Here is a 112673-nt window from a genome sequence, read left to right as displayed (position 1 = left end):
ATCTAGGATCAACTTGGCCTCGGGCCTAGCCACTTTGGAGGCCAGCAAGAAGGAGGGCATCCGCGGCTTGCAAATCCAAACCGTGTCGAAGGCGATGCCCATGGCGCGCATCAAGCGGTGATATTGTTGTCGCTCTGCCCATGGGATTGCGACGATCATGTGTTCGCTTTCCCGCATGGGTGGCCAGATTTCCCCGCCGAACTCCTTGAAGAGATAGACGAACAACACCACCGGGTGCCGGGTGCGCGCGACGTCGCACAAGACCTTGGCGCGCCCGATCGGGTTGTGCCCGCCGTCCCAGCAGGTCACGGCCACCGCGCCGGGTTGCCGCGCAATCTGGGCCGCGGCGGTAAGCGACTTCATGATTGAAGTTTCCGGGACATTCTTTGCAGCGATCGTTTCCGCTACAAGCTCTAGCCGCGTGTCCTGCAGCGCATAGAGGCTGACCTTCATGCCCGCCCGCAGGCCATTCACGCTAAATTTAAAGCCCTGAGTTCCACGACTGCCAAGCGTTGCGTCGATATCGCTGCGTGGCGCACCCCACGCCAAAAGCGCCGCCGGCTTGCCATCCACGAACAGGACCGGGACGCATTCCACCACCCCCGGCGCGTAAAGCCAACCGCTTAGGATTGCGTCGCTGATGCTCTCAATGCAGCCGCGCATGGGCTCTGCGGGTTGTAATGTGGCGGTGGTCGGGTCTGGCTCTGCGGCTTGCTGTGGCTTGGCGAGCGATTGGTAGCTGCCAATAAGACCACGCACCATGGATTTCACTTGCCCGACCAAGGAGCCTTGGGCCGGTCTGGCGGACGAAGATTTAAGCCGCGTTCCGGTTTCAACCACGCGGACTTCCACGTCGTTTAGGGACGCCGGGGGATCCATGCTTGGTGGTAGGATGATTTCGAAAGCATGAAACCCGTGCCCGATACCTGCATCGGCGAGATCGGCCCGAAAAAGCTTGGCCTCCGCCTGTGCCTTGGTTGCGCCGTCCAGTATGTATTCTACCTTAACGGACTCTCCTGGTCTGCCTGGTAGCCAAGCCCAACCAATAATCGTATTATCGAGAATAGCATCGACGTAACCCGCAGTTTTTGGCATTTTATTGGCTTAATCCTCTATAGCTTTGAGCTACATAATATACTCTCCACCTACAGCGCCAGGGGTAGTATGGCTACTGTTGTCATGTCGAAAAAAGAGGGGCCTGCGCCTTTGAAGCGCCGCGCAATGAGGTGTGTTTTGAATCCGGGTAAAGTCAACTCATGCGGTCGACAATTTCAACATGGGTTCCGTCGATGAGGTGGCTGAAGCTTGCGCTGCATTATTGCGTGTTGGCCGTGAAACTCTTCTTGTCGTCAACGGTGCCTCCTTGGCGGCTGAGGCGTATCCAGGCGTCGGGGATGTTTGATCCGGCGTTCTATCGCAAGGCGCATCCCTTGCTCCATCCGGTCCATCTGCGGTTTCCGCTCCGCCACTACCTGACCCAAGGAGAACGCTCGGGGCTGCAGCCAAGTCCGCTGTTTTCTCCGAGGGCATATCTGCGGCACAACTCTGAAATCGGGTTGGAGTCCTTTGAGGGCGCGCTTTGGCACTACATCTCCAAAGGCCGGGCGCAGCGGTTGGTCTGCGTTGATCCCGTCCCGGATGCGGCGGCCTATGGGCCCCTCGCAGGCGCGCCCTGTGCGCCCGCCGATATCGCGGTCGTCGTGCATGTGTTCTACCCCAAGCTTTGGGCCGAAATAGAAGCGCGTCTGCACAAACTGCAAATCGGCTTTGATCTTTATGTCACCGTGACCGAAACGGCCGAGCACGCCGCTCAACTGATCACGGAGATCCGCAGCGCCTGGCCGCGCGCGTACGTTGTGGCGATGCCGAATCGCGGTCGCGACGTCCTGCCCTTCACCCAACTGGTTAATGGCGGCCTGCTGAGCCAATATCAGGCTGTTTGCAAATTGCACACCAAGGCCTCTACCCATCTTAGGGACGGGGCAGGTTGGCGCAACGCGCTCTTAGAGGGGGTCCTGCCGTCTGAGGATGCACCGGCAATGCTCAGGTCCTTCTTGAGTGACCCGCACGCGGCGTTGCTTGTGCCAGAGGGGCATGCCTATGACGGGCCGGGCCACTGGGGCGCCAACCGCGCGCGGGTCGAAGCCCTCATCAAGCGGCTGCGACCGGGGCAGATGCCGGCGCGCTTTAGCTTCCCGGCAGGTACGGTGTGTTGGATCAAGGCACCTGTGATCGCACAGCTTGTGGCGCTGGCGTTGCAGGTCGAGGAGTTCGAGCCGGAATGGGGCCAGACGGATGGCACGCTCGCGCATGGGGTGGAGCGCCTCCTGGGGGTTCTTGCCGCGGATCTGGGCCTTTCCGTTGCGACACCGTCGGCATTGGCTCGGGCTTCTAGCCCGGCATTCAGCGCCTCTGAAACTGTCGCCTAATGCGTCCTGCCGTCCGCCTACCAAGCCCTGACAGCCATGGCTTTGGGGCCTGCGCGATATCGGACGCAACGCGAACCCATTTGTCGAAATCGACCTCGTCGCGAAACATCAAATTTTTGCGCTCACTGGCGGGGTAGGGCACATAATCTTGCCCCACATGTGCCGCGCGCTCGACGAGCGCCGCGTTGACGCGATCGCCAAGGGCGCACATCGCCTGGTGTTCGGCCCGCGTTAAAAGCGTATTGGTCTCGGGGTTCCTCAGGCCCATCTTTCGGGCGAGGACTGCCGAGATCTCGGCGATCCAAATCGCGATCGGAGACGGCGATCTGTTGCGCTCTTCGGGCAGCGGCTGCACGAGGTCCCTGCCTTCGCCCAGACCGGGCTGAATAGCCGCGAGCGAGGCCAAGGCAAAGCCCTTAGGATCCTGCTTGAGCGTCTCGTATTGAACAATTTTGACAGTGGTTTCAAAGACCGCCTCGAAGGCGTCGATCACCGCGATGTAGTCGCAGACCCGTGCGTGATCCAGGGCCACGCCCGGATCGCAGCCAAAATACACGTCATTCTTTTTTGGCCCACCCGTTTTCAGCATCTGTACAGCGAGAGAGTTGCGCATCTCTTCGACACGTCGAGTGGTGAACATAATATGGAACTGCGTGTCCGCCCCGAAGAGCGCCCGAAAAGCCCGTGCCGCTTCGGGATCGAACAAAACCCGTGTGAAGACCTTGGAATACAAGAGCAGCGTGTCGTGCTCGCGAAACGCGTCTTCAATAAGTGCGCGCCCATAGCCTCCCGCGCCGCGCCGCCATAGAATTCATCTGGGACCACGCTCTTGACCCAAACCGCGGCCACGGGATGCGATCCTGTATAGGGCGGGGTTCGGGGGTAAGCGATGCCAGCCTGGTCCAGCAGATCATGGTTCTTAAAGAGCAAAGACTGTTGAAAAGACGTCCCTGTCTAATAATTTCCAACCCAAAGGATAACCGTTTTCATAGTATGGATGGCTAGCCTCCCTTTGGCGAAAGATCAAACAGGGGCTGCAACCAAGGAGTGTGGGATCTATTGCAAAACCACAAAAAAATGGGTTGATAGGGGGAACATTGTCCAACAGCACGATCCAAGATGTGCAGAAAGCTCAAGGTCGACTAATGAAAGAACGTAGCGTCTTCCCCAACATCAATGCCCCATCGGAAGGGCGTCATCGCACCGAAACGTTCAGATGGATCATGGAGTCGCTCAAACGAGACCCAACCATCGGTAAGAAACTGGCGGATCTCGGAGCAGGCCCCTGTCTGTTCGCCCAGATCGCTTGTGAATACGGTTTCGAACCGACCGCTGTGGACGGGCGCATTGCGCGAGTGCCGGAAAATCTGGGAAGCGTGACGTTCATTCAATCCAATGTCATGGATTTCAACCAATCGACCTTCGACGTCAGCGTTATCCTCGGGCTACTCTACCACCTCACGCTCGAAGATCAGATCAAGTTAATGGGCAAGGTCCCGAAGACAGCGGTCCTTGTTCTGGACACACAAGTTCACCATTCCAGCTTGGTTCAGCATGACGCATCGGCGGCTCGCGGCTTCGACACGGGGAATGTCGTCAAGAAGAAGAACTACGAAGGCGTCATCTTCCCCGAAGGCGACAACCCGATGGCGTCGATCGAGAACCCAACCTCGTGGTGGCATACGCCCAACAGCCTGCGCACCTTGCTGAGGGAAGCCGGGTTTGTCGAAGCCATCACCGTAGGCGAGCCCTATGTATCTAAGTATGGTGGGCGTGAATGGATTGTGGCCCGCAAGGCGGGAACTTTCTCGACAATATGAGCCTCCTGAGAGGCCGTCACCCAGGATGCGGATGGTGGCCTTTTGAGGAACGCTTGGACAGTTAGAAGGCGTTAAAACGTTGCCTATTTTCAGAGCGGCAGGGAAGGTGATTTTCTTTGCGCATGTCCCAAAATGCGCAGGCACATCCGTGAATCTTTACCTTTCCCGCCGCTTCGGCCAACTGGCATTCTTGGACCGGCGCTACCTATCACAGCCCGAAGGGGAGCGTTGGAGCAAGAGCTCGCCTCAGCATGTGCCGACCTGGGTCCTTGAACGCTATTTTCCCAAGACCTTCTTTGACATGAGCTTTTCTGTCGTCCGCCATCCAGTAGACAGGATTGCCTCTGTTTTTATGTTCCAGCGCGAGCGGGAACAGTCCGTGTCACCAGATTTGTCCTTCTCGGCCTGGTTGGAGGGACTTCCCGAGGCCTTGCAAAAAGACCCGTTTGCCTTCGATAATCACGTCAGACCAATGACGGATTTTGTGCCCGTAGGGGCCCGCGTCTTCCGTCTGGAGGAGGGGCTTCAAGCAGTGACCGGCTGGCTGAACGAAATCGCGGGGGACGAGCCGTCCAAGGATGGTATCGAGAACGCGAATTCCCGAGAGACACGCATTGCAGAGATGCAGAGCAGCGAGGCACCCGTTCTTGTGACCGCTACAGATCGGGAAATCATCGCTCAGATATTCGCTGAAGATTTCAGCCGCTTCGGGTATGACGTGGATGCCGAGACGCAGTATTAGGGCGGTTCGCGCAAAGTCTAAGGCTGGGTTGAGAGCAAAACCGGCAGATTCCATCGAACATGCGCGGGCGCTCTGACCGCCTTTCAAGCTTGCGGGACCAAGGGCCGAACGCTTTGTGATTAGGCTGGTGTTTGAACAGCGGCCCCATGCAATACGTTCCAAATCTCCGACGGCCGGATGATGTTTTGGTCCGCCACCCAATGGCCCTTTTTGATCTTATATTCGACCGGGTTATGTGACGCGACATGGCTGGCATAGGATGGCCAGTCCAGAACCGTGATCTGGCTGCGCGCGTGCTCGGCTCCTACGTCCAGGACGTATTGGGCTACGGCCCTGGTCAGCAGCCCCGGCCCCGTCTGTGTCCAGGCCGTTTCGACCGAGCGCTCCGATAAGGCCCTGCAGGCCATCTCGGCCGCCGAGACCAACACCGGATGCTTTGGCGGGGCGGCGATGAAGTTGTTGCCTAGGGCACCGCCAAGGGTTTCGCGATAAAGCAGTAACCCGCGCGTTCCCTTCAGCAGCGCATCTAGATCGCCATAAAGAACGTCATCGGCATCTGCATACACTCCACCCCGCTCGGCGAGCACGCAGAGCCGCAGCATGTCCGCCTCACCCGCAGTGGTGCGTGCCAAGCCAAATGCACGGCTCCACTTAGAGCCATATGTACTGCGCAAGAAATTGGCAGCCGAGCGGCGGTTAAAGATTTCATGCGTGAAGCCCGCGCAGTTTTTCCAACTCTCAACCATATGCGAGATCGGACCGGGGAGGCTGGGCTTATCCCAGTACTGAAAGATTTGCCGCGGGATGGTCTGCGGTGCCTCTGCGTGGGGCGGGGCGGGGCGTTGGTTTGAGCCGGCACTCCACCAGGAATCGACGAGCCGTGTTGCCGCAACGCAAGAGTTGGGCCGTGCGCGCGCCCAGTCTTCGACCGATACATGCTCCCCCTCTGGTGCTTCTTCTTTCTCAAGCGCCAGTTCGATCAGGAACGCGCCCGGCAGGCCCCGCCGGTGCAGAGGGCGGTTTTCCCACTCCCCAGGCTGCCCGATCCTGTGAGTGACTTGGTCATAGGTTTTCAGTTCCATGAGGTTGAACATCAACTTAATTTGGAGTTCCTGGATGCTCTGCTGGCATTGACCGGCTGCAAGGAGCTGTTCAAATGCGGTGGTAGCTCCCTCGAAATCGGCCCGATAGCCGCAATAGAGATGCTGCATCTGCGCGACCACCTCGGTTGGTAGGCGGTCCTTTGCGTCAGTCAGCGTCTGGGCGACCTGGTCAAGCGCGCCAAGCTTCATGAGGTTGCGAACGCACGCCGACCAGATGCTGGAATCCTCGGGCCAGCAGCGTAGGCATAGCCGGGCGTAGCGTGTTCCCAGGGCGAATTGATGCGATCCAAATAGGACCTGAATAAGCCGCAAAGCCTCTGTGTTTGTCCGCTTTGCGATCTTATGACGGCGCAGCACTTCCAGCGCCAGATCGTACTGCATTGTTTGGATATACGTCACTAGCGCGAGCTCATCAGCCAGCTCGTGGCGGTCCTGCGCGCGCAATGCGTTCAAGACTGTGTCGACAAGCTCCGCCGAGGCGGTTTTGACGTGACGCCAAAAGACATAGCGCAGAAAGACGGGTTCAAGCATCGCCTTCCGGGGGGCCTCTAGCAAACATGCGGTTTCGGCTTCGGAATCGTTTTTATCAGAATAGGCCCGGGCCAGGCGGATCCGTTCTGTCAGGTTAAGCGCGCCACGGTTGCGCAAGCCCTCCAGGATCTCGATCGCCTCGGGCCAGCGGCGTTCTTCGAAGAGCAGGTTGATCTCCAGATCCTGCCATAGGGGCTTCTTTTCTGGGGCGATCTTGATCACCCGATCAAGGCTTTCGCGTGCCTCGGCGATCGCGCCGCGCGCGTGGCGTGCACGGGCCAACCGCAGGGGCATCCAGAGGTTTGCAGGGTGTGCATCTGCGCCTTGATCCAGCAGCGCCTCCGCTTCGTCTGGTCGCTCCTCGGCGATGAGGATCTCGGAGCCAAGCAAGTAGAATTCTGGCGGCTAGGGGTCCACCGCAAGCTTGTGTGCCTTGTCGAAGAATTGCCGGGCCGCCCGCTTGGCGCCGCGCTCATGGGTTAGCCGGGCCAGGCGTATCGGGAACCAATAGACTTTGGGATGCGCCTTACCGCCGGCGCGTAGCGCTTTTTCAGCGGCCTCTAAGTCCCCTTCGCTTTCCAGGACGGTCGCCTCAAACAAACAGAGTTCCACCGAGTAGGGCGTGCCCGCCCGCGCGAGGGCCTTGTTCAGGGCCGCGCGCGTGGCGGGGCGGTCGGACCGGCGTTGCGCCGCCCTGGCCTCGGCTAAATGTAGCTCGGTCTCAAGCTCATCGGCCCGCGCGCTGCGCCGCGATAGGCGCAAGAGGCGAACCTCTAACAATGCGAGCTGTTGTTTGCTGTCGTTATCTTGCGGCTGTGCTTTCGCGCGCGCAAGATATGTCCGCGCGGCGTCAAGATCGCCGCTTTGATCGGCAAGCTCGGCCAGGCGGCAATAGAGGCTCACATCCGCGCGCCCTGCGGCGATCGCCCTAAGCAGGAAGTCCTTCTCACGCGCCTGCATCGCCACGCACTCTTCCCGCAACACGTCCGCCCGTACCACCAGCCGGTCTGCATCTGCTGGCGACAGCTCAGGAGAGCCTTGGGTCGCGGGGTTTGAGGTGTCGGATTGCAATTTGATTGTTCCCCTAGGAATTCGTGGCATACTAAGCGCAGCGCGTCGGCGCATTGAAACGGATTTCCGGTGCTTTTCCAAGTATATTCAAAGCCGTGGGCCGGTGCCATCAAATCGGGGCAACCCCGGGTGCCCCGATGTGTTTCGGGAGAAGCATTCAAATCTGCGTTTTAGCGGCTGGGATATGTGGGGTCTCCGCCCGGCCAGGAATCGCTCACGTCAGCGCCCAGGTCGGACATCTCTACTTGGTTGCAACGCGGTATGTGCGCCGCTGAGTTGGCGGAATTGGCAATTCTTATAGCGGCCTCCACTCGCTTCACGAGCCACACGATGAGTTCGTTTGGCCGCGTTCGCTGACCTGCCGCAGATGGTCCCTCATTCATAACGAGAGTCTGCGGGTTTGTTTTTCATATTCCCTGGTTTCGGTTTGGGCCAGCGCGCCGGGCGCGGAGCCTTCAAATTGCTCAAGCGTCCGGCGCGCTTCTGCGGCCGTTTGATTCCCGAGCGATGAGCGCGGTCTGACGTTGTTGTAGTCATAACGCCAAAACGCCAGCTTTCGAGGTGCATCGTCGAGGCAGTCGAGCATCTCCTCGTTCAATCATTCATCCCGCAGGCTTCGGTTGAAGCTCTCTAGGAACGCGTTATGCTGCGGCTTGCCTGGGTGGATGAAGTGCCAATCGACACCATTGTCGCTCGGACCAATTGCGCGACGATGGCTTGCTCAGCCGGGCGTGACCGTTCGATGACAGCTGGGGCACGCCAAGGCCTGGATGCAACCCTAGCGCGGGCCGGTTGGTGGGGCTAGAAGAAAGGATTTCGCGGCGGAACGGTGCCGCCTGCGCCGCGCCTCGCGCGGCCTTGCTGGATGGCGCTTTGATCCTGGCACTATGACTGCCAGCGGCGCTGGGGGACTGACGCGCCCATCCGTACACGACATCCATAAGCTGCGGGCAGCTATGGTTCGCAAGACAACGCCTGTGTGAATTGGTAGCGGAGGAGGGACTTGAACCCCCGACACGCGGATTATGATTCCGCTGCTCTAACCACCTGAGCTACTCCGCCACGAGCGAAGCGCGGTGTAGGGGAGGCGGCTCTAGGCGTCAAGGGGGAAGTGCTGGCAAATTGGCTCTGGGGGCGGTGAAAAATCGGCCGACGCGGCGCGGCGAATTCAGCGTGAGCCGGTTGCATGACCGCGCGGGCTTTGGTGGCGGCGATTTGCGCCGGTGGGCGGATGATTCTGGTGGCCTGCGCGCGGTCGCCCGGGATGGGGGCTCTCAGGTGCGATTTTTTGTCCCGACATGGTTTGCGGGCGATTGGGGTGATTTATGGGAATTGATTCAAGGGCTTGGTGACCTAGCGTCAACATTTGTTGCGAAATTCCCGCAAAAGTAATCCACAAGAATCGAAACTCCCCTGATTTGTATTGCTTGGCAGATGCATTCGCCTGTGCTCTTCTCAACTTAGGGATGCGCTCTGCATCTCTTGTGTTAGGGAAGACCAGAGGTACTTAGTTATGACGTTAGCCAATCGCTCCGCCGCGCGGGGTGTGCTCGCCAGCACGCTGTTCGCACTCTCAACCACCGGCGCATTTGCCCAGACCGCCGCCGAGAACGGCTTTGCCAACGCGGTGAACGACCCGCCGCCGGGCTATTCCGGGCCGGTGTTCGAGCTCAGCCACGACTACCCCGCCGAGCATCCCGGCGATTGTGGCCCCGACGATTGCCCCTGGCTGTCCATCGACGTGGATTTTACCACCGGGGTGCCGCTGGACTGGGACGACCCGGACAGCAACTGGAACGCCTACATCATGTCGATGCTGGATGTGGCGATCCGGGGCCAGGACCCGAACTTCTCTAACGAGGCGGGGTTCAACACCGCGCCGAACGGCTATCCTGAGTGGTTCCACGTCCCCTGGATGGCCTATGACCCCAGCGCGGGCCGCGAGTTCGCCCACGGCACCACCAACGAACGCACCGCGCATCTGTCGGACTTCGTCGGCAGCCCGATGCCCAACGCCACGCCGCTGACCGCGATGAGCAACGACTGCCAGGCGCAATTCCCGCACGGGTTCGAGAGCTGGGCCGTGGGCGTCTACAACGCCTGGGGCGGCTACGCCATCGGCCAGGCCTTCCCCGAGGACGGCATGCCCGCGCTGACCCAATGGGGCGGCCAGGTCGTGCCGCGCGGACTGCCCTTTCCCGATGGCACCATGGTGGCCAAGTTCCTGACCACCAACGCCACGCCGGACTGCGTGCAGTATCTCGAGGGCTCGTCCGTTTGGATGGTGAACCGCCACGCCTATAGCGACAGCACGGGCTACACCTGCGAGCGCGCGCTGCAAGAGACCCGCCTGACCCAGGTGGACGTGGCCGTGATCGACCCGCGCTCGCCGACGCGCTGGGTCTATGGCACCTTCGGCTACTCGGGCAACGCCGAGGGCGACACCGTGCTCGAGCGCCTGGTGCCCCTGGGGCTGCAATGGGGCTCGGACCCCAAGACCTTCCCCGCCGTGCCGCGCGCGCTGAGCGTGCCCGCGACCGAGAGCGTCTTGAACCTGGGCATCGTGCCGGATGTGATCGAGTACGAGCACTGGGGCTGCGAGGGCCGCCTGGCCGGTCCGGTGGACAACCCCGTGTCGTCCTGCCTGTCCTGCCACGCCTCGTCCTTTGCGGCGGCCAATGGCGCGATCCCGGTGATGGGCACGAACGTGCCGCCCTCCTTTGGGTTTAGCGGGATCTGCGCGGCGGGCGGCTCGGCCCAGAACGCGGCGTATTTCTCGAACTACAACTTCCCGCAGGCCTACCCGGACGCGGCCTATGCCGGGGCGGTCCCGCTGGACACCTCGCTGCAATTGGCGGTGGCGTTCACGCAATACGCGACCTTCGCCAATAACGGCGCGCCGAACGCCTGCACCAACCCGAACCAGTTCTGATCGGGCCCAGGGAGGAAGACCATGACCAAAGACGTCACCCGCCGGGACTTCCTGTCCCGCTCCGGCAGCCTATTGGCTGCCGGTACCGCCGCCGCGACCCTTGCCGCCGACAAGGCGCAAGCCGCCACCCAGGACGCGCCCGCCGCGCCGGCCGAGCCATATTCCGGCTCCACCAACGACTACACGCTGACCTCGGATTGGAAGGTCGTGGAGAGTTTCGGCGCCGATGCCAGCGTCAGCGAGACCGGCGTGACCGCCAAGCTGCGCGCCTGGAATGACAGCGTGCCGGGGCCGCTCTTGACCTCTGAGCCGGGCAATTTGCTGAACATCAAGGTGGTCAACAACCTGACCGCCTATAATGTCGAGCCCTATGTCTCGAAAACCAACCCGCTGTTCCAATGGGACGGCAACCACAACGTGCCGCATGGGCTGAGCGCCACCAACCTGCATGTGCATGGGCTGGAGGTGATCCCGCATCTCTTCGAGGGCGGCGAGGGCACCACCGACCCCACCGCCGACATGATCCAGATCCCGCCCGAGGGCGGCACCCGCGACTACACGTTCCAGCTTCCGAACGACCAGCCGCCGGGGCTGTTCTGGTACCACCCGCACAAGCACGGCTCGACCGTGGTGCAGGCGGTCAGCGGCATGGCGGGCGGCATCCTGATCAAGGGCGATATCGACGAGGTGCCCGAGATCAAGGCCGCCGCCGACAACATTCTGGTGGTGCAGGATATAGGCCTCTTTCAGACCGACAACCCCGACCGCGACGGCGCCGACACCTGGATCTACGAGCCGGTGCAGAACACCATCTGGCAGACCTTTAGCGCCGGTCAGGTCACCGTCTTCAACCCCGCCACGGGGCAGAAGGAGAACACCGACTTCAAGGGCGGCTTTACCACCGGCGATTATGCGATCCGCTATTTCTTGGTGAACGGCACGCCGATCTTCAAGGAGACGCATAACCCCGCAAACCCGACCGCGCCCACCGGCAAGGCGCTGAGCGGCAACATCCCCAACTACACGATGAAGCAGGGCGAGGTGGCGCGGTTCCGCATCCTGAACGCCAATAGCGACGACGTGATGCCGCTCTACCTGCAGGGGCATGACCTCTATCTGATCGGCATGGACGGGGTGAACCTGCCCAAGCTGAAGACGATCAACGCGGTCCCGGCCACGGCGTCGGAGACGGAGTACCAGATCCTCATCGCGCCCGCCAACCGCACCGAGTTCCTCGTGAAAGCCGCCAACCTGCCCGGCACCTATGACCTGGTGCAGGCGCCGCAGTCGCTGCAATTCCTGGAAAGCGACCGCCGGGTGATCGCCACGATCACCATCACCGACGAGACCAACGACATGGACCTGCCCAGCGCGCTGCCGGTGCAAAAGCGGCACTTCCCGCTGACGCCCGATAGCGACGTGATCCGCAAGCGTTACGTCAATTTCGGCATGCAGTTTCCCGGCATGGCCAACGAGGTGGTGGGCATCGATTTCTTGATCAACAACCAGCTTTATGACGAGCGGGGCGTGCCATTCGTGGTGGATCTTGGCACGACGGAGGACTGGGTGCTCGGCTCTCCGGGGCATGTGATGAGCCCGCCCGCGGGCTCTATGCCGGGGCATATGAACAACACCGAGGGCCACCCGTTCCACATCCATGTCAACAGCTTCGAGGTGATCGCCGAGGCGGACGTGGCCCCGGACGGCACGGTGACGAACTATGTGCGCTACCCCGACGACCAGGTGCTGATCCAGGACACCGTCTGGGTGCCCATGGGCAAGCAGATCACCATCCGCAACACCTTCAAGGAATGGGCGGGAAAGTCGGTCTATCACTGCCACATCCTGCCGCATGAGGACACCGGCATGATGCAGAACTTCCTGATCTTAGACGGCTCTGACAGCCATAGTGATCACGGGTGAGCGCGATGTCTGATCCCAAGAAGGTCGTGCTGGTCCACGACGCCGCCATCGACGAGTACATGTCCACCATCCTGCTGACCACCATGCCCGAGGTCAGCCTGGAGGGCATCGTGATCGTCAACGCCGACTGCATCTATGGCCCCGCCATGGATGCGGCCTGGCGCATCCAGCAGTTCATCGGGCGCACGGACATCCCTCTGTCGCTGTCCAATGCGCGCGGGCTGAACCCGTTCCCCTGGCCCTACCGGGCGGATTGCATCAAGCAGGGGCAGATCGCGGCACTTGACCCCTTCGGGCCGCATCCCGACTGGCCGCCCTACCCGGATGGGGACGCCTGGCTGGAGGAGTATCTCAGCGCGGCGACGAGCCGGTGACGCTGCTCTGTTTGTGTCCGGCCACGCCCATCGCGCAGCTTCTGCAGAAGCGCCCCGATCTGGAGGCCAAGATCGCCGAGATCGTCTGGATGGCGGGCGCCTGGAACGTCAAGGGCAACCTCGATCCAACCACGCTGCCGGTGGCCAATCTTTACGCCGAGTGGAACGTCTTCTGGGACCCGCCCGCCTCGGACTGGCTGATCCGCGAGACGTCGGTGAAGATCACCGTCTTCCCGCTGGATGTGACGGACCAGGCCAAGCTGGACCCGGATTTCCTGGATGCGTTGGACATGCAGGGCAAGGTCTACCCGTTCTCTAACCTCGCCGCGCAGAGCTACGCCTTGGTCAGCGACGAGCCCTTCTATGAGATGTGGGACGTGGTCACGACCTGCTACCTGGCGCATCCGGAGTTCTTTGACCCGGCCCAGCCCACGCAGATGCGGGTCGAGACGATGGGCGACAAGGAGGGCGCGATGGTGCCCGACGCCGACGCGCGGGCCGTGGATGTGGTGTTCACGCTGGCGCAGCAGCAGGCCTTTTACGACTACGTTTTGCAACAAATCGCCCGCTAGGCGGGCCCGATTTCTTTTTTGGAAGGGGGACGCACCCATGGCCACCAATCGCAGCACCGACGCTCATCGGTGCAAGAAGCCCTACGAATTGCCGCCCCTGCCAGTGATCGACTGGTCCCTGGTCGGCAGCACAAAGCCCGAGGTCGTGGACCTCGGCAGCCCCAGCGCCAGCGACCCGATGCCCCGCGCGGATATCGCGGTGATGACCTGGACCAGCGCGGAATGGGCCGCACTCGACCATGTCTTCGTGAACTCCGACAAAGAGGCGTATGCCAGCTCGGACGCGTTCCGCGACGGCTGGCACTGGCGTTCCAGCGGCGGCAGCGACAACAACAGCCACCTTTGGGGCTATTACGCGATGGTGAAGATCACCCCGGATGCGGGCGGCGACCCGCTGCGCGTGCTGCTGTTTAAGGCCGACGCGCATCTGGCGCACCCGCCCTACGGCGCGGGCATGATGAAGATGGTCGAGGTGCTGATCAGCGAGGCCGCGCCAAAGCGGCTCTACTCGATTGGCACCGCGGGCGGGGCGACGATCTCGGAAAAGCTCGGCGACACGGCCGTCACCAACGCGGGCAAGATCCAGCTGAAGCTGGAGGAGAACAAAAAGCTCGGGATCGATGGCGAGACCGTCACCGGCGACTGGTTCCCCTCGACCGCGCGGTTCGGCGATGTCGAGGACAAGCTGCTTTACAAGCTGGAGCCGCTCATCAAAGAGCCATTCCTGCAAAACATGATGTGCGAGGCGCTTTACGACAACGGCTATGGCGATAAGAGCTGGATCGGCAAGTATGACGTAACCGACATGATGAACGACGCCATGCGGGATCTCGACGCGCCGAAGGGGCTCGACAAAAAGGGCGTGCCGCTGCTGACCACGGATTACTACTTTATCTCCAGCATCGACGACACCACCGGCTATAGCGCGCTAGAGATGGACGATGCCGTCCTGGGGCTGCAGGCGCAGAAACAGGACACGGCTTTCTGCTTTGTGCGCAACGTCTCCGACCCGGTCGTGCCGATGAAAACCGGCGGCGGGGAGGACATCCCGCAGGAGCTGCGCGAGAGCTGGTCCAGCCAGATCTACAGCAATTTTGGCTTCTACACCTCGATGAACGGCGCGCTGATCACCTGGGCGGCCATCGTCGCGGATTAGGCTTGGCCGACTGAATCGCTTGCTCCGCGTGGAAAAGTCGATATTTTCCGCGCGGAGGTGCGATTTGGACCAGTTTGTGAGCAAAGACGAGGCGGCGCCGGGCTCGGCCACGCAGAGGGCCTATCTGGCTTTGCGGGCGCTGATCGTGGCCGGCGAGATCCGCCCGGGCGAGAAGCTTAAGATCGACGGCCTGCGCCAGCGCCTGGCCACAGGCGCCTCGCCGATCCGTGAGGCGCTGAGCCTTCTGACCTCCGACAACCTTGTGGAGCGCATCGACCAGCGCGGCTTTCGCGCCGCCGAGGTAAGTGCGGCGAATTTCCAAGAGATCCTGCGCCTGCGCTCCACCCTAGAGGATCAGGCCCTGCGCGAGAGCATCGCCCGCGGCGACCAGGCCTGGGAGGAGGCGCTGGTGCTGGCGCATCACCGGATGCAGCGCGCGCAGGAGCAGGGCGGCGACGGGTTCGAGCCCCTGCATAAGGCCTTCCACATGGCGCTCCTGGCGGCGGCGGCGGCGCCGATCCTGCTGAAATTCTGCTCGCAGCTTTACGATCTGAACATCCGCTACCGCTTCCTGGCGGGGCGGGGCCGGGACTATCAAAGCCGAGACGTGACCGAAGAGCACGGCGCCATCCTCGCGGCGGCGGTGGACCGGCAGGCGGATACGGCCAGCGCGTTGCTCTTGGCGCATTACACCCGAACCGGAAGCTACCTGGCGGGCCTGTTGGATGATGGCGCGCTGGGGTAAGGAGGTCAGATCCAGGCCAAGACGCTTCCCAACCGCCCCCCCTCTCCAGCTGCCCACTTCGCTGCGCCGCCCGGTTGACTTCCACCAAAATCACCGCCACCGCTGCGCATAGAATTGGAGACCGCCGATGACCTACGCAGACAAAGCCCAGACCGTGCTCAAAATTGCCAAGGAGGGCGGCGCTTTGGCGCTGGACTACTTCCATCGCCGCGGCGAACTGGAGGTCGAGAGCAAGCAGCAGCAGGACTTCGTCTCGGAGGCCGACCGCAATGTCGAGACCCTGATCCGCGCGGGGCTAGAGGCCAGCCTGCCCCAGGACGCCATCGTCGGCGAGGAGCACGCCCCCAAGCCCGGCACCAGCGGCATGACCTGGGTGATCGACCCCATCGACGGGACCACGAATTTTCTGACCGGGGTGCCGTTCTGGTGCGTGGCCATCGCGGGCGTGGCCGAGGGCAAGACCCAGGTCGCGGTGATCTATGACGCTCTGCATGATGAGGCATTCCTGGCCACGCGCGGCGGCGGCGCCACGCTGAACGGGGCACCCATGGCGGTGCGGGACGTGCCGTTGACCGAGGGCACGATCTGCGTGGGGTCCTCGCGGCGCTCACCGCCGGCGGATTTTGCGTGGCTCTTGCAGTCGATCGTTGAGGCCGGCGGGGTCTTCGCGCGCACCGGCTCTGGTGCGCTCGGGCTGGCCTATGTCGCGGCGGGCCGCTATCTGGGCTATACTGAGAGCTACATGAACGCCTGGGACTGCCTGGCGGGGCAGCTTCTGATCGCCGAGGCGGGCGGGCTGGTTGAGGAGCAGGACGACGCGGCGTTCATTGCAGCGGGAGGGCGGGTGATCGCCGGGGCGCCGCAGGTCTTTGCGCCGCTGCGGAATATGACGCTGGATGCGTTCTTTCGGGACTCTGGCAAGTAGCGCTGGTTTTGGGCTTGGCCCCCAGCGGTGCTTGGCGCGCCGCAATTTTCTTGCAAGAAAATTGCGAAACTCTTGAAAGAGTTTCCTCTGCGCGACCCGAAATGATCCGCTAATCGCACCCCCTTGCCGCTTGCGGGCCCAACTTTCCTTGGAAGGAAAGTACAAATCTCTTGCAAGAGATTTGGCGCGCCCGAAGAGAGCATCCGGCAATTATCCAGACCTAGCGCATGCGTCGCTCAACCAGCTCCACAGCCGCGGCCACCGCGGCGTCGATGGACATCTCGGAGGTGTCCAAAACAACCGCATCCGCCGCTGCCGCCATGGGGGCCGTATCACGCTCTGCGTCGCGAGTATCCCGCGCCACCACATCCGCAAGCACGCTCTCGCGGCTAACGGACGGGTCCTTTGCCACCAGCTCCAGGAAGCGCCGCTCGGCCCGCACCTCCACGCTAGCGGTCACAAAGAGCTTCGCCTCGGCCTCGGGGCAGATCACCGTGCCGATGTCGCGCCCGTCCAGCACCGCGCCGCCGTCGCGCCGCGCGAATTGGCGCTGGAACTCCACCAACGCCTGGCGCACCTGAGGGATCGCGGCCACGCGGCTGGCCGCCTGTGCGATCTCGGCGGTGCGCAGATCGCCCTGCAGGTCCTCCGGCGCCAGCGCCTGCGCCGCCGCCACGGGGTCGCCGCCGCGCAACGCCTTGCGCCCCACCGCCCGATACAGAAGCCCGGTGTCGAGATGCGCCAGGCCGAAATGCGCGCTGACCGCGCGCGAGATCGTGCCCTTGCCCGCTGCCGCCGGGCCATCGATCGCCACTGTGAATGCCATTCTGTCCGACCCAATCATTGACGCCGCCGCCTATCGCGTCCGGCCTTTCGCCTGACGGTTCAGACAATGGCGGGGCGCGTTGCCAAATGCGGTTACTCAGGTTTTGGCAGTGCGCTGTAGCGAAGAACATCGCAAAGGTCACGCCAAATTTCGGCGGCATATCTCATACGGCGCCGCGCAGGCGTGTCCGGGCTTGATCCCTCTCTCACTTGGTTGCATAATGCAACTGTTATGGTCAAATCTTCCCCCCACAAGATCCAAGAAATCCGGCGCGCGTCGCGCCGATTGGTGCGCGCTCTGGGCTTCATGAAGGCAAACCTCGCAGGCACATCGCTCTCCCCGTCCGCAGTGCACGCAATTGTCGAGATCGGCAGCGGACAGGCCGGCCGGGCAAGCGAATTGGCCGCGACGCTGCAGCTCGAGAAATCTACCGTCAGCCGCCTGCTGGATCGGCTGTCTGAAAAGGGATTGCTGACGGTAACGCCAAGCGCGCGGGATAAGCGCGCCCAGGACCTGGAACTGACCGCGTCCGGAGCACGCCTTTACGGCGAGATTGAGCGTTTCGCCGATGCCCAGGTCAGCGCCGCGCTCGAACACCTGCCCGGGTCCTGCCACGACACCGTGCGGCTTGGGCTGGAACTCTATGCGGCCGCGCTGCAGGGCGAAAAGCCCAAGCCCGAATTCCAGATCCAATCCGGCTACACCCCCGGGATCCTGGCGGCGGTCACCGAGTTCCACGCGCTTTACTACGCGCAGAACTTTGAGTTCGGCGCGGTCTTCGAACGGAAAGTCGCCACCGAGATGGCCGAGTTTCTCGCCCGGGTCGATCACCCGCAGAACGAGGTCTTCTATGCGGCAATCCATGGCCGCGTGGTGGGCTCTGTCTCGATAGATGGCGAGGATCTCGCCGACGGGGTCGCGCATCTGCGCTGGTTCATCGTCGGCGACCAGGCGCGCGGCACGGGCATGGGCCAGCGCCTTTTGGCCGAGGCGCTGCGCTTTGTCGACGATATGGGCTTTGCCGAGACCCAGCTTTGGACGTTCCGCGGTCTGCAGGCCGCGCGGCATCTTTACGAGCAGGCGGGCTTTGTGCTTGTCGAAGAGAAGCCCGGGCAGCAGTGGGGCAAGGAAGTGTCAGAGCAAAAGTTCCTGCGCCCCCATGGTGCGAGCGGCGCAGGCCCATAAACCGGTCAGCTCTTACAGGCCGCCAGAAAACCGTCCACATCCGCGTCGCTGGTGCACCAGCTCGTCACCAGGCGGCAGGTCAGAGGCTCGTCGTCGGGGCCTTCGTCCAGCCCGGCGCCCGGCTCGGTGAGGTAGTATTTCGCGCCCGCGGCAAAGGCCGCCTTGTGCTGCGCGCGTGTCAGCTTGGCGAAGATCATATTCGCGTCCACCGAGTTGACCAGCGAGGCCCCGGGCAGCGCCGCCAGCCCTTGCGCCAGCCGCCCGGCGGTGCCGTTCGACGCGCGCGCCATGGAAAGCCACAGATCATCCGCCAAATAGGCCTGCATCTGCGCGCTCAAATAGCGGTGCTTGGAGAAGAGATGCCCGCCGCGCTTGCGCCGCAGCTCGAACTCCCAGGCCTTGGCGGGGTCAAAGATCACCACCGCCTCCACCGCCATCAGCCCGTTCTTGGTGCCACCAAAGCTGAGCACGTCCACGCCCGCGCGCCAGGTCATCTCGGCGGGCGTCGCCCCGGAGGCGACAAGCGCGTTGGCGAAGCGCGCGCCGTCCATATGCACGGGTAGGTGGTGGTCCTCGGCCACGGCGTTGATCGCGGCGACCTCCGTGGCGGAATAGACCGCGCCCATCTCGGTCACATTGGTCACCGAGACCATGCCGGGCTGCACATGGTGCACATCTCCGATCGTGCGCCTGCCGATGGCCGCGCGCAACGCGCCGGGGTCCATCTTGGCGTCCGTGCCGTCGATCAGAACCAGCTTGGCGCCGCCGGTGTAGAACTCTGGCCCGCCGCATTCATCCACCTCGATATGCGCATCGCGGTGGCAATAGATCGCTCCCCAGGGCGGGCAGAACGTGCCCAGCGACAGCACATTCGCGGTGGTGCCGCTGCACACAAGATAGACCGCCGCCTCGGGCGCCTCAAAGATCTCGCGGATGCGGTCGCGCACCTCGTCCATGATCGGGTCGGCGCCGTAGCTGCCCATATAGCCCTGGTTGGCGCGGGCCAGCGCCTCCATCACCGACGGGTGGGCGGGCGAGGAATTGTCCGAGGCGAAATACATATAGGTGGTCTCCGTTCTTTCGGCGCAGAGTTTTCCAGATCGCTGGGAATGTCCACCGCTTCTGACACGGTTGCAATCGGTGCGGGTTTGGGCCAGCCCTGAGGTGTTCTAGCGCGAGGGCAAAGACATGAGTAAGATCGCATTGGTCGGCATCGGCAAGATCGCGGTGGACCAGCACGTGCCCGCCATTGCGGGCGCGCCCGAGTGGGAGCTGGCCGCCACGGTCTCGCGCCGCGGCACGGTGGAGGGGGTGGAGGCCTGGACTGGCATCGACGAGATGCTGGCCGCGCGGCCGGATATCGGCGCGGTGTCGCTCGCCCTGCCGCCGGTGCCGCGCTTTGCCTATGCCGAGGCGGCGCTGCGCGCCGGTCGCCATGTGATGCTGGAGAAACCGCCTGGGGCCACCCTGGCCGAGTGCCACGTGCTGGCGGCGCTGGCCGCAAAAATGGGCGTGACGCTCTTTGCCAGCTGGCACTCCCGCGAGGCGGCCATGGTCGCCCCCGCCAAGGCCTGGCTCGCCGACAGGCAGGTCACCGGCGCCCATATCACCTGGCGCGAGGACGTGCGCCACTGGCACCCCGGCCAGGACTGGGTGTTCGAACCCGGCGGGATGGGCGTCCTGGACCCCGGCATCAACGCGCTCTCGATATTGACCGAGATCCTGCCCGCGCCGGTGCATCTGCAATCGGCCCTGCTGGAGGTGCCCGCGAACCGGCAGGCCCCAATCGCGGCGGATCTGGCGTTCAGCGGCGGGGTCACCGCCGAATTCAACTGGCTGCAAACCGGCCCGCAAACCTGGGACATCCAGGTGCATTGCGGCGATGACCGGCTCACCCTGCGCGAAGGCGGGGCCAGGATGGAGATTAACGGGCACGATCATGACGAGGCGGTGGTGGGCCCGACGGGCGAATACCCGCGGCTCTATGAGCGCTTCGCGCGGCTCGTCGCGGCGGGCGAGAGCGACGTCGACCTTGCGCCGCTCGTGCATGTGGCCGACGCGATGATGCTTGGCGCGCGCAAGAACGTGGAGGCGTTCGAGTTTTAATCGGGTGATACTTCCGAAGGCCCCGATCGGTGGGGTGTTTGGCCTAGCGAGGCCATTGGCGCGCGCCAATTTTCTTGCAAGAAAATTGCGAAACTCTTGCAAGAGTTTCCGTAGCGCGACCCGAAATGATCCGCTATGCGCAACCGCTTGTCAGCTTGCCGGACCAACTTTCCTTAGAAGGAAAGTACAAATCTCTTGCAAGAGATTTGGCGCGCCCAACGCCCAGTCCAGGCCAAGAGCAAACATTCCGGGAAACATCTCAAAGTTGATCTTTGCGATGGATGCACACCCGTGCAATAGTCCGATCATTAGCCAATCCAGATAAGGACACAGCCATATGCCGATTACCCACACATTCGCGCCGGGCGCCATGCTCGCCACCGCCTGCACGCTCCTCGCCGCGCCCGCCTTTGGGGGTTTTCATGATGGCACGGACCCGGCCTGCACCGGCGATGGCTGGCTGGCCAAGGACGACGCCACCTTCGCGGCGGACTGCGCCAACATGGCCTTCGACGGATCGCTGGAGGATCGCCAGAAGGTCGCCTGGATGTTCTTCGCGCGCGTGAACCAGCTGATCGACGACCCGGCCTATGGCGGCGTGTCCGGCACCGGGAAGGCGCCGGTCTGGATGGCCTGGCCCACGGATGCGGACACGTTCGGCACGGCGCAGCCCTTCGCGTTCTCGAACACTCCGCGCGCCGATATCCAGCCCGTGACCGAGAAGAAGGACCTCAAGGCGGGCCGCGTCGCCACCGCCGACCCCGACAGCGCCAACGAGGAGGTCAACCGCAACCAGACCAGCTATGACTACCTGATCCAGGCCGGGCTCACGACCAAGATCGACGTGGCCAGCTTTTTCGAGGCGAACGACTTCGTGGACATGCCCGTGGGCTCCATCGAGCTCAAGGCCTCCTGGCTGCAGGTGACCGAGGGCAGCCCCGCCCCCGAGGGCGCGCTGACCTTCCAGTTCGAAAGCGGCGAATACTGGTGGCGCGGCCTGCACATCATGGCCAAGATGCGCCCGCTCGACGACCCATCTGACATGTTCTACTCCGAGGACCCCTCGTGGTTCTGGACCACCTTCGAGTTCAACGCCAACACCGGCACGACCCATGTGCGCGAGGCCTTCATCACCCAGCGCGCGCCGCTGCCGCCGGAGCAGATCGAGGCGATCCTGCAGGCGGGCGGCATCGCGGGGTTCGGCTTTGAGGAATACGCCCCCAACGGTACCCAGATCCGCTTTACCGTGGACGGCCAGGGGGAGCAGCCGATCATCCTGGGCCACACGGATATGGAGGACTTTGCCGGGGCGCCCAACACCGCGCAGCCGCGCTACTGGACCAGCTTCGAGGCGTCCTGCCACAGCTGCCACGCTACGGCGAGCTACAACCCTGAAACGGCTTCGTTCTTCCCGTTCTCAGTGCCAACGGGAGCGCTGCACCCAGGCTACAACGTGTCGAACGCCCAGGGCTCGACGCATGTGTTCCTGGGCCAGGGCTACAAGCCGCTGGACTTCATGTGGCCGATCGCGTTCCAGGCGCGTTGACGATGGCGTTTTTATCGCCATCGTCGGTGATTTAGCGACCAACTATTTGCCTAGTCAGTTTTTATTCGTTGGCGGGTCCCGCGACTTTTGTAGCTTGAACTTTCGCGACAAATTCGAGTTTCGGAGCCAACGATAGACCACGGTAGCAAGGTTGATCGCTTGCTTCGTCAGGATTAGTGAGAGCCTTATCGTTAAGGCGATGGTCGGATCGCCACCCAGCAACGCGAATATGGTGGCAAAGATACTGATTATGGAAAAAAGGTGGTTCAAGCGGAGGGTCATCAAATTTATCCTCGTTAGTAGCATGTTTGTAAACTTTATGTAGACGTTTTTGTAGATAAAAAAAGAGGCGGTGGAGATTTTTCTCTTCCCTGCGTGTTAAGTGTTTGATATGCGTCACCAAAAAAAGGGAGCGGTACTCTGGCGAATGAGCGAGCAACAACGGCGATAGGCGAACGCCTGAAGTCGTTGAGAGAGGCAAAAGGTCTTTCTCAACGGCGTTTGGCCGAACTTGCGTTCGCCAATGTCAACTCTGCCATGCAGGTATCAAAGATTGAGACGGGTGAAACTCAAAGACCCCATGCGTCATCAATAGAAAAGCTGGCGAGGGCGCTCGGAGTGTCGGCTGAGTTTCTTAAATCGGGCGATGAGCCGGACATTCGATTGAAGACAGTTCTTCTGAATTTTCAGTCTCTGCCTTCTAGAATTCGCGGTCGGGATCTCGAGATTGAGACAATCCACAGAGAGTTGAACTCGGTTGGGCGCTCAATAAGTTTAATCGGCGATGGAGGGGTCGGAAAATCAACTCTAGCCCGATACTACGCGATTCGGCATCAGGCGGACTACGATGGTATTCTCTGGTGTGATGCGGACAACCGGGCCGCGTTGATCAACGATCTTTGCCTGCTCTACACGCTCTTCTCAACGGACCTTCTGCGGGAAGATCAAAAGAACGAAAACACCGTAAAACAGCTCTTCGCCCATATGGAGCAGCGCGGCGAACGATGGCTCTATGTCTACGACAACATCCAAGACTACGACACGCTGCGCGGTCTACTACCGCCGGGGCATTTGATCGTCACCACGCGGCAGAGCCAGGGCTGGGGCGAATTCAAGGTGCTGCACACCGATGCGCTGCCGTTCAGGGAGTTGGACGACCCGGCGGTGGAGGTGTTGCTGGAAACGGCGGAGCGGGACTCGGATCGTGAAGGCGCGCGGGCGCTGGCAGCGGCCCTGGGCGGGTCGCCCCTTGCCCTGGTGATCGTCGGCAGCCTGTTGCGGCGGCACAGGGATCGCAGCTTTGACTACTACACAACGGCGCTGGATGAGGTGCTGGTCGAGGAGGACGCCTACCCCGAGTACCTTCAGTCCCTCAAGGCCTCAGTTCAGCTGAGCTATGACGATATATCGGACGACCCGCAGATTCAAACCGATGCACAGATGGTCGCAGATCTTTTCGCTTGGTTGGCGCCGGAGGGACTGGAGGCGGGGCTGATCACTGATCCGCCAAGCGATCCGTCATGGGGACAGTTTAAGGGCGACATACCAGAGCCATTGCAAGACCTAGCGCAGGCCCCAAGCCGTGTCCTGAAGTCGGTAGAAGCGTTAGAGGACCGCTCGCTGATCCGCCGGGTGGGCTCCAGTTTTGCAATGCATCGCATGACCGCTGCCGCCTTGCGGGCCATGCAATCTGAGCGCTTGTTGAACGAGGCTGCCGCCGCCCTGCTCGCTGCGGTCTATCCAGGTGGCGATGGATATCAAAACCCAGGATTTTCAGGGAATTGGCCGCTTTGCCGTCGCCTGACCCCGCATGTCCGGGCGCTTTGGGCCAGCGGCAATGCTCCCGTAAACGCTGCGATGGAATATTTGCTAAATCAGGCCGGGATATTCTTAGGCAAGATTGGTGACAACTCTGGCGAAATTGACCTAAAACGTGCTTCACTGGACCTCAAATCCGCGCGACTGCCAGAAAACGACCGGGACATTGCCGTGGGCCATGCCAATCTCGGTTTGGCGCTGCAACGCGCCGGTGATTTGGAGGCAGCAGAGCTTGAATGCCGCCGCGCCGTTGAGCTTGGAGTTCAATACCATGCTGGCACAATTGACCTTGCTGATTGGCGCGACCTCTTAGGTGGGCTGCTGCTCGTCAAAGGTCGCGCGGGCGAACCAGACGCACTCACCGAGTCCTTGCGAGAGTACCAGCGGTCTGCGGCGATTCTGCGCCGCCATGTGCCGCGCCTCAGCGACGCGCGGGCGCAGGTGCTCAACAACCTCGGTACGGTGCGCGATGAGCTTGGACAATTGCCGGCAGCATTGCGGCTCGGTGAATACTCACTGAACATTTGGCGGGAAGTTTTGCCGGAGGGCGACGCGCGGCGTGGATATGCGCTTTTGAACGTCGGCGCGATGGCACTCAAAGCTGGCGCGGCGGATCGCGCCGAACCGCTTCTGGAGGAGGCGCTGGCGCTTTGGCAGGCGGTCTATCTCGAGGCACCGAAACATCCTGAGATCGTCAACGTTGCTGGTTGGCTCATCTCCACCTATCTCACCCGCGCGCGGGCGGGGGAGGATGCGCAAGCGCGCAAGGTGAAGGCGATGCAACTTTGCGATGAGTTCGGTTTTGACTACGACCAGAGGGTCGAGCACGCCAAGCGCTACCCCTACGCCCCCTAACCCCGCATCACCTTGTGCCCGACAAAAGTCCGACGATTTGCCGACGTTTTGCCGACGCCGGTTACGCCTCATCCTCGCGGCTCAGCACATAGGTGCCTGGGGCGGCGCAGATCGGGTCCTTGATGTCCCGCGCGGGGACCTTTGCGCCCGCGGATTTCGCCAGCCATTCGCCCCAGCGCGGCCACCAGCTGCCCTCGTTATACGTCGCGCCCTCGCGCCAGTCCTCTTGGGTTAAGCCATTGTCGTCATTGGTGTAATGCCCGTATTTCTTCTTCGAGGGCGGGTTGACGATCCCGGCGATATGGCCCGATTCCGACAGGATAAGCTGCTTGGATTTCGACCCCATCATGTTCACGCCGCGAAAGCTGTCTTGCCAGTTCGCGATGTGGTCGGTCTCGCAGGCCACCGCCGTCAGCGGCACATTCACGTCCGAGATGTGCAGCCGCTCGCCCAGAAGCTCTATCCCCTTGTCCGCAAAGCGGTTTTCCTGGCAGAGCTCGCGCAGATACTCGATCACCATGCGCGCCGGCAGGTTCGTGCTATCCCCGTTCCAGTAAAGCAGATCAAACGCCGGCGGCGTCTCGCCCATCATGTAGCTGCGGATCGCGGGCTGGTAGATCAGGTCGTTGGGCCGCAGGTAGCTGAACGTGCGCGACATAAAGAAACTGTCGAGATAGCCCGCCTCGGAGGCCTCGCGCTCGATCCCATCGACGAAGTCGTCCGACAGGAACGGCGTGAACTCGCGCTGGTCCGAGAAGTCGGTGACCGTGGTAAAGAAGGTGGCCGATTTGACCGACTTGTCCTTCTTCTTGGCCAGGTAGGCCAGGGTCATCGACAGGGTCGTGCCCGCGATGCAGTAGCCCACCGCGTTGACCTGCTTCTCGCCGGTGATCTCTTTGACCTGGTCGATCGCGGCCAGAAAGCCCTCCTCGACATAGGTGTCCACGCCGACATCGGCGTAACTGGCATCCGGGTTGGCCCAGCTGACCACGAACAGGGTGAAGCCCTGGTCCACAACCCACTTGATCAGCGAGTTCTTCTCTTTGAGATCAAGGATGTAGAACTTGTTGATCCAGGGCGGGAAGATCACCAGCGGGGTCTTATGCACCTTCTCGGTGGTGGGGGCGTATTGGATCAGCTCAAACATGCGGTTGCGGAACACCACCTGGCCCGGCGTGGTGGCGATGTTCTTGCCCACCGAGAAGGCGTCCTTGTCGGCGAGCGTCACCAAAAGCTCGCCCTCGCTGGCCTCGATATCGCGCACCAGGTTGTTGAGCCCGTCCACCAGGGACTGCCCGTCGGTCTCCACCGCGCGCTCCAGCGCGTCGGGGTTGGTGGCCAGGAAGTTCGTCGGGGCGAAGGCGTCGATGATCTGGCGCGAGAAGAACTCCACCCGCTGCTGGTCGCGCGGCTCCAGGCCCTCGATCCCGGCCACGGCCTTTTCCACCGCGGCGGCGTTCAGGGAATACTGCTGCTTGACGAAGTTGAAATAGGGGTTGGTCTGCCAAAGCGGGTTGGCAAAGCGGCGGTCGCTGGGGGTGTTGTCCTCTGGTGAGGCCAGATTGCCCTCGGCCAAGGCGCGCTGCGCCTCGACGAAATGCTGCAGCGTTTGGCCCCAATAGGCCGCCTGCTGCTCGAACATTTTGGAGGGGTTGGCCAGCATGTCGGCCCAATAGGCCCCCGCCGCCTTCATATAGACATCCTGCCCCGGGCCGGCGAGCCCCTGGTCATAGGTCCGCTTGTTCGCAATTGCAGAAACGAGGCGGGCAGAGAGTTCCTCTATCTTAACGATATTGTCGTTTAATTTCTCTAGGTTCTCACCGGTTGTCAGATCATCGGTTGTCATTTTACGAATTCCGGCTATTTTGCAGGTGCAGCAATACAGGCGTTTACCTTACACGGAAACGCGACGTTTCGCCATCGTAAGTCTGGGGCGGGGCCAAAAAACGAGGTGAGCAGATGCGTTACATGGCCACATATGACCTGATGGAGACCGCGCGGGTCACCAACCAATGGCTGGGGGCATCGGCGCGCGCCTTCGGGTCCTATCCGGCCACGGGGCTCTATCCCAACCCGTTCTTTCAGATGCTCTCGGCCTGGGGCGAGGTGACCGAGCGGACCTTCTCGCGCATGGTGGCCAAACCGGATTGGGGGATCAACTCGATCACCGCCGAGGATGGCCGCGACCATGTGGTCGAGGTGGAGACGGTGGTGGAGCGCCCCTTTGGCGATCTGATCCGCTTTAAGGTGCTGGGCCGCAAGGCGCGCAAGCGCAAGGTCATGCTGGTGGCGCCGATGTCCGGCCATTACGCGACGCTGCTGCGCTCGACGGTGGCCTCGCTGCTGCCGGATGCCGAGGTCTATATCACCGATTGGCACAACGCCCGCGACATCCCCGTCAGCCGCGGCAAGTTCGACATCGAGGATTACACGATCTACCTGATCGAGTTCATGCGCGCGCTGGGCTCGGACGTGCATGTGGTCGCCGTCTGCCAGCCGGTGCCGCTGGCGCTGACCGCTACGGCCTATCTGGCCGAGCACGAGCCCCAAGCGCAGCCCAAGACGCTGACCCTGATCGGCGGCCCGGTGGACCCGGACGCCGCGCCGACCGAGGTGACGGATTTCGGCCGCCGCGTGACCATGGGCCAGCTTGAAGAGACCGCGATCCAGCGCGTCGGCTTCAAATACGCGGGCGCGGGCCGGATGGTCTATCCCGGCCTTCTGCAGCTTGCGGGCTTCATGTCGATGAACTCCGACAAGCACGCCAAGGCGTTCTCCGAGCAGGTGCTGCGCGTGGCCAAGGGCGAGGCCGGCGACCACGACAAGCACAACCGCTTCTACGACGAATACCTGGCCGTGATGGACATGCCGGCGGAGTTCTACCTCTCCACCGTCGAGCGGATCTTTAAGGATCGCGAGATCGCGCGCAACGCCTTCACCGTGAACGGCAAGCCGGTGGATCTCGGCAAGATCAAGGACGTGGCGGTGAAGATCGTCGAGGGCGAGAAGGACGACATCAGCGCGCCGGGGCAGTGCCTGGCGGCGCTGGACCTGCTGACCGGGCTGAGCGCGGACAAGAAGGCCGCGCATCTAGAGCCCGGCGCGGGCCATTACGGCATCTTCGCGGGCAAGTCCTGGCGCAACAACATCCGCCCGCTGGTGCTGGACTTCATCGACAGCAATGACGGCGCCGCGCGCCGCAAGGCGACGGCGAACAAGACCAGCAAGCCGCGCGCGGTCAAAAAGAAAGCCGCGGGCGGGCGCGCGGCGAAATAGCCCCCGCCCGCCCGGCCGGGCATTGCCCCTGCCGAGCGCCCGGTCTAAGCAACACGCATGACCACCGCCTCCAATACCGGGATCTTTCTTCGCGCCGCGCTTGACGGCGCGCCGTTCATGCTGGTCGTAGCCCCGTTCGGGCTGCTCTTTGGCGTGATCAGCACCGAGGCGGGCCTGTCGCTTGCCGAGGTCATCGCGTTCTCGGTGCTGGTGATCGCGGGTGCTGCGCAATTCACCGCGCTGCAACTGATGCTGGAGCACGCGCCGACGCTGCTGATCCTGGCGGCGGGGCTGGTGGTGAACCTGCGCATGGCGATGTATGCCGCAGCACTTGCACCGCATCTGGGCGCGGCCCCCCTGCGCTGGCGGCTCCTGATGGGCTATTTCAACTTCGACCAGAGCTTTGCCCTGGGCCTGCAGGCCTACGAGGCGCAGCCCGCCTGGTCCATGCCCCAGAAGATCGCCTATTTTCTGGGGGTCGCCCTCCCGCTGGGCGGCCTGTGGGTGCTGGTGACCTGGCTGGGCGCGGTCACCGGGGCGATCATACCCGACAACTACGCCCTGGACTTCGCCATGCCGATCACCTTCTTAGCGCTGGTGGCCCCGGGGCTGAAGAGCCCGGCGCATATGGCCGCCGCCGCGACCTCTATCGCGCTGGCCTTGGCCCTGGCCTGGCTGCCGGCGGGGCTGGGGCTGATCCTGGCGGCGATGGCCGCGATGGCGGTGGGCGCCGAGGTCGAGCGGCGGGGGGCCGGGCCATGAGCTACGACACCTGGGAGATTTGGCTTCTGATTGGTGGGCTGGGGCTTGGCACCTTCCTGATCCGGTTCTCGTTCCTGGGGCTCATCGGCGGCAGGCGCATGCCTGAATGGGTGCTGCGGCACCTGCGCTATGCCCCTGTGGCGGTGCTGCCGGGGCTGGTGGCGCCGCTGGTGATCTGGCCCGAGGCGACGGGCGGGGCCCCGGACCTGCCGCGCGCCGCCGCGGCGCTGGCCACCCTGGCGGTCGGGCTTTGGACCCGCAGCACGATCTGGTCCATCCTGGCCGGTGCGGGCACGCTTTTTGGGCTCATAGCGCTTGGCGTTTAGGCTTTGCTTGGATGCGCAGGGCGCGAGTTATCTTGGCAACAGATGATCGGGCCTGGGCTTGAGTGGTCCTTTGACTGCAAGCGCTTCGCTTCAGCAACGCTTGCCGACACCAGACGCAGCGGCACCCCAGCCGCGCAACCGCCCGAGCTTGCCTCGGGCAGCGGCCATTCGGCCATTCGCTCGAACCGGTGGCGCTGAATGACCTCATTCCCCCAGGAGGCCGCTTTTGCGACGCTGCATCTCGTTGAAACGTCTCGGTTTCCAGCGACGTCGACGTTGATTGACCTGATGCGCAAGCGACCTCCAGGTCGGCCGCTGCCCGGGTTGCATTTGGTTCGAGGAAGAGGCCCCGGATCAAGTCCGGGGCGGCGTTTCGACCCACGCCCGCTCCCGGCCAAATGCGACCACGCGAAACTCAGGCACCACGAGCCATATGCCCCCCAAAAAGCATCTGAATCCTTCGTTACCAACTGCGGCGCAATTGCGCGCTTTCGTCCTGGTGACAGCGCCGCGGGAATAGACTATCCACCCACAAGCGCAGACGAAAAGGGTTAGGCAGATGGCCGAACACAAGCATGGCGAGATGGACGTCTCGGTTCAAGAAAAGACCTTCGCGGGATTCATCAACTGGGTGACGCGGGCGTCGATTGGAATAATTATCTTCCTGGTCCTGTTGGCCATGATCAACGGCTGATACGCTCGCCGTGAATGTTGGGGTGTGTTCATGCGGCAGCTGATTCTGGTATTGTGTTTCCCGTTCCTGCTGGCGGCCTGCGGGGCAGAGCCCGTTTGGGCCCCCGAGGAAGAGGTGCAGCGGGCGATCTACCGCCACGACGCGCCGCCCTCGATCACCGTGATCACGGTGGTGTCCAACCGCGACGGGTCGGGCGGGCACTCGGCGCTGCTGATCAATGGCTCGCAGCGGCTGATCTTTGATCCGGCGGGCACCTGGCACCATCCCCACATCCCCGAGCGCAACGACGTGCATTTCGGCATGAAGAACGCCGCGGTGGATTTCTACCTCGATTACCACGCGCGCGAGACCTGGCACGTGGTCAGCCAAGAGATCCCCGTCTCCGCCGAGGTGGCAGAGCGCGCCTTGGCGCTGGTCAAGGGGTACGGCGCGGTCTCAAAGGCCTACTGCACCCGCGCCAACACCGACATCCTGGCGCAGCTGGAAGGGTTTGAGGGCGTGCCTCGCACCTTCTACCCGGTGAAGCTGATGAACTTTATCGACACGATCCCGGGGGTGAAGCGCAGCACGTTCTACGACGATTCGCCCGCCAATAACGGCACCATCAAGGCGCCGGCGCTGCTCTAGCGCCGCGGGTTAGGCCTGCTCGGAATCCAGCGCGCATTGCGGGCTGTTATAGAGCTGCGTGAGCGGATCAGGATCGCTGGTGCTGATGCGCATTTCATACCCACCGAAGAGGCCGATCATCTTGGCCTGGTCGCGGAACGCCTCGGCCAGCCGCGGTGCCTGGCCCATCGCGAAGCTGCACAGCAGATCATTGCCGTCATAGGCGCCGATGCGGATCCGGCAGGCGCCATCGGCGGCGCCGTAGATTTCGCGGTCGACGCTCATACCGGTTCGAAACAGGTCGTGCAGGTCCTGGTGGAGCGGCGCGCAGGTCTCTAGGTGCTTGGCGAAGCTGCGGTACTCTAGCTTGGTCTGCACGCCACCAAAGAAATAGGCAAAGCCCGATGGGGCAAAGCCCGCCACGATGACGAAAGCGGCGAGGATGTGGTGAAGGCGCATGGGTCTCCCTCCATGGGTTGCTGCGTCCCTGATAGGTCGTTGCAGCGCGCCGGAGGGTTCAATCGCCCCCTAAAGCAGCGCGCCGAATTCCGTGGGTAGGCGCAGCGGGCCGCTGGCGATCTTGCCGACCTTATTGGTGCGGGCAAAGTCGGTCAGGATCTGGCTTTTGAGCGCGGCGCGGGTCTCGGGCGTCAAATCGCCACGCGGGCGGGCTTCGACCTCGCGCAGGATGCCGACATATTCCTTCCAGGGGCGCCGCCAGCTGCCAGAGCTTGCCGCGCCGGCCTCCTCCTGCTCGCCGTAATAGGCCTTGCGCGTGGCCACGTAGCGGTCCAGCAGGTCGCGGTCGCAGTAGCGCAAGTGAAACAGCAGCAAGTCCGGGTCGATCACCCAGGGCGCGCCCCAGACGCGGTGATGCGTGGCCCCGCCGAAGTTGAAGTAGAAGGCGCAGGGCTTGCTATACTGCGCGTTGCAATAGACCCAAGGGCGCTGGCCCAGAACGGGCTGAGCAAGGTCCAGCGGCGCCTCGTCCTCCTCAAGACCGTGCAGCACCTCAAACCCCAGCGCCGAGCGCACCATCTCGCCGTCATGCCGGTCGGCGAGGAACTCTGCCAGCGCGCGCCCGTCCCCCGGGGCGGGCATGACGAACTCGTCGATATCCACCATCAGGACGCACTGAAAATAGGCTTGCAGGCCGCGGATCAGGAAATGCTCGCAATCCAGGCGGCGGCGCTCGAAATTCTCCAGCCCCGTGCCCCGCAAGGGCACGCTCATCACCGAGCAGCCCGCGAAGATCTGCTCCAGCTCTTCGTCCTCGCCATGGATGATGACGTAGATGTCCTTGAGCCGCTCCACATGCTGGCGGTAATGCGCGATCCACTTGCGCGCCCAGTGGTGGTCGCCGCGCACCATGGTCAGGATGGCCAGGGGGGATTTGCTTGAGGACATCAGTGCGGCACCGGCATTTTATGGCTCGTATCCCTGTTGTGGCAGAGCGGCGGGCGCGAATGAATACCCAATTGCAGCCTTTGCGATACCATAATCAATGCTTAGCTAAACTGCATGTGGTTCTTTCGTTCTTTTACGTACCTACATCCGCCGGGCTCGCAATGGGTTACAAGAATTCTACTGTTTCTGGCGCTTTACCTGCTGTTTGATGGCGCGCAGGGCAGGTGGCTGGGCATAGAGGTCTTCGGGCTTAAGATCGCGGTGTTCTTCCATGCGCTTTTGATCGTCGTGCATCGTTTACCGGTTACTTTGGACCGCATGCGCGCCGCCGAACTCCCGGCGGTGGCGCCCATAGCAGTGGCCGTTGCGCCCGTCTTTCTGGCCATCCTCTTTGCGCCAAGCCTTTGGCACCTGCAGGTTTACCACCTATTCGGGCTATGCTTTTTTGCCGGTTTTATTACGATTCTAATGTTCGCCTCCGACGATGAATTCCTCAACGGAATACCGGATGTGTGGGCGCCGAACGCACGGCTGGTGCGCCGATCGTTTTGGCTAAGGGCCATTCAATCAGCCCTGCTGGCGCTGATCGGCAGCTGGGTGATCGCGTCGGGCTCAGAGCTGGACTGGGTGGTGTTCTTTCTCTTGGCGCCGACGATGCTGTTCTACGTTCGGCAGTGGCTGATGGTTCTGACCGTGATGACGGACCCGGACGGCGAGCCGTAACTGGCCGAGGGCTACTCGCCGGGGCGTTTCAGCGAGAACAGCTCGGTGACCGTGGTGTAGTCGCGATAGCCCAGACGGGCGAGCGGGTTGAAGGCCAGGATGTCAAACTTGCCGTCGCGGACGCAATCGTCGCGCAGATGGATGCCGGTGACCTCGCCAAAGACGACCGTGTTGGCCGCGCCCGGAAGCTGCACGGTGCGGGTCAGCTTGCATTCCAGCACCGCGGGCGCGCCCGCCACATAGGGGCAGTCCACGGTCTGGGCCTGGGCCTTCTCCAAACCGGCCAGCTCGAACTCGTCGACCTCCATCGGGTGGATGCCCGCCGAGGTGTTCATCGCGTCCCGCATCGCCTCGGCCACGATGTTCACACAGAACACGCCGGTCTCGACGATATTGGCCACGCTGTCCTTCATCTCGGCCCGGTCCGGCTTGCCCGAGGTGCAGGCGAACATGACCTGCGGCGGCTCATAGGCGACGCCGTTGAAAAAGCTATAGGGCGCGAGGTTGGCGCGGCCGCCCGCGTCCTGGCTAGAGATCCAGCCGATGGGCCGCGGCGTGATGATCGCATTGAACGGGTTGTGCGGCAGACCGTGGCCGTCTTCGGGGCGGTAGAACATCTGCGAATTCCTTTGCGTTGCCCAAGACCTAGCTGCGTGCTACGGGCCTTTCCACCGAAAACGAGGGGGCAGGGTTGTATTCGCTCGCAACAGAGCAGCCAGAGGACTGGTGGGAGGTCGAGGCCCTCTATGACTTGTGCTTTGCGCCGGGGCGCGAGGCGCTGTCCTCCTACCGTTTGCGCGATGGGGCGCCGCCGGTGGCGGCGCTCTGCCTGGTGGCGCGGGACGCCGATGGCATCTTGGGCGGCGCGGTGCGCTTCTGGGAGGTCCGGGTGGGCGCAGCGCGGGCGCTTCTGCTGGGCCCCATCGCGGTGCACCCGACGCGCCAGGGCGAGGGGTTGGGCGGGCTCTTGATGAACCAGTCGCTCGGTGCGGCGCGCGCGCTGGGCTGGGAGCGCGTAATGCTGGTGGGGGACGCGCCCTATTACGGGCGCTACGGCTTCGCGCCGCTCACTGGGGTCGAGATGCCGCCGCCCACCAACCCCGACCGCGTGCTGGGCCTGCCCCTGGTGCCGCGCGCCTGGCAGGGTGTCGCGGGAAAGGTCGCGCCGGCGGGTTGAAAACCGCTGGCCCCGCCCCAATGTAAAGAGCATAAACATTGGGAAGGGAGGCAGTATTGGAGCTTCTAGAGAAACCGATCACCGGGGACCTTGTCGAGGACCGGTTGCAGGAGCTTGCGCAGCGCTACGCGCGCGCGGGCGGGCCGATCATCCAGGTCCTCAATCTTATCGGCGGGCAGACGGACGACCTTATAAAGCAGCTGCCAGAGGGGTTCTCGGACAACCTCGTGGCCGGGACCGAGCAGGCGCTGCGGCTTGCGATGAAGGCCGCCGAGCGCTCGCGCGGGGTGATCGGCGACCAGCCGGGCTGGCTGACCCAGGCGGTCAGCACCGCGGCGGGCGCCGCCGGCGGGTTCGGCGGGCTGGGCAGCGCGCTGGCCGAGCTGCCGGTGACCACCACGATCTTCCTGCACGGCATCCAAAGCGTCGCCGTCGAGCATGGGTTCGACGCCTCCGAAACGGGCGTGCAGTTCGACTGCGTGCAGGTCTTCGCCGCCTCCGGCCCGCTGGAGCATGACGACGGCGCGGATCTGGCCTTTCTGACCACGCGCATGGTGCTGACCGGCCCGGCGATGCAGGCGCTGATCGCGCGCGTGGCGCCGCGGCTGGCGGCGGTCCTGGGCCAAAAGCTTGCCGCGCAGGCTGTGCCGCTCCTGGGCGCCGCGGCAGGGGCGGCCACGAACTATGCCTATTCCAGCTACTACCGCGAGATGGCGCATGTGCATTTCGGGCTGCGCCGCCTTGGGATCGAGGCCGACCGGGACATGGACGTGCTTGTGAAGTCCCTGCGGCAGCGATTGCCCAGCGGCTAGGCGCTTGTTGGGTGCGTCGGTTGAATCCGGCGGGCTATACTCGACCACGGGGCGGCAAAATTGTCGCCGCGGCGCATCACGGTTGCAAACTCGTCGCCGATTGCCAACGCGCCCGCGCCCGCGTCGTTAACAAGCGAGACATTGTCGCTAATCGGCATTTCTTGGGCCGCGTGTAGTCTGCGGGCCCAAGGCCCGCTGTGGGGTTGAGTAATGCCGACATTCGAGATGCAGCCGGACTTTTTTGTCTACGCGGCGGGGGCGCTTTTCATAACGGGCTATCTGATCATCAACCAGGTGATCCTGCGCCTGATCGTGATCTTCGGGACGTTCTTTTACATCGCCTATTACGCGACCGTGGCCGAGGCGCCGCTCTGGGGCGCGATCTACATGTCCAGCGCGCAGGGCACGGCGCTGTTGATCGGGCTGCTGATCCTGGTGGGCCGGAACACGCGCCTGGCGATCCCGCGCAGGTTCCAGGACCTCTACCCGCGGTTCTCGCATCTGCCGCCGGGGGATTTCCGCGCGCTGATGCGGCGCGGCAGGCGCTATATGACCGAGACCGAGGAGGTGCTGGGCCGCGAGGGCGCGCCGGTGGACCGCCTCGTCTATGTGATCTCGGGCGTGGGTCAGGTCCGCAAGCGCGGCGAGCGCTTCACCGTCCCGCCCGGCGTCTTCATCGGAGAGGTCGCCTACCTAATGAACCGCGGATCCGCCGCGACCACTACGCTGCCCGAGGGCTCCGAGATCATCGCCTGGGACAAGGCCGTGCTGGACGCCGCCAGCGCCAAGAGCCCGCGCTTTCGCCTGGCGCTTGAGGCGGCGATCTCTCGCGACATGGCGGCCAAGGTCGCCCTGGCCGTGGCGCCCGGCGATATGCGGCAGAACGCCCCCCAGGGCTTTGACACCGGGCAGACCGCGCCGTAAAGAATAGGAAGGGCCGCGGTTCGGAGACCCCTCGTGAGTGACCTTCCAGAGTACTACTTCCGCGTGCGTGACAACGGCGCCTTCGTGTTCCGTGTGGACACGGAGAATCGCCAGCGCCGGATCGAGATGGACCAGATCGCGGTGGTCAACATCAAGAGCGGGCAGGTCAAGGTGCATGGCGACCGCGCGCTCAGCGCCGCCGACAAGGCCGCCATCGAAAACTGGATGGCCGAGCGCAAGGCGCTGCTGGCGCGGCGCAACCTGGATGATATCCACCGCGCCGTCGATTATCTCAACCAGACCGCGCATTGGGTGAACAGCTCGGCCGATGACGAAGAGCTCGCCGAGGTCACCGACGCGCTCCTGCTGGCGATGCATGACCTGCGCACCGTGCTGGTGCGCAAGAAGGCCGACCAAATGATGAAAGCGGCCAAGAAGCCCAAGGTGCCCGGCGAATAGCCTAACTTAGGCGATGGCCTGCCCGTGCAGCCGCCAGAACCGCCGCATCAGCAGCCCCGCGGCCAGCGCTAGCCCCAGAACCAGCCCCAGCCAGACGCCGTTCGCGCCCAGCCCCAGCGGGAAGCCGAAGAGGTAGCAGCAGGGCATGCCGACCAGCCAATAGCTCACCGAGGCAAAGATCATCGGCACGCGGGTGTCCTGCAGCCCGCGCAAGAGCCCCAGCGCTATGATCTGCAGCCCGTCGAAGACCTGGAACAGCGCCGCCATGGCCAGAAGTCCCGCGCCCACGGCGATAATGGCCCCGCGATCCGGGTCGCCGGGGTCGGTGAAAAGCCCCATCAGGAACTCCGGCACCGAAAGATACACCAGGATCGTCAGCAGCGCGAAGCCGACCGACGCCATGGCCGCGACCAGCGCGCCGTCGCGCAGCCGCTGCGCATCGCCGCGCGATAAGGCGTTGCCGACCCGAACGGTCGCCGCCTGGCTGAGCCCCAGATGCACGATGAAGGTCAGCGAGGCGAGCTGCAGTGCCACGCCATGCGCGGCCAGGGGGATCTTGCCCAGCCATCCCATCAGGATGGCCGCCGAGGCAAAGAGCCCGGTCTCAAAGAGATGCGTCAGCCCGATGGGCCAGCCAAGGGTAAAGACCCGCCGGAACCCCTCGCGATCCAGCCGCCAGATGCGCTGGAATAGGGCGTGCTCGGGCAGCACCCGCAGGCTGTAGACCATCAGAATCAGCAGGTTCACCGACTGCGTGATGACCGAGCCGATGGCGGCGCCCCTCAGCCCAAGCTCCGGCGCGCCGAAATTGCCGAAGATCAGCGCGTAGTTCACCACCGCGTTCAGAACCGCCGCGATGGCGGTGCTCCAAAACACGATCTGGGTGCGCTCCAGCGCGGCAAGGTAGTTCTTCAGCACCATCACAAAGAGCGCCGGCAGGACCCCGAAGCCGATAATGCCAAGAAAGCCCGCCGTGTCGGCGGCGATCACCGCCTCCTGCCCAAGGGCCAGCAGGATCGGCTCGGACCACAGGAAAACCGGCAGGAAAACAAGCCCATAGAGCGCAGAGATCCACAGCCCCATGCGGGTGACGCGCCGGATCTGGGTGACGTCGCCCTTGCCCGCGGCCTCGGTCACCAGGGGCAGCACCGCAAAGCCGAAGCCTGCGCCGACTAGGAAGATCAAAAAGAACATCATCCCGCCCAAGGCAGAGGCCGCGAGCGCGTCGACCGAGTACCAGCCCAGCATAAGCGTGTCGGTGAGACCGATGATGATCTGCGCCACATGGCTGCCGATCAAGGGTAATCCAAGAACCAATAACGCGCGGGCGTGTTGGGGATATGTCAATCTCGCCGCCATGGCCCGCCTTAGGACGTCCCGCCCCGGTCCACAAGCGGAACCTGCGAGGGCGCGCGGCGGTACAATCTTGGCGCCAATCGCCCGCCCCGGCGCCGCTGACGCAAAGCGCGCGCCGGGGTTACGGGGCGGCACCGAAAGCGGGGCCGGGGCGGGCTCATAAAGCGTGCGCCTTGTGCGCACTCATTTTAACAACAGCCCCAGAGGCAAACCCTACCGGACGGGCCTTTTCCTTCCGGCGCGCTTCTGCCACTCTCCGGCGCAAAAGGGAGCCGCCTCATGCCGATCAAAGCCTGCGTTTTCGATGCCTATGGCACGCTGTTTGATGTGGCCGCAGCGGCCCGAGAGGCCGCCGCCGAGCCGGGGCGTGAGGCTCTTGCCGCCTGCTGGCAGAAACTCGCGGGCGACTGGCGGCTTAAGCAGTTGCAATACACCTGGCTGCGCGCCGTCGCCGACGCCCATACCGATTTCTGGGAGGTCACGCAGAACGGGCTGGACTGGGCGCTGGAAGCCAACGGGCTGCAGGGCGACGCCGAGCTGCGCGCGCGCCTCCTGGCGCTTTATTTCGAGCTTTCCGCCTACCCGGAGGTGCCCAAGATGCTGGCGCAGCTGAAGGCGGCGGGCTTTGCCACCGCGATCCTGTCGAATGGCGAGCCCAAGATGCTCGCGGGCGCGGTGGAAAGTGCGGGCGTGTCGGATGTGCTCGACGATGTGCTGAGCGTGCAGGATGTGGGCGTCTTCAAGCCGCATGCGTCGGTTTACCAGATGGTGAACACCCGCTTCGGCACCGCGTCGGACGAGGTTCTTTTTGTGTCCTCCAATGGCTGGGACGCGGCCCATGCCTCCGGGTTTGGGTTCACCACCGTGTGGGTGAACCGCGCGGGCGAGCCGATGGACCGGCTGCCCTGGACCCCGGCGCATGTGCTGTCGGATCTCACCACGATTCCCGATCTCGCGGGCGCCGCATGATCCAGCATTTCACCAGCATCGACGGCACCAAAATCGCCTATCGTGACGAAGGCGCGGGCGCTCCGGTGCTGTGCCTTTCGGGGCTGACCCGGAACGGCTCGGATTTCGACTACTCCGCGCCGCATCTGGGCGATGTGCGGCTGATCCGGATGGATTATCGCGGGCGCGGGGCCTCCGACTGGGCGGATCCGGCGAGCTACACGATTATGACAGAGGCGCAGGACGCGCTGGCGCTGCTCGACCATCTGGGCGTGGGGCGCGCGGCCATCCTGGGCACCTCCCGCGGCGGCATGATCGCGATGTTTCTGGGGCTGACGGCCAAGGCGCGGCTCAGCGGCGCGTGCCTGGTGGATATCGGGCCGGACCTGTCCCGCGAGGGCCTGACGGTGATCAAAGGCTATATCGGCAAGAACCCGGTGGCCAAGTCGATGCGCGACGTGGCGCTGGCCCGCGCGCGGATGCTGAACGGCTTTGCCAATGTGCCCGAGGCGCGCTGGCTAGAGGAGGCCCAGAAGCACTTCGTCGACACAGGCGACGGGCTGAGGATCAATTACGACCCGGACCTGGCTCGGATCTTTGACGAGAACGCGGACGCGCCCGCGGCCCCGCCCGACATCTGGCCCTGGTTCGACGCGCTGGGCGGTCTGCCGCTGGCGCTGATCCGCGGCGCGAACTCCGATCTGCTATCGCGCGAAACCGCCGCCGAGATGCAGCGCCGCCGCCCCGACATGGTCTTTGGCGAGGTGCCGGATCGCGGGCATGTGCCCTTCCTGGACGAGCCCGAAGCCGTGGCCGTCCTTCGCAACTGGGTGGAGAGCCTATGAATATCGAGATGATTGAGGCCGCCGCCGCGCGGCTTGATGGCGTCGCGCGGCGCACGCCGCTGCTAAGCTCGCCCTTCCTGGACGAGATCGCCGGGCGGCGGGTCCTCATCAAACCGGAATGCCTGCAGCATACCGGCTCGTTCAAGTTCCGCGGCGGCTATAACTCGGTCGCGGCGATCGACCCGGAGACACGCGCGCGCGGCGTGATCGCCTATTCCAGCGGCAACCACGCCCAGGGCGCGGCCTTGGGCGCGCGGCTGCACGGCGTGCCCGCGGTGATCGTGATGCCGCAGGACGCGCCCGCGATTAAGCTCGCTAACACCGCCGCCCTGGGTGCCGAGGTGGTGACCTATGACCGGGTGGGCGGCGAGAGCCGCGAGGCCATCGGCGAGGCGCTAGCGACAGAGCGCGGGCTGACGTTGATCCGGCCCTATGACCACCCAGAGGTCATAGCCGGCCAGGGCACCACCGGGCTAGAGATCGCTGCGCAGGCGACAGAGCATGGCGTGACCGAGGCGGACGTGCTGGTCTGCTGCGGCGGCGGCGGGCTGACCTCGGGCATCGCGCTGGCGCTAGAGGCCAAGGCGCCGGGCCTAAAGGTGCGCCCGGTCGAGCCTGAGGGGTTCGACGACGTAAAGCGCTCGCTGGCCTCGGGCCAGGTGGTCACCAACAACACCCAGACTGGGTCACTATGCGATGCGGTGCTGACCCCGGCGCCTGGCGAGTTGACCTTTCCGATCATGCAGCGGCTTTGCGGGCCCGGGATGGCGGTCACGGATGAGGACGCCCTGCGCGCCATGGCCGAGGCCTTCAACCGGCTGAAGATCGTGGCCGAGCCCGGCGGAGCGGTGGCCCTGGCCGCGGCGCTTTACCATGCGGCGGAAGTCGAAGGCGACGCGGTGATCGTCGTGGTCTCGGGCGGCAATGTCGACCCGGCGGTGTTCCAACGCGCGTTGGCGGGTTTCTCCGACTGACGCCTTGGTGTGCCAGTAGACCATCCCGATTGGCGGTCAGTTATTGGCCTGGAGCAGGCATTTGGGCGCGCCAAATCTCTTGCAAGAGATTTGCACTTTCCTTCCAAGGAAAGTGGGCCCGCGCGCCGGTAAGAGGTTGGAATAGAGTGATCATTTCGGGGCGCGCTGAAGAAACTCTTGGAAGAGTTTCGCAATTTTCTTGCAAGAAAATTGCGGCGCACCGATGCCCGCTCCAGGCCAATTGCAGCCTTTGTCAAAAAGCATCTCCTTTCGATCCGTTCGCAATGGTTACCGGATCGTAACCTGGCCCGGGCATCCTCTGCCGCGAAGCTTCAGTGCGGGCGTAGCGGCCCGCGCATTAGACAATTCCAGCGCGTTTTGGGGCGAGTTTCCCAGGCGCGCCGGTCGGTAGATCGCTTGAGGCCGGGTGACGCCGTGCCTCGCCACCGATGGACATGTCGCCTGTGGCGGCCGCCCATTCAAAATAGACCTCGCTGGGAACTCAAACTCACGACTTCCAGAAGCGACGGGAACAGAACCGATGAAAGAGTTGCCAAATGCCCTTGGGCGCTGCTTGACGCAGCGGCCCAACGAGAGCGAATGAACCATTCCGCGGCCACGGGCTGTGCCGGAGTGATGCGGTTCTATGTCATGAGCCGATCGCAAAGAACCCAAATCAAATTCTCAGGCGGAACGCGGCAGACCCTGCTGATGTAGCGGGCGTTTGCCTTTGACCTGAGATATTGGGCAAAGGCGGCGCGCACGCAGCCTCTTGATCCTGCGGGCGCGCTGCAAAATGTTGTGATCAAAGTTCTCGGTAATGCGTTGATGTTAACGTTATCTCAACCCGACTCACCCCACCCTACACGGGTGGTGGTTGGGGAACTCTCTGAAAGAGAGTTACGCCCCTCCCTACCGCCCTCAATTGTTCGGCGATTCGGTGAATATTCCCCTTACGGCGGCAATTCAGGCGCGTTTCGGCGGGAATCGGCGCAACCAAAAAAGCCCGCAACCTACTCCGCACGCACAAGCGTCAGGTCAAAATCGGCCATTAAGTAGGGCCCGCTAACCTGGCCGCTCAGCGCGTAGCCGTCCGGAAAGCTGCCCGCCGCTTGGGGCTGGTACTTCATCACCAGGTCGCTGCGCACGCCGAACACCGTGTCCTCGTCCAGATAGGGGTCATCGTCGGGGAATATCTCGGTCACCAACGGGCGGAACCCGGGCGCGGTGGCGATGTAGTGCAGATGCGAGGGCCGCCAGGCGTGCCGCCCGGTCGCGCGCAGGATGTCGCCCACGGGCCCGTCCGTGGGCACCTCATAGCTCACCGGCTTGACCGTGGTGAAGCCATAGCGCCCATCCGCGCCGGTGGTCTGGATGCCGTGGAAGGAATAGGTGTCCTGCTCCTCGTCCTGGCTGGAGTAAAGCCCGTTCGGCGCGGTCTGCCATATGTCCAGCTCGGCGCCTTCAATCGGCGCGCCGTCCGGGTCGCGCACCACGCCATGGGCCAGCAGGACCTCGCCCTCGTAATGCCGCTTCATGTCGAAGCCGAAGGGGATGTCGGGCGCGTCGGCAATATGGAACGGCCCCATCACCGAGGAGGACGTGCCATCAGGCACCGAGTTGAGCATGTCCACCAGCGAGGACAGCCCCAGAACGTCGCTGAGCAGGATGAACTCGTGGCGCTCCTTGTCGGTGAACTCGGTCATCCGCTCCAGGAACTGGATGCCCTGCATCCATTCGGCATGCGTCAGGTTCACCTCCCGTGCGAAGCCATGCAGGTGCCGCGCCAGGCTGCCCATCACCTGCAGCATGCGCGGGTCCGTGTCCGGTCCGAAATAGCTTAGGAAGACGTCGGTGATGTTGTCCTTGGTCACGTTGCGCATGGGCAATCTCCTAAAGGATGGCGAGGCTCAGGGCCGGGAACCGGATCAGCACGATCAGCACCAGCAGCATCACAAAGGCGAAGGGCAGGGCGCCCATGAACACATCCTTCAACGTAATGCGGTCGTCGTCCAGCGTGGCCTTGATCACGAAGCAACTGATCCCCAAGGGCGGCGTCAAGAGCCCGATCTCGGCGGCCACCACGCAGACGATGCCGAACCACACCAGGCTCAGCCCCATGCCCTCGATCAGCCCCAGAAACAGCGGCACCACGATCAGGATGATCGAGGCCGTGTCCAGGATCGTGCCCAGAAACAGCATCAGCACGACTAGGATCGTCATCACCCAGAAGAAGCTGAACTGGTTGCTCGCCAGGATGTCCTGCAAGGCGTTGGGCAGCCCCGCGATCCCCAGCATGCGCGCATACATCGACGCGGCGGTGATCAAGAATAGAAGTGCGGCGGTGATGTGCCCGGTCTCCAGCACCGTCTCCCAGAAGCTGCGCAAGTTGATCCGCCCGCGCAGCCCGGCGATCACGATGCCCAAGAGAGAGCCCAGGGCGCCCGCCTCCACCGGCGTGGTCCAGCCCAGGTAGATCCCGCCTAGCACCACCACGATCAAGAGCAGGATCGGCAGGGTCTTGGCGGCGATCTCGCCCCAGCCCATCAGCGGGCCATGCTCGATCGCCTCGCCGCCCACAAAGCCCGGCGTGAACCGCCCCATAAACCAGATCGCGCCCACATAAGCGGCAGCCAGCATCAGCCCCGGCACCACGCCCGCTAGGAACATCTGCCCTACGGATTGCTCGGCCACGAAGGAGTAGATGATCAGCATCGCCGAGGGCGGGATGATCATCCCCAGCACGCTAGACCCCGCCACCACGCCTACGGCGAAGCGCGGGTTGTAGTTATGGCGCAGCATCTCGGGCACGCTCATCTTCGAGAACACCGAGGCCGAGGCGATGGAAGAGCCGGTCACCGCGGCGAAGACCGCATTCGCGCCCACCGTGGCCATGCCGATCCCGCCGGTGATGCGCCGGAAGCCCTGGTTCATCACCGCATAGATATCCGCGCCCAGCCCCGCCTTGCTGACGATCAGCCCCATGAACACAAAGAGCGGGATCGTGGCGAAGGTGTATTCCATCACGGAATCGCCGATGGCGATCTTGAGCAGCGCAAAGGACAGTTCCAGATTGTCGCGCATCACCCAGATGGCGACAAAGCTGACCAGCCCCAGCGCGATGGGGATGTAGACGCCAAGGTAGATTAGAACGACGATGCCCAGGATCGAGATCAGCCCGATCTCAACCGGGGTCATGGCTGGTCCCCAGCGCTGAGCATGCCAGGGCCTTGGCGCGCTGGGCCGCTGCCCACCACGACCTTCAACCCGAAATGCACAGCACAGAGGCAGGCCGACAGGAAGATCACCAGCTTGACCGGCCACCAGGGCGCGGTGAAGACGCCCGGCACGCCAAAGAAGTCCTGCGAGTGCCACATCTCTACGAATTCCGGCCACATCGCATAGGCCACAAGCGCCATGAAGATGCCCGAGGCCGCGTCGATCAAGCGGCTCTGCCAGAGCCCCACCAGAGGGCGGCGGCGCTGCATGAGCCCCAAGAACCCGTCCGAGCGGGTCAGGCGCCCCACCCGCACCACGTCCGGCAATTGCAGGAACACGATCAGTACCATCGAGAACTGCACCACCTCCACCGCGCCCAGGAAGGGCTTGTTGAAGAAGCCGCGCGCCACGATGTCATAGTTCACAACGGCGATCAGGGCGATCACCACAAAGGTGCCGGCGGCATTGGCCGCGATGGCTATGCCGCCGGCGATATGACGAAACAAGTCCACTGTTTAGGTCGACTTAGTTGGTCGCGGCCTCAGCCGCCCAATCGCGTACCGGGGTAAAGCCGGCATCCTTGAGCTTGCCCATATAGGCGTTCAGCATCTCGGTGCCGGGTTGCCCCTTGCCGTTGAGGTTGGTCGCCCATTCGCCCGCGATGTTGGGGATCGCGGCGACCCAGGCGGCGCGCTCGGCGGGGTCCATCTCGACAATGGTGCCGCCTTGCTCGACATAGGCGTCGCGGCTGGCGGCGGCGCGGTCCATGGCGATGCCCGCGACGTGGCCGCGATACGCCACGGCGACCTCTTGCAGCACGCCCTTGACCTCGTCGGGCAGCTTCGCCCAGTAGTCCTTGTTCACGGTGATGGTCTTGGAGTTCACCGCGCCGATATCGGCGCGCAGCATGTAGGGCGCGACCTCGGCGATCTTAAAGGTCTTGGCGGCCTCGGGCCAGAGCATGGCGTGATCGACCAGACCGGTTTGCAGCATGTTGTAGAAATCGGTCAGGCCGCCGCGCACGCCCGCCGCGCCCTCGATGCCCTCAAGATAGCGCAGGTTCATACCCGCGCCCGCGACCTTGCTGCCCTCGATATCGGACAGGCTGTTAACCGGCGTCTTCGAGAAGATCTGGTAGGTGTCCAGAACCACGCCGGTGGCCAGATAGACCTGGTTCTGGGCGTCGAACTCCGCCTGCATGGCGGGGAACTCCTTGGCGATCTCGTCCACCGCCTTGGCCACGGCGCGGCTGTCGGCGGCCACGAAGGGTGTTACCGCCGAGATCGCCTGGCTGGGCAGCTTGGAGCTGTGGAAGATCGTGGTGACGATGCCGATATCGCCGAGCCCCAGCTTCATGCCCTCCAGCACGCCCTTGGGCTTGACGATCGAGCCGCCATAGCTTTCCTGCCAATCCATGACGTAATTGCCGTTCTCGGCCAGGCGCTTATCGACCTCGGGGATGAAGAAGTTGGTGAACTCCTTCACCCAGAGCGCGCGGGCCGGGTAGCCGTCGATCACAACAGCCTTGATGGTCTCGGCGGCCATGACCGGGGCGGTGATCAGCGCCGCGGCGGCGGCCAGGGCCGCCCGTCTCGTCCATGTCTTCAGCATTGTTCGTTCCTCCCTAAAAATGCCCGGGTTACCCCTTGGACCAGGTCACGGTCAGATCCGTGCCGGCCTTCTCATAAAGTTTTGAAATTGGGCAGAATTTCTCGGTCTCAAGCGCCACGCGCTGCAGCTCGCCGTCGCTGCAGGGCCCATCGGCTGTGACCGCGAGGCGGATCGCCGTGAAGGGCACGTCGACCTCTTCCATCAGCAGCACCCCGCGGCGGTCGAAATCGACCTCCATCTCAAAGCTCAGATGACCGATCGCGACGCCCAGGCTGGCGGCGCATTTATTGCCGATCACATTGGTGCAGCCGATCAGCGCGCTATAGGCGGTGGCGGTGGGCGAGGGCCCCATGCCGGTGCCGCCGCGCACGGCGGGCTCGTCGATCACGACGTCCAGCCCGTCCACGGCGATATCGGCGCGCGAATGGCTGGCCCCCTGGCCGCTGAGCTTGATCGTCATATGGGTCTTTTGTCGGATCGCCATAGCGGATCACCTCATGCGAAAGAGCATACCTCGTCGAATGCGAAACGAGGCAGCTTTTGGAACAAAGCGCTCTCGTCGGCATATCCGAGGTTGCAAAGGAAGTTGGATTTCAGCGGGCTGCCCGCAAAGAATTCGGCGTCCACCACGGCGTTGTCAAAGCCCGACATGGCGCCCACATCCAGCCCCAGCGCGCGGGCGGCGATCATGAAATAAGCGCCCTGCAGGGTGCCGTTGCGAAACGCCGTGGCCTCGATATGCGCTTGCTTGCCCTCAAACATCGGGCGGCGGTCCTCATGTGGGAAGAGCTTAGGCAGATGCGTCCAGAACTCCAGATCATGGGCGATGATCGCGGTGACCGGCGCGCCCATCATCTTGGGCAGATTGGCGGGTTTAAGCGCCTTGGCCAGCCGTTCCTTGCCCGCCGCACTGGTCACGAACACGAACCGCGCGGGGCAGGTGTTCATGCTGGTGGGGCCCTGGGCGGCGATGTCGTAGATCGCCTCCAGCATGCTGCGCGGCACGGGCGCGTCCTTCCAGGCGTAATGCGAGCGCGCGTCGCCCAGGATCAGATCGACGGCGTCGGGCTCGAGCTCTGGCATGCGCGCCTTGAGCGCGCGGAAGCCGCGCTGAGCCTCGGCCCGCGCGGCCTCCAAAGCCTCTCCGGTAAGCGCGTTCATTGCGCGGCCTGCTGGGCGCCTTCTGCGACCACCGGGCTGGCGCAGATGCCGATCCCCTCGATCTCAATCTCGACGGTCTCGCCGGGTTTCAGCCAGCGCGGGTTGGGCTTCTTGGCGTGGCCCACGCCCGGCGGGGTGCCAAGCGCGATGTGGTCGCCGGGTTCCAGCGTGGTGTACTCGCTGAGGATGGCGATGGTGCGCGCCACGCCCCAGATCATATTGGACGTGTTGGAGCTTTGCAGGATCTCGTCGCCCACGCGGCTCTCGATCCTAAGCCCCGCTGCGCCGGGCGGCAGCTCATCCGGGGTGACCACGACGGGCCCCACCGCGCCGGTGGCGTCAAAGTTCTTGCCCGGCGTCCATTGATGCGTCTTGCGCTGATAGTCGCGCACCGATCCGTCATTAAACACAGTGTAGCCAAAGACGTGATCGAACGCGTCCTCTTCGGCGATATGGCGCCCGCGCTTGCCGATGATCAGCATCAGCTCGGCCTCGTAATCCAGCTTCTCCGAGCAGGAGGGCCGCACCATCGGCGCGCCCGCCGCCATCAGCGAGTTGCGCCCCCGCATGAACAGCGCCGGGTAGTCGGGGATGTCATAGCCGCCCTCTTTGATGTGCTCGACATAGTTGAGCCCCAGGCAGATGATGGTCGGCGGCGCAGCAACCGGAAGAGCGGGCGTGATCGCGGAGACCTCCACCACCCCCGGCTGCGCTGCCAGCGCTTGCGCCTTGGCCCGCAATTCGGCCGAGGCGATCATGGCAGAGAGATCGGCGCCAAAACCTGGCTCGGCGGCCGTCAGGTTCACGGCGCTGTCGCCGGTGACGGCGAAGACGCCCGTTTGCCCGTCATGAGCGCCGCACAGCAACCGCATCCCTACCGTCTCCTATCTGAGCTTGCCGTTCAATTTTGGCGACAAAATTAGGCAGAGTCAAATAAAGTCGATTTTTTTTGAACGGGAAGTATCGCGAGATGAGCTCTGTCGCGGAGCCCGCCGCGCGCCTGAGGCGCCGCAATCAATTGTGATTGCGTTTACAATTTCTCAACCCGACTCGCAGCATGCTGCCAAGGGAGGGCGGGAGGGTACCTGTGGGGAGATGGTATTTCCCCCATCCACCCACCCTTATTATTCTCTGAGTCGCGCTAACATCTTCCTAACGCCGCCATGCCCGAGATCCGGTCCGGGGTTTTCTGTAACATTCCGTGTCTGCGCATGGTTCCGCCACGCCCGTGATGCATCCGTGCGTTTGCGCACAAGAATTAAGCGGTTGGCGTCCAATTGCACCGCAGGGCCGCGCCGACTTTGACCTGCGGCACGTTTCCCGCCAAGGTGGTTTCAATGACGACGGGTGACACATATGACGAGATGTGGGGGCGGGGCGATGACCTGCGCCCGCCATATGAGGGCTATAAGCACTGGCTGGACGGCGAGGACGCCAAGCGCCTGCGCGCCAAGCGCCGCGAGGCCGACGAGCTGTTCCGCCTTACCGGCATCACCTTCAACGTCTATGGCCGCGCCGATGCCGAAGAGCGCCTGATCCCCTTCGACATCATCCCGCGGATCATCTCGAGCCGCGAGTGGCGCAAGCTGTCCCGCGGGATCGAGCAGCGCGTGCGCGCCATCAACGCCTTCCTGCACGACATCTACCACCGCCAAGAGATCATCCGCGCTGGGCGCCTGCCCAAGGAGATGATCACCCAGAATGAGGCCTTCGAGCCCAAGATGATCGGGGTCACCCCGCCGGGCGGCATCTATACCCATATCAGCGGCATCGACCTGGTGCGCACCGGCGACGACCAGTTCTACGTGCTCGAGGACAACGCCCGCACGCCGTCCGGCGTCAGCTATATGCTCGAGAACCGCGAGACGATGCTGCATATGTTCCCCGAGCTGTTCCTGAACAACCGGGTGATGCCGGTGCAGGGCTACCCGCGGGACCTGCACGCCTCATTGGCGGCCTCGGCGCCGGATATCTCGGGGGCCAAGCCCACCGTGGCGGTGCTGACCCCGGGCATCTTCAACTCGGCCTATTACGAGCATGCCTTTCTGGCCGACCAGATGGGCGTGGAGCTGGTGGAGGGGCATGACCTGCGCGTGGTGGACGGGCGCGTGGCGATGCGCACCACGCAGGGCTACCAGCCGATTGACGTGCTCTACCGCCGGGTGGATGACGCGTTTCTTGACCCGCTGAACTTCAACCCCGATAGCCAGCTGGGCGTGCCCGGCATCATGGATGTCTACCGCGCGGGCGGGATCACCATCGCCAACGCGCCGGGCACCGGGATCGCCGATGACAAGGCGATCTATAGCTACATGCCCGAGATCGTCGAGTTCTACACCGGCGAGCGGCCTCTGCTGGAGAACGTGCCGACCTATCGCTGCTCGGAGAAGGACGCGCTGGCCTATGTGCTGGACAACCTCTCGGAACTGGTCGTCAAGGAGGTGCATGGCTCCGGCGGCTACGGGATGCTGATCGGGCCGACCGCCAGCAAGAAGGAGCTGTCGGAGTTCCGCAAGAAGCTGACCGCGCGCCCGGGCAATTACATCGCGCAGCCCACGCTGAGCCTGTCCACCGTGCCGATCTTTACCAATGCCGGGCTGGCGCCGCGGCATGTCGATCTGCGGCCCTTCGTGCTCTACTCGCCCAAGGGGGTGAGGATCACGCCGGGCGGGCTGACGCGGGTGGCGCTCAAGAAGGGCTCGCTGGTGGTGAACTCCTCGCAGGGTGGCGGCACCAAGGACACCTGGGTGCTGGACGACTGATGCTGGGCAAGACCGCAAATGGGCTGTTTTGGATGTCGCGCTACCTGGAGCGGGCCGAGAACACCGTGCGCCTGATCGAGACCGGGCAGCGCATCGCCCTGACCCGGTCGGGGGCCAGCGACGATGACTGGACCTCGGTGCTGCAGACCGCCGGGGCGCTGGGCGCCTATAAGGAGGCCCATGACGAGGTCACCCGCGACCAGGCCATCGACTGGATGCTGCGCGCGGGCGACAACCCCTCGTCGGTGCTGTCCACGATCAAGACCGCGCGGCAGAATGCCCGCACGGTGCGCACCGCGATCACCGGCGAGGTCTGGGAGGCCACCAACGCGATCTACATGTATGCCTGCGACACCCTGCGGCGGAAGGTCGGCGAGCGCGACCTGCAGGAGGTGCTGGGCCATGTCCGGCGGCGCACCGCGCTGGTGCGCGGCGTCACCCACGGCACCATGCTGCGCAACGACATCTACGACTTCGCCCGCCTGGGCACCTTCCTGGAGCGCGCGGATAACACCGCGCGGATCCTGGACGTGAAATACTACGTGCTCCTGCCCTCGGTGCGCGCCGTCGGCAGCGCCATCGACAACGTACAGTGGGAGACCATCCTGCGCTCGGTCTCCGCCCAGGGCGGGTTCCGCATGGAATACGGCAACGCCACCGAGCCGCGCGACATCGCGCATTTCCTGATCCTGGACCGCCGCATGCCGCGCAGCCTGGCCTTCTGCATCGGCAAGATCTGCGACAACCTGGGCTATCTGGCCGCCAGCTACGGCACCCAGCCGACCTCGCTGCAAAGGGCGATCAAGATGCAGCAAAAGAAGCTGAGCGGCGACATGGACGCGATCTTTGACAGCGGGCTGCACGAGTTCATCCAAGACTTCCTGTCCGATCTTGCGGATCTTGGCGGGCAGATTCAGACGGATTACAGGTTTGTCGAGTAAGGCCACACCCCATGCAAATCGCGATCACACATAAGACGCGTTACAGTTTTCAGGACCAGGTCAGCTTTGGCCTGCAGCAGCTGCGCACCACGCCGCGCGGCACCCGCGGGCAGGCGGTGCTGGAATGGTCCACCGAGGTAGAAGGCGGGCAGACCGAGGCCGCGTTCCAGGACCATCACGGCAACGCGGTGCGGCTGATCAGCTTCGCGGCGGGGGTCACCGAGCTAGAGATCGTCAGCCGGGGCAGCGTGGCGCTCAGCGATGACACGGGCGTGGTCGGGCCACATCGTGGCCCCGCGCCGCTGTGGCTCTACCAGCGCGAGACGCCGCTGACCAAGCCCGGCGCCGGGGTGCGCGCGCTCTTGCGGCGGATCGAGGGAGAGACGCCGCTCGACCAGATGCACAGCGCCATGGCGCTGATCGCCGGCGAGGTGCGCTATGAGATCGGCGCCTCCTCCCCCGATTGGGACGCCGAGACCGTGCTGGAAGAGGGCAAGGGCGTCTGCCAGGACCACAGCCATGTCTTCCTCGCCGTGGCGCGCGCGCTGGGCCTGCCGGCGCGCTATGTCTCGGGCTACCTGCGCCTGGAGGACCGGGTGGATCAAGTCGCCATGCACGCCTGGGCCGAGGCGCATGTGCCGGATCTGGGCTGGGTGGGCTTTGACGTCTCCAACGGCATCTCGCCCGACCAGCGCTATGTGCGCGTGGCCACCGGCCTGGACTATGCCGAGGCCGCGCCGGTCATCGGCAGCCGCGTCGGCGGTGCGGGCGAGGCGCTGGACGTTGCCATTCAGGTGGCCGAGCAGTAAGGCGGGCCGCGTGACTTATTGCGTTGGAATGCTGCTGGACCGGGGTATGGTCTTCATGTCGGACACCCGCACGAATGCGGGGCTCGATAACATCTCTACCTTCTGTAAAATGTCGATCTGGGAGGAGCCCGGCGAGCGGGTGATCACCCTTCTGAGCGCCGGCAACCTGGCCACGACCCAGGCGGCGGTCAGCCTGCTGAACGAGCGCATGAAGGCGCCCGAGGAGCGCGCGCCCTCGGTCATGGCCGCGGCCTCGATGTTCCAGGTGGCGCAGATCGTGGCGGACACCCTGCGCGAGGTGATCGCCCTGCATGACGAGGCCGGGCAGCGCGCCGACAGCGCCTTTCACGCCACGCTGCTGCTGGGCGGCCAGATCAAGGGCAGCGCGCAGCGGCTGTTCCTGATCTACCCAGAGGGCAACTTCATCGAGGCCGCCGAGGACACGCCCTTCTTCCAGATCGGCGAGATCAAATACGGCCGCCCCATCCTGGTGCGCGCCTTCGATGCGGGCATGAGCTTTGAAGAGGCGATGCGCCTGCTGGTGGTCAGCTTTGACAGCACCATAAAAGCGAACCTGACCGTGGGGCCGCCGATGGACTACCAGTTCGTCGAGGTGGATGCCTGTCGGACCGCGACGCGGGGCCGGATCGAGGAGGACGACCCGTATTTCCAGACGCTCTCGAACGGCTGGGGGGACGCGCTGAAGCACGCGCTGGACCGTCTGCCGGTGTTCGACGCGCAGGACTAGACGCGTGCCGCGCTTGATGCGCTGCCTGTGGGGTCTGCGGCAGGTTTAACGCGAGCGCGCCGCGCAACATGCTGATCTTGAGCGCTTTTTCGGGTCTGGGTGTGCCGGATCTTGCGAGAAACGCCGCGATTGTCGCGGTGCAAAGGCTAGGCCGAGGAGGCCAAGGCAAAGCGCGCAAACCGGCTCAAAGCAGCGAAATCTTAACCCGAATCGCGGAACAATCGACCTGGGTGGGCGCGGCGCCGCGACAGCGGCGCAACCGCTAGTTTGAAGACCCGTCCGTGATCTCGGCGTTCTCTTCGTCCAGCAGGCCTTCGTCCCAGGTCCCTTTGGCGCGCTGTCCGCCAGCATAGATGATGGTGCCCTCGCCCTGGCGCTTGCCCTTCACGAAGGTGCCCTCGTAGACGTCGCCATTGGCGTAGGTCGCGCGGCCCTGGCCGTCGATCTCGCCGTCCACCCAGGACCCGGTGTAAAGGAACCCGTTCGGCATGGTGATCGAGCCCTGCCCGTGGCGCTGGCCGTCCAGGAACTGCCCCTCATAGACGGTGCCGTCGGCATAGGTGGCCTTGCCCTGGCCCGAGCGCTGCCCCTCGGCCCACTCGCCGGTATAGCTGTAGCCGTCGGTGAAGGTCATCGTGCCGATGCCATGGTTCTTGGCGTCCTTGAACTGGCCCTCATAGACCAGCCCGTTGGCGTGGCGCGCGACGCCGGTGCCGTCGATCACACCGGCGACCCAGGAGCCCTCATAGCTCGAGCCGTCGGGGTAGACGATCTTGCCCTGGCCCTGGGACAGGTCCGCGCGGAACTCGCCTTCATAGACCGAGCCGTCAGGGTAGGTGACCTTGCCCACGCCCTCGATCCGGCCCGCCACCCACTCGCCGTCATAGGCGTAGCCGTCGGTGCCGCGGAAGGCGCCCGTCCCGTGGCGGCGGTCATTCAGGAACTGGCCCTCGTAGACGTCGCCATTGGCATAGGTCACCTTGCCGGTGCCCTGGCGCTCGCCGTTCACCAGCTCGCCCACATAGATGTCGCCGTTGGGCTGCGTCAGCCGCCCGGTGCCGTTGATCTGCCCGTTCGCCCAGGCGCCCTCATAGATCAGCCCGTCGGGCATGGTCAGCGTGCCCTTGCCCTCGCGCAGGCCGCGCACCAGGTCGCCCTGGTAGATCGCGCCGTCCGGATAGGTGATCTTGCCCTTGCCGTCCTTGGCGCCGTCGACCCAGTTGCCCTCGTAGCTGTAGCCGTTCGGGCTTTGCATCTTGCCAAGCCCGTGATGCATCGCGTTGCGGAAGGCGCCCTCGTAGATCACGCCGTTGGCATAGGTCGCCATGCCCGAGCCGTTGATCTTGCCGTCCGCCCAGTCGCCCTCGTAGACGCCGCCATCGGCGAAGGTGATCTTGCCAAAGCCCTCGGGCTTGCCCTTGGCAAAGGACCCCTCGTAGACCGAGCCGTTGGGGAACCGCGCCACGCCCTGGCCGCGGATCTCGCCCGCCACCCAGCCGCCGGTATATTCATAGCCGTTCGGCAGCCGGTAGGTGCCGATGCCGTCCTGCTTGCCGTCCTTGAACGTGCCCTCATAGACGCCGCCGTCATCATATTGCTTGAGGACCACTTCGCCGCCGGATTGCGCATGCCCAGGCGCCGCAAGCGCCACCGCGAGGCCCAGCGAAAGGAAAAGGCTTGATTTCTGCACGATGCTTCCCACGTTTCTGGTAGAGTTCGGTCGGCGGACCAAGGTTTCGCGTAATCCTAAAGCGTTTCGACAAAAGTTTGAATCGGTTGGATTCCCACAGAGCTTGAACTGTGATTCACCTTGATAGGGAGGATCACATCATGCCAGCACCATTGTCGACAGAACTGCGCGACCGCTTTGCGCGTTTGATCAGGGAAGGACTGTCCGGGAGAGAAGCCTCACGCCGCCTTCAGGTTTCTGCCGCCACTGGCGCTCGATGGGCCGGTCGAATCCGGAGTACCGGGGCTGCCACTGTTGCACTGATGGGACGTCCTGCGGGATCGGGCAAGCTGGCCGACCATATAGAGTTCTTTAGGGAGTTGGTGACGCAGGACCCGGACATCACGTTATTCGAACTGCGTGATGCACTCGCTGATGCGGAAGGGGTTGCGGTCCATCATTCCGCCATTGCGGGGTTGCTCAAGCGCCTCGGCTTCACGCACAAAAAAAGTCGTTGGTGGCCTCCGAGCGCCGCCATGCCAAGGTAAGGCGACGGCGGGCTGATTGGTTTGCTCATCGCATTCCGGCCGTCGGGGCCTCACCGGATCGTGTTGTCTTCATTGACGAAACCGCCGTGAAGACGAACCTCACGCGGCTACGGGGCTGGGCGTCACGCGGCGAGCGCCTGACCATGGACGCGCCCTTCGGCAGTTGGGGGACGCAGACACTGATTGCCGGTCTGAGCTATGATGCGCTGATCGCACCCTGGGTCATCAAAGGCGCAATGGACGGTCCTGCTTTTGCCGCCTACATCCGCGAAGTGCTGGTGCCCGAAATCACACCCGGCACGGTGGTGATTCTCGACAACCTGGCCACGCATCGCAACAAGGAAGCAGCAGCCGCGCTAAAGGCGCATGGCTGCTGGTTTCTGTACCTGCCGCCACACTCCCCAGACCTCAACCCGATTGAACAAGCTTTCTCGAAGCTCAAGGCCCATCTCCGACGGATCGGAGCACGCTCGTTCACATCCGTCTTCAAAGCCATCGGTGAAATCTGTGACCTGTACGATCCGGAAGAATGCTCGAACTACTTCAAGGCCGCTGGATATGTCTCAAACTAATGTCGAAACGCTCTAGGTGACGCCGCACCCGCTTACAACGGTTTTTGGAGCGACTTGGGTTTCCACCGCCGCCGCGTCTGGATAAGAGGCTTTGGACGCGAAAGGAATTGCAATGAGCGACCGGTTCCGCCTGACCCTGGCCCAGCTTAACCCCACCGTGGGCGACATCGCCGGCAACGCCGAAAAGGCGCATGACGCCTGGAGGCAGGGCCGCGAGGCGGGCGCCGACCTGGTGGCGCTGACCGAGATGTTCATCACCGGCTACAACGCCCAGGACTTGGTGATGAAGCCCGTCTTCCACAACGCCGCCATCGCGGCGATCGAGGCGCTGGCGGCGCGCTGCGCCGAGGGCCCCGCTCTGGCGATTGGCGGCCCCTGGGTGGAGGGCGGCAAGCTCTATAACGCCTACCACATCTGCCGCGGCGGCAAGGTCACTTCGCGCGTGCTCAAGCATAACCTGCCCAACGAGACCGTCTTTGACGAGGTGCGCGTCTTTGACGCCGGGCCCCTGGGCGGCCCCGTGGGCTTTCAGGACACCCGCATCGGCTTCCCGGTCTGCGAGGACAGCTGGCACCCGGAGGTTTCCGAGACCCTCGCCGAGACCGGCACCGAGTTCCTGCTGGTGCCCAACGGCTCGCCCTATTACCGCAACAAGCTGGACACCCGCATGAACCACATGGTGCAGCGCGTGGTCGAGACCGACCTGCCGCTGATCTACCTCAACATGGTGGGCGGGCAGGATGACCAGGTCTTTGACGGCGCCTCCTTTGGGCTGAACCCCGGCGGCGAGCTGGCCTTTATTATGCCGCCCTTCGACGAGGCGATCCGCCATGTGGATATGATCCGCGGGCCCGAGGGCTGGCGCCTCGAGCCCGGCGAAAAAGCGCCGCAGCCCGACGCGTGGGAGCAGGATTACCGCGTTATGGTCGAAAGCCTGCGGGACTACTTCCGCAAAACGGGCTTCTCCAAGGCCCTGCTGGGGCTCTCGGGCGGGGTTGATTCGGCGCTGGTCGCGGCGGTGGCGGCGGACGCTTTGGGGCCAGAGAACGTGCGCTGCGTGATGCTGCCGTCCGAGTACACCTCCGAGCATTCGCTGGAGGATGCCGAGGCCGTCGCCAAGGCGCTGGGCTGCCGCTACGACTACGTGCCCATTTCCGGCCCGCGCGCGGCGGTGACCGAGGCGCTTGCGCCGCTGTTCGAGGGCACCGAGCCGGACGTGACCGAGGAGAACGTCCAGTCCCGCCTGCGCGGGCTGCTGCTGATGGCGCTGAGCAACAAGTTCGGCGAGATGCTGTTGACCACGGGCAATAAGTCAGAGGTCGCGGTGGGCTACGCCACGATCTATGGCGACATGTCCGGCGGCTATAACCCGCTGAAGGACCTCTATAAGACCCGCGTCTTCGAGACCTGCCGCTGGCGCAACGCCAACCACCGCCCCGACTGGATGGCCGCCCCCGCGGGCGAGGTCATCCCGACCCGCGTGATCGACAAGCCCCCCACCGCCGAGCTGCGCGAGGACCAAAAGGACAGCGACAGCCTGCCGCCCTATGAGGTGCTGGACGCGATCCTAGAGGGGCTGGTCGACAACGAGGCCTCGGTCGACGACCTGGTCGCCGCCGGGTTCGAGCGCAATGTGGTCAAGAAGGTCGAGCACCTGATCTATATCAGCGAATACAAGCGGTTCCAGTCCGCCCCCGGCGCGCGGCTCTCGAACCGCGCCTTCTGGCTGGACCGGCGCTATCCGATTGTGAACCGCTGGCGGGATGGCGACTGGGAGAGCTGATCGCTTGACTGACGCCCGTCACGCACGTCACCGTCGCGCCAATACCCGCGCCAGGGCCACCAGCAACAGACCCGTGACCAGGAACAGCACCCCGATCCCGATCACATAGAGCCCCACGCCCAGCCAGCCCGATTTCACCGGGTTGAGGAAGAAATAGGGGAAGGCGCCGTCCAGCAGCCCGCGCAGGATCGCGTAGGCGGCATATCCAATGGGGCAGCCCAGCCAGATCACCGCGTCGCGCCAGCCCAGCCCCGCCTTTGGCGCCAGCAAAGCCCAGGTGCCGAGCACCGCCAGCGGGATCGCCGTGTGCTGGAAGATGTTGACCAGCACGTCCCAGCCCTCGGGGTCGTGGTCCGCGGCCAGAAGCGCGTGATAGATCACGCCGACCAGCACGATCCAGACGGTCAGCGCCGCGGGCAGGCTCGCGCCCGGCCAGGCGCCGCGCCGCCAGGTCAGGGCGAATATCAGCGCCACGGCCAGGATCATCAGGTTGGTGAAGAACCGCGCCTGTATCCAAAGCGATGCGCCCAGCTTCTGCCCGCTCGACACGTCCACCGCGGTCTGCAGCAGCAACGTCCCGAGTGCGGCGAGGGTGATCGCGATCGTCGCGGTTTTGGCGGCGGGAGAGAGCGTTAGGTTCATGCCGCCACATTGCTGGCCGGGCCCCAGGGGGTCAACTCCCCGGGGCGCGACAAAAGCTTAGCTTATCCAAGCCTTATGCAAGCGAGAGCTGGTAGCTCACCGGCACATAGCGGAACCCGTCGCCATTGGCCTCGACATAGCCCATTCCGGGGAAGGGCATGTGGTAGCCCACCATCGGCACCTTATCGGCGGCGAGCATGCCCAGCACCTTGCGGCGGCTGGCGGCGGCGGCGGCTTTGTCCTGGTCAAAGCGCACCTCCCAATCGGGATAGGCCAGCGACCAAACGTAGTGGTTGGTCAAGTCCGCGATCAGCAACAGCTGCTGGCCGCCGCTTTCCAGCATATAAGTCATGTGCCCCGGCGTGTGCCCAAAGGCCGCCATGGCGGTGATGCCCGAGGCGACGCTGCCGCCATCGCCGATGAAGCTGGTCTTCTCGGCCAGCGGGCGCATGTTGGCCTCGAAGCGCTCGTTTTCGCGGCCCGCCCAGGCGTCGAACTCGACCTGGCCGGTGACGTAGCGCGCGTTGGGGTAGGTCGGCGCGCCCTCGTTCATCAGCCCGCCGATATGGTCGCCATGCATATGGGTGATCACCACGATGGTGACGTCCTCGGGGGCGTAGCCCGCCGCGGCCAGGGCGGGCAGGGTGCCGCCGGCGCTGAGCCCGGTGTCAAACAGCACGACCTCCGCGCCCGTTTTGACCACCGTGGGCGTGAAGTAGAACCGCGTCTTATCGGCGGGGATGAAGTTGGCGGCACTTGCGGCGGCGAAATCCTCTGCCGAGGCGTTCATGCCGAAGATGTTCTGCGGCTCCTCCACCACGCGGGTCCCGGCCAGCATCGTGGCGACCTGCATCTCGCCCAGCTGCACCGTGTGCTGGATGGCGTTCTGCGGCCCGCTGGCATGGCCGTCGGCGGCGGCCAGCGTGGGCGTCAATACGGCGGCTGCGGGGGCCAGAGCGCCGGTGGCGAGTAAAGTTCTGCGGGATATGGACATGATCAACCTCCAAAAAATCGATATTTCGCATCTTAGGACGAATTGAGCCCCTGTCCAATCAACCTTTTGTAAACCCCGGGGATGCGCGAGAACCGTCTCGCGTTACTCCCACCAGCGGTCAATCGCCGCGATATCCTCATCCGACCAGCCGAAGTGATGCGCCAGCTCATGCACGTAGACATGGGCGATGAGATGCCCCAGGGGCTCGGTGCCGCGCTCGGCCCATTCATCCAGGATCGGGCGCCGGAAGAGCCAGATCGTGTCGGGGCGCAGCATTTGCTCGGCGGTTGATTTCTCGGTGAGGGGGATGCCGTCGTAAAGCCCGGTCAGCTCGAAGGCCTCCATCTGCATGTCGCGCAGGATGTCCTCGGGGGCGAAATCCTCGACGCGGATCGCCACCTGGAGGGCTGCCGCGCGGAACGGCTCGGGCAGGGCGTCGCGCGCGGCCAGGGCGATGGCCTCGAAGGCGGCAAGGTCGGCGGGCGTGACGGAAGCGGCGGGATGGTCCATAATGGGGCTATAACGAGTTTGGCAGGCGCGAGGTAGAGCCATGGCCGACAACAAGACCCGCCCCACCGGTGCCGCGGTCAGCGATTTCCTAGAGGCCGTCGAGCATCCCACGCGGCGCGCCGACGGGCTGCGGCTGCATCAGATCTTCAGCGAGCTCACCGGCTGGCAGGCGCAGATGTGGGGCCCGACCATCGTGGGCTACGGGCAGTATCACTACACCTATGCAAGCGGGCGCGAGGGCGATTTCCTAGCCACCGGATTCAGCCCGCGCAAAGCGAACCTGTCGATCTATGTCATGCCGGGCTACGCCAATTTCGGCGGCATCCTGGACCGGCTGGGCAAGCATAAGATGGGCAAGTCCTGCCTTTACGTGAACAAGCTGGCGGATATCGACGAAGCAGTGCTGCGCGAGCTGATCGCGGCGGGGCTCAAGGACCTGGGCACCCGCTGGGGTGTCCAGGCCACTTGAGAGGGGCCGCTCGGTCCGCCCGCGGGGCGTCCTCGCGGCGCGCCGGTGGACATCGCGGCAGGGCTGTGACAAGAGCGCGCGCAAGGAGTTCCCGCCCATGACAACCACGCGTTTCGCACCCTCACCCACCGGCTATCTGCATATCGGCAACCTGCGCGCCGCGCTGATGAACTACCTCATCGCGCGCAAGGCCGGCGGCACCTTCATCCTGCGGCTCGACGACACCGACCCAGAGCGCTCGACCCAGGCCTATGCCGACGCGATCCAGGAGGATCTGGAATGGCTGGGCCTGACCTGGGACCGGATCGAGCGGCAGTCAGACCGGCTAGACCGCTACGCCGCCGCCGCCGACAAGCTGCGCGAGGCGGGGCGGTTCTATGAGGCCTTCGAGACGCCGGTGGAGCTGGACCTCAAGCGCAAGAAGCAGCTCAACATGGGCAAGCCGCCGGTCTATGACCGCGCCGCCCTGGCGCTGTCCGAGGACGAGAGGGCGGCGCTGCGCGCCGAGCGCGGGCAGGGCGTCTGGCGGTTCCAGCTGGACCACGCGCGCATCGAATGGGCCGACCTGATCGCGGGCGAGACCTCGATTGACGCGGCCTCGGTCAGCGACCCGGTGCTGATCCGCCAGGACGGGCAGGTGCTTTACACCATCGCCTCGGTGGTGGACGACACCGAGATGGGCGTCACCCATGTGGTGCGCGGCGCCGACCACATCACCAACACCGCCACGCAGATCCAGATCATCCAGGCGCTGGGCGGGCAGGTGCCGCATTTCGCGCATCACTCGCTGCTGACCGGCCCGCAGGGCGAGGCGCTGTCCAAGCGGCTGGGCACCCTGTCGCTGCGCGATCTGCGCGCCCAGGGGCTGGAGCCGATGGCGGTGCTGAGCCACATGGCGCGGCTGGGATCAAGCGACCCGGTGGAGCTGCGCGGCTCCATGGACGAGCTGATCGAGGGCTTCGACATCTCGCGCTTTGGCACCGCGCCGACCAAGTTCGACGAGGCCGACCTGCTGCCGCTGACCGCGCGGCATATCGCGGCGCTGCCGCTGGCGGCGGTGGCCGGCGAGATCGCAGCGCTCGGCGTGCCGGGCGACAAGGCCGAGGCCTTCTGGAACGTGGTGCGCGAGAACATCGCCACCCGCGCCGGGATGGCCGAGTGGTGGGCGCTGTTCCGCGACGGGGCCGCGCCGCTGGTGGATAACGAGGATCGCGACTTTGTCGCCCAGGCCCTCGCGATGCTGCCAGATGCGCCCTATGATGCCGGCACTTGGGGCAGCTGGACCGCCGCGGTCAAAGAGGCCACCGGGCGCAAGGGCCGCGGGCTGTTCATGCCGCTGCGCAAGGCCGTCACAGGCCGCGAGCGCGGGCCCGAGATGGCCGACGTGATGCCGCTGCTGCAGGTCAAGCCCCGCCTCTAGGCGCCGGTGGCGTGATCCAAATGAGTGCTTCCGCACGCTCTTTTTTTAAGCTGGGCGCGCGGCGACGCCCAGTTTTCTGGTGCAGGCGATGGGCTTTGGGGCGGCGCCGACCAAGGTCGACGAGGTCTACCTGCTGCCGCTGACCGTCCGGCATATCGCGGCGCTGCCACCGGAGGCGGTGACCGGCCACGAGCGCGGGCCCGAGATGGCCGAGGTGAAACCTGTGCTGCAGGTCAAGCCCCGCCTCTAGGCGCCGGTGGCGTGATCCAAATGAGTGCTTCCGCACGCTCTTTCTTTAAAGCTGGGCGCGCGGCGACGCCCAGTTTTTTGACGCAGGCGATGGGCTTTGGGGGCGGCGCCGGGCCGCCCCTCTTATGCCTCTAGTGATGCGCGTGGCCGCCCTCGAGCAGCTTGAGCCCCGGCGCCGGGCGGCGCGGGCGCTCCTCTCCCGCGACCGGGATCACCACCCATTCCAGTGACCCATCCGCGCAGGTCTGCACCGTTGGAAAGTAGAGCATCTGCCCCGGTTCGAACGCGTCCGTGATGCGCGCCCGGAAGATGAACTCGTCGTAATGGGCGTCCTCCAGCCGTCCGGTCCAGGTGATCGAGGTGACGCCCTCGCTGCGCTGCCCGTGGTATTCGTAAGTGCGCGCGTAGGGCTCCACCACCGTGGTCAGCTCCCAGCCCGGTTTGGGCTTTGGTTTGGCGTTGATGACGCCCTCTGGGATCGTGATGGTCACGCTCTCGGTGGCCTGGCCGGCGCAGCCGTGGCTGACGCGCATCACGGCCTTGTAGTTGGCGTTAAGCGCGGCCTCCTTGACTTCCAGCGAGGCATGGGCCGCGGCCTGGGAGGCGGATAGGGCGAGGGTCGCGGCGACGGCCGCGGTGAAGGTGGTTTTCATAGATGTCTCCTAGAGATGATGTTGTGGTTTGGTCTAAAGGAGACGGGTCGGGGGCGCGCGGATGCCGTGCCGGCCGGAGGGCGCTCTTGCGATCACGGGCCCGAGCGCGGGCAGGGTGCGGCGCAGCAGGCTGACGGTTTGGCCGATCTCGTGAGAGGGACCCGTAGGGCCCGGCGCCGCGGCGGCCGCGCAGCCCTCGCAGGGCAGGTGCGACGCGTCGCCCGCGTCGCCGCAGATGTCATCCGCCATGCCCAAAAGCGCGAGCGTGTCCAGAAGCGCCGTATCACGGTCCGGCGCGCCGTGGTGCAGCCCAGGCTGCGCCGTCGCCAGCCCCAAAAGGAGCACCAGCAAGAGTGGCAGTTTTAGAGCGTAGCCTATTGACATCACGGCGTTCTTAGCCGCGGCGGAAAGCAACCTGCAGCGCCCAAATGGTCGCACCCAGCCGCGCGGAGGCGACTGCGCAATTGCGTTTGCGCGGATTCGGCGTAGGGTCGGCCCATTGATGGCGGGGTGGGCGCATGTCCGAGCAGGCCAAATTCCTAGAAGGCAACCTGATGCGGCACATCGCGGTGATGTCCCTCACCGCGTCCGTCGGCCTGATGGCGGTCTTCATCGTCGATTTCGTCGACATGATCTTTATCTCCTGGCTGGGCAAGGACGAGCTGGCGGCGGCGATCGGCTATGCCGGCGCGATCCTGTTCTTCACCACCTCCTTCGGCATCGGCATGGCCATCGCAGCGGGGGCCCTGGTGGCGCGGGCCCTAGGCGCAGGCGACGGCGAGAAGGCCCGGCAGCAGGCCTCGCACGCGCTGATCTACGCGGTGGTCTTCGGGGCGCTCTTCGCCTTCGCGGTCTGGCTGAACCTAGAGGCCCTGGCGGCGCTGATGGGCGCCTCGGGCGAGACGCTTGTGCTGGCGGTGGAGTACCTGCAGATCATTGTGCCATCGCTGCCCTTCCTGATGGTGGGCATGATCGGCGGCGCCATCCTGCGCGCCCATGGCGACGCGCGGCGCGCGATGATGGCCACGGTCTGGGGCGGGGTGGTGAACGCGGTGCTGGACCCGATCCTGATCTTCGGGCTGGACATGGAGCTGGCTGGCGCGGCCTGGGCCAGCGTGGCCGCCCGCATCACCATCGGTGTCACCGCGATCATCCCGATCTACCGCCACCATGGCGGGCTGGAGCCGCCGGATCTGAAGGGCCTGGCCCTGGATCTGCGCCCGGTTCTGCTGATCGCCTTCCCCGCCATCCTGACCCAGCTGGCCACGCCCATCGGGCAGGCCTATGTCACCCGCTCCATGGCCGCCTATGGCGAGCAGGCCGTGGCGGGCATGGCCATCGTGGGGCGCATCACGCCGGTGGCCTTCGGGGTGATCTTTGCGCTGTCGGGCGCCATCGGCCCGGTGATCGGGCAGAACTACGGCGCCGGGCAGCACGAGCGGGTGCGCGGCGCCTTCCGCGACGGCATCATATTCACCGCCGTCGTGGTCCTGGTGATCTCGGCGCTGCTGTTCGGGCTGCGCGGGCCCATCGCGGCGCTGTTTGAGGCCCAGGGCCTGACCCTGACGCTGGTCTACCTGTTCTGCGGGCCCCTGGCGCTGACCTTCTTCTTCAGCGGCGCAATGTTCGTGGGCAACGCCGCGTTCAACAACCTGGGGCACCCGTATTACTCGACCTGGATAAACTGGGGGCGGCACACGCTGGGCACGATCCCGCCGGTGATCCTGTTCAGCGCCTGGCTGGGCGCGCCGGGGGTGCTGATCGGGCAGGCGCTGGGCGGGGTGATCTTTGGCCTGCTGACCTGGGGGCTGGCGCTGCGGGTGATGAGCACCGCCGAGGTCGTGAAGGTGCCCGAGAAGGGCCATTTCGACCGCCAGTCAAGGCTGATGAGCCTCTTGCATCTGCGCAAGTAAGCGGTTCTGGGCGAATTGGGTGCGCAAGGCCCCAGCAACGCTTGCCGACACCAGACGCGACGGAACCCAAGCAGAGCAACCGCCCGAGCTTGCCTCGGGCAGCGGCCGACCTCCCCCAGGAGGCCGCTTTTGCGACGTCGCATCTACTTGATCCGTTTCGGTTTCCAGAGATGTCGTCGTTGCTTGACCCGTTGCGCAAGCGACCTCCAGGTCGGCCGCTGCCCGGGTTGCGCGAGCGTCAAGGTGGCAACGCCCCTCCAGGCCAAGAGCTGCGACCAATTCGGGCGCCGGCCGCCGCTTGCCACAGCGCGCCAACCAAAGCGCGCGGGCCGGCAGAGGCCGCTATGAAACCCAGGGAATTGGTGGAGCCGATCGGGATCGAACCGACGACCTCGTCATTGCGAACGACGCGCTCTCCCAACTGAGCTACGGCCCCACATGGCGCGTAGATGGACCCCAGTGCCGCCGGTTGTCAATATCCCGCCCGCGTTCAGGGCTCAGAGGCTTGTCCCTCGGGGCGCGAGGCTCCATGGTGCCGCGCATGGATCGCACGATTGCATCCCGGCGGTATTTCAGGTTCTGGCGCGCCTCGCGCCAGATCGGCGTGCGCACGGCGGTGATCTCGGTCGTCGCGGTGGCGGCGGCCAGCATCGCGCCATACATGGCGCCGCTGGTCCCGGAGGGCCTGGCCGATATCGTGACCGTGGACGCGGTGACGCGGCTCTTGCAGATCCTGGCGTCCTCGATGCTGGCGGTGACGATCTTCTCGCTGTCGGTGATCATCTCGGCGCGCACCAGCGCCTCGGCGCAGGTGACCCCGCGCAGCCATCAGGTGCTGATCGAGGACCGGGTGACGCAGAACGTGCTGGCGATGTTTTTGGGCGCGTTCATCTTCTCGCTGGTGGATGTGATCTTCCTGGGCACGGGGCTGTTTGACGGGGCCACGGTGACGGTGATCCTGGGGCTGACGCTGGTGGTGATCGCGCTGGTGATCTGGGCGATCCTGCGCTGGATCACGCATATCGCCGAGCTGGGCTCGGTCACGGCGACCTCGCGCAAGATCGAGGCGGCGGCGCTTGCAGCACTGGACGCGCGCCGGGCGCTGCCCTGCCTGGGGGCGCGGCCCTTGACGGCGGGGCACCTGGAGGTGCCGGCGCGGGCGGCGAGCTTCACCGCCTGGGACACGGGCTATATCCAGCATATCGACCTCAAGACGCTCAGCAGCGCGGCGCGCTCGGGCGACGGCAACGTCTATGTGGCGGTGCAGCCGGGCGAGCTGGTCTCTCCCGGCGACACGCTGGTTTACTACACTGCCGAGCTGGACGAGGCGCGGCTGCGGCGCGCCTTCACCATCGCCGACCGGCGGGTGTTCGAGCAGGACCCGCGCTTTGGCGTGATCGTGCTTAGCGAGATCGCGCAGCGCGCGCTGTCGCCCGGCGTGAACGACCCAGGCACGGCGATCGACATCCTAACGCGGCTGGCGCGGGTGCTGTCGGATTACCGCGACGAGACCAGCAGCGAGAAAGAGCCCCTGCTGCCGCGGATCTGGATGGCCTCGGTGACGGCGGACGAGCTTGTCCGCGATGCCTTTGATCCCATCGCGCGGGACGGGGCGGGCACCGTCGAGGTGCAGATCCGGCTGCAAAAGACCCTGGCACTGCTTGCGTCCAGCGGGGACGAGACCATGGCGCGCGCCGCCCGCGCGGCCTCGGATCGCGCGCTGCGGCTGGCGCAGCCCGCGCTGGCGCTGGAGGAGCACCGCGCGCGCGTCACCGAACTGGCGGAGCGGGTGTAGGACGGGGCACGCCCCGCCGCGCGCGACCCCGCGCTACTTGGCGCAGTCCGGGATCGTATAGCCCGCCTCTTCCCAGGCCGCCACGGCGCCGGGGTGGTACTTTAACCCGCTGGCGCCGCAGAGGTCGGTGAAGGCCACATCCGTCTCGCCATGCCAGGCGTTCGGCATGAAGGGCGCCTTGCCGTGGTAGGTGCCCAGGCCCTCAAGGAAGGCGGCGGTCAGCGCCTTGGCTAGCTCGAAATCCATCGCAACGTTCACGATCTCGCCGCCCACGGTGCCGGGGCCGCGATAGAGGTCGTCCTCGGAGGCCACGGTCACGCCGCCGGTATAGCCCATCTGCGAGATCGGCAGCGCGACGGGCACGGTGCCGGGGATGCCGGTGTATTTGGTGAAAGTCTCGCTCTCATAAAGCGCCTTGGGCAGCGACCAGATCGTCATGTCGCCCGAGGACACCGCGGCGGTCACGCGCCCGTCGGGGAAGCTCATCGGCAGCACGAACGCCTCCGCCGAGCCGTCGCGGATCGTCTTCACCGCCTGGCCCCAGTTGACCTGCACGCCGGTATAGTCGTCGCCCTCGGCCAGCCCGGCCACCAGCTTCACCAGGTTGCGCGCGTTGGTCAGCGCGGCCCCGCGCGGCGGCCCGTTGAAGATGGTGCGCCCCTTTAGGTCCTCCCAGCCGGCCACGGCGGCGCTGTCATAGGCGTAAAGCCCCTGCACCGAGATCCGGTAGGTGTAGAGCACCGCGACCTGCGCGGCCAGCTCGGCGCCCGTCTCCTTGCCGATCTTGGCGTAGGGCCCGACGCCGCGGGACAGCAGGAAGGGCAGTATGAAGGGCGCGGCGGCGATGTCGGTCTTGCCCTCGGCGACGTTCTGCACCGAGTTGGTCAGCGTCTGCCCGGTGGCGACCTGGATGTCGGCCACGCCGGCCTTGCTGGCGACCTCGGCCAGGGCCAGCACAGAGACGCCGGGCGTAGAGCCGGGGGCGGCGGTCTCGGCGGTCAGGTTGGCCTGCGCGAACGCGCCGGTGGCCAGGCCAAGGGACGCGACGGCCCCGGCCAGGATGAATGACTTGAACATGATTTCCTCCCAATTGGCGCCCCGATGCCGCCCCTTATGCGGGGCGTGCAACGGCGCTCACCCGCATCCGAGCAGGCAGAGGCCCCATGCGTCAAGCGTTTTAGCGCATGGCGTGGGCGCGCAGAGCCTCGGGGCCGAGCGCCATGAACTCGGCGTATCCCATGCGCAGCGGCGGCAGGTCGGGCAGGCCAAAGAGCCTGCGGCGCCAGGTCTCCAGCAGCACCGGGGCGAAGTCAAAGCTCTGGGACAAGATGCGCGCGCGCTGCTCGGCCAGAAAGCCGGGCGTGACCCGCCGCCAGTCCTGGACGATCACCACGGGCAGGTCCGCGAACAGGCGGTTGATCGGCAGGTCGGGGATCACCGGGATCGCGCCCAGAAGGATCCCCTCCCAGGTGCGGTGGCAGTCCATGCCGCGCCCGCGCGGGCTGATGGTAAAGGCAAACGCGGCGTTGCGCTGCCAGGTGGCCAGGCGCGGTTGCCGTGCGGGCTGGTACTCGGTGGCCTCGGGCGGGAGCTGCTTGATCACCTCCGCCCGGTCGCCGTTGCCCAGCACGAAATGCCAGTTGGAATAGGCCCGGGGATCGCGCCGCTCCAGCGCCGCCGCCCGTTCGCGCACCCGGTGCAGCTCGGCCTCCTGCGCCAGCGGCGAGGCCTGCGGGCCCCATTCTGGGCGGCGGTTGCGGCCAATGGTGTGGTAGTCGAGGCCCAGCGGCATCGGTGCCAGCTTGGGATGGTCGTGCCCGCAATTCTGCGCGTGCCAGCGGATCAGATGTGGGTGCTCCAGGATGCGGCGCATCCGGCGCGGGCCAAGCGCGTCCGGGCTGACATCCAGCACCGCGTCGCCCGAGACCAGCACGAAGGGCTTGCGGATCAGCGGTAAGCTCCAGCGCGCGAAATGCGCCAGGGCGGGGGCGTGGACATAGATGCGCCCGCCGGGCCGGTGAGCGCGCAGCGCCCAGGGGCTCCAGCGCTCTGCCACGTCATTCGGCCCCGGCTGGCGCGTCTCGCAGAGCTTCATCAGCCCCTTGGAGCCCACAAAGAGGCAGCGCGTCTCGTCTTGCTCAGGCGGGTAGGGCGGTTGGGGCTGGCTGCGGCGGAAAGGCATCTTCGTATCAGCGGCCCCGTTATCTCGGGTCGGTTTGGAGCGGGCGGCGGGAATCGAACCCGCGTCATTAGCTTGGAAGGCTAAGGTCTTACCACTACACAACGCCCGCAATCCGAGGCTGTGGTTAGGGCATGGGGCCTGGAGGGTCAAGGCGACGTGACGCGAAAGCTGGCGCCTGGGCGCGGGTTTGCGGGCGGTTACGCGGCGGGATGGGCTCTGCGCCGGGCCAGCCGGGCGCGGTCGCGTGGAATCGCATCCGGCCCCGCGGCGCAATTGGAGGGGTATTCAGTTGACGCGTCAACTTGATTCGCGCGACACTTCCTTAACCAATGAGCCGGAACCCGCCGCAATGAGCCGGCCGAACATATTGCTGATCTCAGCCGACCAGCACCGGGCGGACTGCATGGGGTTCGCGGGCCGGAGGGTGAAGACGCCGCATCTGGATCAGCTGCCGGCGGAGGGCACGCATTTCGCCAACTGCATCACGCCCAATGTGGTCTGCCAGCCGGCGCGGGCCTCAATCCTGACCGGGCAGCTCTGCCGTACGCATGCTGTGCATGACAACGGGATCGACCTGGATCCTGCGATTGGCGAGAAGGGCTTCGCGGGGGCTTTGGCGGCGGCGGGCTATGACACCGGCTATTTTGGCAAGGCGCATTTCTCGACCTACCACACGTTCCGGCCGACCGGCGCGCCGGAATGCCTGCGGTCCAGCGCCTGCTACCCTGACGACTGGAGCGGGCCCTATATGGGCTTTGACCATGTCGAGCTGATGCTGGTGGGGCATAACTGGTGGGCGCCCGAGCAGCCCCCCCGGCGGGCAGCATTACGAGCGCTGGTTCCACGCCGACGGGCAGGGCGCGGCCAAGGTCGCGGCGATGTGGCAGAACGCCGCCGACACGCATGGCTCGGCGCGCGCGGCGGCGATCCCTTTTGCGCCTGGGTCAGCTTTCCCGACCCGCATCACCCGTTCGACTGCCCCGAGCCCTGGTCGCGCCTGCACCCGCCCGACGCGGTCGACCTGCCCCAGCACCGCACCCGCAGCTTCGAGGGCCGCCCCTGGTGGCACAAAGAGGTGCTCAGCGCCGAACCCGCGGGCTCCAAGGAATGCGCCGACATCCGCAAGGCCTATAGCCGCATCCCGCCGCAAAGCGACCAGCAGCTGCGCGAGATCATCGCCAACACCTACGGGCAGATCGCGTGCCCCTGCGCCCGCGCATGCTGGGGGATGAGATCGGGGCGGGCGAGAGCGCCTATACGCACTACGACCGCGCGGTGGTGGCGCGCGCGCAGGGCTGGCTGGCCGCGCGCGGCGCGGCGCGCGATGAACGACCCTGGTGCCTCTATGTGGGGCTTGTGGCGCCGCTTTCCCGCTGGTCTGCCCCGAGCCGTTCTGCTCGCGCTACCGCGGGATGGACCTGCCCGAGCTCAAGCTTCTGCCGGGCGACGGGTATCGCCGCCACCGCTGGGTGGACAAGCAGAACGCCATGGCCGACAGCGAGGCGCGCTTTCGGGACGCCGAGGAGCGGCGCGACGCCATCGCCGCCTATTGGGGGCTTTGCACGTGGCTGGATCACAATATCGGCCAGATCCTGGCGGCGCTTAAGGCGTCGGGCCTGGAGGCGGACGTGATCTATGGCTCGGACCACGGCGATAACGCGGGCGCGGTCTCGGGCGCCTTCATGCTGCGCAGCGGGTGCTGGAAATACATCGAGTATATGGGATTCGCGCCGGAGCTTGTCGACCTTGCGGCGGACCCCGAGGAGGTGGAGGGCTGCGCCGCCAATCGACCGGACGTGGTGGCGCAGTTGGGCGCGCGGCGGCGCAAGCACCTGGACCCAGGGGCAGTCGATGCGAGGGCGTTTGCCGACCAGGACGCGCTGATCGCGCGCTTCGGCGGGCGAGAGAAAGCGCTGCAACTTGGCGCGCGCGGGGCGACGCCGCCGCCTGGCCCAGAGGGATAGCTTGCCAAGGGTCCGGCGCCGGGGCGCCAACCCGCCCGCGTTCTTGAGCCGCCGCGAAGATGCGCGCGGCTCAAGCGGGGCCCATACCCGCGGCTAGGACGCCGACGGCTGTAAAATACCCGGTCCTGGCGTTACGGCGTTAGCGGAATATTAGGCCGACTCGCCGGATAATAAGGGTGGGAGGATGGGGGTTTGACCGGATTTGGAACGCAACCCTCCCGCCGCCCTGGCAGCATGCCCGGCACCGGGTTGAGAAATCGTTAAAGCGTTCGGACTTCGCTCAAAGCCATCACGTTTAGGGCAGCTGCGCGCTTTTTTGGGCGCGAGCACCGCCGCGCCATGGGCCGCAAACGGACCACCGTCGAGGGCCATCATCCAGGGCCAGCGGCGGCGCGTGGGAACGCCTGGCCAGAGCAATGACACCCATCATGCCGCCCCGATTGCGGTTAGGCAAACCGACCATGCGCGGCGGTCTGCTTGGTGGGGTTACACTTGAACCTAACGCAGCGGTCTCGCTATATGCGTTCGATTACTCAAACATACGAGGCGACGTGGCTCAAAGCCCAAAACCGGGATCGACGATCACCATGCGCGACGTGGCGCGCGTCGCGGGTGTGTCCAGAATGACCGTGTCGCGGGCGCTGCGCAAAGACAGCCCGGTGTCGCGCGAGACGTGTGAGAAGATCCTCAAGGTCGTGCGCGACATGAACTATGTGCCCGACCAAATGGCGGGCAGTCTGACGACGAAGCGCTCGGGCTTTGTGGCGATGCTGGTGCCGTCGCTCAATAACCTGCATTTTGCCGAGACCGTGCAGTCGCTGACCGAGGGGCTGGAGGGCATCGGGCGGCAGATCCTGCTGGGGCACACGGACTATTCCGCGGCGCGCGAAGAGAAGCTGGTCGAGGATATGCTGCGGCGGCGGCCCGAGGCGATCGTGCTGTCTTACGATGGGCATTCGGACCGGACCGTGACGCTGCTGAGCGAAGCGAACGTGCCGGTGATCGAGCTTTGGGAGCGGCCAGAGGACCCAATTGGGCACACGATTGGCTTCTCTAACCGGGTGGCCGCGCGCGACATGACGACCGCGCTGATCGAGCAGGGCTATCGCAGCATCGCCTTCATGGGCGAGGAAAAGGACGACTGGACCCGGGGCGCGGCGCGGCGCACGGGGTTTGTTGCGGCGATGGACGCGGCGGGGCTTTCGGCGCATCGCGTCTTTCAAGTTGGCAAGCCGCCATTGTCCATCGAAGAGGGCGCGACCGCCACGCCCGCGCTCTTGCAGCGCTACCCGGACACCGATTGCATCTTTTGCGTCTCTGATGCTCCGGCCTTTGGCGCCCTATCCGCCTTGACGGGGCAGGGGCTTTCGGTCCCCCGGGATATGGGGGTTGCGGGGTTCGGGAATTTCGAGGTGTCTCGGTTCTCTTCGCCCGCTATTTCTACCGTCGTTGTGGACCCAAAAGGGATCGGGCGGGCGACGGCGCGCCTGATCGGAGACCTCTTGGAGGGGCATGCCCCCACCGATATCCAGCGGCAAATCGACATCCAGGCCATCCCAGAGATGCGCGCCAGCACGCGGCGTCGCTAGCGGCTTCTTGCCGGATGGGTGGATTCTTTCTCCTTGTGTTACCGGTCACAATGTGGAATTGTGACCGGTAACACAAGCTTTGGCCTTGGGGGGAGGCACCGACAGCATGCCGGCAATCCAACTCGAAAAACTGGTCAAACGGTACGGCAATGTGGAGGTGCTCCACGGGATCGACCTTCAGATGGCCGATCACGAGTTCACCGTCCTTGTGGGCCCCTCCGGCTGCGGCAAATCCACGACCCTGCGGATGATCGCGGGGCTCGAGGACGTCTCGGACGGCGAGATCTATATCGACGGCAAGCCGGTGAAGCATCTGGAGCCCAAGGCCCGCGACCTGGCGATGGTGTTCCAGGACTACGCGCTCTACCCGCATATGAACGTGGCCAAGAACATCTCGTTCGCGCTGCGGCTACAGCGCCGCCCCAAGGCCGAGATCGACGCCAAGGTGCGCGATGTCGCCGAGATGGTCGGGCTCACGGAGTTCCTGCATCGCAAGCCGGGGGAGCTGTCCGGCGGACAGCGCCAGCGCGTCGCAATGGCCCGCGCGCTGGCCAAGGACAGCGCGCTGTTTCTCTTCGACGAGCCGCTCTCGAACCTCGACGCCAAGCTGCGCGGCCAGATGCGCGCCGAGCTGGCGCTGATGTCCCAGCGCGTGCAAAAGAACATGATCTACGTCACCCATGACCAGATCGAGGCGATGACGCTGGCCGACCGCATCGTGGTCATGCATGGCGGCTATATCCAGCAGCAGGGCACGCCCGAGGAGCTGTTCAAGCGCCCGGCGAACAAGTTCGTCGCCGGGTTCCTGGGCACGCCGCCGATGAACTTCTTGGACTGCGAGGTCGTGGACGAGGGCGGCGCGATGCACGCGGTGGGCAAGGGCTTTCGGCTGCGCCTGCCCGCCGACAAGGCCGCCGCGATTAACGCGCATAGCGGCCGCGACGTGACGCTGGGCATTCGCCCGTCGGATCTGACCTTTGACGCGGACGCCGCCAGGGACAGCGCGCTGAACCTGCGCACGGTGGTCAGCGAGTATATCGGCGCGCAGTCGGTGCTCTTGTGCGAATGCGGCGGCGCCAAGGTCATGGTCGAGATCAATTCAGAGAAACCGGTCGCGCTGGGCTCAGAGCTGCGCTTTGCGGTGAACCCCACCGGCATTCACCTATTCGATCGCCAGACAGAGGCGGTGATCTAACGGAATAAGACTTTAACTGCATAGGGAGGAAGACATGCTGAAATTTCTAGGGACTACCGTGGCGGGCGCGACCCTCGCGCTGATGGCCGGGCGCGCGCTGGCGAACCCTTACGCCGAGTATGAGGGGACCACGCTGATCGTGAACTTCCCCGCGCACCCGCATTACAACGCAGTGATGAAGATCCTGCCGGAGTTCACCAAGGAGACCGGCATCGAGGTCGAGGTCGACCAGCTGCCCTATCTGAAGATGCGCGAGCGCCAGACGCTGGAGCTTGCCCAGGAGGAGGGCGAGTATGACCTGATCGCCTATGTGGTCTTCTCCAAGGCGGATTATGTCTATGCCGACCAGCTGGAGAACCTGGCGAAATACGTCATGAACCCCAAGCTGAGCGATCCCAATTATGACGCCGACGACCTGATCGACGGCTATGTCTACAATATCGGCTTCGCGGGCGGCACCAAGGGCTACCTAGAGGGCAAGACCGGCTCGCTCTTTGGGATCCCCTATGGCTCCGAGACGTCGATCCTGGGCTACCGCAAGGACATCTTTGAAAAGCACGGGCTGGAGGTGCCCGAGACCTATGACGAGATGCTGGAGCTGGCCTGCAAGATCCCCGAGCTAGAGCCCGGCATGGGCGGCGTCGCCTCGCGCGCGGCCTCCGGCCACCATGCGTCGCACGCCTATCTGCTGCACCTGGCCCCGCTGGGCGGCCGCATCTTTGACGACAGCTGGAACCCGACGATGAACAGCGCCGAAGGCGTCGCCGCGGCGGAGGCCCTCAAGAAGATCGTGGATTGCGGCCCCGAGGGCGCCAAGAACTTTGGCTTCGGCGAGGCGCTGGGCGCGTTCCTGAACGGCGACACGGCGATGTTTTTGGACACCACCGTGGTGGCGGGCCAGATCGACGACCCGTCGCGTAGCCAGGTCGTGGGCAAGGTCGGCTGGGCGCTGCACCCGATGGGCGCGCGCCGCGGCTCGCAGACCGGCGGCTTCGGCATCGGCATCCCGGCGAACGCGCTGAACAAGGACGCCGCGTTCCTGCTGATGCAGTGGCTGACCTCCAAGAGGGGCGACAAGCTTGTGGCCCTGGCCGGTGGCAACCCGTCGCGGTTCTCGACCCATGCGGACCCGGATGTGAACGCCAAGTTCCCGCATATGGCCACCTTCGGCGAGGCGCTCAAGCACGCCGATCCTGACTGGCGCCCGATCATCCCCGTCTGGGGCAAGATCAACGCCGATCTGGGCACCACGCTCAGCAAGGTGCTGACCGAGGACCTGGACATCCAGGAGGCCCTGGACGGCGTGGCCGAGCGCACCAAGGCGGTGATGACCGAGGCCGGATATTACACCTGGCAGTAGGTCTTCTCCCGACGGCGGGGCGCGCGCGTTAAGCGGCGCGCGCCTCGCCCATCTTTTGATCGCATGATGGGGTGGAACCCCATCCTACACATCCCATCCCTGGACGCGCCCGATGAAAACCGCCAATCGCCTCACACCCTATATGTTCATGGCCCCCGCGGCCCTGATCATGGCGATCGCGCTGCTCTACCCGCTGGGCTACATGGTCTGGGGCTCGTTCCGCGACTGGAACCCCAGCCAGACCATCGGCGAGGCCGAGTTCGTCGGGCTGAAGAACTACATCACCCTCTGGGGGGACCCGAATTTCCGCGAGAGCCTGGGCGTGACCCTGCGCTTTGCCTTCTTCGTGGTGACCTTCGAGATGGTGATCGGCGTCGGCCTGGCGCTTTTGCTGGACCGCAACATCCGCGGCATGTCGGTCCTGCGCACGCTGTTCATCCTGCCGATGATGATCGCGCCGGTCGTGGTGGGCCTGATGTGGCGCTATATGTACCACCCCACCGTGGGCACGTTTAACCGCACGCTGGATGGGTTGGGGCTGGGCAAGATCGACTGGCTTGGCCAGCACGCGCTGACCTCGGTGATCATCGCCGATATCTGGCAGTGGACGCCGTTTATCTTCATCCTGGCGCTGGCGGCGCTGCAGTCGCTGCCGCGCTCCGCACTAGAGGCCGCGCGCATCGACGGCGCCACCGCCTGGCAGCAGGTCTGGCACATTAAGCTGCCCCTGATGATGCCGGTGCTGATCGTCACCGGGCTGCTGCGCCTGATCGACGCCTTCAAGGTGCTCGAGGTGATCCTGGTGATGACCGAGGGCGGGCCTGGCCTGTCGACCGAGATCCTCGCCCTGCGCATCTCGCGCACCGCCACCGAGTTCCGCGAGCTTGGCGTGGCCGCCGCGATGTCCAACTACCTCCTGATCCTGCTTCTGGGGCTGACGCTGGCGATGTTCGCCTTCACCCGCTGGCAGGAGGCCCGCGCCCGCAGGGTCCGCGCCGCGGCGGAGGAAGACCTATGAGCCAGTCCCACCAAAAGCAGAACCCGGCCTTCTACGCGGTGATCGCCTGCCTGGTGTTTATGGCGGTCGGGCCGGTGGCGCTGATGTTCATCAACAGCTTCAAGCTGGATGTGGACATCATCTCGGGCACCGGCGGGCTGCTGTTCCTGCCGACGATCCAGAACTACGAGACGGCCCTGTGCGACGTGCTGTGGTACGAGCTGGACCACCTGGATTTCTGCTCGCTGAAATTCGGCGGGGCCTTCATCAACTCGCTGATCATCGCGCTGATCTCGACGGCGCTGACGCTGGTGATCGGCTGCATGGGGGCCTACGCGCTGGTGCGGTTCCGGTTCATGGGGCGCGACACGGTCTCGCTGACGACGCTGATGGTGCGCATGGTGCCGCCGGCGGTGTTGCTGGTGCCGGTGTTCGGGCTCTGGAACAACGAGTTCTGCCTGGACAAGGACGGGCTGCTCGGCGGGCTGATCCGCGACGCGTTCGGCGGGCGCGGGGATGTGTGCCTGGCGGGCACGCATTCCGGGATCATCCTGATCTATGTGGCGATGAACCTGCCCTTCGTGATCTGGATCCTGCAATCCTTCATCGTGCAGGTCCCGCGCTCGCTCGAGGAGGCGGCGCGGGTGGACGGCGCGGGGCCCTTCCAGGTGTTCTTTTTGGTGGTGCTGCCCCTGATTAAGCCCGGCCTGGCCGCGGCGGCGATCTTTACCTTCCGCATCGCCTGGAACGAGTACCTTCTGGCCTCGGCGCTCTCCGACCGCAACACCAAGACGGTGCCGATCCTGATCGTGAACAACATGTCAGAGTTCAACGTCGAGTGGGGCGTGATCATGGCCACGGGCATGCTGCTGGCGATCCCGCCGATCATCTTCACCCTGCTGGCCAGCCGCCAGATCATCACGGGCATGACCGCGGGTGCGGTCAAGGGCTGATGGAGTGGCTCCTGGCCCCCATCGACCCCACGCGCGCGCATGAGGTCGGCTTCGCGATCTCCTGGCACGGGCGGGCGATGGTGCTGGCCTGGGGCGGGCTGGCGCCGCTGGCGGTGCTCGCGGCGCGGTTCTTTAAGGTGCTGCCGGGGCAGGACTGGCCGCGCGAGCTGGACAGCCAGGCCTGGTGGCGCGCCCATTGGATCGGGCAGTCGCTGGTGCTGGGGCTGACGGTCTTTGCCTTGGCGCTGGTCTTGCCGCAGCGCTCGGGGGCGGCGGGCGCGCATGGCTGGCTGGGCTATGCGGTGCTGGTCTGCCTGGCCGCACAGGTCCTGCTGGGGGTCTTGCGCGGCTCCAAGGGCGGGCCGACCGCGCCCGCGCCGGATGGCAGCCCGCGCGGGGACCACTTTGACATGACGCGCTGGCGGCTGATCTTCGAGCACGCGCATAAGTCGCTGGGCTACCTGACGCTGGTGCTGGCCGCGGTGGCGATCCTCTACGGGATGTGGGCGGCCAACGCCCCGCGCTGGATGTGGATCGGGCTGCTGCTTTGGTGGGTTTTGCTCCTGGCGCTCTCTGCTATCCTGCAGCGGCGCGGTTGGGCGGTGGACACCTACCAGGCGATCTGGGGCGACGACCCATCCCTGCCGGGCAACCGCCGCAAGATCGGCTGGGGCATGCGGCGCCCAAACGAAAGCAAAGAAGGGGACGGCAATGTTCGGAGTGATCGAGGGAACGGGGTTTGAGGTCATTGATCCCAGCTTCGAGGCCTGCCTGATCGGGCATGCGCGGGTGGAGCGGCTCTGGACCGGCGCGCGCTGGGCCGAGGGCCCGGCTTGGTTCCCCGCCGGGCGCTACCTGATCTGGTCCGACATCCCCAACAACCGCATGCTGCGCTGGGACGAGACGGACGGCTCGGTGTCGACCTTCCGGCAGCCGTCGATGAACTCCAACGGCAACACCGTGGACAATCAGGGCCGGCTCGTGACCTGCGAGCACCTGGCCCGCCGCGTCACCCGCACCGAGCATGACGGCTCCATCACCGTGATCGCCGACAGCTTTGGCGGCAAGCGGCTGAACTCGCCCAATGATGTGGTGGTCTCGGCGGATGGGGCGATCTGGTTCACCGACCCCAGCTATGGGATTTTGGCGGATTACGAGGGCGCGATGTCCGACCAAGAGCAGGAGGGCTGCTATGTCTACCGCGTCTCGCCCGAGGGCGAGATCAGCATCGCCGCGGATGATTATGTAAAGCCCAACGGGCTCGCCTTCTCGCCCGACGAGCAGTCTCTCTATATCGCGGACACGGGCGCCAGCCACGACCCGGAGGGGCCCAAGCACATCCGCCGCCACCGGGTGGAGGGCGGCAAGCTCAGCGGCGGCGAGGTCTTGGCCGATTGCACCAGCGGGCTTTTTGACGGGTTCCGGCTGGACCGGGACGGGCGGATCTGGACCTCGGCGGCGGATGGGGTGCATTGCATCGCGCCGGACGGGACGCTGATCGGCAAGATACTGATCCCGGAATTGGTGGCCAATGTCTGCTTCGGCGGGCCGGTTGGGAACCGGTTGTTCATCTGCGGGACGACGTCGCTTTATTCGGCCTATTTGGCGGTGAACGGTGCGCGGTGATTGGCCTGCGATGATCGACCCTCATGGCGCGCCTTGCGCGCCGCGCGCTCTGGACATGAAATCGCAAGCGTTCATTAAAAATTCAGCGAATCGCCTAAAGATAAAGGGCGGTAGGGAGGGGGTAAACTTCGCGCGGCGCGTTTACTTTCTGTTCATCTAATCACAGCGAAAGGCGCGCTATGTTTGTCATAGAAAGCAAGGTTTTAACCCATCAGGCCGTGTTGGCGATGCTGGCCGCAGCGGTGGCCAAAGCCGATCAGATCGGCCAGCCGCAATGCGTGGTGATCGTTGATGCAAGCGGCGAGAGCTTGGGCGAAATCCGCATGACCGGCGCGAAATATCTCAGCCGTAAATCGGCGCGCGCCAAGGCGCGCACGGCCGCCTCTATCGGGGCGCCCTCCTCGGCGATCCCAGAGCCGGTGCGCCCCCTCATCGCCGCCGCGACCGAGGGCGATGTCACGGGGCTCGGCGGCGGGTTGCCCATCCGCATGGGCGGCGTCCTTGTCGGCGGCATTGGCGTGGGCTCTGGCACCCCAGAGCAGGATGTCGCCGTCGCCCAAGCCGCTTTGGCCGCAATCGGCGCCGATGGCGGCGCGTGAACACGGGCACCCTACCGCGCGCATTGTTAACCATGGCGTTTTAGGCCACCGTGCCCGACAGAAGTCCGACGTTTTGCCGACAAAAGTCCGACCCGGGATTTGTCAGGAAAATAAGGGTTAGCCGCGTGATTCGCCCCCCGCAGCGCGCACCCCGCGTTAGGAACCGCTTAACCTTTGGCGCCTGAGCTACCCAAATGCGATCTGCGCCTTGATCGTCTGAGACCGGTCCGAGGCCAAATCGAAAGCCGTCACAGCCTCCTCCAAAGGCAAGCTGTGGGTGATCAGCGGCGCCACGTCCAGCCGTCCCGCGCGCATCATCTCAACCGCGGTGAAGAACTCGGCATGGAAGCGGAAGGACCCGCGCAGTTCCAGTTCTTTGGCGGTCATGGCCTGCACCGGCAGGGTCATATCGCCCCCCAGTCCAAGCTGCATTATCACCCCGCCGGGGCGCATGGCAGGTATCGCGGCGCGCAGCGCCGCCGCCACGCCCGAGCATTCAAAGAGCACATCAAAATGGCCCTTGTCCGCGGCGTAAGGCCTTAAGGTGTCAGGGTTTTCTGCGACATTCAGCGCCGCATCGGCGCCAATCTTGCGCGCCATCTGCAAGGTGAAAGGCGCGATATCCGTGCAGGCGATTTCCATCGCCCCCGCCGCCCGCGCCACCAGGATCGCCAGCATCCCGATCGGCCCGCAGCCGGTGACCAGCACCCGCTTGCCCATCAAATCGCCCGCCCGTTTCGCGGCGTGCAGCACCACGGCCAGCGGCTCGGCCATGGCGGCCTCTCCCGCGCTCAGCCCGGTGGCATCGGCGCATTGCGCCGCATCCGCCACCAGATACTCACGAAAGGCGCCCTGGATATGCGGGAAGGGCATCGCCGAGCCATAAAACCGCATATTCAGGCAGTGGTTCTGCTGCCCCGCCTGGCAGAACTTGCAGGCGCCGCAGGGCCGCGAGGGCGACACGGCCACCAGCTGCCCAACCTCTAAGCCATTGACCTCGCTTCCAAAAGCCTCCACATGCCCGGCCACCTCATGGCCTAGGATCATCGGCTCGCGCAGGCGCACATCGCCAAATCCGCCGTGGTTGTAGTAATGCAGGTCCGACCCGCAAATCCCCCCCGCGGCCATGCGGATCAGCACCTCGCCGGGCCCTGGCGTCGGCGTCTCGCGCTCCTCGATGCGCAGGTCCTTGGCGGCATGCGCCACAATCGCTTTCATTTCAATTCCTTACAGCACAGGGGCCAGCAGAGGCGCACCCGCGAAATGGGCAGCCAGGTTGTCGCGCACCAGCTTGCCCATGGCCTTGCGAGTCTCGACGGTGCCCTAGGCATGATGCGGCTGCAAAAGCACGTTGTCGAGGTCCAGAAAGGCCCGGGCGTCACCGGCCTCGAAGTAGCGGCGCATGTCAAAGGCGTCGTCCAGCGGCGCATGATCCCAATCCGGGTAGGGGCCGACCTGCAGGACAACGGGTTTCGACATGCCGCGACTCCTTACTTGATACTCACTGGGCTTGACATTCATTGGTACCGGTAACATGGTATCCGTAACATTTTGCCGCCGTCAAGGGGCGACACCAGCGAAAAGGAACGCAGCATGGCGACCGGACAGGACCTCTTCTCACTCGCGGGGCGGCGCGCGCTGATCACCGGCTCGTCCCAGGGCATCGGCTTTGCGCTGGCCAAAGGCCTGATGGAGGCGGGCGCCACGGTGGTGCTGAACGGGCGCAATAGGGACAAGCTGGCGCAGGCCGCCGACGCGCTGGGCGCGACAGAGACGCTGGCCTTTGATGCCACGGACCACGCGGGCGTGCGCGCCGCCGTGGACGCGTTCGAGGCCGAGACCGGCGCGATCGACATCCTCATCAACAACGCCGGGATGCAGTTCCGCTCGGAACTCGAAGAGTTCCCCGCCGCCCAGTTCGAGGCGCTGTTGCAGACCAATATCGCCAGCGTATTCCATGTGGGCCAGGCCTGCGCGCGGCATATGATCGGGCGCGGCGCGGGCAAGATCATCAACATCGCCAGCGTGCAGACGGCGCTCGCCCGGCCCTCGATCGCGCCCTACACGGCCACGAAGGGCGCGGTGGGGAACCTGACAAAGGGCATGGCTACCGACTGGGCCAAGCACGGGCTGCAATGCAACGCCATCGCGCCGGGCTATTTCGACACGCCTTTGAACGCGGCGCTGGTCGCCGACGCCGATTTCAGCGCCTGGCTGGAAAAGCGCACCCCGGCGGGGCGCTGGGGCCAGGTCGAAGAGCTGGTGGGTGCGGCGGTGTTCCTGTCGTCGCAAGCGTCGAGCTTTGTGAACGGCCACACGCTCTATGTGGATGGCGGGATCACGGCCTCGCTGTGATGCAGCGCTTTGTGATCATGGGCGTGGCGGGCTGCGGCAAGACCTCGGTGGGGCAGGGGCTGGCGGCGCGCGGGCTTGTGCGGTTTGTCGATGGCGACGACCTGCACCCGGCGGAGAATATCGCGAAGATGTCCTCCGGTATTCCGCTGAGTGATGAGGATCGCGCGCCCTGGCTGGCGCGCGTTGGGCAGGCCCTGGCCGCCGCGGATGGCGCGATGGCGATTGGCTGCTCGGCGCTGAAGCGCAAGTACCGCGATCAGATCCGCGCCGAGGCGGGCGCCGTTGGTTTCGTGCATCTGCACGCGCCGCAAGCGGTGATTGCCACGCGCATGGACGCGCGCGAGGGGCATTTCATGCCGCCCGCGCTGCTCGACAGCCAGTTCCGCGACCTAGAGATGCTGGCGCAGGATGAGGCCGGGATCGTGGTCGATATCGACCAGGACCTGGCCGGGGTGATCGCGGAAGCCGCGGGATTCATTGAAAGGAATGCGGGATGAGTGAGAAGATTGCCTTGATCGGAGCGGGTGCCATGGGCGGCGCCATTGGGACGCGGCTCTTGGAGACCGGCAACAGCCTTGCGGTGTTCGATCTTGACGCCGAGAAGGTGGCCGAGCTGGTGGCAAAGGGCGCCACGGCGGCGGGGTCGGCGGCCGCGGCGGCCGCATCGGCGGATTTCGTGATCACCAGCCTGAACTCCGCCAAAATCGTCGGCATAGCGGCCTTCGGCGAGGGCGGGATCGTCGAGGGCGCAAGGCCTGGTACGGTGATCATCGACATGTCCTCGATCGACCCCGAGACCACGCGGGACTTTGCGTCCCGCGCCAAAGAGCGCGGGTTGGCCTGGGTGGACAGCCCCCTATCCGGCGGCGCGCCGAAGGCGCTTGTGGGCGAGCTGACCCTCATGGCCGGCGGCGAGGCGGCGGATGTCGAGAGGGCGCATCAGGCGCTACGGCATGTGGCGTCGAACTACACCCATATGGGCCCCTCCGGCGCGGGGCAGACCACCAAGCTTATCAACCAGGTGCTGTGCGGATTGGGCTTTCTGGCGGTGGCCGAGGCCACGCAGCTTGCGCTGGACGCGGGTGTGGATGCCGAGAAGATCCCGCAGGCCCTGAAGGGCGGGCGCGCTGACAGCGCGCTGCTGCAGGAATACCTGCCGCGTTTCGCCACCAAGGATTACCGCCGCACCGGGCGCATCGACAATATGGTCAAGGACCTCAACGCGGTGAATGACCTGGCGCGGTCGACGGGCACGTCTATGCCGATGACTGCGCTTTGTGGCGAGATCCACCGAATGCTGACGGCGGCGGGTCTGGGCGGCGAGGACCAGGCCGCGGTGATGGAGTTCTTCTCGGGCGTCCAGAACGGGGCGGCGGCGTGAACGTCGCGCGGGGCTGACGATGGCTGCGCCGGTGACCATGCGCGATGTGGCCGACGCGGCGGGGGTCTCGCCGATGACGGTCTCGCGGGCCTTGCGTGACGATGCCAGCGTCAAACCCGAAACGCGCCGCCGCATCCGCGAGACCGCCGACCGGCTGGGCTATGTCTACGCCTCGACCGCGCGGGCCTTCCGCTCGGGGCAGAGCGGGTTCGTGGCGGTCACGCTGCCGTCGATCAACAACGCCAACTTTGCCGAGACGCATTCCGGCCTGCTGGACGCGTTCAGCGAGACCGGATTGCAGGTGCTTTTGGGGATCACCGGGTACTCGGTCGCCGAGGAAGAGCGCTTGGTGCGCGAGCTGGTCAAGCGCCAGCCCGAGGCCATCGTGCTGACCGGTGGCCGCCACACCGCGGCCACGCAACAGCTGGTCTCGGCGCTGAGCATTCCGACGCTGGAGATTTGGGACCAGCCAGAGGCGCCGCTGGAGCATGTCGTGGGGTTCTCGAACGCCGCGGCAATGGGCGAGCTTGTGCGGCACCTGGCGGGGCAGGGCAGGCGGCGGATCGGCTTCCTGGGGGCCGAGGCGGGCAGCGACCTGCGCGGGGACGCGCGCCGGATGGGCGCCGTTCGCGCCGCGCAGGAGTTTGGCCTGCCGGAGATCCGCGAGATCAAGATCGGCCCCGCGCCGGTCTCGATGACGCAAAGCGCCGAGGCCGTGGCGCGGATGGGCGCGTCGCTTGACGCGCTTGACGCGCTGATCTGCGTCTCAGACCCGGTGGCCTACGGGGCGCTCAGCGCCTGCCAGCGACTGGGCGTCGCCGTGCCCGAGGCGCTGGCCGTCACCGGCTTTGGCGGCTTCGAGATCGCCGCGGTATCGCACCCGCGCCTCACCACAGTCAACGTGAACGCCTACGCGATCGGCGCGCAGGCCGGGCAGCTGATCCTGGAGGCGCTCCGCGGCGAGGCCCGCGAGGCGCGGCGGATTGATACGGGGTATAGGCTGGTGGCGGGTGAGACGTCGTGAGGCGACCGAAGCGGTCTTTTGACCTGGAGCGGGCGTTGGCACGTGGCAATTTTCTTGGAAGAAAATTGCGAAACTCTTGCAAGAGTTTCAGTGGCGCGACACGAGATGATCCGCCTAGGGCGATCTCTTGGCCGCTTGCGGACCCAACTTTCCTTGGAAGGAAAGTGCAAATCTCTTGCAAGAGATTTGGCCCGTCCCAACGCCTGCTCAAGGCCAAGCGAGACCGGAGCGCCGTACCCCCACCCTCCAGGTGCGTTCCCCTCTTAAGGCGCGATCTCCACATCCAAGGCCTGCGCCACCATGCGCTGAAAGGGATGCACCGCGTGCTCGGAGAGTTCTGTCAGCCCCTTATCGACGACGAACCGGGCTTGGTTATGGCCCAGCGACATGAGCCCGCGCCCGGCCATGATCAACAAAGCCGCAATCCAACGCATGGGGTCTTTCCCTCGGGCTGATCCAGGTCTATATAGCGCGTCAACTTCCCCGAAATCGCGGAACGGGCCCAGCCGGGCCACCGGATTTCCCCGGTCAGGGACGTATTTGTCAGCCACCCCTTTCGCCGCCCCGCGCGGCGGGGGCAGATGCAAGGAGACGTATGATGTCGAAACCGATTATGGCGAAGGCGACCGCCGTCTGGCTGGTGGACAACACGACGATCAGCTTCAAGCAGATCGCGGATTTCTGCGGCCTGCACGAGCTGGAGGTGCAGGGCATCGCCGATGGCGACGTGGCCACGGGCGTGAAGGGGTTCGACCCGATCGCCAACAACCAGCTGACCCAGGAAGACATCGACACCGCGCAGGCGAACCCGCTCTTCAAGCTGAAGCTGAAATTCTACGCTGCCGCCGTGGGCGAGGAGAAGCGCCGTGGGCCGCGCTACACGCCCCTGTCCAAGCGTCAGGATCGCCCCGCCTCCATCCTCTGGCTGGTGAAGTTCCATCCCGAGCTGACCGACGGCCAGATCTCCAAGCTGGTGGGGACCACCAAGCCCACCATCCAGGCGATCCGCGAGCGCACCCATTGGAACATCTCCAATATCCAGCCCATCGACCCGGTGGCGCTGGGCCTGTGCAAGCAGTCCGAGCTGGACGCCGCCGTGCAGAAGGCCGCCAAGAAGAAAGAGGCCGACGGCGAGGTCATGACCGATGACGAGCGCCGCAAGCTTGTCTCGACCGAGCAGAGCCTGGACATGGAGCCGGAGCCAAAGATCCCCGCCGCGATGTCGGGGCTGGAGACCTTCTCGCTGTCCGAGCCCGAAGGCGACCCGCGCGGCGATATGGATGACGAAGATGATCTGCCGGATGCCGACAGCTTCTTTAACCTGCCGTCGGGGGACGACCAGCCGGATATCGACGACGACTAAGGCCCGTTTGGACGCTGCCTGCGGCGTCACCGCTCGGTGACGCGTCTTGCATGGTCGACATTGTGGTTTTCGTTGTAATTTGCCTGGAGGGGACGTTGCGCATCAAGCGCACCGCCCTGACAACGCTTGCGGACACCAGCCGTAGTGGAACCAAGCAGTGCAACCGCCCGAGCTTGCCTCAGGCGCGGCAATTCGGCCATTCGCTCGAGTCGGTGGCGCTGAATGACCTCATTCCCCCAGCGGGCCGCTTTTGCGAAGCTGCAACTCATTGAAACGCTAGTGTTCTTAGAGATCGCTCGAAAATCAGTGCCGTTGCGCAGGCAACCTCCAGGGCGGCCATAAAGCTCCATTGACTCCACCTCCTTACCCTCAGCTCGTTCGCCTCGGGTGTCAGACTGCAGAACTTTGCTCCGCGACGGTCAGATCATCAAACCGATTCAGTGGACATGGAGGCTCCGGGATTTACATTTGGTCTAACGACTTCTTCGCTAAAAAGGGCTCCTTAACCCATTAATGAAACCACCTGGATGGCCCCTCAGCACTGTTTGCCGAGGGTGTGACGCAATTTTTCCGGTCGACAGCTAAACGACAGGAATCATTGTTAAGTTTCCGCGGGTAAGAGTGTTGGCGGATAGCCGACAAACAGTAACACAAATGTGAGCGAATGCAGAGTTTTGGTAACGGTTGCTTAAAAGTCCTTAAAAGGTTATAGATCCGTCGTGATTAGTAATTTTGTTAGGCGTTGGACCCTTCCTCGCTGTGTTTTGTCCCTCAATGGGCTGGGTGTTGGGTGGGTCTTGTGATCCGAATGTGTCCCCGGGAGAGACCGGTAGTCACATATTGAACTAGTGAAGGCTTGCAACGGAACTTACTCAAAAATGAATCGTACGATAAAAGACATGGCGGAGAACATCCGCTTCTTGTGTGAAATGACTGGAACAGTAAAAGAGACTGCAGAACGGGTTGGTATTCATCGGCAGCAACTTAGTAAGTACGTAAAAGGAGTGAACGCGCCATCTGTGATATCTCTTAAGAAGATATGCGATCATTTTTGTATTAGCGAAACCGAGATTTTCTTAGAACCTCCTGAATTTCAGAACACGTTTCGCTTGAAGCAGGAATACAACCAAGCTCCAATTGAGATATTAAAGGCGTATTCGGGCATAAGCTCTGCATCGGAAAGTGAAGCAGCGCGGCTTAACATGATGTGTGGGAAGTTTGTTTCTTACAAGCTCTTTGACCAGAATGACCTCACCGTATCCCGTTCTTTCCTAACGGTCACAAACAGGAACGGGCTGTTCTCGACCGTGCGATATGAGTGCAATGTTTCGTGCAACGCTGACGAAAAGTACTCGTACCTACAGCGCGTCTACGGAGTGTTGTATCTGGTGAGTGACCGTCTGTATTGGATTGAATCAAAACAACCGGAAAAACTCGCTGCGACGTTAACGTTCGGCACTTACTATCCCACATTTTACGGCAAAAAGTTGCTTTGGGGGAAATCCGTGAATGTTTGCCCATCAGCCCTGCGGCGCGTAAATACATCGAATAACTGTCTGAAGAAAATTGGGAATGGGCCAATTACACCTAGTGACCTTCGCCAATGTGGGCTTCTTGGGCCCGGCGACTTGGCGCTAGAGCAGGAGATTATCTCAACGCTTTCCGCCAAAGATTTTTAAGAATTAGACGTAGTTACTTCGCGGCCTTTGGACTGGTTCCGCCGTATTTTCAACAGCTTATTGCAACAGCCGATCGGGATCGGTTACCTCACTTCTTCGCCAAGAGACTAAGGCAAACGGTACGCTAGCGCATATCGAGGGCGTCCTGGTTCGCTACCTTGCTCACGATGCTCCTATCCTACTCAGGAGTTGGAGCCGCCCAAAAACCCAGAACGGTTCACAGTGACGACTTGAACGCATGTGAATCGCTTCTCCAAATCGACAAGCTCGCGTCGACTTGCTGCCAAGCATCGCATGCACGGAGCTGTCATTCCCACGGACGCGAAGCATGATGCGTTCTTATGCATTCATCCCGTCCGAATCATATGTCAGCAGCGCAATTCAACTGCCTCTGTGGTGCCGTTAGCCGGTGCCAAGGGGCCGTTTGCCGATTCGGAGCAAATAGCGCGGCAGTTCGCATGTTGTGAGCTAATCCGCGCTTAACTAAGACACATTCACGAATTGTGGCAAAATAAAGGCAACTTGTAGCTCCACCTGAGTCATTTGCGCTTCACCAAATACTCGAAAAGAGACAGGAGGCGAAACCAAATGGCTTCAAGCGCTGTCGACGAAAAAGTTTTTGAAATTGAAGTATTTAAATCAATACCGCAGTCTGTCGAAACAAGGAGCAGTGCGCAGCACTCGATTGAGAAAAGTGATCGGACATAGCCAAAAAAACCCGTAGGGGAGAAAAAATGACTGCGGAACAGAATTCACAGGATAATTTTGTTAACAACCTAAGATACCTGTGCAGCTTAAAGTCATCTATTGCTCAGGCTGCAAGGGATCTGGAGATCAACAGGCAGCAAATAAACAAATACTTAAACGGAACGAGTGCTCCATCGATTAGAACGCTTCGAAAGCTCTGTGACCATTTTTGTGTCGAAGAGAACGAGATGTTTTTGGCACCCGAAGAATTCCGGCAGATCTTTACGCTCAGAGACGAGTCAAAGAAGATCTCGCCCGATGTGTTGGACGCGTTCAATAAGCTTCAAGAGGCGAGTAAGAAAAACAGCGATCGCTTGAGCATGCTGGCGGGGAAATACTATTGTTACCGCCCCGCCGTGAAGGAGGCGAGGAAATACAGTCGCGCCGTTGTTTCAATCTACCAGAAGGACGGGCTGACGCATTTCGATCGGGTTGAGTATCTTTGCGATGTCGATGAGAAGTTCAAGACCTACTATTCTTGCAAATTCAACGGCTTAATGTTCCTGACAGCGGACAGGATATTCACATATGAAATGCGATCCAATGACTCTTTGAATGTGACCACGAGCCTGAGTATTTTCTACCTTTCGACACTCGGCAAGCGGTTGCGTTTGTACGGCGGTTACCTTGGCGTGGGCAACAAACATGAGCAGAGCATCAATCGCTCAAAGATCGTTCTGGAACGAATTGGTGAGGGAAGTATCCTGAAGAGCGACCTGGCCAAATGCGGGTACATTCGCGAGACGGAACAGGTAGCTTACGGTGATCCGGTGGACCATCTTTTTGAGAGTGTCGCTTGACCAAATGCTAACCGACGAGCTGAACCCACATGGCGGCTACCATCGTCTCTTGTGGTCGACAGCGCGTCGCACGGATCCCTTTGAGTTTAAGGGGTTGAGTAACGAGTGAATTGTTAGATTGGTGAAAGGCCGCTGAAATAAACGGCCTTTCACCGATTAGTAAGTTTCGTGAGTGTGGTGGGCACGTGCTAACTCCGTCAAAGCTACCCATCGGTCGTCAAGTTCGCGCCATTCAGCAGGGCATGAACTCTCGATTCAGCTGTTTGGCCGACGGCCATCCACGAGGCCGCTGCTCTGCCGATTTTCGTATCCGACCAGGTTTCAAAAACGATCTCGAATCCGGTGGTGGATACGTCTCTGGAAATCATCTTGTACCGCATATTCTCGGCGTGAGACGCATCGAGGCAGGTGAGGCTTAGAGGATGACCTGCGGGGGCCGTTCAAACGGCTGATCGAACGTCACCAATTTCTCGACACTGCGCGAGCCATGCCCAGTCCACATGTAGTCATCAGGGTTGATGTGCTCGAAAATTGTCTCATGGCCAAGAGCGATGCGAATTTCGTCCGCGCGGGCGCGGATCGTCTTTTGGCCTTCGGTCGGCATCTTGATATGTTGAATTGTCTCAGGCAGCATCTCGGCGCCCTCCCGATGGGCCGCTTTTTGGTTTGATTTGATCGTGCTTTTGCCCTTGGCGCCAAATACCGCCAAGTATCTTGAAGGCGAACTTACCCCGCAGCCACTCTCGGCATGACCCGAAGCATCTGACAAGCCAGGACGTTCTGGACGGCGGGGCGGTAATCCGATCGGCGAACATGCCGCAGATCAGGTTTTCTTGCTCCAAAGGGGGCGGTCTGGTCGTTTTGGGCGGTCCATCCAAGACCACGCGCCGTATTTCGATGCCTGAGCGCTCGTATCGATATTCGCCAAAGTCCAAAACTTTCTCTGGCTTATGCGTGGTGTATTTGTCTGTCGCACCCATTATTTCTTTCCATGGTAGTTGAACCACCTAACGCGTTCAGCAATTCAATCGCCCCCAGGGTGATATTGTAACTTGTTGATATTTTTGGCGCAGTTTCTCTTGTATTCGCGGACATCTGCCATACGCACATATCTGGCTTACCTATTGGCGTTCTTATATGCGCGGCGCCTCTTCGTTTGTGTGGTGCGGCGCGAATGCGTGCGAAGTTAAAGCTAGTGTCGCTGTGTGGCGTCTCCGCTGACGCGGTAAGGATGATTGCAATTGCTTCTGGTCCTACGATTTTGTTCAGAACCGCACGGCTGATGGACGGGTCTATCGGACGCTGAATAACCCGCCATGTGTGCCATTGGTTCGAGCACAATGGCGCGTGATGTATGCACTAGAGCGTTTCGACATTAGTTTGAGACATATCCAGCGGCCTTGAAGTAGTTCGAGCATTCTTCCGGATCGTACAGGTCACAGATTTCACCGATGGCTTTGAAGACGGATGTGAACGAGCGTGCTCCGATCCGTCGGAGATGGGCCTTGAGCTTCGAGAAAGCTTGTTCAATCGGGTTGAGGTCTGGGGAGTGTGGCGGCAGGTACAGAAACCAGCAGCCATGCGCCTTTAGCGCGGCTGCTGCTTCCTTGTTGCGATGCGTGGCCAGGTTGTCGAGAATCACCACCGTGCCGGGTGTGATTTCGGGCACCAGCACTTCGCGGATGTAGGCGGCAAAAGCAGGACCGTCCATTGCGCCTTTGATGACCCAGGGTGCGATCAGCGCATCATAGCTCAGACCGGCAATCAGTGTCTGCGTCCCCCAACTGCCGAAGGGCGCGTCCATGGTCAGGCGCTCGCCGCGTGACGCCCAGCCCCGTAGCCGCGTGAGGTTCGTCTTCACGGCGGTTTCGTCAATGAAGACAACACGATCCGGTGAGGCCCCGACGGCCGGAATGCGATGAGCAAACCAATCAGCCCGCCGTCGCCTTACCTTGGCATGGCGGCGCTCGGAGGCCACCAACGACTTTTTTTGTGCGTGAAGCCGAGGCGCTTGAGCAACCCCGCAATGGCGGAATGATGGACCGCAACCCCTTCCGCATCAGCGAGTGCATCACGCAGTTCGAATAACGTGATGTCCGGGTCCTGCGTCACCAACTCCCTAAAGAACTCTATATGGTCGGCCAGCTTGCCCGATCCCGCAGGACGTCCCATCAGTGCAACAGTGGCAGCCCCGGTACTCCGGATTCGACCGGCCCATCGAGCGCCAGTGGCGGCAGAAACCTGAAGGCGGCGTGAGGCTTCTCTCCCGGACAGTCCTTCCCTGATCAAACGCGCAAAGCGGTCGCGCAGTTCTGTCGACAATGGTGCTGGCATGATGTGATCCTCCCTATCAAGGTGAATCACAGTTCAAGCTCTGTGGGAATCCAACCGATTCAAACTTTTGTCGAAACGCTTTAGGCGGGCGCTCATGATCCGGGTCGATCGCAAGCTCAACTCAACGGACGTGCTGGACGCCCTGACAGACCTTTGCATCTTGTGTGGTCCGCTGGAATACATAAGATCCGACAATGGGCCGCTCGCCATTGTCGCTCGGATCAATGGCGCAACAAGGCTCGCTTTATTGCCCAAAAAAGTGCGGGACTGAATCGCAGCCGTTGGTGCTAAGACAGCCTATACCGACATACCCGTGATCCATCCATTCCAGGTATTTCTTAACTTTACTGCCGGCTTGTGTTTGATTTTTGCACGGTTTTTTAGGCTCGGTTCTCATGCAACCTGCGCGCCAGACAGCAGACAAGTCCGGACAGGGGGGGGCGTCCGGACTTGCTGCGTGGCCTGTGTTTGCCAGTAGTCTTTTTATTCTGCTCTTTCTTCCTCAATGCTATGTGTGAATTTATCCGCTAGGCGGCCTGCGAAATCTCGTGCGGATGCTCTGATCGCACCTGCTTTGTGTTCTCGATAGATCGCTTGCAGAAGGTCGCGAACTGCTTTTGCTCGTGGAGATGCCGTGTGACTTCTCCACCCCCCAGAAGCGTGCGCGCCGGAGTTCCGTTCAGCGACCCATCTGTGGTGTCCAGCGAGCCGAATAGGTCCTCAAGATCTGTCTTCTCTGGCTTCTCAAACCTGTCCTGGTGACCGGTCGTGGTCCCGATGAGCGTCGTGCCCGCGAATATGTTGGCCGTGTAGCTTCTGCCGCTTGAATCGTCGCCCTCACCAACCTTTGGATTGAATGAGTTAATCACGTTCGTGTTTTGGGTTTCGGCGGTCGTTTGGCTTATGAACCGACCATCATTCGTGATGCGGGCAACGCAATCGCCATCATAGCTGCTCTCGAAACTGGCATTGATAATCGTGATAGCGGGCATAGCCGCCCCTCCCCAGATGTTTTGAACCGGCTGCCGGGACGTTTGGCGAACGCCACAGTGGCTACCGAGCTGTATTCGAGGAACAGTATTTGCTAATTCACCTGGCGGTATGACTTCGCGTGCCGACGTGGTGCGAGCATCATCGGCGCGGAGGCTCTCGTGACTGCGAGAGGGATGTAACGTGAACGGGGTTCGATTGGACTCTCTATGCGGGAATTTGGGGCAAATATGGCGCTAAATCGGTTACGCTAGGGCCAGGAAATTAGCCAAGAATGACCAATTCGCTAATGATAGTCACAGGACCGATTTTGGCCTCGTACGGCTCAAAACGCATGTGGTTGGTGCGAAATTGGAAACGGTTGATCGGAACTGTACGTATTGTTGCGCCGAAGTGGGGTAATGGGAATCCGGACCGGTGTTCTCGTTAGTGAGAATCACTTATGGACATGGCCCACCGCCCGCCTTCACGCGTCATTTCTGCCGTGCTCAAGCCCATCTTCATCATGCTGTGCAGATCGCGGCGCTCGCTCAGTGTTAAGTGACAGTAATTCTATCCCAAATCTGTACCGGTATTCCGGTGTCGCACTTGGAGTTGAATTCTTGGGGGGGTGCCAAAAAACACCAGCCGGAGGTGCACATCAGAGATGAATTGTATTCTTTCTTCTGGATGACGATTTGCGGCATCCTAAAGGGCGCTGGCGTGATGGCCGTACCAGAGGACGTAGAGGCCAAGGCGGTCGCTGGGTTCAGGTCGTAAGGCCGAGGCCAGCAAGCAGATGTTGCAGCCGCTCCACCCTGACTGGGAACTCTGCGCGACCAAGCAGACAAACGATACGACAGCCATGACCACAATCCGAACCTGTCAGCATCGGGTTGTGATCAGGCTGTCGCATCGTCACGGTCGCATGGGTCTTGTCGGGCTACGCCCGCAACCGGTCACCCCATTCAGATCACGACGCGGATGTCGTCATCGACCAAAACCGTCGCGCCAGAATCCAGCGTGTAGACATCGAAGACGTCGTTCCCGTTGGTTTGGTTCCCCGCGGTCCTTGTTGCGTTTGACAGCGTCAGCGTGTCGTCCGCTCCGCCATAGACAGTCAAAGAGCCCGTGCCGTTGGTCAGCTCCATGATTTGGGCGTCTGACAGCACCAGATTAGACCCGTAAGAATAGTCCAGATCAAGCGCCAGGACATCAAATCCGTCCAAACCGGGATGCAGGATCGTGGAATCGTTGCCAGCATTGTCCTCAAGGACGACAAGCGTCGCGGCGCTATTCCCGGCATTGTCCTCGCTGACGACCACAAAATTGGTGCCATCCAAGATGGGTGTGCCGAAATCCAATTCCGTACCGAGATTCGGATCGCTAGATGCAGTCGTGTTGATTGCGCCAAGGGCCCCGGATGGCTGCAGCGTATAAATCGAATGGGCATCCTCGCCATTCCGCGTGCTGATCCCGGTAACCTCGTTGGATGTGAAGGTCAGGGAATTGACCCCTGGAGTGTCGACTTGCGTATCCACAAGGAAGCTCTCGGACAGGTTCGCGCTGTTTCCGGCGATGTCGGTGGCAGTAATTTGGACATTTGCGTTGTAAGTGCCGACTGGAACGGCGGCCTCGGGGAACGTGATTTCCCAATTGCCGGCAGAGTCGGCGACGGCGCTGAGCGTTGTCCCCGAGAACGACGCGGCAATCGTCGCGCCGGGCTCGCTTGTCCCAGAGAATGTCACCCCATCACTGCGTTCTTGCGCGTTTATCACGTCGTCAGCGGTCTGGAATTGTAATGCGGTCAGCGAGGTTTCAGTGTCCACTTTGACAACATCTGACAGTACTTGCGAGTTTCCAGCTGGGTCCGTTGCCGTAGCAGAGATCGGAATGTTGTAGGTTCCCGGTGCGATGCTATCCGTGGGGATGACCGCCGTCCAATTGCCGAGCGAATCGACAGTCGCGGCGATCTCGGTGCTTCCGAACTGAACCATCACAGTAGATCCAGGTTCGACGACACCAGACACGGTGACGCCCTGACCCTGCTCCGCGGAGTTCACAAACCCGTCGCCGGTCACCGCACCGATATCCGAGCGGAAATCGTCAACAACGGTATCAACACGTACGCTGTCGAACACAGTTTTCGTGTTGCCCTGGTCGTCGGAGATGGATGCCCGGATGGACAGGTCTTGCGTTCCGGTTGGCAAGTCGGAACGCGGCACCAGCACCGACCAGTCTCCAGAGGGAGATGCGGTCACGTTATAGCTTGCGGCTCCCACTGCGACGGCGACCGCAATTCCAGGTGTCGCAGTGCCGTGCACAACGACGCCGTCCGCGCGCTCCACGGCGTTGATCACATCGTCCGTTTCGATCGGGTCCGTCGATAGCGTGAGGTCGCCGGGATCGGTGTCAATGACCAGCGCCTCCACTGTCCTGGCGCTGTTTCCATGCGGGTCGGTTGTGACCAGGACCGCAGGGATCGTGGTCTCTCCGGTGGGAAGTTCATCGGGCGCAAAGGTTACCTGCCAGTTTCCCGCTGGGTCTACAGTGGTTTCGTGTGTTACGCCGTTCACCGTCACGGCCACCGTTGCTCCTGGCTCGCCGGTCCCGCTTAGGTCCACACCATTCTCATGTTCCACCGCGGAGATCACGTCGCCCGTCGCTTCAAACCCATCGGTCGGCGACGCGGTCGGAGCTGTTGTGTCGATGTCCAGGTTTGGTCCAAGCAGGTTGAACGCATTCCCATTTGGGTCGGTCGCGACCGCAGTCACGGTGTAGACGCCATCGCTGGGAAGATCGGCGAGATTGTAATTCGCGGACCAGTACCCGCTTGCATCCACCGTGGCCATCCTGACCTCGCCGCCGATGTCCACCTCAACCGTCGTGTTCGGCTCGCCAGTTCCTGTGATCTGCACGCCGCCTGTTGAATTTGAGCCGATGAACCGTGTCACGGCGGTGTCGTCAATCGTTGGTCGAGACACTTGCGGCGGGGACGATACAGGATCCGAGTCCCCGCCGTCACCGGCCAGAGCCAGTCCAGCGAGGCCAAGCCCCAGCGCGCCAGCTGCCAGAACGCCCACGCCAACTCCGCCGCCCTCGCCGCCAAACAACAAGGCGTGCTCATACGCGCCCTGATAGTAGTCAATGATCCGAACGGTTTCGCCGTTGTTTAGGACCAAGACGAGGTCATCGCCCACGCGTTCAAAGTCCTGAACCTCTTCGCGCGAAAACGAAAAGATGAAATCGGTTCTGTCCAGTGGCGCCCGAACCGTCGAACCCGCATCGATATAGACATCCACCGCCGATTCGCGGAGATTGTCATTGAAGTTATTCTGCCCAATAGCCATAATTGCCTCGCTTATTTTTTGCTTGAAGTTTCACGGGCAACCCCTTCAAGTCCAACAATTTTTCAGGTGATACCTAAGCGAGTTAATGCGGTGTAGCGCCTCCTGACTATCAGAGCGGGAGCATTTAGAGAGGCTTTTCTTTGCGAAGTTGTCGAAGTCGCAAATTGACTTCGCGAACCGACCCCAAGGCGCGTCATGTGTGTCGCGAGTCCGGTGCGTCATCACGCTGGAACGCTTCTTTTCCCTACCTCGAAGTAAGATACCGAGGTGGCCCTAAATTTCCGTGCATCCTGAAGTTCATTTAAGGTGGCTCATTTTATACTTGGGTCGTCACTCTTTCGGGCTCTGTTTTCGATTACATACTCATGGTCCGAAATAATTTCGCCATGGGCGGAATGCAGTTGCTCAACGTTGCAATGCCCCATCCATTTGCCGATGGCTGCCAGAGATTGTGGGCCTGTATCGAAAGCATTGAGATAGACGCATTCGTATTTCAGGCTCCGCCACAAGCGTTCGATTAGCCGGTTGTCAATCCAGCGGCCGCCCGAATGTCGGTTGAGATTCTGACCGGGGTTTCGGTTAACGCGTTGGTCTATTCCAAGCCGGTACACGGGCGGCCCCGAACGCTGTTCATGATCTCGGGGGGGCGGTCCAAGAAACCGCGCCGCCGCGGCGCCGCCTGACCCGCCATTAACTCGGTTGAACCTTGGCACAATCATCGGCACGTTGCGAAAAGCGCATCAGGGGCCGCGCGGCGTGTTGGGAGGCATGGGCATGCAGAACTCGCTATGAACAACAAAGTCGTGATCGCTGGCGGAGGAATTGGCGGGCTGGCCCTGGCGCTGACCTTCCACCAGATCGGCGTGCCCTGCCAGGTGATTGAGGCCTCTTCCCAAATGAAACCCATGGGCGTGGGCATTAACATACAACCCAATGCGGTGCGCGAGCTTTTTGATCTGGGGATCGGTGCAGAGGCGCTGGACCGCGTGGGGCTTGCGGCCCGGGAATGGGCGCTGGTGGGGCTGAACGGTCGCGAGGTTTACGCCGAGGCGCGCGGGCTTGAGGCGGGATACAAGTGGCCGCAATATGCCGCGCATCGCGGGGCGCTTCACATGCTGCTTTACCAAGAGGTCATCGCACGGTTGGGCGGGGATGCGGTGCGGCTTGGCGCCAAGGTTACGGGATACGAGACCAGCGGCGATCACGTGGTGGTGCATTTGGACGGTGGAGCAAGCCTGCAGGCCCCGATCCTGATCGGAGCGGATGGCATTCATTCCGTTGTGCGCGCCCAGATGCATCCGCAGCAGCCGCCCATCCACTGGGGCGGGATGCTGATGTGGCGCGGCACCGTGCGCGCCAAGCCGTGGCGCACGGGATCCTCGTTTGTGGGGCTCGGCAACCACCGCCACCGCGTGGTGATGTACCCAATCTCGGCGCCGGATGCAGAGGGTTACGCGCTGGTGAATTGGATCGCCGAGGTCACGGTCGACAGCGCCGAGGGGTGGCAGCAGGAGGGCTGGTTCCGCCCGGTGTCGCTGGACCGGTTCATCCACCACTTCGAGGATTTCCGTTATGATTGGCTGGATGTGCCCGCGATGCTGCAGGAGGCCGATTGCACCTTTGAAAACCCGATGATCGACCGTGACCCGGTCCCGACCTGGGTGGACGGGCGCGTGGCGCTGCTGGGAGATGCCGCACATGCGATGTTCCCCACAGGGTCAAATGGCGCGAGCCAGGCGATTGTGGATGCCCGCGTTCTGGGCGCGAAGATGCTGGCGCACGGGGTGTCGCCCGCGGCCTTGCGCGCCTATGACGCGCAGCTCTGCGGTCCGGTGTCTGAGCTTGTGCTGCGCAACCGCGGCGCGGGCCCGTTCGGCCTGCTGAACGTCCTGGACGAGCGCTGCGGCGGCGTCTTCGACGACATTGACGCGGTCATTCCCGCCGCGGAACGCCAGGCCTACATGGCCAAATACAAGGCCGCAGCTGGCTTCGCGGTCGAGGCGCTCAACGCCGCGCCGCCAACGATCGCCCACGGCTCCAAGGTAAAGGAAAGCGCGTGAGAACCTACAAGATTGCGGCCATACCCGCTGATGGTATCGGGCCAGAGGTCATCGCCGCGGGCCTGCAAGCCTTGCAGGCACTGGCCAGGCGCGACGGCGGATTTGCGCTGGAGGTCACGCAGTTCGATTGGGGCTCGGACCGCTACAAGCGCACGGGCGCGCTGATGCCCGAGGACGGGACCGAGACGCTCAAGGCCTATGACGCGATCCTTTTTGGTGCGGTGGGCGCGCCGGATGTGGCCGATCACCTGACGCTTTGGGGCCTCAGGCTGCCGATCTGCCAGGGGTTTGACCAATATGCCAACGTGCGCCCAACGCGGATCCTGCCGGGCATCCAGGCGCCCCTGGCGGGGGTGGGCCCCGGTGACCTTGATTGGGTGATCGTGCGCGAGAACTCTGAGGGCGAGTATGCCGGCATGGGCGGGCGCGCCCATCGCGGCCTACCCGAGGAGGTCGCCACCGAGGTCGCCGTCTTCACCCGCGCGGGCGTGAGCCGCATCATGCGCTACGCGTTCAAGCTGGCGCAGTCGCGCCCGCGAAAGCTTTTGACCGTGGTGACAAAGTCAAATGCCCAAAGGCATGGCATGGTCATGTGGGACGAGATCGCCGCGGAGGTATCCGCCGAGTTCCCCGACGTGACCTGGGACAAGATGCTGGTCGACGCGATGACGGTGCGCATGGTGAAAGAGCCGCGCAGCCTGGACACAATCGTGGCGACCAACCTGCACGCGGACATCCTGTCGGATCTTGCGGGCGCGCTGGCGGGCTCTTTGGGCGTGGCGCCCACCGCGAATATCGACCCAGAGCGGCGCTACCCTTCGATGTTCGAGCCGATCCACGGCTCGGCGTTCGACATCACCGGCAAAGGCATCGCCAACCCGGTGGCGACTTTTTGGACCGCCGCGCAGATGCTGGAACATCTTGGCGAGACGGCGGCCGCCTCGCGCATGATGCGGGCCGTCGAGCGAACATGCGCCGCGGGAACGGTGACGCCTGATGTGGGGGGGACCGCCACGACCCAAGACGTCACCGATGCGGTTTGTCGCGCGATCCGGGGTGAAAATATCTAGCCATCGACGGCTCGCCGCTCACGACCGGGGGCGGGCAATCCTGGGCCGCCAAAAATGTTTCGGCCCGGTTGCGATGCCCCACGAAGCAGTCGATACAACTTACAGTCAGAAATCGGCCGGCAGAAGGCACGCGGGAGGGACACCACATATGGAACTCAAGGGCAACGGAGCACTCATAACAGGCGGCGGCAGCGGGCTTGGCGCGGCGACCGCGCGGCACTTCGCAGAAATGGGCGCGCGCGTTGCCGTCCTTGACCTAGACCAAGAGGCGGCCCAGCGGGTCGCAGGCGAGATCGGCGGGATTGCCGTCGGAGTGGATGTCAGCGACGCGGCGGCCGTCGAGACCGCCATAGCGGAGGCCGAGGCCGCTTTGGGGCAGGCCCCGCGCGTGGCCGTGAACTGTGCGGGGATCGGGCTGGCCGCGCGGATCGTGGGGCGGGACGGCACCCCGTCATTCGATCTCTTCGAGAGAACTCTCAGGATCAACCTGTTCGGCAGCTACTATGTTATGACCCATGCCGCGCGACGGATGATGACCCTGGAGCCAGACGCTGGCGGAGAGCGCGGAGTCATAATCAACACCGCCTCTATCGCCTGGCAGGATGGCCAGCTTGGGCAGTCGGCCTATGCTGCCTCGAAAGGGGCGATCGCCTCCATGTCGCTGCCCGCCGCCCGCGAGTTCGCCCGCGCGGGCATCCGCGTGGTTGCGATTGCGCCGGGCTTGTTCAACACGCCGATGATGGAGGGCCTGCCCGAGGAGGTCTCCGCCAAGATTGCCGCCGACGTGCCGTTCCCGCCGCGGCTGGGCGCGCCGGAGGAATATGCCTTGATGGCCAGCCAGATCGTGGCGAACCGGTATCTGAACGGGACCACGCTGCGCCTGGATGGCGCGGTGAGGCTGCCGCCCAAATAGGCCTTTGCGTAGCTCCGGGATTGGCTTGGAGCGGGCGTTAGACTCCCGCCCCGTGCTTGACCCGGGGCCTCCGCCTTGAACCAAGCGCAACACGGGCTGCGGCCGACCTGGAGGTCGCCTGCGCAACATCGCCACCTGGCGCGCGCTCTCTACAACCGCAGTTGTTTCATTGGTTTGCAGCGTCGCAAAAGCGGCCTCCTGGGGGAGGTCGGCCGCTGCCCGAGGCAAGCTCGGGCGGTTGCATTGCTTGGGTTCCGCTGCACCTGGGGTCGGCAAGCGTGGTTAAGGCAATGCGCGTGTTCGCAACGACCGCTCCAGATCACAGGTATCGCACAGCCCCTATTGACGTTCGAATAGGTCTCAGACGAACCTGGCTCGATGGAGGAATTCGACTACGTCATCGTCGGCGCGGGCTCGGCGGGTTGCGTGCTGGCTGCCCGCTTGGTCGAGCGCACGCGCCACAGCGTCTGCCTGATCGAGGCCGGCCCGGCGGACTGGCACCCCATGATCCATCTGCCCGTCGGCTGGATGAAGCTGATGCGCAACGCGCGGTTCAACTGGATGTACGAGGCGGAGCCGTCGGACTGGACCGGCGGGCGCCGCATTCCGGTGCCGCGAGGCAAGACGCTGGGCGGATCGTCCGCGATCAACGGCAATGTCTTCAACCGTGGTGCGCCGTCGGACTTTGACCACTGGGCGCAGCTTGGCAATCCGGGCTGGGACTACGCCAGCGTGCTGCCGAGCTTTCGCGATCTTGAGACCTGGCTCGGCCCCGACCAGGACGGCGCGCGTGGGCGCGGCGGGCCGCTGGCGGTGACGCCGACCGACTGGACGCATCCCATTTGTGAGGCCTTCCTGGACGGCGCTGAGACGCTCGGCATCCCGCGCAACCCTGATTACAACGCCGGGGCGCAGTTCGGCGCGGCCTATTCGCAGCGCACAATCGCCGCGGGGCGCAGGCAGAGCGCGGCAAGGGCCTTTCTGCAGCCCAACCTGAAGAACCCCAATTTGCGCGTGCTGACCAAATCCCACGCCACCGAGATCAGCTTTGAGGGCAAGACCGCAACCGGTGTGCTTGTGCGCCGCGGCGGGAGATCGTTCGAGGTCAAGGCCAGGCGCGAGGTCATCCTTGCGGGCGGGGTGATCAACTCGCCTCAGCTCTTGCAGCTCTCCGGTATAGGCGACCCGGCGCATCTGGGCCGCATTGGAGTGGCCCTGCGGCACGCGCTGCCCGGTGTCGGACAAAACCTGCGCGACCATTATACGCCGCGTTTCACGGCGAGGGTGAAGGGCACGCAGACCTTCAACGAGCGCACGCGGGGCATGGCATTCGCGGGCGAGGTCGCCAAATGGCTGGCCGGGCGCCCCTCGGTTCTGAGCTTGCCGTCCACGGTCTGCTACGCCTTCGCCAAATCCAACCCGGTGCTCGACGAGAGCGATCTGCAGATCACCTTCATGCCCGCGAGCTACAAGGAGGGCAATCAGAGCCAGCTGGACGACCTTCCGGGCATGACCCTGGCCGCCTGGCAGCAGCGCCCCGAAAGCACCGGCACGGTGCTGGCGCGCTCCTCGGACCCGTTCGAGAAACCGCAGATACAGCCCAATTACTTAAGCGCACCCGAGGACCGCCGTGTCCTGCTCGCGGGGCTTCGCCTGGCGCGGCAGCTGATGCGCACCCCGCCGATGCAGCCCTTTTTTGCGGGCGAGATCTATCCCGGCGACGCGATGCAATCGGATGAAGAGCTGCTGCAGACCGCAGTGGAACGCGGCACCACGACGTTCCACATGATCGGCACCTGCCGCATGGGGCCGCGCGCGCAGGAGGGTTCGGTCGTGGATCACCAGTTGCGCGTGCATGGGCTGCGGAATTTGCGGGTCGTGGACGCCTCGATTATGCCCACCATGCCCGCCGCGAACACGAACGCGGCGGCGTTGCTGATCGGCGAGATGGGGGCCTCGTTTCTGACCTGACGGCCCCGCTACCAAGCTTAGGGTATTGGCACATCCGTCACGTATTTTGGTACCTGATAGCCGCGCTGCACGGCGGGGCGCTCGGCAATGCGAAGGTACCAGTCGCGCACGTTCGGGAAATCGCCCAGGTCGATCTCCTGCCACTCAAAGCGCGAGACCCAGGGCCAGCAGGCCATATCCGTGATGGAATAAGCGCCCCGATCTTCGCCAATCATGTAGTCGCGCCCGGCCAGCCGCCGATCCAGCACGCCATAGAGCCGCCGCGCCTCCTTGGAATAGCGCTCCTCGGCATAGGCGGACTTGCCCGCGTTGTATTTCACGAAGTGATGCACCTGGCCCAGCATCGGCCCGAGCCCGCCCATCTGCCACATAAGCCACTCGATTGCGGCCCAGCGGTCCTTGCCTTTGGGCAAGAAGCGGTCATGTTTCTCGGCCAGATACAGCATGATCGCGCCGGTCTCCATCATCTGCACGCCCGTGTCGTGGTCGACGATCGCGGGGATGCGATTGTTGGGGGCGATCTTGAGGAAGTCCGGGGCGAACTGCGCGTCCTTGGTGATGTCGACGGCATGGGCGGTGTAGTCGGCGCCCAGCTCCTCGAGCAGGATCGAGACCTTGCGGCCATTAGGGGTGGTCCAGGTGTAGAGATCGATCATGCTGTGCTCGCGGTTTGAGTGCGTTGGCAGAACAGTAGCGGGGCCGGGAGGGAAGCTCAATTTCTTCGGGGGCATTTAGAGCGAAAGATCAATCTTGGCCCGAAGCGTGCATTGGCGCGCCGCAATTTTCTTGCAAGAAAATTGCGAAACTCTTGCAAGAGTTTCTTCGGCGCGACCCGAAATGCTGGCTCTATCGCAACGTCTTACCAACGCGCGGGCCCACTTTCCTTGCAAGGAAAGTGCAAATCTCTTGCAAGAGATTTGGCAGGCCCAAAGGCCCACTCCAGGCTTAAAGTGACGATCTATGCGAGATGTCCTCAAGCATTTGCACGTAAAGCATTGACGGGCTTGGCGGTTTAAGCGTGTCTAGGCGGGATCGTGTTAGGGAGGATAGACATGAGCAAAGCCATCCGGGGGATCTATGCCGCCGCTGTATCGCCATTCGGCGAAGATGGCGCGTTGGACGCCGATAAGCTGATTGCCTACTGCAAACACCTTGTGACCGACGGAGGCTGTGACGGCGTGGCGCCGACCGGCACGACAGGCGAGGGCAACTCGATTGGCTACCGCGATCGCATGGCCTTGCCGGGGGCGTTCGCCGAGACGGGGTTCGACCCGAACCGCGTGATCTTTGGCACCGGGTCCTGCGCGACCTCGGATGCGGTTGATCTGACCTCGGCGGCGGTCGCGGCTGGGTTCTGCAACGTGCTGGTCCTGCCACCCTTCTATTAAAAGAACCCAAGCGACGAGGGGCTCTATGCCTATTTCTCGCGGCTGATCGAGGCGGTCGGAGATGACCGACTGCGGGTTTATCTCTACCACTTCCCGCAGGTCTCGATGACCCCGATCCCGGTGGATGTGGTGGTGCGGTTGAAACAGGCGTTTGGCCCGGTGGTTGCGGGGCTGAAGGATTCCAGTGGCGACATGTCCCAGGCGCTGGCCTTCGCGGATGCAACCGGCGGTGTTGAGGGCGGTTTTGACGTCTATCCCTCCAGCGAGGCGTTGCTCTTTGAGGGGCTGGCCGGTGGCTGCGCGGGCTTGATCTCGGGCTCGACCAACGCGTTCGGGGCGCTGGCGCAGGCGGGCAGGGCGGCAGGCCCGGACAGCGCCGCGTTCGCCAAGGTCAAGGCGGCGCGCGTGGTGGCGTCGAAATACCCGCTTATGGCCGCGATGAAGCAGGTGGAGGCCTGGCGCAGCGGCGACGCGACCTGGACGCGCATGGCGCCGCCTTTGGTGCCGCTGAGCGACGCGCAGAAGGCCGAGCTTGAGGCCGACATCGCGCAATTGCACGGTATTGCTCCTTAGGGCTGGGCTGAAACACATGAGAGCCGCGCCCCGGCAGAGCCCGGCGCGGCTTGCGTACCAGCGCTGCGACATTGCGGATGCGGGCACTCTTTCGGGGGCGGCAGACGACACCGTCCTTCGCGTCAGGAAGCCACCCATCCCGGAATACGCTGACTCCTTTGGGAGCACCACGCGCTGCGCGCAACCTTCCAGTCGCGCGAGAAAGCGCCACCCGCCGGGTGAGACCACGGCAAGGCCCATGACGGCAATGCGCCTTGGTTTTCTGTCAGGATGCGGAGCGGGGGATCGTTCCGGCGCCTACAGCTGCTCGACGGTGACGCGGTCGGTGTAGAAGGCCAGGTGGTCCTTGATCGCCGCGACGGCGTCCTTGGGGTCTTCATAGCTCCAGGCGGCGTCGGTGAGCGGGCCGGATTTTCCCTCGATGGTGAAATAGCTCGCGTCGCCCTTATGCGGGCAGTGGCTGGTCTTTTCGGTCTGGTCCAGGAAGGCCATGGCGATGTCGCCGCGGGGGAAGTAGATCACTGGCGGATAGCTGCCCTCGGTCAGCTCCAGCGCGTTCTGGCTCTCGCCCAGAACGGCGCCCGCGGCGCGCACGACCCAGGTGCCCGGCGCCTGTCGGATGTTAATGTGATCGGCCATTCTGCTCTCCCCCTTTATTGAATAGGGACGACCCTAGCAGGACATATGCGTCAATCCTATGTCAAATCGGCGCGGTGGCCCTGTCGAGCCACGCCTTGGTCTCGGGGCTGACGCGGCCAGAGACTTTCGCTTTGACCTCAGCATGATAGTCGTTGACCCACGCGCGTTCCTCCGCGCTCAGAGCCCCCGTGTCGATCAAGCTGCGGTCAATCGGCACCCAGGTGATGGTCTCAAAGTCGAACATCTCCCGTTTCGGATCTCCGCCCGGCAGGGCGGGTGCCTCCTGCACCACAATCAGGTTCTCGATGCGGATGCCAAAAGCGCCCTCTCGGTAATAGCCGGGCTCGTTGGATAGGATCATGCCGGGCTCCAGCGGCACCTGCGAGATCTTGGAGAGCCGCGCGGGCCCCTCATGGACGCAAAGGTAGACCCCTACGCCGTGCCCGGTGCCGTGGTCGTAATCCAGCCCGGCCTTCCACAAGGGGAAGCGCGCCAGGGCGTCCAGGTCGCGCCCGGCCAGCCCGCGCGGCCAGCGCAGCATCGAGATCGCGATCATCCCCTGCAGCACGCGGGTGAAGCACTGCACATGCTCTGGCTTTGGCGTGCCGATGGCCATGGTGCGGGTGATATCGGTGGTGCCGTCCTGGTATTGCCCGCCGCTGTCGACCAGCAGCAGCTCGCCGGTCGTGACGGGGAGGTTGGAGGCGTGCGAGACGCGGTAATGCGGCAGGGCGGCGTTCGGCCCGACCGCAGAGATCGTGTCGAAGGAGATGTCCTTGAGCGCGTTGGTGGCGCGCCGGAAGCCCTCTAGCTTCTGCGCCACCGAGATCTCGGTCAGCTGGCCTTTGGGGGCCTCAACGTCCAGCCAGGCGAGAAACTCGCACATGGCGGCGGCGTCGCGCAGATGCGCCGTGCGGGTCGCGTTGATCTCGGCCTCGGTCTTGCAGGCCTTGGGCAGGATGCACGGGTCGCGATCATAAACAATCGCCACCTCGGCCTGTTCCAGGACGCGCGTGACCGCGAGCGGCGCGCTGTCCTTGTCAACGCGGACCGGGCCTGTCAGGCCCGCAAGCGCGGCCTCGAACGCGTCCCAACCGCGCAGGGTGATCGCGGGATCCGGCCCGAGCCCGGCGAACTTGGCGGGGTCCGAGAACAGCTCGACCCGCCCGTCATCGTGGAGGATCGCGAAGGCATGGGTGATCGGGTTGCGGGGGATGTCCTGCCCGCGGATGTTAAGCAGCCAGCAGATCGAGTCCGGCAAGGTGAGGATCGCGGCCCTTTGGGCCGCCGCCCGCAAAGCCTCAGCGATCTCGGCGCGCTTGGTCTCGTCGCCTTTGCCGGCGAATTCCTTGGGGAACTGGGTGACCGGCTCGGCGGGGCGCGGCGGTTGATCGGGCCAGATGCGGTCCACCAGGTTGCCAGTTTCCTTCAGCGCAATGCCGGTGCCCGAAAGGCGCGTCTGAAGCGTCTCGATTTCGCCCAATGTATGCAGCCAGGGGTCAAGCGCGACCGTGCCGCCATCGGGGAGCTGCTCCACAAGCCAATCGCCCAGCTTCACCTCGGGCCAGTCCACCGGAGTGAAGACATCCGCGGTCTGGTCCTTGACCTGCACCCGGTAGCGCCCGTCGACGAAGACGCCCGCGATGTCCCGCAGCGCCGCGCAGAACCCCGCCGAGCCGCTGAACCCGGTCAGCCAGGCCAGGCGGTCATCGCAGGGCGCCACGTATTCGCCCTGATGCGCGTCCGCGCGGGGCACGAGGAACCCATCGAGCCCTTCCTTGGCCAACTCGGCGCGCAGCGCGGCCAGGCGCGGCGGGCCTTGCTCGGGGGAGGTGGGGGCGTCGAAGGACTGGAACATGGGGCGACTCCTTTTTTGCCAGATTGGCGCTGTTGCTACGGGGTTTCCAGGGGGAGTTGTTAAAAGGAGTGCGCTTTGCGCACGCTTTATGAGCCCTTGCGCGCCTTTGGCGCGACATCGGGCGATTGGCGCCCGGCCAAGACGTTAGCGCGCCACGATCAGCACCACACCCAGCACCACCAGCAGCGAGAACGCCCATTGGCGCGGTCGGATGACTTCCGTCCGGAAGAACAACGCCCCGAACACCAACGTCCAAAGCGGCGCAGTGGTGGCCAGCGGCGCGGCGATTGTGACAGCGCTGAGGTTGATCGCCAGAAGCAACGCTAGAATCCCCAGCCCGTTTATGATGCCATTGACCGCAAACAGCGCGATGCCCCGCGGAGTTGCCCGTGCCTCAGGTGCCCGCCGTCCGATCAGCCGCAGCGAGACCACCGCGGAAGAGACCGAAACCATCACGAGTGTGGCGAAGAACGGGCTTGGCACCTCCAACATGCCGAATTTCGTGATGGGCTGGGTCAGGCCTCGCGCCGCCGAGGCCCCGACCGGGATCAGCAGGGCGAGGAGTGACCAGTCTCGGCTGCTTGGCGCGCCCGCCGATAAGGCCGACAGCATCAGCCCCAAGACGACGACCGACATACCAAGCGCGATCTGCACACTCATCGCCTCGCCCAGAAAGAGCACTGCTGGAAGTGCCGCAAAAAATGGCGCGACCGACCCCATCGCGGATGTCAGGGTGGGGCCAACCTTGGCCACGCCCAGGATCTGTAGCGTTTGGCTGAGCGCCGGGAACATGAGCCCGCAGAGCGCGAAAATCCAGACCGCACGGGAGCTCCACCAAGCCGGATCCACCAGGAACGGCGCCAGGACCCATGAGAGCGCTGCCATGCTTGCTAGGCTGACGAAAGTGCCGATGCGAATATCCGCGCCGACCAAGGCCGCCCGCTGAATATGCGCGGTCAAGCCAAAGCATGCCCCCGCAAAGAGCGCCAGCGCGGCGGGCAGCAGCATCCTATCCGGCCCGCTTCATCCCCATCACGCGCGCCCGCGCGCGCGGGTCAGTGTCAAAGAGCGCGGCCAGCTGCTCGGTGATGGCACCGGCAAGCTGCTCGACATCGGTGATCGTCACGGCACGGTCATAATACCGCGTCACGTCATGGCCGATGCCGATGGCCAAGAGCTCCACCTGCTTGCGCTTTTCGACCATGCCGATCACGTCGCGCAGGTGCTTTTCCAGGTAGTTCGCGGGGTTCACGCTGAGCGTGGAATCGTCCACCGGCGCGCCGTCCGAGATCACCATCAGAATCTTGCGCGCCTCAGGCCGCCCGATCATGCGCCGATGCGCCCACTCCAGCGCCTCACCGTCGATGTTTTCCTTCAGCAGGCCCTCTTTCATCATCAGGCCCAGATTGTCGCGCGAGCGCCGCCACGGCGCGTCCGCCGCCTTATAGATGATGTGGCGCAGATCGTTCAGGCGGCCTGGCGTCTGCGGGCGGCCCTCGGCCAGCCAGGCCTCGCGGGATAGCCCGCCCTTCCAGGCGCGGGTGGTGAAGCCTAGGATCTCGACCTTGACCTGGCAGCGCTCCAGGGTGCGCGCCAGCACGTCGGCGCAGATCGCGGCGATGCTGATCGGGCGCCCGCGCATCGAGCCCGAGTTATCCAGCAGCAAAGTCACGCAGGTGTCGCGGAACTCTGTGTCCTTCTCGATCTTAAAGCTTAACGGCGTGGTGGGGTTGGCCACAACGCGCGCGAGGCGGCCGGCATCCAGGATGCCTTCCTCGAGATCAAACAGCCAAGAGCGGTTCTGCTGCGCCTGCAGGCGCCGCTGCAGCTTGTTGGCCAGCCGCGACACGGCGCCTTTTAGGGGCTCAAGCTGCTGGTCGAGATAGGCGCGTAGGCGCTCAAGCTCCTGCGGCTCGGCCAGGTCCTCGGCCTTGATCTCTTCGTCATTGTCGGTCTGGTAGACGGCATAGTCGGGATCGGCCTCGGAATGCGGGGCAGGGGGCGGCGGCTCCAACGGCATGTCGCCCTCGGGCATCTCCGCCTCGTCGGCCATCTCGGCATCGGCCATGTCGTCCAGAGTGACCGAGGCCTCCTGCGCGTCCTGGGTGTCTTCCTGGGCGTCCTCGGGGTTCGCGTCGCTGTCCTCTTGGCTGTCGTCTTCCTCGTTGCCGGTGCTGTCCTGCTCGTCGTCTTCCTCCTCGGAGGCCTCGTCCTGGCTCTCGTCGTCGAACTCGTCGGGGTCGTCGCCCAGCTGGTCGCCATAGCCCAAATCGTCGATCATCTGGCGGGCGAATTTTGCGAAGGTCGCCTGGTCTTCCAGCACCGCGTCCAGGTCATCCAGCGTCTCGCCGCAATTGCCCTCGATGAACTCGCGCCAGAGATCCAGCACGTGCTCGGCGTCCTTGGGCAGGTCGCGCCCGGTGGCCAGGTGGCGCACCAGATAGCCCGCGGCCACAGGCAGCGGCGCCTCGGACATGTTGGTGAGCGCGGAGTAGCCCTTGCGGCTGGCCTCGTTCTCGATCTTGGCGTCGATGTTAGAGGCGGTGCCGGGCATGGCGCGGGCGCCCACGGCCTCGCAGCGGGCGGTCTCCATCGCCTCGTAGATGTCGCGGGCCATCTGCCCCTGCGGGGCATAGCGCGCCGAGGTGGAGGGATCGTGAAAGCGCATCCGCATGGCGTAGGCATCCGCCGTGCCGCGCGCCAGCAGCACCTCCTCGCGGGTCATGCGGCGCGAGACCTGCGGCAGGCGCATCTGCTCCTGTGAGAGCCCCGGAGGGTCCACGGTGAAGCTTACATTCAACTCGGGCTCGTCGGCCAAGACCCGGGTCGCCTCGGCAAGCGCCTTCTTGAACGGGTCGGCAGGGTTGTCGGTTGGTTTCGCCATGAACGGGATCCTCTTGCGTGCCCGTTATCTAGCGGCGCGGCGCGAGAATCCAGAGGGAAAAACGGCCGCCCAAGTGATTGCGGCCCCGCCAATCGGCGTCAGTTCCTTGGCTTGGCGGATGGGCTATCCCGCCCGCTGCAGCAGCAGCGCCAGCGCGCTGTCGATGATCGTGCCGACCGAGACCGGGCGGTCGCCCAGGGCGGCCTTCGAAGAAATCACCGAGACCAGCCGCGGGCGCGACCCGCCCTGCACGGCGAACACAGGGGCCCCGGAGGCGCCAAAATCCACCTCGCAGTTCATCACCAGCACGTCGCCCTTCTTGGCCAGCACGTCACAGGGGTGCTGCCAGAGCGGCGTGTCGCGGCGCAGATGGGTGTAAGAGATCACGCCCAGCGCGTCGCCCTTCTCGGGGCGCGCATCGGTCGCGAAGGGTTGAATCTCGGCGCCGCTGATCGGGCTGTCGAGCTTCAGGATTGCGATATCCACGCTGGGGTCGTTCGCGCCGCCGTGGTTGTGCCGGTAGCTGGGATGCTCCACGGCCTTGATCACCGAGCGCGCGGCCTTGGCGTTGCCGCCGGTCAGCCCCGCCTCAAAGCGGATCTTGCGGGGGCGCACGCTGCGCCCGCTATAGGGATCGTAAAGGCAATGCGCGGCTGTCAGCACAAGGTCGGGGGCGATCAAGGCGCCGGTGCACATCGCGCGGTTGGCGATGGTCAGTTTGCCCACGGCCTCCCAGCCTGTGACGTTGGATCGTTCCGGTGTCCGGTCTTGCGCCAGAGCTCCGGTCGGCAGCGCGAGGCTCGCGCAAGTCGCTGCCATTAATAGTATCTTCCGCATCATTTCTCCAACACCCCGCTGTTGGATCAGATTTCTAAAGATACTGCGGCGGGATTAGGGTGCAATCGGGACGTGTGAGGGTAATATTGCGGTTTCATTGTGGCGGATAATCGAGAGCTCTTCGGCGCTTTGTGCCGCAAACTGAGATAATGGTTGCTTGGGGGGCAACAATATAAGTGGATCGGTCAAAATGTGGGTCTTATTGGCAGGGCGCTGAAGCGCTGCTTGTGGCCTCGGCGGATCTTGGTACGGCACAATTTTCTTGCAAGAAAATTGCGAAACTCTTGCAAGAGTTTCTTCAGCGCGACCCGAAAATGATGCCTTAATCGCACTCCCTTGCCGCTTGCGGGCCCACTTTCCTTGGAAGGAAAGTGCAAATCTCTTGCAAGAGATTTGGCCCAGCCAAGAACTCCAAGCGCGCCGCTTGGCCGGCACCCTGCCTTTACCGTACGCGCCGTTACCCGGCCAAAAGCGCTGCGTTGCCGCCAGCCGCGGTCGTGTCAATGCATAGGTGCCGCTCGTGCATAACATGTGCCAAGTCGGGCTGCCCGGTGATCAGCGGCACCAGCGGGCCGGGACGGTCTGCAAGGGCCTGGGCGTAGGCGCGTTCGTCCTCGCCCCAATAGATCACCGCAGCGTAGTCGCCCTTCACCAGATCATGCGGTTGGACCTCGGCCACCCGCGCGGCACCGCCCAAGCGGCGCACAGCGGCGGCCTGCCGGTCCATGGCGTCCTGACCGGGCCCGGCGCATAGGATCGGCCCGCGCGGTAGCAGCCCATATCGATTGGCCTCGCCGGTTGGACCCGGAAGCTCGCCGATCTGCGGCGCGTGGTCCGACGCCGCGCGGGCGGCAAGGCGCCGCAGATAGAGCGGCCCGCCCGCCTTGGGTCCGGTGCCAGAGAGCCCCTCGCCGCCGAAAGGCTGGCTGCCCACAACCGCGCCGATCTGGTTGCGGTTGACATAGACGTTACCCGCCGCGACGCCGTCGGCGATCTCCTGCACCCGGCTGTCGATGCGGGTGTGCAGCCCGAATGTCAGCCCGTAACCGGTGGCGTTCACCGCTGCGATCACGTCGTCGATGCCCTCGGCCGGGAAGGTCGCCATATGCAGCACCGGGCCGAAGATCTCGCGCTCCATCTGCGCGATCCCATCCACCGCGATCAGCGTTGGCGGCACGAAGAGCCCGTTCGGCGCCGACCCAATCGAGTGCATGACCTTGCCCGCCCGGCGCTTCTCGCGCACGTAGCCCGCGATCCCATCATAGGCCTCCTGGTCGATCACCGGGCCCACATCGGTGGCCAGATCCCAGGGGTCGCCCACGGTGAGCTGGTCCATCGCGCCCTTGATCATCTGGATCATCGGCTCGGCCACGTCCTCCTGCACGTAAAGGCAGCGCAGGGCAGAGCAGCGCTGCCCCGCGGATTGGAAGGCCGAGGCGACGATGTCGCGCACCGCCTGCTCGGGCAGGGCGGTGCTGTCCACTATCATCGCGTTCAGCCCGCCGGTCTCGGCGATCAGCGGCGCGCCAGGGGCAAGGTGCTGGGCCATGGCGCGCTGGATGATCTTGGCGGTCTCGGTGGAGCCGGTGAAGACCACGCCGTCAACGCGGCTGTCAGAGGTGATCGCGGCGCCCACGGTGCCGCCGTCCCCGGCGAGAAGCTGCAGCGCGTCCGCGGGCACCCCGGCCTCGTGCAGCAGGGCGGCGCCAAGGGCTGCGATCCTCGGGGTTTGCTCGGCGGGCTTGGCCAGCACCGCATTGCCCGCGGCCAGCGCGGCGGCGATCTGCCCGGTGAAGATCGCCAGCGGGAAGTTCCAGGGCGAGATGGCGGCAATGGTGCCCAGGGGTTCGGGGCGGATGCGCTCGGCCTCATCGGCATAAAAGCGCAGGAAGTCCACCGCCTCGCGCAGCTCACCCACCGCGTCGAGCCAGGTCTTGCCCGCCTCCCGCGCCAGGGTGGCGAAGATCTCCCCGAAGTTTGCCTCATAAAGATCCGCGGCGCGGCGCAGCGTTGCTGCGCGATCCTCGACGCTGGCATCCCAAGGCATCGCGGCGCCGCAGGCCCGCCGCACCTCTTCCGCCGTCGCAGGCTCTGGCGTCCTCGGCAGCTCGGCTTGGCGCGCGGCGTCGATTTGGCTTAGCGTCTGGGCATCCGTCAGGTCAAAGCCGGTGGAGTTGCGCCGCGCGCCGAAGATCGCCGAAGGGTGTCGCAAGCCCGCGGGCGCCGCGGCCGAGGTCGAGGCGTCAAACGGGTCCGCCGCGATCTCCTCTGGCGAGACCTCCTCATCCACGATCTGGTTCACGAAGGAGCTGTTCGCCCCGTTCTCCAGGAGCCGCCGCACGAGATAGGCCAAGAGGTCCTTATGCGCCCCCACCGGCGCGTAGATCCGGCAGCGCCCGCCCGCGTCGCGCAGCACGATGTCGTGCAGCCGCTCGCCCATGCCATGCAGGCGTTGGAATTCGAAATCCGCGCCGTCCTGCGCCATCTCCAGGATCGCGGCCACGGTATGCGCGTTATGCGTGGCGAATTGCGGATAGATCCGGTCCCCCATCCCCAGCAGCCGATGCGCCAGGGCGACATAGCTTACATCCGTCGCCGCCTTGGCGGTAAAGAGCGGGAAGCCGGGATGCCCCTCGACCTGCGCAAGCTTCATCTCGGTGTCCCAATACGCGCCCTTCACCAGGCGCAGCATCACGCGGCGGTCAAGCCGCGTCGCCGTCCCGTAGAGCCAGTCGATCACCTGCCCGGCGCGCTTGCCATAGGCCTGCACCACCACGCCGAACCCGTCCCAGCCCGCGAGGCTCTCATCGGCGAGCACGGCCTCGATCACCTTCAGCGACAGGACCAGGCGGTCCTGTTCCTCGGCGTCGATGTTCAGCCCCATATTCGCCGCACGGGCCTGCTGCGCCAGGCGCAGTACCACCGGCACCAATTCGGCCATAACGCGGGCCTCCTGCGCGACCTCATAGCGCGGATGCAGCGCCGAGAGCTTGATCGAGATGCCGGGGTTCTTGCGCACGTCACCGCCGTCGCAGGCAGAGGCGATCGCGGCGATCGCATCCGAATAGGACCGGGCGTAGCGCGCCGCATCGCCCGCGGTCATCGCCGCCTCGCCCAGCATGTCGTAGCTGTAGGTGAACCCCGCCTTCTCGTATTCACGCGCGTTGCGCAAAGCGGCGCGGATGTCCTCGCCCAGCACGAACTGCCGGCCCATCTCCTTCATCGCACGCCCCACCGCGGCGCGGATCACCGGCTCGCCCAGGCGCTTGATGGCGCCGCGCAGCACGCCCGCGATGCCGGGCTGCTCGTCATCCAGCACCCGCCCGGTCAGCATCAGCGCCCAGGTCGAAGCGTTCACCAGCGCCGAGGAAGCCTCGCCCATGTGCTTGCCCCAATCCGACGGCGCGATCTTATCCTCGATCAGCGCGTCGATGGTCTCGGCATCGGGCACCCGCAGCATCGCCTCGGCCAGGCACATCAGCGCCACGCCCTCGCGGCTGGACAGGCCGTATTCGCCCAGGAAATGCTCCATCAGGCTGGGGCGGGCCTCGGCGCGAATGCGGCGCACCAGCTCGGCGGCGCGGGTGGAGATCGCGGCTCGGGTCTCGGGCGTCAGCGCGGCCTGCGCGATGAGCCCCTCCAGCAGGGTCGCCTCGTCGGCGAATTTGGCATCGGTGGTGAAGGCTTCAAATGCCATGTGCTGCGTCTCCGGTTGCGTTGCGCGCGGTGTAGCGCATTTCGGGTGGTCGATGTGGCCGCATCGCGGTACTAACGTGGTCGAAATGGCTGAATATTTCCAGGAAATGGGACGAAGCGCGCATCATGGACCGGTATGATAGGAAGATCCTGCAAGAGCTGATCGCCGACGCGCGCCTGACCACCACCGAGCTGGCGCGGCGGGTGGGCCTGTCAAAGACGCCGGTCGCCGCGCGGGTCAAGGCGCTGGAACAGGCTGGGCTGATCACCGGCTACCGCGCGATGGTGTCGCCCGAGCGGCTTGGCCTGCCGCATGTCACCTTCGTCGAGGTCAGGCTGGACGACACGCGCGAGCGGGCGCTGGATGCCTTCAACGCGGCGGTGCGCAAGGTGCCCGAGATCGAGGAATGCTATATGATCGCGGGCGGGTTCGACTACCTGCTAAAGGTCCGCTCGCGCGATATCGCGGAATATCGGCTGGTGATGGGCGAGACGATTTCGACCCTGCCGCATGTCAGCGCAACCTCCAGCTACGTGGCGATGGAGGCGGTGGTGGAATCAAGCGCGGTGCCGATCGAGTAACGCGGCCGATTCTGGCGCCCGCCGCCCAGCCTTGGCCTGATGTCTCAGGTTCAAGGCCGGGCGCTAGGGGCGTCCGTGTCCATCCAGATCGTCACCGGCCCGTCATTGGTCAACGCTACTTTCATATCGGCGCCGAACTTGCCCTGTGCGGTCGCTATGCCCTGCGCGCGGATTTGGTCCGCGAAGTATTCATAGAGCGTCTCGCCCTCGGCGGGCGGCGCTGCGGTGGAAAAGCCCGGGCGGTTGCCGCGAGAGGTGTCCGCCGCCAGGGTGAACTGGCTGACCACCAACGCGCCGCCGCCGGTGTCCAAAAGCGAGCGGTTCATCTTGCCCGCCTCATCCTGGAAGATCCGCAGCTTGGCGATCTTGGCGCTCAGCTTGTCGGCCTCGGCCTCGGTATCGCCCTGCATGGCGCAGACCAGGATCAAGAGCCCCGGCCCGATCTCGCCCACTATGGCGCCGTCGACGCTGACCCGCGCCTCAGAGACCCGTTGTAGCAGGGCCCTCATAGCTCATGCGCCCATGGCGGGTTCGCCCCGGCGCGGCTGACGGTCACCGCGGCGGCGCGCGCGCCAAGGGTAAGGGCGTCGCGCAGCTCCTGCTCGGAAAGGCAGGCCACGGCGTTTTTGGTCAGCAGGTTGGCGCGCTTCAACGAGGCCAGAAGACCGGCGTTGAACGTGTCTCCGGCGCCGACCGTGTCCACGACCTCCACCGGCTCGGCGTCCACGAAGACGTTGAGATCCTTGGTGATCCCACGCGCACCGCGCGCGCCCTCGGTGACGCAGACCAGGCTCGCGCCGGCCTCGATGAGCTGTGCCGCATAGGCCTCCATCTCGTCGGGCCCGCCCAGCCAGGCCAGGTCCTCGTCCGAGAGCTTCACGATGTCGGACATCCCGATCATGCGGTTGATGCGGCCCCGAAAGCCCGCCTCGTCCGTGATAAAGCTTGGCCGGATATTGGGGTCGATCATGATGACCTTACCGGCCTCGGCCCCGGATTTCATCAGCGCCTCATAGGCCGCGGCGCAGGGCTCTGAGATCAGCGAGATGCAGCCAAAAACCAGGGCGTCGGCGTCGGCTGGGACCTTGGGCATGTCCTGGGGCGTGACCATGCGCATGGCGGTGTTCTCGTCATAGAACAGGTAGGTCGCCTGGCCCTCGACCAGCCGCACAAAGGCCAGCGTCGTTGGCCGCTCAGAGCGGATCGACAGATCGGTGCGGACCTTGGCGGCTTGCAGCGTCTCGACAAGCATCTCGCCGAAGAAGTCATTCGACAGCCCGCACACAAAAGAGCTTGGCGCGCCGAGGCGGCCAAGTGCA

At 64.0% G+C, this 112673-nt stretch carries 105 protein-coding genes, 3 tRNA genes and 4 pseudogenes (2 of these 112 only partly in view); 62 read left to right on the top strand and 50 right to left on the bottom strand.

The window, feature by feature from the left end; translation table 11 throughout:
* Window positions 1-1095 carry the 5' end (the start) of a glycosyltransferase gene (locus AIOL_RS17530; protein ID WP_082152657.1) on the bottom strand. It extends 1983 nt beyond the left edge of the window, so the window shows 1095 of its 3078 coding nt (coding positions 1-1095); it begins with the start codon at window positions 1093-1095; the stop codon falls past the left edge of the window.
* A gap of 299 nt (window positions 1096-1394) precedes the next feature.
* On the opposite strand from AIOL_RS17530, the gene AIOL_RS17525 reads away from it, so the two are divergent.
* Window positions 1395-2429 (top strand): rhamnan synthesis F family protein, encoded by a 1035-nt coding sequence (locus tag AIOL_RS17525; RefSeq protein WP_160314514.1) that lies wholly within the window; start codon window positions 1395-1397, stop codon window positions 2427-2429.
* On the opposite strand, the gene AIOL_RS17520 is transcribed toward AIOL_RS17525, so the two are convergent.
* Window positions 2404-3162 carry a hypothetical protein gene (locus tag AIOL_RS17520; RefSeq protein WP_049644172.1) on the bottom strand — a complete coding sequence of 253 codons (759 nt, stop codon included), beginning with the start codon at window positions 3160-3162 and terminating at the stop codon, window positions 2404-2406. The genes AIOL_RS17525 and AIOL_RS17520 overlap by 26 nt on opposite strands.
* 364 nt (window positions 3163-3526) lie before the next feature.
* Between AIOL_RS17520 and AIOL_RS17515 the strand changes: the two genes are divergently transcribed.
* A complete protein-coding gene (locus AIOL_RS17515; RefSeq protein ID WP_049644171.1) occupies window positions 3527-4249 on the top strand; it encodes a class I SAM-dependent methyltransferase in 723 nt (240 codons plus the stop codon).
* A 79-nt stretch (window positions 4250-4328) separates the two neighbouring features.
* Window positions 4329-4991 (top strand): sulfotransferase family 2 domain-containing protein, encoded by a 663-nt coding sequence (locus tag AIOL_RS17510; protein WP_082152655.1) that lies wholly within the window; start codon window positions 4329-4331, stop codon window positions 4989-4991.
* 119 nt (window positions 4992-5110) lie between these two features.
* Here AIOL_RS17510 and AIOL_RS17505 read toward each other — a convergent pair whose 3' ends face one another.
* The 4 genes and pseudogenes from AIOL_RS17505 to AIOL_RS17495 all read right to left on the bottom strand — a co-directional run bounded on the left by AIOL_RS17505 (window position 5111) and on the right by AIOL_RS17495 (window position 8758).
* A complete protein-coding gene (locus AIOL_RS17505) occupies window positions 5111-7015 on the bottom strand; it encodes a tetratricopeptide repeat protein (RefSeq protein WP_049644169.1) in 1905 nt (634 codons plus the stop codon).
* Between the two features lie 15 nt (window positions 7016-7030).
* Window positions 7031-7609 (bottom strand): tetratricopeptide repeat protein, encoded by a 579-nt coding sequence (locus AIOL_RS17500; RefSeq protein ID WP_152912576.1) that lies wholly within the window; start codon window positions 7607-7609, stop codon window positions 7031-7033.
* Window positions 7610-8075: 466 nt separating this feature from the next.
* Window positions 8076-8387, bottom strand: a pseudogene (locus AIOL_RS24570) (integrase core domain-containing protein); the annotation flags it as partial.
* 294 nt (window positions 8388-8681) lie between these two features.
* Window positions 8682-8758, bottom strand: a tRNA-Met gene (locus tag AIOL_RS17495).
* A gap of 451 nt (window positions 8759-9209) precedes the next feature.
* Between AIOL_RS17495 and AIOL_RS17485 the strand changes: the two genes are divergently transcribed.
* The 7 genes from AIOL_RS17485 to AIOL_RS17455 all read left to right on the top strand — a co-directional run bounded on the left by AIOL_RS17485 (window position 9210) and on the right by AIOL_RS17455 (window position 16323).
* Window positions 9210-10628, top strand: coding sequence for a hypothetical protein (locus AIOL_RS17485; RefSeq protein ID WP_152912575.1), 1419 nt, complete (start codon window positions 9210-9212; stop codon window positions 10626-10628).
* 21 nt (window positions 10629-10649) lie between these two features.
* Window positions 10650-12551, top strand: a complete 1902-nt coding sequence (locus AIOL_RS17480) for a multicopper oxidase family protein (protein ID WP_049644165.1) — start codon at window positions 10650-10652, stop codon at window positions 12549-12551.
* Window positions 12552-12556: 5 nt separating this feature from the next.
* Entirely contained in the window at window positions 12557-12925 is a 369-nt protein-coding gene (locus AIOL_RS17475; protein ID WP_152912574.1) for a hypothetical protein, read from the top strand.
* Window positions 12922-13497 (top strand): nucleoside hydrolase, encoded by a 576-nt coding sequence (locus AIOL_RS17470; RefSeq protein WP_160314512.1) that lies wholly within the window; start codon window positions 12922-12924, stop codon window positions 13495-13497. The genes AIOL_RS17475 and AIOL_RS17470 overlap by 4 nt, the downstream gene beginning before the upstream one ends.
* Before the next feature lie 37 nt (window positions 13498-13534).
* On the top strand, window positions 13535-14653 hold the full coding sequence (locus AIOL_RS17465) for a hypothetical protein (RefSeq protein ID WP_049644162.1): 1119 nt from the start codon (window positions 13535-13537) through the stop codon (window positions 14651-14653).
* 76 nt (window positions 14654-14729) lie between these two features.
* A complete protein-coding gene (locus AIOL_RS17460) occupies window positions 14730-15398 on the top strand; it encodes a GntR family transcriptional regulator (protein ID WP_049645514.1) in 669 nt (222 codons plus the stop codon).
* Window positions 15399-15525: 127 nt separating this feature from the next.
* A complete protein-coding gene (locus tag AIOL_RS17455) occupies window positions 15526-16323 on the top strand; it encodes an inositol monophosphatase family protein (protein ID WP_049644161.1) in 798 nt (265 codons plus the stop codon).
* Window positions 16324-16543: 220 nt separating this feature from the next.
* Here the strand turns inward: AIOL_RS17455 and AIOL_RS17450 are convergent, their stop codons facing one another.
* A complete protein-coding gene (locus AIOL_RS17450) occupies window positions 16544-17149 on the bottom strand; it encodes a (d)CMP kinase (RefSeq protein ID WP_049644160.1) in 606 nt (201 codons plus the stop codon).
* A gap of 231 nt (window positions 17150-17380) precedes the next feature.
* Here AIOL_RS17450 and AIOL_RS17445 point away from each other — a divergent pair, with 231 nt between their 5' ends.
* The gene (locus AIOL_RS17445; RefSeq protein ID WP_049644159.1) at window positions 17381-18334 is read left to right on the top strand and encodes a helix-turn-helix domain-containing GNAT family N-acetyltransferase; all 954 of its coding nucleotides are present in this window, start codon (window positions 17381-17383) and stop codon (window positions 18332-18334) included.
* A 5-nt stretch (window positions 18335-18339) separates the two neighbouring features.
* Here the strand turns inward: AIOL_RS17445 and AIOL_RS17440 are convergent, their stop codons facing one another.
* Entirely contained in the window at window positions 18340-19395 is a 1056-nt protein-coding gene (locus tag AIOL_RS17440; RefSeq protein ID WP_049644158.1) for a threonine aldolase family protein, read from the bottom strand.
* A 127-nt stretch (window positions 19396-19522) separates the two neighbouring features.
* On the opposite strand from AIOL_RS17440, the gene AIOL_RS17435 reads away from it, so the two are divergent.
* From AIOL_RS17435 to AIOL_RS17420, 3 genes are all read left to right on the top strand, one after another.
* On the top strand, window positions 19523-20440 hold the full coding sequence (locus tag AIOL_RS17435; RefSeq protein WP_049644157.1) for a Gfo/Idh/MocA family protein: 918 nt from the start codon (window positions 19523-19525) through the stop codon (window positions 20438-20440).
* Window positions 20441-20777: 337 nt separating this feature from the next.
* Entirely contained in the window at window positions 20778-21986 is a 1209-nt protein-coding gene (locus tag AIOL_RS17430; protein ID WP_152912572.1) for a hypothetical protein, read from the top strand.
* 420 nt (window positions 21987-22406) lie between these two features.
* Entirely contained in the window at window positions 22407-24659 is a 2253-nt protein-coding gene (locus tag AIOL_RS17420) for a helix-turn-helix domain-containing protein (protein ID WP_326973181.1), read from the top strand.
* Between the two features lie 61 nt (window positions 24660-24720).
* Here AIOL_RS17420 and AIOL_RS17415 read toward each other — a convergent pair whose 3' ends face one another.
* Window positions 24721-26505 carry a PHA/PHB synthase family protein gene (locus tag AIOL_RS17415; RefSeq protein ID WP_049644153.1) on the bottom strand — a complete coding sequence of 595 codons (1785 nt, stop codon included), beginning with the start codon at window positions 26503-26505 and terminating at the stop codon, window positions 24721-24723.
* 113 nt (window positions 26506-26618) lie between these two features.
* On the opposite strand from AIOL_RS17415, the gene phaZ reads away from it, so the two are divergent.
* From phaZ to AIOL_RS17385, 5 genes are all read left to right on the top strand, one after another.
* Window positions 26619-27935 (top strand): polyhydroxyalkanoate depolymerase, encoded by a 1317-nt coding sequence (phaZ, locus tag AIOL_RS17410; protein ID WP_049644152.1) that lies wholly within the window; start codon window positions 26619-26621, stop codon window positions 27933-27935.
* A 57-nt stretch (window positions 27936-27992) separates the two neighbouring features.
* Window positions 27993-28697, top strand: coding sequence for an AzlC family ABC transporter permease (locus AIOL_RS17405; protein WP_049644151.1), 705 nt, complete (start codon window positions 27993-27995; stop codon window positions 28695-28697).
* A complete protein-coding gene (locus AIOL_RS17400; protein ID WP_049644150.1) occupies window positions 28694-29023 on the top strand; it encodes an AzlD domain-containing protein in 330 nt (109 codons plus the stop codon). The genes AIOL_RS17405 and AIOL_RS17400 overlap by 4 nt, the downstream gene beginning before the upstream one ends.
* A 559-nt stretch (window positions 29024-29582) precedes the next feature.
* Window positions 29583-29717 carry an aa3-type cytochrome c oxidase subunit IV gene (locus tag AIOL_RS17390; protein ID WP_049644148.1) on the top strand — a complete coding sequence of 45 codons (135 nt, stop codon included), beginning with the start codon at window positions 29583-29585 and terminating at the stop codon, window positions 29715-29717.
* A 30-nt stretch (window positions 29718-29747) separates the two neighbouring features.
* Entirely contained in the window at window positions 29748-30344 is a 597-nt protein-coding gene (locus tag AIOL_RS17385) for a hypothetical protein (protein WP_049644147.1), read from the top strand.
* A gap of 9 nt (window positions 30345-30353) precedes the next feature.
* On the opposite strand, the gene AIOL_RS17380 is transcribed toward AIOL_RS17385, so the two are convergent.
* Window positions 30354-30782, bottom strand: a complete 429-nt coding sequence (locus tag AIOL_RS17380; protein ID WP_049644146.1) for a hypothetical protein — start codon at window positions 30780-30782, stop codon at window positions 30354-30356.
* 69 nt (window positions 30783-30851) lie between these two features.
* Window positions 30852-31730, bottom strand: a complete 879-nt coding sequence (locus tag AIOL_RS17375) for a glycosyltransferase family 2 protein (RefSeq protein WP_049644145.1) — start codon at window positions 31728-31730, stop codon at window positions 30852-30854.
* A gap of 114 nt (window positions 31731-31844) precedes the next feature.
* Here AIOL_RS17375 and AIOL_RS17370 point away from each other — a divergent pair, with 114 nt between their 5' ends.
* Window positions 31845-32453, top strand: a complete 609-nt coding sequence (locus tag AIOL_RS17370) for a hypothetical protein (RefSeq protein WP_049644144.1) — start codon at window positions 31845-31847, stop codon at window positions 32451-32453.
* An 11-nt stretch (window positions 32454-32464) separates the two neighbouring features.
* Here the strand turns inward: AIOL_RS17370 and AIOL_RS17365 are convergent, their stop codons facing one another.
* The gene (locus tag AIOL_RS17365; RefSeq protein WP_049644143.1) at window positions 32465-33070 is read right to left on the bottom strand and encodes a flavin reductase family protein; all 606 of its coding nucleotides are present in this window, start codon (window positions 33068-33070) and stop codon (window positions 32465-32467) included.
* A 74-nt stretch (window positions 33071-33144) separates the two neighbouring features.
* Here AIOL_RS17365 and AIOL_RS17360 point away from each other — a divergent pair, with 74 nt between their 5' ends.
* The 4 genes from AIOL_RS17360 (at window position 33145) to AIOL_RS17345 (ending at window position 35825) form a co-directional block, all read left to right on the top strand.
* Window positions 33145-33630, top strand: a complete 486-nt coding sequence (locus AIOL_RS17360) for a GNAT family N-acetyltransferase (RefSeq protein ID WP_049644142.1) — start codon at window positions 33145-33147, stop codon at window positions 33628-33630.
* 56 nt (window positions 33631-33686) lie between these two features.
* On the top strand, window positions 33687-34442 hold the full coding sequence (locus AIOL_RS17355; protein WP_049644141.1) for an EcsC family protein: 756 nt from the start codon (window positions 33687-33689) through the stop codon (window positions 34440-34442).
* A 210-nt stretch (window positions 34443-34652) separates the two neighbouring features.
* On the top strand, window positions 34653-35366 hold the full coding sequence (locus AIOL_RS17350; RefSeq protein WP_049644140.1) for a Crp/Fnr family transcriptional regulator: 714 nt from the start codon (window positions 34653-34655) through the stop codon (window positions 35364-35366).
* A gap of 33 nt (window positions 35367-35399) precedes the next feature.
* On the top strand, window positions 35400-35825 hold the full coding sequence (locus AIOL_RS17345) for a hypothetical protein (RefSeq protein WP_200898763.1): 426 nt from the start codon (window positions 35400-35402) through the stop codon (window positions 35823-35825).
* A 6-nt stretch (window positions 35826-35831) separates the two neighbouring features.
* On the opposite strand, the gene AIOL_RS17340 is transcribed toward AIOL_RS17345, so the two are convergent.
* A complete protein-coding gene (locus AIOL_RS17340) occupies window positions 35832-37142 on the bottom strand; it encodes an MATE family efflux transporter (RefSeq protein WP_326973148.1) in 1311 nt (436 codons plus the stop codon).
* A gap of 318 nt (window positions 37143-37460) precedes the next feature.
* On the opposite strand from AIOL_RS17340, the gene AIOL_RS17335 reads away from it, so the two are divergent.
* The 3 genes from AIOL_RS17335 to AIOL_RS17325 are packed head-to-tail and all read left to right on the top strand — an operon-like array spanning window position 37461 to window position 39948.
* The gene (locus AIOL_RS17335) at window positions 37461-38150 is read left to right on the top strand and encodes a haloacid dehalogenase type II (protein WP_049644137.1); all 690 of its coding nucleotides are present in this window, start codon (window positions 37461-37463) and stop codon (window positions 38148-38150) included.
* A complete protein-coding gene (locus tag AIOL_RS17330; protein ID WP_049644136.1) occupies window positions 38147-38974 on the top strand; it encodes an alpha/beta fold hydrolase in 828 nt (275 codons plus the stop codon). Before AIOL_RS17335 ends, AIOL_RS17330 begins: the two co-directional genes overlap by 4 nt.
* Complete coding sequence (locus AIOL_RS17325) at window positions 38971-39948, top strand: threonine ammonia-lyase (protein WP_049644135.1); 978 nt, start codon at window positions 38971-38973, stop codon at window positions 39946-39948. The genes AIOL_RS17330 and AIOL_RS17325 overlap by 4 nt, the downstream gene beginning before the upstream one ends.
* A 1013-nt stretch (window positions 39949-40961) precedes the next feature.
* Here AIOL_RS17325 and AIOL_RS17320 read toward each other — a convergent pair.
* Genes AIOL_RS17320 through AIOL_RS17290 form a run of 7 tightly spaced genes read right to left on the bottom strand, consistent with a single transcriptional unit; the run spans window position 40962 to window position 46811 of the window.
* Window positions 40962-41831: a dioxygenase family protein gene (locus AIOL_RS17320; RefSeq protein WP_049644134.1), complete on the bottom strand. Its 870-nt coding sequence runs from the start codon at window positions 41829-41831 to the stop codon at window positions 40962-40964.
* A 10-nt stretch (window positions 41832-41841) separates the two neighbouring features.
* On the bottom strand, window positions 41842-43146 hold the full coding sequence (locus AIOL_RS17315; protein ID WP_049644133.1) for a TRAP transporter large permease: 1305 nt from the start codon (window positions 43144-43146) through the stop codon (window positions 41842-41844).
* Window positions 43143-43679: a TRAP transporter small permease subunit gene (locus AIOL_RS17310; protein ID WP_049644132.1), complete on the bottom strand. Its 537-nt coding sequence runs from the start codon at window positions 43677-43679 to the stop codon at window positions 43143-43145. Before AIOL_RS17310 ends, AIOL_RS17315 begins: the two co-directional genes overlap by 4 nt.
* Window positions 43680-43692: 13 nt before the next feature.
* A complete protein-coding gene (locus tag AIOL_RS17305) occupies window positions 43693-44778 on the bottom strand; it encodes a C4-dicarboxylate TRAP transporter substrate-binding protein (protein ID WP_049644131.1) in 1086 nt (361 codons plus the stop codon).
* Window positions 44779-44806: 28 nt separating this feature from the next.
* A complete protein-coding gene (locus tag AIOL_RS17300) occupies window positions 44807-45262 on the bottom strand; it encodes an OsmC family protein (RefSeq protein WP_049644130.1) in 456 nt (151 codons plus the stop codon).
* Between the two features lie 11 nt (window positions 45263-45273).
* Window positions 45274-45939, bottom strand: coding sequence for a malonic semialdehyde reductase (locus AIOL_RS17295; RefSeq protein WP_049644129.1), 666 nt, complete (start codon window positions 45937-45939; stop codon window positions 45274-45276).
* Entirely contained in the window at window positions 45936-46811 is an 876-nt protein-coding gene (locus AIOL_RS17290; RefSeq protein WP_049644128.1) for a fumarylacetoacetate hydrolase family protein, read from the bottom strand. The genes AIOL_RS17295 and AIOL_RS17290 overlap by 4 nt, the downstream gene beginning before the upstream one ends.
* A gap of 465 nt (window positions 46812-47276) precedes the next feature.
* On the opposite strand from AIOL_RS17290, the gene AIOL_RS17285 reads away from it, so the two are divergent.
* Genes AIOL_RS17285 through AIOL_RS17270 form a run of 4 tightly spaced genes read left to right on the top strand, consistent with a single transcriptional unit; the run spans window position 47277 to window position 51199 of the window.
* Window positions 47277-48701, top strand: coding sequence for a circularly permuted type 2 ATP-grasp protein (locus AIOL_RS17285; protein ID WP_049644127.1), 1425 nt, complete (start codon window positions 47277-47279; stop codon window positions 48699-48701).
* Window positions 48701-49642: an alpha-E domain-containing protein gene (locus AIOL_RS17280; RefSeq protein WP_049644126.1), complete on the top strand. Its 942-nt coding sequence runs from the start codon at window positions 48701-48703 to the stop codon at window positions 49640-49642. The genes AIOL_RS17285 and AIOL_RS17280 overlap by 1 nt, the downstream gene beginning before the upstream one ends.
* A gap of 11 nt (window positions 49643-49653) precedes the next feature.
* Window positions 49654-50451: a transglutaminase family protein gene (locus tag AIOL_RS17275; protein WP_049644125.1), complete on the top strand. Its 798-nt coding sequence runs from the start codon at window positions 49654-49656 to the stop codon at window positions 50449-50451.
* Window positions 50452-50461: 10 nt separating this feature from the next.
* Window positions 50462-51199 (top strand): peptidase, encoded by a 738-nt coding sequence (locus AIOL_RS17270; protein ID WP_235439067.1) that lies wholly within the window; start codon window positions 50462-50464, stop codon window positions 51197-51199.
* Between the two features lie 262 nt (window positions 51200-51461).
* Here the strand turns inward: AIOL_RS17270 and AIOL_RS17265 are convergent, their stop codons facing one another.
* Entirely contained in the window at window positions 51462-52889 is a 1428-nt protein-coding gene (locus AIOL_RS17265) for an MORN repeat-containing protein (RefSeq protein WP_053101365.1), read from the bottom strand.
* Between the two features lie 140 nt (window positions 52890-53029).
* Here AIOL_RS17265 and AIOL_RS24565 point away from each other — a divergent pair.
* Window positions 53030-53988 (top strand): IS630 family transposase gene (locus AIOL_RS24565; RefSeq protein WP_152912289.1). Its coding sequence is split into 2 segments (ribosomal slippage): window positions 53030-53371 and window positions 53374-53988, totalling 957 coding nucleotides; the frame shifts between segments, so codons are not numbered across the junction.
* 112 nt (window positions 53989-54100) lie between these two features.
* Window positions 54101-55771 (top strand): NAD+ synthase, encoded by a 1671-nt coding sequence (locus AIOL_RS17250; protein WP_049644123.1) that lies wholly within the window; start codon window positions 54101-54103, stop codon window positions 55769-55771.
* A gap of 27 nt (window positions 55772-55798) precedes the next feature.
* Here AIOL_RS17250 and AIOL_RS17245 read toward each other — a convergent pair whose 3' ends face one another.
* The 3 genes from AIOL_RS17245 to AIOL_RS17235 all read right to left on the bottom strand — a co-directional run bounded on the left by AIOL_RS17245 (window position 55799) and on the right by AIOL_RS17235 (window position 57917).
* On the bottom strand, window positions 55799-56413 hold the full coding sequence (locus AIOL_RS17245; RefSeq protein ID WP_049644122.1) for a Pr6Pr family membrane protein: 615 nt from the start codon (window positions 56411-56413) through the stop codon (window positions 55799-55801).
* 73 nt (window positions 56414-56486) lie between these two features.
* Window positions 56487-57407, bottom strand: a complete 921-nt coding sequence (locus AIOL_RS17240) for an MBL fold metallo-hydrolase (RefSeq protein WP_049645512.1) — start codon at window positions 57405-57407, stop codon at window positions 56487-56489.
* Between the two features lie 102 nt (window positions 57408-57509).
* Window positions 57510-57917, bottom strand: a complete 408-nt coding sequence (locus AIOL_RS17235) for a metallopeptidase family protein (RefSeq protein ID WP_049644121.1) — start codon at window positions 57915-57917, stop codon at window positions 57510-57512.
* A gap of 40 nt (window positions 57918-57957) precedes the next feature.
* Between AIOL_RS17235 and AIOL_RS17230 the strand changes: the two genes are divergently transcribed.
* The 3 genes from AIOL_RS17230 to AIOL_RS25565 all read left to right on the top strand — a co-directional run bounded on the left by AIOL_RS17230 (window position 57958) and on the right by AIOL_RS25565 (window position 60056).
* The gene (locus AIOL_RS17230) at window positions 57958-58386 is read left to right on the top strand and encodes a DUF1801 domain-containing protein (protein ID WP_049644120.1); all 429 of its coding nucleotides are present in this window, start codon (window positions 57958-57960) and stop codon (window positions 58384-58386) included.
* Between the two features lie 97 nt (window positions 58387-58483).
* Window positions 58484-59806, top strand: coding sequence for a glutamate--tRNA ligase (gltX, locus tag AIOL_RS17225; RefSeq protein ID WP_049644119.1), 1323 nt, complete (start codon window positions 58484-58486; stop codon window positions 59804-59806).
* 88 nt (window positions 59807-59894) lie between these two features.
* Window positions 59895-60056: a hypothetical protein gene (locus tag AIOL_RS25565; protein ID WP_160314511.1), complete on the top strand. Its 162-nt coding sequence runs from the start codon at window positions 59895-59897 to the stop codon at window positions 60054-60056.
* Window positions 60057-60186: 130 nt separating this feature from the next.
* Here the strand turns inward: AIOL_RS25565 and AIOL_RS17220 are convergent, their stop codons facing one another.
* The gene (locus tag AIOL_RS17220; protein WP_049644118.1) at window positions 60187-60708 is read right to left on the bottom strand and encodes a YcnI family copper-binding membrane protein; all 522 of its coding nucleotides are present in this window, start codon (window positions 60706-60708) and stop codon (window positions 60187-60189) included.
* 33 nt (window positions 60709-60741) lie between these two features.
* The gene (locus AIOL_RS17215) at window positions 60742-61092 is read right to left on the bottom strand and encodes a hypothetical protein (RefSeq protein WP_152912570.1); all 351 of its coding nucleotides are present in this window, start codon (window positions 61090-61092) and stop codon (window positions 60742-60744) included.
* Between the two features lie 134 nt (window positions 61093-61226).
* On the opposite strand from AIOL_RS17215, the gene AIOL_RS17210 reads away from it, so the two are divergent.
* The gene (locus AIOL_RS17210; protein WP_049644116.1) at window positions 61227-62621 is read left to right on the top strand and encodes an MATE family efflux transporter; all 1395 of its coding nucleotides are present in this window, start codon (window positions 61227-61229) and stop codon (window positions 62619-62621) included.
* A gap of 360 nt (window positions 62622-62981) precedes the next feature.
* Here the strand turns inward: AIOL_RS17210 and AIOL_RS17205 are convergent.
* Window positions 62982-63057, bottom strand: a tRNA-Ala gene (locus AIOL_RS17205).
* Between the two features lie 105 nt (window positions 63058-63162).
* Here AIOL_RS17205 and AIOL_RS17200 point away from each other — a divergent pair.
* Complete coding sequence (locus AIOL_RS17200; protein ID WP_160314510.1) at window positions 63163-64416, top strand: DUF2254 domain-containing protein; 1254 nt, start codon at window positions 63163-63165, stop codon at window positions 64414-64416.
* 33 nt (window positions 64417-64449) lie between these two features.
* Here AIOL_RS17200 and AIOL_RS17195 read toward each other — a convergent pair whose 3' ends face one another.
* From AIOL_RS17195 to AIOL_RS17185, 3 genes are all read right to left on the bottom strand, one after another.
* Entirely contained in the window at window positions 64450-65493 is a 1044-nt protein-coding gene (locus AIOL_RS17195; protein WP_049644115.1) for a TAXI family TRAP transporter solute-binding subunit, read from the bottom strand.
* Between the two features lie 100 nt (window positions 65494-65593).
* Window positions 65594-66598, bottom strand: coding sequence for a hypothetical protein (locus tag AIOL_RS25560; RefSeq protein ID WP_049644114.1), 1005 nt, complete (start codon window positions 66596-66598; stop codon window positions 65594-65596).
* Between the two features lie 35 nt (window positions 66599-66633).
* A tRNA-Gly gene (locus tag AIOL_RS17185) sits at window positions 66634-66707 on the bottom strand.
* Between the two features lie 240 nt (window positions 66708-66947).
* On the opposite strand from AIOL_RS17185, the pseudogene AIOL_RS26345 reads away from it, so the two are divergent.
* A pseudogene (locus AIOL_RS26345) lies at window positions 66948-67532 on the top strand (sulfatase-like hydrolase/transferase); the annotation flags it as partial.
* On the opposite strand, the gene AIOL_RS25990 reads toward AIOL_RS26345, so the two are convergent.
* Window positions 67425-67667, bottom strand: coding sequence for a hypothetical protein (locus AIOL_RS25990; protein WP_235439066.1), 243 nt, complete (start codon window positions 67665-67667; stop codon window positions 67425-67427). The pseudogene AIOL_RS26345 and the gene AIOL_RS25990 overlap by 108 nt on opposite strands.
* 268 nt (window positions 67668-67935) lie before the next feature.
* On the opposite strand from AIOL_RS25990, the gene AIOL_RS25175 reads away from it, so the two are divergent.
* From AIOL_RS25175 to AIOL_RS17135, 9 genes are all read left to right on the top strand, one after another.
* Window positions 67936-68562 carry a sulfatase-like hydrolase/transferase gene (locus AIOL_RS25175; protein ID WP_235439064.1) on the top strand — a complete coding sequence of 209 codons (627 nt, stop codon included), beginning with the start codon at window positions 67936-67938 and terminating at the stop codon, window positions 68560-68562.
* Between the two features lie 551 nt (window positions 68563-69113).
* On the top strand, window positions 69114-70151 hold the full coding sequence (locus AIOL_RS17170; RefSeq protein ID WP_235439061.1) for a LacI family DNA-binding transcriptional regulator: 1038 nt from the start codon (window positions 69114-69116) through the stop codon (window positions 70149-70151).
* Between the two features lie 106 nt (window positions 70152-70257).
* Complete coding sequence (locus AIOL_RS17165; RefSeq protein WP_049644110.1) at window positions 70258-71346, top strand: ABC transporter ATP-binding protein; 1089 nt, start codon at window positions 70258-70260, stop codon at window positions 71344-71346.
* A gap of 34 nt (window positions 71347-71380) precedes the next feature.
* The gene (locus AIOL_RS17160; protein WP_049644109.1) at window positions 71381-72706 is read left to right on the top strand and encodes an extracellular solute-binding protein; all 1326 of its coding nucleotides are present in this window, start codon (window positions 71381-71383) and stop codon (window positions 72704-72706) included.
* A 112-nt stretch (window positions 72707-72818) separates the two neighbouring features.
* Complete coding sequence (locus AIOL_RS17155) at window positions 72819-73724, top strand: carbohydrate ABC transporter permease (RefSeq protein WP_049644108.1); 906 nt, start codon at window positions 72819-72821, stop codon at window positions 73722-73724.
* A complete protein-coding gene (locus AIOL_RS17150) occupies window positions 73721-74656 on the top strand; it encodes a carbohydrate ABC transporter permease (protein ID WP_049644107.1) in 936 nt (311 codons plus the stop codon). The genes AIOL_RS17155 and AIOL_RS17150 overlap by 4 nt, the downstream gene beginning before the upstream one ends.
* Window positions 74656-75399, top strand: coding sequence for a cytochrome b561 domain-containing protein (locus AIOL_RS17145; RefSeq protein WP_049644106.1), 744 nt, complete (start codon window positions 74656-74658; stop codon window positions 75397-75399). Before AIOL_RS17150 ends, AIOL_RS17145 begins: the two co-directional genes overlap by 1 nt.
* Window positions 75368-76282: an SMP-30/gluconolactonase/LRE family protein gene (locus AIOL_RS17140; RefSeq protein ID WP_049644105.1), complete on the top strand. Its 915-nt coding sequence runs from the start codon at window positions 75368-75370 to the stop codon at window positions 76280-76282. The genes AIOL_RS17145 and AIOL_RS17140 overlap by 32 nt, the downstream gene beginning before the upstream one ends.
* A gap of 179 nt (window positions 76283-76461) precedes the next feature.
* A complete protein-coding gene (locus AIOL_RS17135; RefSeq protein ID WP_049644104.1) occupies window positions 76462-76881 on the top strand; it encodes a GlcG/HbpS family heme-binding protein in 420 nt (139 codons plus the stop codon).
* A gap of 186 nt (window positions 76882-77067) precedes the next feature.
* On the opposite strand, the gene AIOL_RS17130 is transcribed toward AIOL_RS17135, so the two are convergent.
* Window positions 77068-78099 (bottom strand): L-idonate 5-dehydrogenase, encoded by a 1032-nt coding sequence (locus tag AIOL_RS17130; protein WP_049644103.1) that lies wholly within the window; start codon window positions 78097-78099, stop codon window positions 77068-77070.
* 105 nt (window positions 78100-78204) lie between these two features.
* Entirely contained in the window at window positions 78205-78360 is a 156-nt protein-coding gene (locus AIOL_RS26420; RefSeq protein WP_394298927.1) for a hypothetical protein, read from the bottom strand.
* 114 nt (window positions 78361-78474) lie between these two features.
* Here AIOL_RS26420 and AIOL_RS17125 point away from each other — a divergent pair, with 114 nt between their 5' ends.
* From AIOL_RS17125 to AIOL_RS17110, 4 genes are read left to right on the top strand one after another with little or no spacing between them, the layout of a single operon-like run.
* Window positions 78475-79236 (top strand): SDR family oxidoreductase, encoded by a 762-nt coding sequence (locus tag AIOL_RS17125; RefSeq protein WP_049644102.1) that lies wholly within the window; start codon window positions 78475-78477, stop codon window positions 79234-79236.
* Window positions 79236-79733 (top strand): gluconokinase, encoded by a 498-nt coding sequence (locus tag AIOL_RS17120; protein WP_049644101.1) that lies wholly within the window; start codon window positions 79236-79238, stop codon window positions 79731-79733. The genes AIOL_RS17125 and AIOL_RS17120 overlap by 1 nt, the downstream gene beginning before the upstream one ends.
* Complete coding sequence (locus AIOL_RS17115) at window positions 79730-80617, top strand: NAD(P)-dependent oxidoreductase (RefSeq protein WP_049644100.1); 888 nt, start codon at window positions 79730-79732, stop codon at window positions 80615-80617. Before AIOL_RS17120 ends, AIOL_RS17115 begins: the two co-directional genes overlap by 4 nt.
* A 19-nt stretch (window positions 80618-80636) precedes the next feature.
* The gene (locus tag AIOL_RS17110) at window positions 80637-81641 is read left to right on the top strand and encodes a substrate-binding domain-containing protein (RefSeq protein WP_049644099.1); all 1005 of its coding nucleotides are present in this window, start codon (window positions 80637-80639) and stop codon (window positions 81639-81641) included.
* A gap of 263 nt (window positions 81642-81904) precedes the next feature.
* Here AIOL_RS17110 and AIOL_RS25555 read toward each other — a convergent pair whose 3' ends face one another.
* Window positions 81905-82075 carry a hypothetical protein gene (locus tag AIOL_RS25555; protein WP_160314508.1) on the bottom strand — a complete coding sequence of 57 codons (171 nt, stop codon included), beginning with the start codon at window positions 82073-82075 and terminating at the stop codon, window positions 81905-81907.
* A 164-nt stretch (window positions 82076-82239) separates the two neighbouring features.
* Between AIOL_RS25555 and AIOL_RS17105 the strand changes: the two genes are divergently transcribed.
* Window positions 82240-83004 (top strand): DUF1013 domain-containing protein, encoded by a 765-nt coding sequence (locus tag AIOL_RS17105; protein ID WP_049645510.1) that lies wholly within the window; start codon window positions 82240-82242, stop codon window positions 83002-83004.
* A gap of 26 nt (window positions 83005-83030) precedes the next feature.
* On the opposite strand, the gene AIOL_RS25165 is transcribed toward AIOL_RS17105, so the two are convergent.
* Complete coding sequence (locus AIOL_RS25165; protein ID WP_152912569.1) at window positions 83031-83354, bottom strand: hypothetical protein; 324 nt, start codon at window positions 83352-83354, stop codon at window positions 83031-83033.
* Between the two features lie 549 nt (window positions 83355-83903).
* Between AIOL_RS25165 and AIOL_RS24550 the strand changes: the two genes are divergently transcribed.
* Window positions 83904-84683: a helix-turn-helix domain-containing protein gene (locus AIOL_RS24550; RefSeq protein ID WP_160314507.1), complete on the top strand. Its 780-nt coding sequence runs from the start codon at window positions 83904-83906 to the stop codon at window positions 84681-84683.
* 734 nt (window positions 84684-85417) lie between these two features.
* Window positions 85418-86230: a helix-turn-helix transcriptional regulator gene (locus AIOL_RS17100; protein WP_082152649.1), complete on the top strand. Its 813-nt coding sequence runs from the start codon at window positions 85418-85420 to the stop codon at window positions 86228-86230.
* Between the two features lie 203 nt (window positions 86231-86433).
* On the opposite strand, the gene AIOL_RS26340 is transcribed toward AIOL_RS17100, so the two are convergent.
* The 3 genes from AIOL_RS26340 to AIOL_RS24540 all read right to left on the bottom strand — a co-directional run bounded on the left by AIOL_RS26340 (window position 86434) and on the right by AIOL_RS24540 (window position 88564).
* Window positions 86434-86598, bottom strand: coding sequence for an H-type lectin domain-containing protein (locus tag AIOL_RS26340; protein WP_369094744.1), 165 nt, complete (start codon window positions 86596-86598; stop codon window positions 86434-86436).
* 47 nt (window positions 86599-86645) lie between these two features.
* The gene (locus tag AIOL_RS17095; protein WP_049644097.1) at window positions 86646-86939 is read right to left on the bottom strand and encodes a hypothetical protein; all 294 of its coding nucleotides are present in this window, start codon (window positions 86937-86939) and stop codon (window positions 86646-86648) included.
* A gap of 666 nt (window positions 86940-87605) precedes the next feature.
* Window positions 87606-88564, bottom strand: a protein-coding gene (locus tag AIOL_RS24540) for an IS630 family transposase (protein WP_152912289.1) whose coding sequence is annotated in 2 segments (ribosomal slippage) — window positions 87606-88220 and window positions 88223-88564 — 957 coding nt in all. Because the reading frame shifts where the segments join, the coding sequence is not laid out codon by codon here.
* 82 nt (window positions 88565-88646) lie between these two features.
* Here AIOL_RS24540 and AIOL_RS25550 point away from each other — a divergent pair.
* Window positions 88647-88832, top strand: a pseudogene (locus AIOL_RS25550) (hypothetical protein); the annotation flags it as partial.
* A gap of 259 nt (window positions 88833-89091) precedes the next feature.
* Here the strand turns inward: AIOL_RS25550 and AIOL_RS17080 are convergent.
* The 3 genes from AIOL_RS17080 to AIOL_RS26335 all read right to left on the bottom strand — a co-directional run bounded on the left by AIOL_RS17080 (window position 89092) and on the right by AIOL_RS26335 (window position 93602).
* A complete protein-coding gene (locus AIOL_RS17080; protein WP_049644096.1) occupies window positions 89092-89556 on the bottom strand; it encodes a hypothetical protein in 465 nt (154 codons plus the stop codon).
* Between the two features lie 945 nt (window positions 89557-90501).
* A complete protein-coding gene (locus AIOL_RS17070; protein ID WP_049644094.1) occupies window positions 90502-92883 on the bottom strand; it encodes an Ig-like domain-containing protein in 2382 nt (793 codons plus the stop codon).
* Window positions 92884-93194: 311 nt separating this feature from the next.
* Window positions 93195-93602 (bottom strand): integrase core domain-containing protein, encoded by a 408-nt coding sequence (locus AIOL_RS26335; RefSeq protein WP_152912568.1) that lies wholly within the window; start codon window positions 93600-93602, stop codon window positions 93195-93197.
* A gap of 69 nt (window positions 93603-93671) precedes the next feature.
* On the opposite strand from AIOL_RS26335, the gene AIOL_RS17065 reads away from it, so the two are divergent.
* From AIOL_RS17065 to AIOL_RS17050, 4 genes are all read left to right on the top strand, one after another.
* The gene (locus tag AIOL_RS17065; protein ID WP_049644093.1) at window positions 93672-94943 is read left to right on the top strand and encodes a flavin-dependent oxidoreductase; all 1272 of its coding nucleotides are present in this window, start codon (window positions 93672-93674) and stop codon (window positions 94941-94943) included.
* Window positions 94940-96013, top strand: coding sequence for a tartrate dehydrogenase (locus AIOL_RS17060; protein WP_049644092.1), 1074 nt, complete (start codon window positions 94940-94942; stop codon window positions 96011-96013). The genes AIOL_RS17065 and AIOL_RS17060 overlap by 4 nt, the downstream gene beginning before the upstream one ends.
* A 148-nt stretch (window positions 96014-96161) precedes the next feature.
* The gene (locus tag AIOL_RS17055) at window positions 96162-96926 is read left to right on the top strand and encodes an SDR family NAD(P)-dependent oxidoreductase (protein ID WP_049644091.1); all 765 of its coding nucleotides are present in this window, start codon (window positions 96162-96164) and stop codon (window positions 96924-96926) included.
* A gap of 378 nt (window positions 96927-97304) precedes the next feature.
* Window positions 97305-98897, top strand: a complete 1593-nt coding sequence (locus AIOL_RS17050; protein WP_049644090.1) for a GMC family oxidoreductase — start codon at window positions 97305-97307, stop codon at window positions 98895-98897.
* A gap of 17 nt (window positions 98898-98914) precedes the next feature.
* On the opposite strand, the gene AIOL_RS17045 is transcribed toward AIOL_RS17050, so the two are convergent.
* Complete coding sequence (locus tag AIOL_RS17045; RefSeq protein WP_049644089.1) at window positions 98915-99553, bottom strand: glutathione S-transferase family protein; 639 nt, start codon at window positions 99551-99553, stop codon at window positions 98915-98917.
* A 396-nt stretch (window positions 99554-99949) separates the two neighbouring features.
* Here AIOL_RS17045 and AIOL_RS25985 point away from each other — a divergent pair.
* Window positions 99950-100858: pseudogene (locus AIOL_RS25985) on the top strand (dihydrodipicolinate synthase family protein).
* 297 nt (window positions 100859-101155) lie between these two features.
* On the opposite strand, the gene AIOL_RS17030 reads toward AIOL_RS25985, so the two are convergent.
* The 6 genes from AIOL_RS17030 to AIOL_RS17005 all read right to left on the bottom strand — a co-directional run bounded on the left by AIOL_RS17030 (window position 101156) and on the right by AIOL_RS17005 (window position 110773).
* On the bottom strand, window positions 101156-101497 hold the full coding sequence (locus AIOL_RS17030; protein WP_049644086.1) for a DUF427 domain-containing protein: 342 nt from the start codon (window positions 101495-101497) through the stop codon (window positions 101156-101158).
* Window positions 101498-101558: 61 nt separating this feature from the next.
* Complete coding sequence (locus tag AIOL_RS17025; protein WP_049644085.1) at window positions 101559-103355, bottom strand: aminopeptidase P family protein; 1797 nt, start codon at window positions 103353-103355, stop codon at window positions 101559-101561.
* 144 nt (window positions 103356-103499) lie between these two features.
* Window positions 103500-104363, bottom strand: a complete 864-nt coding sequence (locus AIOL_RS17020; protein ID WP_049644084.1) for a DMT family transporter — start codon at window positions 104361-104363, stop codon at window positions 103500-103502.
* Window position 104364: 1 nt separating this feature from the next.
* A complete protein-coding gene (gene cobT, locus AIOL_RS17015; protein WP_049644083.1) occupies window positions 104365-106239 on the bottom strand; it encodes a cobaltochelatase subunit CobT in 1875 nt (624 codons plus the stop codon).
* Window positions 106240-106362: 123 nt separating this feature from the next.
* Complete coding sequence (locus AIOL_RS17010) at window positions 106363-107058, bottom strand: trypsin-like serine peptidase (RefSeq protein WP_235439059.1); 696 nt, start codon at window positions 107056-107058, stop codon at window positions 106363-106365.
* Window positions 107059-107533: 475 nt separating this feature from the next.
* The gene (locus AIOL_RS17005; protein WP_049644082.1) at window positions 107534-110773 is read right to left on the bottom strand and encodes an L-glutamate gamma-semialdehyde dehydrogenase; all 3240 of its coding nucleotides are present in this window, start codon (window positions 110771-110773) and stop codon (window positions 107534-107536) included.
* Between the two features lie 125 nt (window positions 110774-110898).
* Between AIOL_RS17005 and AIOL_RS17000 the strand changes: the two genes are divergently transcribed.
* Window positions 110899-111354: an Lrp/AsnC family transcriptional regulator gene (locus tag AIOL_RS17000; RefSeq protein WP_049644081.1), complete on the top strand. Its 456-nt coding sequence runs from the start codon at window positions 110899-110901 to the stop codon at window positions 111352-111354.
* 50 nt (window positions 111355-111404) lie between these two features.
* Here AIOL_RS17000 and dtd read toward each other — a convergent pair whose 3' ends face one another.
* Window positions 111405-111863 (bottom strand): D-aminoacyl-tRNA deacylase, encoded by a 459-nt coding sequence (gene dtd / locus AIOL_RS16995; RefSeq protein ID WP_049644080.1) that lies wholly within the window; start codon window positions 111861-111863, stop codon window positions 111405-111407.
* On the bottom strand, window positions 111860-112673 hold the 3' portion of the coding sequence (locus AIOL_RS16990) for a carbohydrate kinase family protein (RefSeq protein WP_049644079.1). 110 nt of this gene lie beyond the right edge of the window; the window shows 814 of its 924 coding nt (coding positions 111-924); its start codon lies off the right edge, out of view; its stop codon occupies window positions 111860-111862. The genes dtd and AIOL_RS16990 overlap by 4 nt, the downstream gene beginning before the upstream one ends.

Origin of the sequence: Candidatus Rhodobacter oscarellae, assembly GCF_001078595.1 — a bacterium.
GTDB lineage: Bacteria > Pseudomonadota > Alphaproteobacteria > Rhodobacterales > Rhodobacteraceae > Rhodobacter_B > Rhodobacter_B oscarellae.
Note: the sequence above shows the minus strand (reverse complement) of the source record. Positions and strands in the feature narration are given on the sequence as shown.

What these genes read in the sequence shown, in the direction of transcription:
- AIOL_RS17390 (WP_049644148.1), top strand. Translation starts at nt 29,583, where the DNA reads ATGGCCGAACACAAGCATGGCGAGATGGACGTCTCGGTTCAAGAAAAG.
- AIOL_RS17335 (WP_049644137.1), top strand. Translation starts at nt 37,461, where the DNA reads ATGCCGATCAAAGCCTGCGTTTTCGATGCCTATGGCACGCTGTTTGAT.
- AIOL_RS17005 (WP_049644082.1), bottom strand. Translation starts at nt 110,773, where the DNA reads ATGGCATTTGAAGCCTTCACCACCGATGCCAAATTCGCCGACGAGGCG.
- AIOL_RS17300 (WP_049644130.1), bottom strand. Translation starts at nt 45,262, where the DNA reads ATGGCGATCCGACAAAAGACCCATATGACGATCAAGCTCAGCGGCCAG.
- AIOL_RS17125 (WP_049644102.1), top strand. Translation starts at nt 78,475, where the DNA reads ATGGCGACCGGACAGGACCTCTTCTCACTCGCGGGGCGGCGCGCGCTG.
- AIOL_RS25165 (WP_152912569.1), bottom strand. Translation starts at nt 83,354, where the DNA reads ATGGAGCTTTATGGCCGCCCTGGAGGTTGCCTGCGCAACGGCACTGAT.
- AIOL_RS17055 (WP_049644091.1), top strand. Translation starts at nt 96,162, where the DNA reads ATGGAACTCAAGGGCAACGGAGCACTCATAACAGGCGGCGGCAGCGGG.
- AIOL_RS17285 (WP_049644127.1), top strand. Translation starts at nt 47,277, where the DNA reads ATGACGACGGGTGACACATATGACGAGATGTGGGGGCGGGGCGATGAC.
- AIOL_RS17115 (WP_049644100.1), top strand. Translation starts at nt 79,730, where the DNA reads ATGAGTGAGAAGATTGCCTTGATCGGAGCGGGTGCCATGGGCGGCGCC.
- AIOL_RS17000 (WP_049644081.1), top strand. Translation starts at nt 110,899, where the DNA reads ATGGACCGGTATGATAGGAAGATCCTGCAAGAGCTGATCGCCGACGCG.
- AIOL_RS24550 (WP_160314507.1), top strand. Translation starts at nt 83,904, where the DNA reads ATGGCGGAGAACATCCGCTTCTTGTGTGAAATGACTGGAACAGTAAAA.
- AIOL_RS17130 (WP_049644103.1), bottom strand. Translation starts at nt 78,099, where the DNA reads ATGAAAGCGATTGTGGCGCATGCCGCCAAGGACCTGCGCATCGAGGAG.
- AIOL_RS17105 (WP_049645510.1), top strand. Translation starts at nt 82,240, where the DNA reads ATGTCGAAACCGATTATGGCGAAGGCGACCGCCGTCTGGCTGGTGGAC.
- AIOL_RS17450 (WP_049644160.1), bottom strand. Translation starts at nt 17,149, where the DNA reads ATGGCATTCACAGTGGCGATCGATGGCCCGGCGGCAGCGGGCAAGGGC.
- AIOL_RS17325 (WP_049644135.1), top strand. Translation starts at nt 38,971, where the DNA reads ATGAATATCGAGATGATTGAGGCCGCCGCCGCGCGGCTTGATGGCGTC.
- AIOL_RS25565 (WP_160314511.1), top strand. Translation starts at nt 59,895, where the DNA reads ATGGGCTTTGGGGCGGCGCCGACCAAGGTCGACGAGGTCTACCTGCTG.
- AIOL_RS17375 (WP_049644145.1), bottom strand. Translation starts at nt 31,730, where the DNA reads ATGTCCTCAAGCAAATCCCCCCTGGCCATCCTGACCATGGTGCGCGGC.
- AIOL_RS26420 (WP_394298927.1), bottom strand. Translation starts at nt 78,360, where the DNA reads ATGTCGAAACCCGTTGTCCTGCAGGTCGGCCCCTACCCGGATTGGGAT.
- AIOL_RS25555 (WP_160314508.1), bottom strand. Translation starts at nt 82,075, where the DNA reads ATGCGTTGGATTGCGGCTTTGTTGATCATGGCCGGGCGCGGGCTCATG.
- AIOL_RS17145 (WP_049644106.1), top strand. Translation starts at nt 74,656, where the DNA reads ATGGAGTGGCTCCTGGCCCCCATCGACCCCACGCGCGCGCATGAGGTC.
- AIOL_RS17455 (WP_049644161.1), top strand. Translation starts at nt 15,526, where the DNA reads ATGACCTACGCAGACAAAGCCCAGACCGTGCTCAAAATTGCCAAGGAG.
- AIOL_RS17400 (WP_049644150.1), top strand. Translation starts at nt 28,694, where the DNA reads ATGAGCTACGACACCTGGGAGATTTGGCTTCTGATTGGTGGGCTGGGG.
- AIOL_RS17165 (WP_049644110.1), top strand. Translation starts at nt 70,258, where the DNA reads ATGCCGGCAATCCAACTCGAAAAACTGGTCAAACGGTACGGCAATGTG.
- AIOL_RS17485 (WP_152912575.1), top strand. Translation starts at nt 9,210, where the DNA reads ATGACGTTAGCCAATCGCTCCGCCGCGCGGGGTGTGCTCGCCAGCACG.
- AIOL_RS17250 (WP_049644123.1), top strand. Translation starts at nt 54,101, where the DNA reads ATGAGCGACCGGTTCCGCCTGACCCTGGCCCAGCTTAACCCCACCGTG.
- AIOL_RS17440 (WP_049644158.1), bottom strand. Translation starts at nt 19,395, where the DNA reads ATGTATTTCGCCTCGGACAATTCCTCGCCCGCCCACCCGTCGGTGATG.
- AIOL_RS17235 (WP_049644121.1), bottom strand. Translation starts at nt 57,917, where the DNA reads ATGGACCATCCCGCCGCTTCCGTCACGCCCGCCGACCTTGCCGCCTTC.
- AIOL_RS26335 (WP_152912568.1), bottom strand. Translation starts at nt 93,602, where the DNA reads ATGATTGTGCCAAGGTTCAACCGAGTTAATGGCGGGTCAGGCGGCGCC.
- AIOL_RS17050 (WP_049644090.1), top strand. Translation starts at nt 97,305, where the DNA reads ATGGAGGAATTCGACTACGTCATCGTCGGCGCGGGCTCGGCGGGTTGC.
- AIOL_RS17480 (WP_049644165.1), top strand. Translation starts at nt 10,650, where the DNA reads ATGACCAAAGACGTCACCCGCCGGGACTTCCTGTCCCGCTCCGGCAGC.
- AIOL_RS17305 (WP_049644131.1), bottom strand. Translation starts at nt 44,778, where the DNA reads ATGCTGAAGACATGGACGAGACGGGCGGCCCTGGCCGCCGCCGCGGCG.
- AIOL_RS17430 (WP_152912572.1), top strand. Translation starts at nt 20,778, where the DNA reads ATGCCGATTACCCACACATTCGCGCCGGGCGCCATGCTCGCCACCGCC.
- AIOL_RS26340 (WP_369094744.1), bottom strand. Translation starts at nt 86,598, where the DNA reads ATGATTTCCAGAGACGTATCCACCACCGGATTCGAGATCGTTTTTGAA.
- phaZ (WP_049644152.1), top strand. Translation starts at nt 26,619, where the DNA reads ATGCGTTACATGGCCACATATGACCTGATGGAGACCGCGCGGGTCACC.
- AIOL_RS17380 (WP_049644146.1), bottom strand. Translation starts at nt 30,782, where the DNA reads ATGCGCCTTCACCACATCCTCGCCGCTTTCGTCATCGTGGCGGGCTTT.
- AIOL_RS17155 (WP_049644108.1), top strand. Translation starts at nt 72,819, where the DNA reads ATGAAAACCGCCAATCGCCTCACACCCTATATGTTCATGGCCCCCGCG.
- dtd (WP_049644080.1), bottom strand. Translation starts at nt 111,863, where the DNA reads ATGAGGGCCCTGCTACAACGGGTCTCTGAGGCGCGGGTCAGCGTCGAC.
- AIOL_RS17465 (WP_049644162.1), top strand. Translation starts at nt 13,535, where the DNA reads ATGGCCACCAATCGCAGCACCGACGCTCATCGGTGCAAGAAGCCCTAC.
- AIOL_RS17415 (WP_049644153.1), bottom strand. Translation starts at nt 26,505, where the DNA reads ATGACAACCGATGATCTGACAACCGGTGAGAACCTAGAGAAATTAAAC.
- AIOL_RS17065 (WP_049644093.1), top strand. Translation starts at nt 93,672, where the DNA reads ATGAACAACAAAGTCGTGATCGCTGGCGGAGGAATTGGCGGGCTGGCC.
- AIOL_RS17110 (WP_049644099.1), top strand. Translation starts at nt 80,637, where the DNA reads ATGGCTGCGCCGGTGACCATGCGCGATGTGGCCGACGCGGCGGGGGTC.
- AIOL_RS17140 (WP_049644105.1), top strand. Translation starts at nt 75,368, where the DNA reads ATGTTCGGAGTGATCGAGGGAACGGGGTTTGAGGTCATTGATCCCAGC.
- AIOL_RS17445 (WP_049644159.1), top strand. Translation starts at nt 17,381, where the DNA reads ATGGTCAAATCTTCCCCCCACAAGATCCAAGAAATCCGGCGCGCGTCG.
- AIOL_RS17120 (WP_049644101.1), top strand. Translation starts at nt 79,236, where the DNA reads ATGCAGCGCTTTGTGATCATGGGCGTGGCGGGCTGCGGCAAGACCTCG.
- cobT (WP_049644083.1), bottom strand. Translation starts at nt 106,239, where the DNA reads ATGGCGAAACCAACCGACAACCCTGCCGACCCGTTCAAGAAGGCGCTT.
- AIOL_RS17220 (WP_049644118.1), bottom strand. Translation starts at nt 60,708, where the DNA reads ATGAAAACCACCTTCACCGCGGCCGTCGCCGCGACCCTCGCCCTATCC.
- AIOL_RS17010 (WP_235439059.1), bottom strand. Translation starts at nt 107,058, where the DNA reads ATGGCAGCGACTTGCGCGAGCCTCGCGCTGCCGACCGGAGCTCTGGCG.
- AIOL_RS17385 (WP_049644147.1), top strand. Translation starts at nt 29,748, where the DNA reads ATGCGGCAGCTGATTCTGGTATTGTGTTTCCCGTTCCTGCTGGCGGCC.
- AIOL_RS17200 (WP_160314510.1), top strand. Translation starts at nt 63,163, where the DNA reads ATGGATCGCACGATTGCATCCCGGCGGTATTTCAGGTTCTGGCGCGCC.
- AIOL_RS17320 (WP_049644134.1), bottom strand. Translation starts at nt 41,831, where the DNA reads ATGCGCAACGTGACCAAGGACAACATCACCGACGTCTTCCTAAGCTAT.
- AIOL_RS17435 (WP_049644157.1), top strand. Translation starts at nt 19,523, where the DNA reads ATGAGTAAGATCGCATTGGTCGGCATCGGCAAGATCGCGGTGGACCAG.
- AIOL_RS17160 (WP_049644109.1), top strand. Translation starts at nt 71,381, where the DNA reads ATGCTGAAATTTCTAGGGACTACCGTGGCGGGCGCGACCCTCGCGCTG.
- AIOL_RS17100 (WP_082152649.1), top strand. Translation starts at nt 85,418, where the DNA reads ATGACTGCGGAACAGAATTCACAGGATAATTTTGTTAACAACCTAAGA.
- AIOL_RS17210 (WP_049644116.1), top strand. Translation starts at nt 61,227, where the DNA reads ATGTCCGAGCAGGCCAAATTCCTAGAAGGCAACCTGATGCGGCACATC.
- AIOL_RS17080 (WP_049644096.1), bottom strand. Translation starts at nt 89,556, where the DNA reads ATGCCCGCTATCACGATTATCAATGCCAGTTTCGAGAGCAGCTATGAT.
- AIOL_RS17230 (WP_049644120.1), top strand. Translation starts at nt 57,958, where the DNA reads ATGGCCGACAACAAGACCCGCCCCACCGGTGCCGCGGTCAGCGATTTC.
- AIOL_RS17135 (WP_049644104.1), top strand. Translation starts at nt 76,462, where the DNA reads ATGTTTGTCATAGAAAGCAAGGTTTTAACCCATCAGGCCGTGTTGGCG.
- AIOL_RS17215 (WP_152912570.1), bottom strand. Translation starts at nt 61,092, where the DNA reads ATGTCAATAGGCTACGCTCTAAAACTGCCACTCTTGCTGGTGCTCCTT.
- AIOL_RS17475 (WP_152912574.1), top strand. Translation starts at nt 12,557, where the DNA reads ATGTCTGATCCCAAGAAGGTCGTGCTGGTCCACGACGCCGCCATCGAC.
- gltX (WP_049644119.1), top strand. Translation starts at nt 58,484, where the DNA reads ATGACAACCACGCGTTTCGCACCCTCACCCACCGGCTATCTGCATATC.
- AIOL_RS25560 (WP_049644114.1), bottom strand. Translation starts at nt 66,598, where the DNA reads ATGCCTTTCCGCCGCAGCCAGCCCCAACCGCCCTACCCGCCTGAGCAA.
- AIOL_RS17295 (WP_049644129.1), bottom strand. Translation starts at nt 45,939, where the DNA reads ATGAACGCGCTTACCGGAGAGGCTTTGGAGGCCGCGCGGGCCGAGGCT.
- AIOL_RS17330 (WP_049644136.1), top strand. Translation starts at nt 38,147, where the DNA reads ATGATCCAGCATTTCACCAGCATCGACGGCACCAAAATCGCCTATCGT.
- AIOL_RS17030 (WP_049644086.1), bottom strand. Translation starts at nt 101,497, where the DNA reads ATGGCCGATCACATTAACATCCGACAGGCGCCGGGCACCTGGGTCGTG.
- AIOL_RS17370 (WP_049644144.1), top strand. Translation starts at nt 31,845, where the DNA reads ATGTGGTTCTTTCGTTCTTTTACGTACCTACATCCGCCGGGCTCGCAA.
- AIOL_RS17150 (WP_049644107.1), top strand. Translation starts at nt 73,721, where the DNA reads ATGAGCCAGTCCCACCAAAAGCAGAACCCGGCCTTCTACGCGGTGATC.
- AIOL_RS17405 (WP_049644151.1), top strand. Translation starts at nt 27,993, where the DNA reads ATGACCACCGCCTCCAATACCGGGATCTTTCTTCGCGCCGCGCTTGAC.
- AIOL_RS17020 (WP_049644084.1), bottom strand. Translation starts at nt 104,363, where the DNA reads ATGCTGCTGCCCGCCGCGCTGGCGCTCTTTGCGGGGGCATGCTTTGGC.
- AIOL_RS17315 (WP_049644133.1), bottom strand. Translation starts at nt 43,146, where the DNA reads ATGACCCCGGTTGAGATCGGGCTGATCTCGATCCTGGGCATCGTCGTT.
- AIOL_RS17525 (WP_160314514.1), top strand. Translation starts at nt 1,395, where the DNA reads ATGTTTGATCCGGCGTTCTATCGCAAGGCGCATCCCTTGCTCCATCCG.
- AIOL_RS17195 (WP_049644115.1), bottom strand. Translation starts at nt 65,493, where the DNA reads ATGTTCAAGTCATTCATCCTGGCCGGGGCCGTCGCGTCCCTTGGCCTG.
- AIOL_RS17045 (WP_049644089.1), bottom strand. Translation starts at nt 99,553, where the DNA reads ATGATCGATCTCTACACCTGGACCACCCCTAATGGCCGCAAGGTCTCG.
- AIOL_RS17070 (WP_049644094.1), bottom strand. Translation starts at nt 92,883, where the DNA reads ATGGCTATTGGGCAGAATAACTTCAATGACAATCTCCGCGAATCGGCG.
- AIOL_RS17365 (WP_049644143.1), bottom strand. Translation starts at nt 33,070, where the DNA reads ATGTTCTACCGCCCCGAAGACGGCCACGGTCTGCCGCACAACCCGTTC.
- AIOL_RS17280 (WP_049644126.1), top strand. Translation starts at nt 48,701, where the DNA reads ATGCTGGGCAAGACCGCAAATGGGCTGTTTTGGATGTCGCGCTACCTG.
- AIOL_RS17290 (WP_049644128.1), bottom strand. Translation starts at nt 46,811, where the DNA reads ATGCGGTTGCTGTGCGGCGCTCATGACGGGCAAACGGGCGTCTTCGCC.
- AIOL_RS17350 (WP_049644140.1), top strand. Translation starts at nt 34,653, where the DNA reads ATGCCGACATTCGAGATGCAGCCGGACTTTTTTGTCTACGCGGCGGGG.
- AIOL_RS17025 (WP_049644085.1), bottom strand. Translation starts at nt 103,355, where the DNA reads ATGTTCCAGTCCTTCGACGCCCCCACCTCCCCCGAGCAAGGCCCGCCG.
- AIOL_RS17240 (WP_049645512.1), bottom strand. Translation starts at nt 57,407, where the DNA reads ATGTCCATATCCCGCAGAACTTTACTCGCCACCGGCGCTCTGGCCCCC.
- AIOL_RS17275 (WP_049644125.1), top strand. Translation starts at nt 49,654, where the DNA reads ATGCAAATCGCGATCACACATAAGACGCGTTACAGTTTTCAGGACCAG.
- AIOL_RS17245 (WP_049644122.1), bottom strand. Translation starts at nt 56,413, where the DNA reads ATGAACCTAACGCTCTCTCCCGCCGCCAAAACCGCGACGATCGCGATC.